Source organism: Mycobacterium pseudokansasii (assembly GCF_900566075.1).
GTDB classification, from domain to species: Bacteria; Actinomycetota; Actinomycetes; order Mycobacteriales; family Mycobacteriaceae; genus Mycobacterium; species Mycobacterium pseudokansasii.
In genome coordinates this window covers 2,592,935-2,708,277 of record NZ_UPHU01000001.1, presented here as the reverse complement: position 1 = coordinate 2,708,277, position 115,343 = coordinate 2,592,935, and the positions used below count along the sequence as shown (strand labels likewise).

98 protein-coding genes and 6 pseudogenes (2 of these 104 running past the window's edge) are annotated in these 115,343 nt (G+C 66.6%); 41 read left to right on the top strand and 63 right to left on the bottom strand.

The genetic code is table 11. The annotated features are described in order from the left end of the window. Positions 1–853: the 5' portion of a sensor histidine kinase gene (locus EET10_RS12450; RefSeq protein WP_122502188.1), read on the bottom strand. The gene continues 653 nt to the left of window position 1, outside the view; 853 of the gene's 1,506 nt are visible here — the first part of the coding sequence; its start codon is at positions 851–853; its stop codon lies beyond the left edge, outside the window. After that, positions 850–1,593, bottom strand: a complete 744-nt coding sequence (locus EET10_RS12445; protein WP_099188315.1) for a response regulator transcription factor — start codon at positions 1,591–1,593, stop codon at positions 850–852. The genes EET10_RS12450 and EET10_RS12445 overlap by 4 nt, the downstream gene beginning before the upstream one ends. 72 nt (positions 1,594–1,665) lie before the next feature. Here EET10_RS12445 and EET10_RS12440 point away from each other — a divergent pair, with 72 nt between their 5' ends. The 4 genes and pseudogenes from EET10_RS12440 (at position 1,666) to EET10_RS12425 (ending at position 3,724) form a co-directional block, all read left to right on the top strand. Then, complete coding sequence (locus EET10_RS12440) at positions 1,666–1,998, top strand: hypothetical protein (protein WP_136622934.1); 333 nt, start codon at positions 1,666–1,668, stop codon at positions 1,996–1,998. A gap of 101 nt (positions 1,999–2,099) precedes the next feature. Beyond that, on the top strand, positions 2,100–2,570 hold the full coding sequence (locus tag EET10_RS12435; RefSeq protein WP_081260548.1) for a hypothetical protein: 471 nt from the start codon (positions 2,100–2,102) through the stop codon (positions 2,568–2,570). Positions 2,571–2,624: 54 nt separating this feature from the next. Beyond that, positions 2,625–3,236, top strand: coding sequence for a TetR/AcrR family transcriptional regulator (locus tag EET10_RS12430; RefSeq protein ID WP_063467219.1), 612 nt, complete (start codon positions 2,625–2,627; stop codon positions 3,234–3,236). A 20-nt stretch (positions 3,237–3,256) separates the two neighbouring features. Then, positions 3,257–3,724 (top strand): annotated as a pseudogene (locus tag EET10_RS12425) (nitroreductase family deazaflavin-dependent oxidoreductase). On the opposite strand, the gene EET10_RS12420 reads toward EET10_RS12425, so the two are convergent. From EET10_RS12420 to EET10_RS12410, 3 genes are read right to left on the bottom strand one after another with little or no spacing between them, the layout of a single operon-like run. After that, a complete protein-coding gene (locus EET10_RS12420; protein ID WP_036401000.1) occupies positions 3,721–4,077 on the bottom strand; it encodes a DoxX family protein in 357 nt (118 codons plus the stop codon). The pseudogene EET10_RS12425 and the gene EET10_RS12420 overlap by 4 nt on opposite strands. A gap of 9 nt (positions 4,078–4,086) precedes the next feature. Further along, on the bottom strand, positions 4,087–5,232 hold the full coding sequence (locus EET10_RS12415; RefSeq protein ID WP_036401002.1) for an SPFH domain-containing protein: 1,146 nt from the start codon (positions 5,230–5,232) through the stop codon (positions 4,087–4,089). A 21-nt stretch (positions 5,233–5,253) separates the two neighbouring features. Next, the gene (locus tag EET10_RS12410) at positions 5,254–5,688 is read right to left on the bottom strand and encodes an NfeD family protein (RefSeq protein WP_036401005.1); all 435 of its coding nucleotides are present in this window, start codon (positions 5,686–5,688) and stop codon (positions 5,254–5,256) included. Between the two features lie 57 nt (positions 5,689–5,745). Between EET10_RS12410 and EET10_RS12405 the strand changes: the two genes are divergently transcribed. Next, the gene (locus tag EET10_RS12405; RefSeq protein WP_036401442.1) at positions 5,746–6,690 is read left to right on the top strand and encodes a hypothetical protein; all 945 of its coding nucleotides are present in this window, start codon (positions 5,746–5,748) and stop codon (positions 6,688–6,690) included. Here EET10_RS12405 and EET10_RS12400 read toward each other — a convergent pair. Genes EET10_RS12400 through fabG1 form a run of 3 tightly spaced genes read right to left on the bottom strand, consistent with a single transcriptional unit; the run spans position 6,656 to position 9,302 of the window. Next, on the bottom strand, positions 6,656–7,699 hold the full coding sequence (locus EET10_RS12400; protein WP_036401007.1) for a ferrochelatase: 1,044 nt from the start codon (positions 7,697–7,699) through the stop codon (positions 6,656–6,658). The two genes, EET10_RS12405 and EET10_RS12400, sit on opposite strands and share 35 nt — an antisense overlap. 5 nt (positions 7,700–7,704) lie before the next feature. Then, the gene (gene inhA / locus EET10_RS12395) at positions 7,705–8,514 is read right to left on the bottom strand and encodes an NADH-dependent enoyl-ACP reductase InhA (RefSeq protein WP_036401009.1); all 810 of its coding nucleotides are present in this window, start codon (positions 8,512–8,514) and stop codon (positions 7,705–7,707) included. Between the two features lie 20 nt (positions 8,515–8,534). Next, positions 8,535–9,302 (bottom strand): 3-oxoacyl-ACP reductase FabG1, encoded by a 768-nt coding sequence (gene fabG1, locus EET10_RS12390; protein ID WP_063467221.1) that lies wholly within the window; start codon positions 9,300–9,302, stop codon positions 8,535–8,537. 148 nt (positions 9,303–9,450) lie between these two features. Here fabG1 and EET10_RS12385 point away from each other — a divergent pair. Together EET10_RS12385 and EET10_RS31625 are read left to right on the top strand one after the other, a co-directional pair. Next, positions 9,451–9,803, top strand: a pseudogene (locus EET10_RS12385) (hypothetical protein); the annotation flags it as partial. 80 nt (positions 9,804–9,883) lie between these two features. Continuing rightward, positions 9,884–10,009: a hypothetical protein gene (locus EET10_RS31625; RefSeq protein WP_276862822.1), complete on the top strand. Its 126-nt coding sequence runs from the start codon at positions 9,884–9,886 to the stop codon at positions 10,007–10,009. Here the strand turns inward: EET10_RS31625 and EET10_RS12380 are convergent. From EET10_RS12380 to EET10_RS12355, 6 genes are all read right to left on the bottom strand, one after another. Next, the gene (locus EET10_RS12380; protein WP_036401011.1) at positions 10,006–11,013 is read right to left on the bottom strand and encodes a VWA domain-containing protein; all 1,008 of its coding nucleotides are present in this window, start codon (positions 11,011–11,013) and stop codon (positions 10,006–10,008) included. The genes EET10_RS31625 and EET10_RS12380 overlap by 4 nt on opposite strands. A 34-nt stretch (positions 11,014–11,047) precedes the next feature. Then, complete coding sequence (locus EET10_RS12375; protein ID WP_036401015.1) at positions 11,048–12,001, bottom strand: DUF58 domain-containing protein; 954 nt, start codon at positions 11,999–12,001, stop codon at positions 11,048–11,050. Next, positions 11,998–13,122, bottom strand: coding sequence for a chaperone MoxR1 (gene moxR1 / locus EET10_RS12370; protein WP_036401018.1), 1,125 nt, complete (start codon positions 13,120–13,122; stop codon positions 11,998–12,000). Before moxR1 ends, EET10_RS12375 begins: the two co-directional genes overlap by 4 nt. A gap of 209 nt (positions 13,123–13,331) precedes the next feature. Beyond that, positions 13,332–14,051 (bottom strand): NlpC/P60 family peptidoglycan endopeptidase RipB, encoded by a 720-nt coding sequence (gene ripB / locus EET10_RS12365; protein ID WP_122502187.1) that lies wholly within the window; start codon positions 14,049–14,051, stop codon positions 13,332–13,334. 10 nt (positions 14,052–14,061) lie between these two features. Continuing rightward, positions 14,062–15,477 carry an NlpC/P60 family peptidoglycan endopeptidase RipA gene (ripA, locus tag EET10_RS12360; protein WP_122502186.1) on the bottom strand — a complete coding sequence of 472 codons (1,416 nt, stop codon included), beginning with the start codon at positions 15,475–15,477 and terminating at the stop codon, positions 14,062–14,064. A gap of 230 nt (positions 15,478–15,707) precedes the next feature. Continuing rightward, on the bottom strand, positions 15,708–16,286 hold the full coding sequence (locus tag EET10_RS12355) for an Rv1476 family membrane protein (RefSeq protein WP_036401023.1): 579 nt from the start codon (positions 16,284–16,286) through the stop codon (positions 15,708–15,710). Between the two features lie 345 nt (positions 16,287–16,631). Here EET10_RS12355 and acnA point away from each other — a divergent pair, with 345 nt between their 5' ends. After that, positions 16,632–19,463 carry an aconitate hydratase AcnA gene (acnA, locus tag EET10_RS12350; RefSeq protein WP_167480169.1) on the top strand — a complete coding sequence of 944 codons (2,832 nt, stop codon included), beginning with the start codon at positions 16,632–16,634 and terminating at the stop codon, positions 19,461–19,463. Between the two features lie 24 nt (positions 19,464–19,487). After that, on the top strand, positions 19,488–20,051 hold the full coding sequence (locus tag EET10_RS12345; protein WP_036401028.1) for a TetR/AcrR family transcriptional regulator: 564 nt from the start codon (positions 19,488–19,490) through the stop codon (positions 20,049–20,051). 52 nt (positions 20,052–20,103) lie between these two features. On the opposite strand, the gene EET10_RS12340 is transcribed toward EET10_RS12345, so the two are convergent. From EET10_RS12340 to EET10_RS12315, 6 genes and pseudogenes are all read right to left on the bottom strand, one after another. Then, the gene (locus EET10_RS12340) at positions 20,104–20,328 is read right to left on the bottom strand and encodes a helix-turn-helix domain-containing protein (RefSeq protein ID WP_036401446.1); all 225 of its coding nucleotides are present in this window, start codon (positions 20,326–20,328) and stop codon (positions 20,104–20,106) included. Positions 20,329–20,406: 78 nt separating this feature from the next. Further along, complete coding sequence (locus EET10_RS12335) at positions 20,407–22,035, bottom strand: ABC-F family ATP-binding cassette domain-containing protein (RefSeq protein ID WP_036401030.1); 1,629 nt, start codon at positions 22,033–22,035, stop codon at positions 20,407–20,409. Positions 22,036–22,070: 35 nt separating this feature from the next. Continuing rightward, a pseudogene (locus tag EET10_RS12330) lies at positions 22,071–22,892 on the bottom strand (enoyl-CoA hydratase); the annotation flags it as partial. 50 nt (positions 22,893–22,942) lie between these two features. Then, a complete protein-coding gene (trxA, locus tag EET10_RS12325) occupies positions 22,943–23,272 on the bottom strand; it encodes a thioredoxin (protein WP_036401032.1) in 330 nt (109 codons plus the stop codon). Positions 23,273–23,315: 43 nt separating this feature from the next. Then, positions 23,316–23,612 (bottom strand): thioredoxin family protein, encoded by a 297-nt coding sequence (locus tag EET10_RS12320; protein WP_244601923.1) that lies wholly within the window; start codon positions 23,610–23,612, stop codon positions 23,316–23,318. 139 nt (positions 23,613–23,751) lie between these two features. Next, positions 23,752–25,734 (bottom strand): heavy metal translocating P-type ATPase, encoded by a 1,983-nt coding sequence (locus tag EET10_RS12315; RefSeq protein WP_122502184.1) that lies wholly within the window; start codon positions 25,732–25,734, stop codon positions 23,752–23,754. A gap of 337 nt (positions 25,735–26,071) precedes the next feature. Here EET10_RS12315 and EET10_RS12305 point away from each other — a divergent pair, with 337 nt between their 5' ends. Further along, positions 26,072–27,178, top strand: a complete 1,107-nt coding sequence (locus EET10_RS12305; protein WP_063467227.1) for a PE family protein — start codon at positions 26,072–26,074, stop codon at positions 27,176–27,178. 123 nt (positions 27,179–27,301) lie between these two features. Continuing rightward, entirely contained in the window at positions 27,302–29,131 is a 1,830-nt protein-coding gene (locus EET10_RS12300; RefSeq protein WP_036401449.1) for an acyl-CoA dehydrogenase, read from the top strand. Positions 29,132–29,160: 29 nt separating this feature from the next. On the opposite strand, the gene EET10_RS12295 is transcribed toward EET10_RS12300, so the two are convergent. After that, the gene (locus tag EET10_RS12295) at positions 29,161–29,448 is read right to left on the bottom strand and encodes an FmdB family zinc ribbon protein (RefSeq protein WP_036401039.1); all 288 of its coding nucleotides are present in this window, start codon (positions 29,446–29,448) and stop codon (positions 29,161–29,163) included. 139 nt (positions 29,449–29,587) lie between these two features. On the opposite strand from EET10_RS12295, the gene fmdA reads away from it, so the two are divergent. After that, a complete protein-coding gene (gene fmdA, locus EET10_RS12290; protein WP_036401041.1) occupies positions 29,588–30,847 on the top strand; it encodes a formamidase in 1,260 nt (419 codons plus the stop codon). Between the two features lie 18 nt (positions 30,848–30,865). Here the strand turns inward: fmdA and EET10_RS12285 are convergent, their stop codons facing one another. The 7 genes from EET10_RS12285 to EET10_RS12255 are packed head-to-tail and all read right to left on the bottom strand — an operon-like array spanning position 30,866 to position 38,123. Next, positions 30,866–31,213 carry a metal-sulfur cluster assembly factor gene (locus EET10_RS12285; RefSeq protein WP_036401045.1) on the bottom strand — a complete coding sequence of 116 codons (348 nt, stop codon included), beginning with the start codon at positions 31,211–31,213 and terminating at the stop codon, positions 30,866–30,868. Next, the gene (sufU, locus tag EET10_RS12280; protein ID WP_081260550.1) at positions 31,206–31,676 is read right to left on the bottom strand and encodes a Fe-S cluster assembly sulfur transfer protein SufU; all 471 of its coding nucleotides are present in this window, start codon (positions 31,674–31,676) and stop codon (positions 31,206–31,208) included. Before sufU ends, EET10_RS12285 begins: the two co-directional genes overlap by 8 nt. Next, positions 31,673–32,929 carry a cysteine desulfurase gene (locus tag EET10_RS12275; protein ID WP_036401050.1) on the bottom strand — a complete coding sequence of 419 codons (1,257 nt, stop codon included), beginning with the start codon at positions 32,927–32,929 and terminating at the stop codon, positions 31,673–31,675. Before EET10_RS12275 ends, sufU begins: the two co-directional genes overlap by 4 nt. Before the next feature lie 2 nt (positions 32,930–32,931). Beyond that, positions 32,932–33,714: a Fe-S cluster assembly ATPase SufC gene (sufC, locus tag EET10_RS12270; RefSeq protein ID WP_036401052.1), complete on the bottom strand. Its 783-nt coding sequence runs from the start codon at positions 33,712–33,714 to the stop codon at positions 32,932–32,934. Beyond that, entirely contained in the window at positions 33,714–34,865 is a 1,152-nt protein-coding gene (sufD, locus tag EET10_RS12265) for a Fe-S cluster assembly protein SufD (protein WP_036401054.1), read from the bottom strand. The genes sufC and sufD overlap by 1 nt, the downstream gene beginning before the upstream one ends. A gap of 7 nt (positions 34,866–34,872) precedes the next feature. Further along, complete coding sequence (sufB, locus tag EET10_RS12260) at positions 34,873–37,392, bottom strand: intein-containing Fe-S cluster assembly protein SufB (RefSeq protein WP_122502183.1); 2,520 nt, start codon at positions 37,390–37,392, stop codon at positions 34,873–34,875. Continuing rightward, positions 37,389–38,123, bottom strand: a complete 735-nt coding sequence (locus tag EET10_RS12255; RefSeq protein ID WP_423793572.1) for a helix-turn-helix transcriptional regulator — start codon at positions 38,121–38,123, stop codon at positions 37,389–37,391. The genes sufB and EET10_RS12255 overlap by 4 nt, the downstream gene beginning before the upstream one ends. Before the next feature lie 114 nt (positions 38,124–38,237). On the opposite strand from EET10_RS12255, the gene mptB reads away from it, so the two are divergent. The 4 genes from mptB to EET10_RS12235 all read left to right on the top strand — a co-directional run bounded on the left by mptB (position 38,238) and on the right by EET10_RS12235 (position 42,769). After that, positions 38,238–39,950, top strand: coding sequence for a polyprenol phosphomannose-dependent alpha 1,6 mannosyltransferase MptB (gene mptB / locus EET10_RS12250; RefSeq protein WP_036401060.1), 1,713 nt, complete (start codon positions 38,238–38,240; stop codon positions 39,948–39,950). Further along, on the top strand, positions 39,947–40,906 hold the full coding sequence (locus EET10_RS12245; protein WP_051490372.1) for an ABC transporter ATP-binding protein: 960 nt from the start codon (positions 39,947–39,949) through the stop codon (positions 40,904–40,906). The genes mptB and EET10_RS12245 overlap by 4 nt, the downstream gene beginning before the upstream one ends. 65 nt (positions 40,907–40,971) lie before the next feature. After that, complete coding sequence (locus EET10_RS12240; protein WP_244601921.1) at positions 40,972–41,682, top strand: ABC transporter permease; 711 nt, start codon at positions 40,972–40,974, stop codon at positions 41,680–41,682. 151 nt (positions 41,683–41,833) lie between these two features. Beyond that, the gene (locus EET10_RS12235) at positions 41,834–42,769 is read left to right on the top strand and encodes a COX15/CtaA family protein (RefSeq protein WP_036401453.1); all 936 of its coding nucleotides are present in this window, start codon (positions 41,834–41,836) and stop codon (positions 42,767–42,769) included. On the opposite strand, the gene EET10_RS12230 is transcribed toward EET10_RS12235, so the two are convergent. Next, a complete protein-coding gene (locus EET10_RS12230; protein ID WP_036401066.1) occupies positions 42,719–43,573 on the bottom strand; it encodes a hypothetical protein in 855 nt (284 codons plus the stop codon). The two genes, EET10_RS12235 and EET10_RS12230, sit on opposite strands and share 51 nt — an antisense overlap. Positions 43,574–43,592: 19 nt before the next feature. Here EET10_RS12230 and EET10_RS12225 point away from each other — a divergent pair, with 19 nt between their 5' ends. Then, a complete protein-coding gene (locus EET10_RS12225) occupies positions 43,593–44,579 on the top strand; it encodes a quinone oxidoreductase family protein (protein ID WP_063467231.1) in 987 nt (328 codons plus the stop codon). A 45-nt stretch (positions 44,580–44,624) separates the two neighbouring features. Here EET10_RS12225 and otsB read toward each other — a convergent pair whose 3' ends face one another. Together otsB and EET10_RS12215 are read right to left on the bottom strand one after the other, a co-directional pair. Beyond that, positions 44,625–48,332, bottom strand: coding sequence for a trehalose-phosphatase (gene otsB / locus EET10_RS12220; protein ID WP_122502182.1), 3,708 nt, complete (start codon positions 48,330–48,332; stop codon positions 44,625–44,627). Positions 48,333–48,489: 157 nt separating this feature from the next. Further along, complete coding sequence (locus EET10_RS12215) at positions 48,490–49,473, bottom strand: heme o synthase (RefSeq protein ID WP_122502181.1); 984 nt, start codon at positions 49,471–49,473, stop codon at positions 48,490–48,492. A 294-nt stretch (positions 49,474–49,767) separates the two neighbouring features. Here EET10_RS12215 and tkt point away from each other — a divergent pair, with 294 nt between their 5' ends. From tkt to EET10_RS12185, 6 genes are read left to right on the top strand one after another with little or no spacing between them, the layout of a single operon-like run. Then, on the top strand, positions 49,768–51,858 hold the full coding sequence (gene tkt / locus EET10_RS12210; RefSeq protein WP_122502180.1) for a transketolase: 2,091 nt from the start codon (positions 49,768–49,770) through the stop codon (positions 51,856–51,858). A gap of 14 nt (positions 51,859–51,872) precedes the next feature. Further along, positions 51,873–52,991, top strand: a complete 1,119-nt coding sequence (gene tal, locus EET10_RS12205) for a transaldolase (RefSeq protein ID WP_036401072.1) — start codon at positions 51,873–51,875, stop codon at positions 52,989–52,991. Further along, a complete protein-coding gene (gene zwf, locus EET10_RS12200) occupies positions 52,988–54,538 on the top strand; it encodes a glucose-6-phosphate dehydrogenase (RefSeq protein ID WP_122502179.1) in 1,551 nt (516 codons plus the stop codon). The genes tal and zwf overlap by 4 nt, the downstream gene beginning before the upstream one ends. Before the next feature lie 49 nt (positions 54,539–54,587). Next, complete coding sequence (gene opcA / locus EET10_RS12195; protein WP_122502178.1) at positions 54,588–55,499, top strand: glucose-6-phosphate dehydrogenase assembly protein OpcA; 912 nt, start codon at positions 54,588–54,590, stop codon at positions 55,497–55,499. Beyond that, the gene (pgl, locus tag EET10_RS12190; protein WP_063467235.1) at positions 55,496–56,236 is read left to right on the top strand and encodes a 6-phosphogluconolactonase; all 741 of its coding nucleotides are present in this window, start codon (positions 55,496–55,498) and stop codon (positions 56,234–56,236) included. Before opcA ends, pgl begins: the two co-directional genes overlap by 4 nt. Positions 56,237–56,284: 48 nt before the next feature. Continuing rightward, positions 56,285–56,683 (top strand): hypothetical protein, encoded by a 399-nt coding sequence (locus EET10_RS12185; RefSeq protein ID WP_036401084.1) that lies wholly within the window; start codon positions 56,285–56,287, stop codon positions 56,681–56,683. 64 nt (positions 56,684–56,747) lie between these two features. Here the strand turns inward: EET10_RS12185 and ppc are convergent, their stop codons facing one another. Continuing rightward, the gene (gene ppc / locus EET10_RS12180) at positions 56,748–59,567 is read right to left on the bottom strand and encodes a phosphoenolpyruvate carboxylase (protein ID WP_167480168.1); all 2,820 of its coding nucleotides are present in this window, start codon (positions 59,565–59,567) and stop codon (positions 56,748–56,750) included. A gap of 69 nt (positions 59,568–59,636) precedes the next feature. On the opposite strand from ppc, the gene secG reads away from it, so the two are divergent. From secG to EET10_RS12160, 4 genes are all read left to right on the top strand, one after another. After that, positions 59,637–59,870, top strand: coding sequence for a preprotein translocase subunit SecG (gene secG / locus EET10_RS12175; RefSeq protein ID WP_036391473.1), 234 nt, complete (start codon positions 59,637–59,639; stop codon positions 59,868–59,870). A 109-nt stretch (positions 59,871–59,979) separates the two neighbouring features. Further along, entirely contained in the window at positions 59,980–62,331 is a 2,352-nt protein-coding gene (locus EET10_RS12170) for a xanthine dehydrogenase family protein molybdopterin-binding subunit (RefSeq protein WP_122502177.1), read from the top strand. Beyond that, complete coding sequence (locus EET10_RS12165; RefSeq protein ID WP_036401086.1) at positions 62,318–62,824, top strand: (2Fe-2S)-binding protein; 507 nt, start codon at positions 62,318–62,320, stop codon at positions 62,822–62,824. The genes EET10_RS12170 and EET10_RS12165 overlap by 14 nt, the downstream gene beginning before the upstream one ends. Further along, entirely contained in the window at positions 62,821–63,603 is a 783-nt protein-coding gene (locus EET10_RS12160) for an FAD binding domain-containing protein (RefSeq protein ID WP_036401088.1), read from the top strand. Before EET10_RS12165 ends, EET10_RS12160 begins: the two co-directional genes overlap by 4 nt. Before the next feature lie 13 nt (positions 63,604–63,616). Here the strand turns inward: EET10_RS12160 and EET10_RS12155 are convergent, their stop codons facing one another. Further along, a complete protein-coding gene (locus EET10_RS12155) occupies positions 63,617–63,967 on the bottom strand; it encodes a hypothetical protein (RefSeq protein WP_136624731.1) in 351 nt (116 codons plus the stop codon). Positions 63,968–64,271: 304 nt separating this feature from the next. Here EET10_RS12155 and EET10_RS30200 point away from each other — a divergent pair, with 304 nt between their 5' ends. Both EET10_RS30200 and EET10_RS12145 read left to right on the top strand, forming a co-directional pair. After that, positions 64,272–64,532: a hypothetical protein gene (locus EET10_RS30200; RefSeq protein ID WP_136624730.1), complete on the top strand. Its 261-nt coding sequence runs from the start codon at positions 64,272–64,274 to the stop codon at positions 64,530–64,532. A 471-nt stretch (positions 64,533–65,003) separates the two neighbouring features. Further along, positions 65,004–66,212: a PPE family protein gene (locus EET10_RS12145; protein WP_036401097.1), complete on the top strand. Its 1,209-nt coding sequence runs from the start codon at positions 65,004–65,006 to the stop codon at positions 66,210–66,212. Positions 66,213–66,236: 24 nt separating this feature from the next. Here the strand turns inward: EET10_RS12145 and tpiA are convergent, their stop codons facing one another. From tpiA to gap, 3 genes are read right to left on the bottom strand one after another with little or no spacing between them, the layout of a single operon-like run. Continuing rightward, positions 66,237–67,022, bottom strand: coding sequence for a triose-phosphate isomerase (gene tpiA, locus EET10_RS12140; RefSeq protein WP_036401100.1), 786 nt, complete (start codon positions 67,020–67,022; stop codon positions 66,237–66,239). Then, positions 67,019–68,269, bottom strand: a complete 1,251-nt coding sequence (locus EET10_RS12135) for a phosphoglycerate kinase (RefSeq protein WP_063467239.1) — start codon at positions 68,267–68,269, stop codon at positions 67,019–67,021. The genes tpiA and EET10_RS12135 overlap by 4 nt, the downstream gene beginning before the upstream one ends. Before the next feature lie 12 nt (positions 68,270–68,281). Then, positions 68,282–69,301, bottom strand: a complete 1,020-nt coding sequence (gene gap, locus EET10_RS12130) for a type I glyceraldehyde-3-phosphate dehydrogenase (protein ID WP_122502175.1) — start codon at positions 69,299–69,301, stop codon at positions 68,282–68,284. A gap of 806 nt (positions 69,302–70,107) precedes the next feature. Here gap and EET10_RS32285 point away from each other — a divergent pair. Together EET10_RS32285 and EET10_RS12120 are read left to right on the top strand one after the other, a co-directional pair. After that, a complete protein-coding gene (locus EET10_RS32285; RefSeq protein WP_051490376.1) occupies positions 70,108–70,668 on the top strand; it encodes a hypothetical protein in 561 nt (186 codons plus the stop codon). 666 nt (positions 70,669–71,334) lie between these two features. Further along, positions 71,335–72,609 carry a PPE family protein gene (locus tag EET10_RS12120; protein ID WP_122502174.1) on the top strand — a complete coding sequence of 425 codons (1,275 nt, stop codon included), beginning with the start codon at positions 71,335–71,337 and terminating at the stop codon, positions 72,607–72,609. 380 nt (positions 72,610–72,989) lie between these two features. Here EET10_RS12120 and EET10_RS12115 read toward each other — a convergent pair. From EET10_RS12115 to EET10_RS12100, 4 genes and pseudogenes are all read right to left on the bottom strand, one after another. Continuing rightward, positions 72,990–74,417: pseudogene (locus EET10_RS12115) on the bottom strand (phytoene desaturase family protein); the annotation flags it as partial. A 74-nt stretch (positions 74,418–74,491) separates the two neighbouring features. Beyond that, on the bottom strand, positions 74,492–76,066 hold the full coding sequence (locus EET10_RS12110) for a WS/DGAT/MGAT family O-acyltransferase (protein ID WP_036401109.1): 1,575 nt from the start codon (positions 76,064–76,066) through the stop codon (positions 74,492–74,494). Between the two features lie 14 nt (positions 76,067–76,080). Further along, a complete protein-coding gene (locus tag EET10_RS12105; protein ID WP_099188299.1) occupies positions 76,081–77,622 on the bottom strand; it encodes an acyl-CoA synthetase in 1,542 nt (513 codons plus the stop codon). A 26-nt stretch (positions 77,623–77,648) separates the two neighbouring features. After that, positions 77,649–78,413 (bottom strand): SDR family NAD(P)-dependent oxidoreductase, encoded by a 765-nt coding sequence (locus EET10_RS12100; protein WP_063466322.1) that lies wholly within the window; start codon positions 78,411–78,413, stop codon positions 77,649–77,651. Positions 78,414–78,727: 314 nt separating this feature from the next. Here EET10_RS12100 and EET10_RS12095 point away from each other — a divergent pair, with 314 nt between their 5' ends. Next, positions 78,728–79,288, top strand: coding sequence for a QsdR family transcriptional regulator (locus tag EET10_RS12095; RefSeq protein ID WP_036401113.1), 561 nt, complete (start codon positions 78,728–78,730; stop codon positions 79,286–79,288). A gap of 9 nt (positions 79,289–79,297) precedes the next feature. Here the strand turns inward: EET10_RS12095 and EET10_RS12090 are convergent, their stop codons facing one another. The 3 genes from EET10_RS12090 to EET10_RS12080 form a co-directional block, all read right to left on the bottom strand. After that, a complete protein-coding gene (locus tag EET10_RS12090) occupies positions 79,298–81,064 on the bottom strand; it encodes a DUF3556 domain-containing protein (protein WP_122502172.1) in 1,767 nt (588 codons plus the stop codon). A gap of 216 nt (positions 81,065–81,280) precedes the next feature. After that, a complete protein-coding gene (locus EET10_RS12085) occupies positions 81,281–82,999 on the bottom strand; it encodes a PE family protein (protein WP_099188295.1) in 1,719 nt (572 codons plus the stop codon). A 530-nt stretch (positions 83,000–83,529) separates the two neighbouring features. Next, positions 83,530–83,730 (bottom strand): hypothetical protein, encoded by a 201-nt coding sequence (locus EET10_RS12080; RefSeq protein ID WP_136624729.1) that lies wholly within the window; start codon positions 83,728–83,730, stop codon positions 83,530–83,532. A 132-nt stretch (positions 83,731–83,862) separates the two neighbouring features. Here EET10_RS12080 and EET10_RS12075 point away from each other — a divergent pair, with 132 nt between their 5' ends. Next, complete coding sequence (locus tag EET10_RS12075; protein WP_051490377.1) at positions 83,863–84,360, top strand: Rieske (2Fe-2S) protein; 498 nt, start codon at positions 83,863–83,865, stop codon at positions 84,358–84,360. A 21-nt stretch (positions 84,361–84,381) separates the two neighbouring features. Here the strand turns inward: EET10_RS12075 and EET10_RS12070 are convergent, their stop codons facing one another. Then, positions 84,382–85,650, bottom strand: coding sequence for a PucR family transcriptional regulator (locus EET10_RS12070; RefSeq protein WP_036401115.1), 1,269 nt, complete (start codon positions 85,648–85,650; stop codon positions 84,382–84,384). Positions 85,651–85,923: 273 nt separating this feature from the next. Between EET10_RS12070 and EET10_RS12065 the strand changes: the two genes are divergently transcribed. From EET10_RS12065 to EET10_RS12055, 3 genes are read left to right on the top strand one after another with little or no spacing between them, the layout of a single operon-like run. Further along, positions 85,924–86,664, top strand: coding sequence for a lysophospholipid acyltransferase family protein (locus EET10_RS12065; RefSeq protein ID WP_099188764.1), 741 nt, complete (start codon positions 85,924–85,926; stop codon positions 86,662–86,664). A 3-nt stretch (positions 86,665–86,667) separates the two neighbouring features. Continuing rightward, positions 86,668–88,302, top strand: a complete 1,635-nt coding sequence (gene fadD12 / locus EET10_RS12060) for an acyl-CoA ligase FadD12 (RefSeq protein ID WP_122502170.1) — start codon at positions 86,668–86,670, stop codon at positions 88,300–88,302. Between the two features lie 5 nt (positions 88,303–88,307). Next, a complete protein-coding gene (locus tag EET10_RS12055; RefSeq protein ID WP_036401123.1) occupies positions 88,308–89,576 on the top strand; it encodes an alpha/beta hydrolase in 1,269 nt (422 codons plus the stop codon). 667 nt (positions 89,577–90,243) lie between these two features. Here the strand turns inward: EET10_RS12055 and EET10_RS12050 are convergent. The 12 genes and pseudogenes from EET10_RS12050 to EET10_RS11995 all read right to left on the bottom strand — a co-directional run bounded on the left by EET10_RS12050 (position 90,244) and on the right by EET10_RS11995 (position 103,001). Next, complete coding sequence (locus tag EET10_RS12050) at positions 90,244–92,007, bottom strand: transposase (RefSeq protein ID WP_136623064.1); 1,764 nt, start codon at positions 92,005–92,007, stop codon at positions 90,244–90,246. 295 nt (positions 92,008–92,302) lie between these two features. Beyond that, entirely contained in the window at positions 92,303–93,688 is a 1,386-nt protein-coding gene (locus EET10_RS12045; protein ID WP_036401126.1) for a WS/DGAT/MGAT family O-acyltransferase, read from the bottom strand. A 73-nt stretch (positions 93,689–93,761) separates the two neighbouring features. Next, positions 93,762–94,739 (bottom strand): DNA-binding protein WhiA, encoded by a 978-nt coding sequence (gene whiA / locus EET10_RS12040; RefSeq protein ID WP_099188293.1) that lies wholly within the window; start codon positions 94,737–94,739, stop codon positions 93,762–93,764. Then, positions 94,736–95,822 (bottom strand): annotated as a pseudogene (locus tag EET10_RS12035) (YvcK family protein). The gene whiA and the pseudogene EET10_RS12035 overlap by 4 nt, the downstream one beginning before the upstream one ends. Beyond that, entirely contained in the window at positions 95,819–96,733 is a 915-nt protein-coding gene (rapZ, locus tag EET10_RS12030; protein WP_122502169.1) for an RNase adapter RapZ, read from the bottom strand. Before rapZ ends, EET10_RS12035 begins: the two are co-directional and overlap by 4 nt. Beyond that, the gene (gene uvrC, locus EET10_RS12025; protein WP_036401135.1) at positions 96,730–98,673 is read right to left on the bottom strand and encodes an excinuclease ABC subunit UvrC; all 1,944 of its coding nucleotides are present in this window, start codon (positions 98,671–98,673) and stop codon (positions 96,730–96,732) included. Before uvrC ends, rapZ begins: the two co-directional genes overlap by 4 nt. A 31-nt stretch (positions 98,674–98,704) precedes the next feature. Next, positions 98,705–98,875 carry a hypothetical protein gene (locus tag EET10_RS30195; protein ID WP_218028458.1) on the bottom strand — a complete coding sequence of 57 codons (171 nt, stop codon included), beginning with the start codon at positions 98,873–98,875 and terminating at the stop codon, positions 98,705–98,707. Between the two features lie 56 nt (positions 98,876–98,931). Next, positions 98,932–99,424, bottom strand: a pseudogene (locus tag EET10_RS30800) (HNH endonuclease signature motif containing protein); the annotation flags it as partial. Positions 99,425–99,573: 149 nt separating this feature from the next. After that, a complete protein-coding gene (locus tag EET10_RS12015; RefSeq protein ID WP_036401138.1) occupies positions 99,574–100,044 on the bottom strand; it encodes a PH domain-containing protein in 471 nt (156 codons plus the stop codon). Beyond that, a complete protein-coding gene (gene ribH, locus EET10_RS12010; protein WP_036401141.1) occupies positions 100,041–100,523 on the bottom strand; it encodes a 6,7-dimethyl-8-ribityllumazine synthase in 483 nt (160 codons plus the stop codon). The genes EET10_RS12015 and ribH overlap by 4 nt, the downstream gene beginning before the upstream one ends. Next, on the bottom strand, positions 100,520–101,806 hold the full coding sequence (locus EET10_RS12005; protein WP_036401145.1) for a bifunctional 3,4-dihydroxy-2-butanone-4-phosphate synthase/GTP cyclohydrolase II: 1,287 nt from the start codon (positions 101,804–101,806) through the stop codon (positions 100,520–100,522). The genes ribH and EET10_RS12005 overlap by 4 nt, the downstream gene beginning before the upstream one ends. Positions 101,807–102,353: 547 nt before the next feature. Beyond that, positions 102,354–103,001 (bottom strand): riboflavin synthase, encoded by a 648-nt coding sequence (locus EET10_RS11995; RefSeq protein ID WP_036401149.1) that lies wholly within the window; start codon positions 102,999–103,001, stop codon positions 102,354–102,356. Positions 103,002–103,119: 118 nt separating this feature from the next. On the opposite strand from EET10_RS11995, the gene EET10_RS11990 reads away from it, so the two are divergent. Then, the gene (locus EET10_RS11990; RefSeq protein WP_036401456.1) at positions 103,120–103,830 is read left to right on the top strand and encodes an LppX_LprAFG lipoprotein; all 711 of its coding nucleotides are present in this window, start codon (positions 103,120–103,122) and stop codon (positions 103,828–103,830) included. Further along, positions 103,830–105,383, top strand: coding sequence for an MFS transporter (locus EET10_RS11985; protein WP_036401151.1), 1,554 nt, complete (start codon positions 103,830–103,832; stop codon positions 105,381–105,383). The genes EET10_RS11990 and EET10_RS11985 overlap by 1 nt, the downstream gene beginning before the upstream one ends. Before the next feature lie 4 nt (positions 105,384–105,387). On the opposite strand, the gene ribD is transcribed toward EET10_RS11985, so the two are convergent. The 4 genes from ribD to fmt are packed head-to-tail and all read right to left on the bottom strand — an operon-like array spanning position 105,388 to position 109,483. Then, a complete protein-coding gene (gene ribD / locus EET10_RS11980; protein WP_063468131.1) occupies positions 105,388–106,407 on the bottom strand; it encodes a bifunctional diaminohydroxyphosphoribosylaminopyrimidine deaminase/5-amino-6-(5-phosphoribosylamino)uracil reductase RibD in 1,020 nt (339 codons plus the stop codon). A gap of 7 nt (positions 106,408–106,414) precedes the next feature. Further along, a complete protein-coding gene (rpe, locus tag EET10_RS11975; protein WP_099188762.1) occupies positions 106,415–107,113 on the bottom strand; it encodes a ribulose-phosphate 3-epimerase in 699 nt (232 codons plus the stop codon). 43 nt (positions 107,114–107,156) lie between these two features. After that, complete coding sequence (locus tag EET10_RS11970) at positions 107,157–108,548, bottom strand: RsmB/NOP family class I SAM-dependent RNA methyltransferase (RefSeq protein WP_036401153.1); 1,392 nt, start codon at positions 108,546–108,548, stop codon at positions 107,157–107,159. After that, positions 108,545–109,483 (bottom strand): methionyl-tRNA formyltransferase, encoded by a 939-nt coding sequence (fmt, locus tag EET10_RS11965; RefSeq protein ID WP_036401156.1) that lies wholly within the window; start codon positions 109,481–109,483, stop codon positions 108,545–108,547. Before fmt ends, EET10_RS11970 begins: the two co-directional genes overlap by 4 nt. A 195-nt stretch (positions 109,484–109,678) precedes the next feature. Between fmt and EET10_RS11960 the strand changes: the two genes are divergently transcribed. Continuing rightward, positions 109,679–110,503, top strand: coding sequence for a class I SAM-dependent methyltransferase (locus EET10_RS11960; protein ID WP_036401158.1), 825 nt, complete (start codon positions 109,679–109,681; stop codon positions 110,501–110,503). Between the two features lie 70 nt (positions 110,504–110,573). Here the strand turns inward: EET10_RS11960 and EET10_RS11955 are convergent, their stop codons facing one another. After that, on the bottom strand, positions 110,574–111,059 hold the full coding sequence (locus EET10_RS11955; protein WP_423793604.1) for a MarR family transcriptional regulator: 486 nt from the start codon (positions 111,057–111,059) through the stop codon (positions 110,574–110,576). 232 nt (positions 111,060–111,291) lie between these two features. On the opposite strand from EET10_RS11955, the gene EET10_RS11950 reads away from it, so the two are divergent. Further along, a complete protein-coding gene (locus EET10_RS11950; protein ID WP_063468125.1) occupies positions 111,292–112,116 on the top strand; it encodes a class I SAM-dependent methyltransferase in 825 nt (274 codons plus the stop codon). Between the two features lie 25 nt (positions 112,117–112,141). Here the strand turns inward: EET10_RS11950 and EET10_RS11945 are convergent, their stop codons facing one another. Next, positions 112,142–114,160 carry a primosomal protein N' gene (locus tag EET10_RS11945; RefSeq protein ID WP_174719687.1) on the bottom strand — a complete coding sequence of 673 codons (2,019 nt, stop codon included), beginning with the start codon at positions 114,158–114,160 and terminating at the stop codon, positions 112,142–112,144. Positions 114,161–114,209: 49 nt separating this feature from the next. Next, complete coding sequence (locus tag EET10_RS11940; RefSeq protein WP_036401162.1) at positions 114,210–114,947, bottom strand: lysoplasmalogenase; 738 nt, start codon at positions 114,945–114,947, stop codon at positions 114,210–114,212. On the opposite strand from EET10_RS11940, the gene EET10_RS11935 reads away from it, so the two are divergent. After that, positions 114,946–115,343: the 5' portion of an alpha/beta hydrolase gene (locus EET10_RS11935; protein ID WP_036401164.1), read on the top strand. Its footprint extends 568 nt past the window's final position; only the first 398 of its 966 coding nucleotides appear in the window; the start codon lies at positions 114,946–114,948; its stop codon lies beyond the right edge, outside the window. The genes EET10_RS11940 and EET10_RS11935 overlap by 2 nt on opposite strands.

Genomic DNA, 115,343 nt, shown 5'->3' with positions numbered 1-115,343 from the left:
CATGAGCGGCGTCGACGAGAAATTGCCGGGTCGCGCTTTCGGCTCGCTGCGCAGATTCCGCGGCTTGGCGGGCCCGCAGCTCAGAAGCTTCCAATGCGTCCAACATCCCGTCGAAAGCGCTTGCGGCCCGGCCGAGTTCGGTATCGGTGCGATCCGGGCACAGTCGACGGCCACGGTCACCGCTGGTGATGTCCTGGGCGAGCGCAGCGAGTCGGTCCAATGGCCGCAGCGCAGCCCGGCTGACCACGACCAGCAGCAGCGCCGCCACCGCCAGGGTTCCCAGACCGGCCGTGATCATCAGCTGACGCAGCTGGCGGGTCACCTGAGTGGTCTGGGTGGTGTCGGCAACCAGGATCAGCCGGGAACCGTCCGGCAACGGGTGCACCACCGCCGTTGCAGTGGCGTCCGGTGGCAGGCCGGGCGGGGGCCCCATCGGAGGAGGCGGCGGGGGGCCGGGAGGCGGCGGATGCGGGCCCGGTGGCAGGGGCGGCGGATACCCCGGCGGCGCCGGGACGACCGGGCCTGCGGTGGTCGCGGGGCTGATGCTGCGATCACCGTAGGCGCTGCCGTCGGCGGTCACCAACAGGGCCCGCACGCTACCCCCGTTGAGCTGGGCGGCAAGCAACTCGGGTGACGTGTGCGCGGCCACCAGCGCATCGGCGCGCGAGGTGGCCGCCATGAGCCGATCGTGCAGATTTCGCCGAGCCTGCAGCCCGAGGCTGACGTCGACAGTGACACCCAGCACCACCAGCAGCCCCGCCAGCAGGGCCACCACCAGCAGCACCACCCGGCGCTGCAACGACGGCGTCGGCGTGGCGGGATCGACCGCAGGTCCCGTCGGGGTAGCCGTCATGACCGTGGTTGTTGAAGCCGGTATCCGATGCCGCGGACCGTGTGCAGCGTCCGTGGGCCATGGGCCTCGAGCTTTCGCCGCAGACTGCTGACGTGGACGTGGACCAGATTGGTGTCGTAGGCGTCGTAACCCCACACCGCATTGAGGATCTGACGGGCGCTGACAATCCGGCCGCGTTGCCGCACCAGGAAGTCGAGCAGCCGAAGCTCGGTGGCGGTCAGTTCCAGCTGGTGGCCATCGCGTGCGGCGACTCCAGCCTCGACGTCGAGCATCAGATCGCCGACCTGCACCACGCGCGGTAACCGACCCCGCCGCCGCAGCACCGCGCCCACCCGTGACACCAGTTCGGCGAGTTCGAAAGGCTTGACCACATAGTCGTCGGCGCCGCCGTCAAGACCGCGCAGCCGGTCGGTCAGGCCGTCGCGGGCGGTGATCAATACGATGCTGATGTCGCCCCACGCCTGGATGACGTTGATGAGGTCGAAGCCGTCCCGACCCGGCAACATCACGTCGAGCACCACCAGATCCGGCCGCAGGCCCTCTAGGACGTCCTCCAAACCTTCACCGTCACAACGGGTTTCGGTGTGATAACCGACGTCGGCCAATGCCTCGCCGACCATTTCCCGGATGGTCTCGGAATCCTCGACCACCAGCACTCGCGGTGCGCCGACACTGAACCGACCGATGCGCCCCGCCGCCGAACGACCTGCGAAGCGGTCCGGGCGCGAACGATCGGTCATGGCTCCATTGTTAACGTGCCGTGCTGAGATCGATCTGAAGCGCGCACGTTTGTCCCAACCAAACTCAACGACATGGGAGCTAGCATGACCGCCCACCACACCAACCCACCCTCACCGGCGACCGGAGCCGCAGCCGGGCGGCGCCATTCCACCGGCGTGGTGATCGGGGCCGCGGTGGCGGGTTTGGCGATCGGCGCACTCGCGGTCTTCGCGGTCACCGGCGTCACCTGGAAAATCCGCGTCGAGCTGCCTGCCCCGCTGTATCCGCCCGCGCCGTCGTCGGCACCACCGGTGAGTAATCCCCGGTCACCGCCGGCAGCGCCGACGTCTACGCCGAGCAGCTACCCTACGCCACCGGCAGCACCACCGGCGCCGCCGTTGCCGCCGTTGCCGCCTGGTCAGTAAACCGCTCGAGCACCCGAGTTTCTTCAGGTCCACTTCAACTACGGCCGTTACCGTCGCGATTACCGAACACACCGACAGAAACCGACGACGTGAGGAGCCGTATGACCTCCGACGAGAACACCGCCGCGAGCGGCCCTGTGCCAACTCCCGCACCCGTCGCGGCCCCGCCGGCGGTGGTCGCCGACCCCGGTCGTGAGCGCCGCCGCTTCTCGCTGGCCGCCCTGATCGGCGCCGGGGTTGCGGGCCTGATCCTGGGCGCAGCCGGCAGCGTGGCTGCGATCGCGTTTGCCTGGCTGATCAGCGTCGGGCCACCGCCACCTCCCCCGGGATCGGGGCCCATGCACATGCCGGGGCAAGCATTCAGCCACGGCCAACCGCCTCCTCCCGGTCCCGGCGGCCCACCCGGACCCGTCGCGGGAGCTTTCCGGCCGATACCTGGGCCGTTGGGCGTGCCGCGTGGTCCGCGTCCGCCGGCACCACCGCAGGCCGGGCCCTTCGGCCCCGGCCAACCGCCGGGCCAGCCACCCGGACCCCCGCCATCCACGCAAACCTCGCCGACACCCCGCCCCTGAGCGGTCGCCGAGCGGCACCCCGACAACAGTGGGTGTAAACGACCGTTTACAATCATAAACGTGCGTTTACCCCAGCCGGATGACCGGACGGCGCGAGCACGAATCCGTGACGAGGCGCTGCGACTGTTCGCCGAGCACGACCCCGCCGCGGTCACGATGCGCGACATCGCGACCGCGGCGGGAGTGTCTGCGGCCTTGGTCATCCGCCACTACGGCTCGAAGGACGGGCTGATCGAGGCAGTCGACAATCATGTCGTCGCGACCTTCGATGTACTGCTGACCGAAATCACCGGCCAGACCCCCGACCAATCGGCGGTGCCCAGCCTGCTCGATGGCCTGGCAACCCACCTGCCGCCCGACTCGCCGATCCCGGCCTACCTGAGCCGGATGCTGCTCGCCGGCGGTGCGGCCGGATCGACGTTGTTCGCCCGCCTTTTTCGGCTCAGCAAGACCGCTCTGGACGCCATGGTGGCCGCCGGCACGGCCAGTCCCGGCGCGGATCCCGAGATACGCGCCGCCTTCTTACTGGTCAACGACCTGGCGCTGCTCACCCTGCGACCACGGCTGATCGAGGTGCTTGGTGTGGACCCGCTCGCCGCTACCGGGATGCAGCGCTGGGCCGGGGAGGTGTTCTCGATCTACCGCGACGGACTACGCAGTACCTGATGGAGGAATGGAGGCGAACAATGGCCCAATTAGCCAGGGCCGGCGCACAGCTGTTGCGCTCCCGCACGCTCATGCGCGCGCCCATCTGGATTTATCGCGCACGCGCCGGTGCCCTGTTCGGATCGCGGATACTGATGCTCGAACACATCGGCCGCAAGTCCGGCGCCCGGCGCAATGTGATGCTCGAGGTGGTCGATCATCCCGACCCGCACACCTACCTCGTGGCCTCCGGCTTCGGCCGGAAAGCCCAGTGGTTCCGCAACATCGAGGCCAACCCGCACGTGCGCGTCTACGCCGGCAGCCGCGCCCCCGCTGCCGCCACCGCGCGCATCCTCGACCGGCCGCACGCCGACCGCGCCCTGGCCGCCTACCGCAGCCGCCATCCGCGGGCCTGACGACACCTCAAGCCGGCACTCGAGCAGACTCTCGGCACCGCCATCACCGACACCGACACTCCGCTGCCGCTGGTCGAGTTGCGCCTCGGCTAAACCCGGTCCGGCCCCAAGGCCGTCATCACCGCGAACAGCACCAGAAACATGGCCGCCGGAATCGCGGTGACACTGAAATCGCGTGCCCGAACATGGGCGCCCAGCGCCAAGACGAAGTACACCGTCAGCATCGCCGTCGTCAATCGCGCCAGCGCGGGAAAGCGGGTGGCCGAGAGCAGTCCGACGGCCGCGGCGGCCTTGGCCGCGGGCAGGACCGGACGAACACCGGCCGGCACACCCAGGTCGTCGAGCAGCTTCTCGATCGGCGCCAGGGGGATCGCGCAGGCCACCGCATCGCCGGCCTGAAACACCGCCAGCGCCGCATAGGTTTTCGGTGAGGTCAAGATGCCCATCAGCTACTCCTAACGCCTGAACTCCGGCGGCGGAGCCAGCGGATTTTCCACCGGTGTGCGCGCTATCGCCTCGGCCTTGGCCACGGCTTGGGCGATAGTCGGGTCGGTCGGGGTGGAGAACCACTCGGCAACTTCGGCGTCGTCGCCGTCGGCGGCATGCTTGGGCAGGTCCTCGACCGCAGAGGGCTCGAACCGGAACACGCCGTCCTCCCCCGGCGTGCCCAACAGCCTGGTGAAGCCCTGCAGCGCCGCGCTGAAATCGCTGGGCACCACCCACACCTTGTTGGCGTCGCCGCGGGCCATCTCCGGCAGCGTCTGCAGATACTGGTAGGCCAGCATCTCGGGGGTCGGCCGGCCGGCTTTGATCGCGGCGAACGTCTTCTCGATGGCCTTGGCCTGTCCCTGTGCCTGCAGGTAGGCCGCGGCTCGCTCACCCTGGGCGCGAAGTATCCGGGACTGCCGGTCAGCCTCGGCGGCCAGGATCGCGGCCTGCTTGGCTCCCTCGGCCGCCAGGATCTGCGCCTGCTTCTGTCCCTCTGCCTGCTTGATCGCCGCTTCCCGGGTGCCCTCGGCGGTCAGGATCATCGCCCGCTTTTCCCGGTCGGCCTTCATCTGCTTTTCCATGGACGCCTGAATGGACGGCGGCGGGTCGATGCTGCGCAGTTCCACCCGCGCCACCCGCAGACCCCAGCGGCCGGTCGCCTCGTCGAGCACCCCGCGCAACTGACCGTTAATCATGTCGCGGGAGGTCAGCGTCTGCTCGAGGGTCATGCCGCCGACGACGTTGCGCAGCGTGGTGGTGGTGAGCTGCTCGACGCCGACAATGTAGTTGCTGATCTCATAGACCGCGGCCTGGGGAACCGTGACCTGGAAGTACACCACGGTGTCGATGTTGAGGGTCAGATTGTCCTCGGTGATGACGGGCTGCGGCGGGAACGACACCACCCGCTCACGCAGGTCCACCCGGGCGCGGACACGGTCGATGAACGGCACCAACAACGTCAACTGGCCGCTGACGGTGCGGCTGTAGCGACCCAACCGCTCGATCACGGCGGCCTCGGCCTGCGGGATCAGCGCAACCGATTTGGCCACCACAATGATGGCGAATATCACCAGGACGGCCAGAAACACCAGGCCGGCAACGGCACCTTCCACCGGGATTCCTTTCTCGAGTTGCTACGCGTCTTTGAAGACGACCGCGGTGGCCCCGTCGATGTGCACCACGGTCACCGAATCACCTGGTTGGAACACGTCACCGTCGTTCAAGGGGCGTGCCGTCCACACCTGGCCGTCGATTTTGACCTGGCCCTCGTCACGGGCCACCCGATCCAGCACCAGCGCACGCTTGCCCTCGAGCGCCTTGATGCCCATCGGCACATTTTTGGCGGGGGTCAGCCGCCGCCGCAGCGCGGGCCGCACCAGCACCAGCAACAGCACCGACACGACGAGAAACACCGCGCCGTCAGCCCACACCGGCCAGTCCAGCAACCAGCTGGTGGCCGATGCTGCCAGGGCACCGCCGCCGAGCATCAGCAAGAACATATCGCCGGTCAACGCCTCCGCGCTGGCCAGCGCCAGTGCTGCGATCAGCCAGATCAGGGCGACGGGCATGCGCACAGAATACGCGTGATCCCCGACAACCGTGCCCAACAACTACACTGCGAGATCATGTGGTGTCCCAGTGCAACGCTTTCGATGTGGGCCAATGCCTGGCTCGCCGGAAAGGCCGCGCCCGACGATCTTCTGGACGCGTTATCTCTCTGGGCGCCAACACAATCGGTCGCGGCATATGACGCGGTCGCGGCCGGGCATACCGGCCTGCCATGGCCGGACGTGGATAGCGCCGGGACGGTGTTGCTGTTGCAGACGCTGCGTGCCACCGCAGGGCGGCCGACGACGCCTGGCGCGCCGGGTCGGCTACGCGGGACGATCAACGTGGTGTTGCCGGTACCGGGCGACGTGCGCGGGCTTTCCGCCGGAACACAATTCGAGCGCGACGCGCTGGCCGCGGGTGAAGCGATCATCGTCACCAATCCCGATGACCCCGGCACATCCATCGGGCTGGTCCCCGAGTTCTCTTACCACGACACCGAGCAGACTGCCGACGACGATGCGGCCGTGCCCGAGGTGTGCGCCCTGTCGTGGATGGTGTACTCGCTGCCCGGTACCCCGGTGGTGGATCCCTGCGAACTGGGCGACGCCGAATACGCCCTGCGGGCCGCGGTGCGCTCGGCTGCCGACGCGTTGGGCGCCATTGGCATGGGACCCAGCGCCGCCGGCGTCGACAACCCGCGCGGCCTGGTGGAGCAACTGCTGGAATCCACACGGCAACACCGCATTCCCGACCACGCCCCCTCGCGCGCACTGCGGGTGCTGGAGAACGCCGCGCATGTCGACGCCATCATCGCGGTCAGCGCCGGCCTCAGCCGATTGCCCGACTCCGCCAGCGACCGCTTCCCCCCGCGGGTGGCGGCCGGTTTCGAACCGATCAGGGCGCAATCGTCGTCGGAAGTGCGGACCGCCGTCGACGCGCTGCGGCCATTGACCGCGGTGGTGCGCTCCGCGCGAATAGCCGCCGTCAGCGCGATCCTGCATTCGGCTTGGTCGGACTGACCTCCACTTCGCGCGCAACGCAATGCGGCGGACGGCAGGGCTCACCGTTGATGCCGGCCAGACAGCCGGGCACCGGATCGGGACCGCCGACTCGCGAGGGCGTACGGCCGCATCGAAGTTCGTCGATCAGCTCCGCAGCCAGCCGGGCAAACCGCCGATCGGCGTTGGGAGTTCCTGCCCGGGCGAATGAAATGCCCAAATCTTGGGCCTGTAAGCGCAATTCGTGGTCGAGATCCCAGACCACCTCGATGTGGTCGGCGACAAAACCGAGTGGACAGACGATCACCGCCGTGGTACCGGTGTTCGCCAGCGCGGTGAGGTGGTCGCCGACGTCGGGTTCCAGCCACGGAACCTGTGGCGGGCCAGAGCGAGACTGCCAGACCAGGTCATAGTCGGTGTAGCCGGCGGCCACCGCGACAAGGTTTGCGGCATAGGCGACTTGGCGACTGTAGATGCGGGGACCACAGCGCTGGTCTGCGGCCATCGGGATGGAATGCGCGGTGAACACCAGCCTTGCGTGAGCGGGAACAGTCTGGGCGGCCGCCGCAATTGCGTCGGCGAACATCTCGACGAACAGCGGATGGTCGAAGTAGGGCCGCAGCTTGACCAGCTCGGGCGCATCCGGGCCGGCCGCCCGGCGGGCCCGGGCAACGTCCTCGGCATACTGCGCGCAGCTGGAATAGCCGCTCCACGCCGATGTCGCGAACACGGCGGCGCGGCGAATCCCGTTGTCGCGCATGGCTGTCACGGTGTCTTCGACGTAGGGTTCCCAGTTGCGGTTGCCGAAGTAGACCGGCAGGTCCTGTTCGGCTCGCAGTTGGTCCATCAGCGCCCGGTTGATGCCGTTGATCGGTGATACCCCACCGAAATGCAGGTAGTGCTCGGCCACCGCATCGAGGCGCTCGGGCGGCACACCGCGGCCTCGGGTGACGTTCTCCAGGAACGGCCGCACCTGCTCGGGCCCCTCCGGCCCACCGAAGGACAGCAGCAGGACGGCGTCAAATTCCATGTGGGCTAGAGCAACTGGGTGTGTGCGCCGCCGTCGGCGAAGATGATGTCCCCCGTGGTCGCCGGCAGCCACTCCGACAGCAGTGCGCAGACGGTCTTGGCGACGGGCGTCGGGTCCTTCATGTTCCAGCCGATGGGCGCGCGCTGGTCCCAGCCCTCCTCGAGCAGCTGGATCTGGGCGCCGGCCTCCTCGCCCAGCGCACCTCCGACAATTGCCGCCATCGCCAGAGTCCGGATCGGCCCGGCGGCAACCAGGTTCGAGCGCACACCGTACTTGCCGGCCTCGCGGGCCACGAACCGGTTGACCGACTCCAGCGCGCTCTTGGCGACCGTCATCCAGTTGTAGGCCGGCATCGCACGGCTGGGGTCGAAGTCCATGCCGACGATGGAGCCACCGCGATTCATGATGGGCAGCAACGCCTTTGCCATCGAGGCGTAGGAGTATGCGGAGATGTGGATACCCTTGGACACGTCCTCGTAGGGCGCGTCGAAGAACGGGTTGATGCCCATCCCGGTTTGCGGCATGAACCCGATCGAGTGGACCACGCCGTCGAGTTTGTTGCCGGCACCGATCGCCTCGACAACCCGGTCTGCGAGAGTGGCCAGGTGCTCGTCGTTTTGCACATCGAGTTCCAGCAGCGGCGCCTTCTGCGGCAACCGGTCGGTGATCCGCTGGATCAGCCGCAACCGGTCGAACCCGGTCAGCACCAGCTGCGCGCCCTGCTCCTGGGCCACCCGGGCGATATGAAACGCGATCGAGGAGTCGGTGATGATCCCGGACACCAGGATCCGTTTGCCCTCCAGCAGTCCTGCCATTGTTTCGTCCCCTCTTGCTCTTAGTGGCCCATGCCCATGCCGCCGTCTACCGGGATGACCGCACCGGAGATGTAACTCGCGTCCTCCGATGCCAGGAAGCTGACCACCCCGGCGACCTCGGCCGCCGTTCCGACCCGCTTCGCCGGGATGAATTGCAGTGCCCCCTCCTGGATCCGCTCATCCAGTGCCCGGGTCATATCGGTGTCGATGTACCCCGGGGCGACCACGTTCGCGGTCACGTTGACCTTGGACAGCTCTCGGGCGATCGAGCGCGCCATGCCGATCACACCGGCCTTGGAGGCCGCGTAATTGGCCTGGTTGCCGATGCCCCAACTGCCGGAGACCGACCCGATATAGATCAGCCGACCGAACTTCTTTCGCTGCATGCTGCGCGCCGCCCGCTGCGTCACCCGGAATGCTCCGGTGAGGTTGGCGTCGATGACCTTCTCGAACCGCTCCTCGGTCATTCGAATCAGGAACGCGTCCGCAGAGACACCGGCGTTGGACACCAGCACCTCAACCGGACCCTGGTGCTCCTCGACCTCTGTGAAGGCGCGATCGACGGCGTCGCTGTCGGTGACGTCGCACTCGACGGCGAAGAGCCCCACGGGCACCCCGGATCCGCGGTGCGTGACCGCCACCTTGTGGCCGTCGGCGGCCAGCCGCTGCGCGATCGCCAGCCCGATTCCCCGGTTTCCTCCGGTGACCAGAACTGAACGGGATACGAATGGGGGTTTGCCGCCGTCGGTGGCGGCCTCGCTTGCGGTGTCGGTGGCTGCGTCAGTCACCCCGTCAACCTAGCGCCTTGTCGAGGCAACACCGAAATCGGCTCGTCGCATCTCGCGAACGTAACGCCACGGCGAGAAACGGGGCCAGATCTCGCCGTGACGTCACGTTCGGCGGCCGGTGTCGGGTGTGATCGAGCATACTTTCGCCGTGGCCGACGCGTTCCTGGGAAGTGAAGCCCTCGCCGCGCACCAGTTGCCCTCTATGAGCTGCGCAGCCGGCATATCGCGCTGCATCATGACGTCTGCATACCGAGCGACACCGAGCTGACGGCAGTGCTACGGGCAAAGGCGCTGTGGCTGCGCTCCCGCCGCCGGGGCATCCTGGCCGGCTTCTTGGCCGCGGTCCCGCATCGCGCCAAGTGGATCGATCCGGCCCGGCCGGCCGCGATCATCGACACCAACCGCCGCCCCGCCAACGGCATGCAGGTCTGGGAAGAACTCATCGGTGACGATGAAATCGACGTCGTCGACGGCATGCGCGTCACGACGCCGACGAACACCGGTCCAACCGCCGTCAATATGCGAAGGACATCCGGCACCGCGCCAAGCTGGAGCAGTGCTACCGGTGGAAAGTGATCCAAGTGGCAGCTGAAGACCACCCCGAGGATGTCGTCCACCGGATGCGCGAGCACGAGCGCGCCGACTGTAACGCCACGGCGAAATCCGGCGCGATTTTCGCCCTGGCGTTACGTTCGGCGCGAGGTTAGGTCGGCAGCCGACGATTGATCAACAGCGCGGCCAGGCCGGCCAGCGCCAGCACCAGCGCACCCAGCCGCAGCCATCCTGTGCTGGCGTCACCTTTGATGGTTTCGTAGCCGATCTGCTGCTGCAGCGACGCGTAGACGGCGTTCAGTTCGGACAGGGTCGCCGCGTTGTAGGCGTTTCCGCCGGAGAGTTGGGCGACCTTCTTCATCGTCTCGTCGTCGACGGGCACCGGTTGACGCTGGCCGTTGATCTCGACGAAGCCATATGGGGTGCCGAAGGAGATGGTCGAGATCGGCACGCCCTGGTCTTTGGCGGTGCGCGCGGCGGTATAGGCGCCCTTGGGGTTGTCCGGATTGGTCGGCATCGTCTCCTTGCCGTCGGAGAACAGCACGATGCGCGCCGGAGGAGGCGTGTCACCCCCACCGATCACCGCACCCACCGTGGCGATGGCCTGCAAAGCGGTGAAGATGGCCTCCCCGGTCGCGGTGCGGTCGGCGAACTGCAGCTTATCCAGCGCGTTCTTGGTCGCATCCCGGTTGGTCGTCGGTGACACCAGCACCGTCGCGGTGCCCGCGTACGCGATCAGTCCGAGGTTGATGCCGGGGGTCAGCTCGTCGGCGAACTGCTTGGCGGCCTCCTGCGCAGCCCCCATGCGATTGGGCTCGACGTCGGTCGCGCGCATCGACTGCGACACGTCGATCACCAGCATCACGACCGCCCGGTTGCGCGGAATCCGGACATCATGCGTCGGTCCGGCCATCGCGGTCGTCAGCAGCACCAGCGACAACGCCAGCAGGATCGCCGGGACATGCCGCCAGCGGGAGGGCCGCTTGGGGGCCACGCTTTCCAGCAACTCCATGTTGGCGAACCGCAGCATCCGCTTCTGGCGCGCCAGCTGCAGCACGATGTACAGCGCCACCAGACCGACGATGACGAAGAGGAACAGGAAGAACCACGAGTGTTCGAAGCCGGACAGCGTCATCGGCCCGAGCAACGGCAGCGTCATATCAGACCCGTCATAAAAGATGCGAGCAGGTGTGTCACTGAGCCCCCGCCATGGCACCACGTCGACGGGAGGCGACGAAGCGGACGATGTCGGCCAGCCAGTCGCGGTCGGTGCGAAGCGTCAGCACCGGTGCGCCGCAACCGCGGAGGGTCCGGGCCACGTCGGCGCGGTGCGCCGCCGCCGCCCTGGCGAAATCGTTCTGCAGCTGTGTGTCGATGGTGAATTCGCGGGTGACGCCGCTTTCGGCGTCCTGCAAGATCACATCGCCGATATCGGGCAGCTCGACGTCGCGCGGATCCAGGACTTCGATGGCCAGCACCTCGTGGCGGGCCGCGATCGCCCGCAGCGGCCGCATCCAGTTGATCGGCCCCAGGAAGTCGCTGATGACCACCGCCATCCCCCGACGGCGTTCCGGGCGGCGAAGCGCATCGATGGCCACCGCCAGGTCGCCGCGTACCCCGGCTGGAGCCTTGGGCATGGTGGCGATGGTGCGCAACATGGTGTGCTGATGCTGGCGGCCGGTACGGGCCGGCACCCGAGTCATCGTGGCGCCGTTAGCGACCAGTGCGCCGATCCGGTTGCCGCCGCCGCTGTTGAGGAAGGTGATGGCGGCCGCCGCCGCCACCGCGAGGTCACGTTTCTCGCAGACGGCGGTACCGAAGTCCAGGCTGGCCGACAGGTCCACCACCAGCCAGGTTTCCAGTTCCCGGTCGGCGATCATCTGCCGCACGTGGGGGTGAGTGGTTCGGGCGGTGACCGCCCAGTCTATCCGGCGCACGTCGTCGCCGGGCTGGTAGAGACGCGACTCGCCCGGCTCCGTGCCCGGCCCCGGGATCAAGCCGAGGTGATCGCCGTGCAGGACACCGTCGAGTTTGTGCTTGACGGTCAGCTCCAGGGTCCGCAGCGCCGCCGACAGCTTGGGGTCGTCGATGTCACCGCGCAGCAACGACGGCGGAGGGACGACCGCCGGCGCCTTGCTTTCGGTCACCGGCCGCTAGCCGCAGCCGCCGCCTGCATGACCGGCGGCACCGAATGGCCTTGTTGCGGAACGGCGTTCACTTGCGGCAGGGCGACCGTCTGCAGCACCCGGTTGATGATGATCTCCGGGGTGATCTCATCGGCCAGCGCGTCGTAGGTGAGCACGAGCCGGTGGCGCAGCACGTCGGGGATGACTTCGATGACATCCTGCGGGATCACGTAATCACGCCCGCGCACCAGTGCCAGCGACCGAGCGGCGGCGATGATGCCCAGCGAAGCTCGCGGAGACGCGCCGAAGGCGATCCAGCTCTTGACGTCGTTCATCCCGAGCTGTTCGGGTGTCCGGGTGGCGAAGACGACACGCACCACGTAGTCGACGAGCGCGTGGTGCACGAAGTTGTTGGCCGCGATTCCCTGTAGCCGCACCAGGTCGCCGGTGTTGAGGATCTGCTTTGGCTGCGGCGGGGTGACGCCCATCCGGTAGATGATCTCGCGCTCTTCCTCAGCCGAGGGGTAGCCGACGTTGATCTTGAACAGGAAGCGGTCGCGCTGCGCCTCGGGCAACGGGTAGACGCCCTCGTGTTCGATCGGGTTCTGCGTCGCCATCACCAGGAACGGGTTGGGCAGCGGGAAGGTCTTACCGCCGATGGAGACGTGACGTTCCTGCATCACCTCCAGCAGCGCCGATTGCACCTTGGCAGGGGCACGGTTGATCTCGTCGGCGAGCAGGAAATTGACCACCACCGGCCCGAGCTCGGTGTCGAATTCCTCCTTGCCCTGCCGGTAGATGCGGGTACCGATGATGTCGGTGGGCACCAGGTCGGGGGTGAACTGGATCCGGGCGAATGTCCCGCCGACGACTCGCGCGAAGGTTTCCACAGCCAGCGTCTTGGCAACCCCCGGCACGCCCTCGAGCAGGACGTGGCCCTTGGAGAGCAGACCGACCAGCATCCGCTCCACCAGCTGGTCCTGGCCCACGATGATCCGCTTGACCTCGAAGATGGCCCGCTCGAGCGTGTGTACCTCGGCGGCCAGCCCGTCAGAACCACCAGGACCACCCGCGGACACCTCATGGGCCGGCGCGCCGGATTGCCCGCCCGGACCCGGGTAACCGCCACCTGCTGCTGTCATCGACAACCCTCCACCGCTCGATCAGACACGACTGCTGACACGACCAACGCCGCGGGGCAGCGACGTGCCCGCGTTCAACTATTCCAGGCGCCGTGGATTCCGTCGACGCCGCGGTTCCTGCCCGGCCACCCTAGACCGTCCGGGCGGGACGCAACCGTCCGGGGGAAGTGGACGAGGTGCTCCGGACAGTCGCCGGAGTCGCACCGGGCTCAGTACTCGATGATCCTGGTCACGAACGGTGTCATGCCGGCCTTACGCACCGGGCTCACCGTGACTTTGCCGGCGAGGCTCGACGCCTCGAGCATCTGACCGTTGCCCAGGTACATGGTGACATGCTGGCTACCGCCCGGGCCGTAGAAAATCAGGTCGCCGCGTCTGGCCTCGCCGGGCGGGATGTGGCGGCCCGCGTTGTACTGGTCACCGGAAAACCGCGGGATCAGCACGCCCACGCCCGCGAAGGCGTAGCGCATCAACCCCGAGCAGTCGAAGCCGACGGTCCCGGCGCCGGAGTCCACGCCCTTACTCGGACCCTCCAAAGTGCCGCCGCCCCAGGAATAGGGGATCCCCATCTGTGATCCGGCCCGGCGGATCACGTACTCGATGGCCTGCCGGCCGTTGGCACGCGGAATCCGGCTGGGGCTGGTGTTGGCGGCACCGGGGGCAGGACTGCCGCCGAGGTTGATGCCCAGCCCGCCCAGAAACTGTCGCCCCAAGTCGAGGGTGGTCTGGGTGGCCTGGGCGGTGGCCTGGAGCGACGCGTTAGCGACGGCGAGCGCATCTCCGGGTGCGCCCGCGCTGGCGGCTGCCGGCAAAGTCGGATCCCACTGACCGGGATCGGCGTCGGCCGGCGCCGCTACAGCGACCAAGAGCCCAGTCACCATCGCGGTGATCCAGGCTAGGTTGATCAGACGAAATCGCTTGTGCCGCATAAATCCCCGTTCACCACTCGATGTAGCGCACCACAAAGGGCGTCATGCCGCTGGTGCGCACGGGCGCTACGCGGACCTTCAGGCCGATGTCGGGCGCCTCGAGCATCTGACCGTCACCCAGATAGATCGTCACGTGCTGACTGCCGCCGGGGCCGTAGAAGATGACGTCGCCGCGACGCATCTGGGAAGTCGGGATCTTGCGGCCCAGGTTGTATTGCGAACCCGAGTAGTGCGGCAGCTTGATGCCAACACCGGCAAACGAATACAAGACCAGTCCGGAACAGTCGAAGCCGGTAATGCCGGCCCCGGAGTCGATGCCTTTACTCGGCCCCGCCGCGTTTCCACCGCCCCAGGAATACGGCACCCCGATCTGCGACATGCCCCGACGGATCACGTACTCGCTGGCCTGCCGTCCGTAGACCCGCGGAATCCGGCCGGCATGCGTCGAACCCGCCGGCGCGTTGGTGATCCCGGTATCGGTGGGCTTGAGGATGCCCAACTGCTGCAGGAAGTTTCGTCCCATCTGGGCGGTGACCTGTGCCGAGGTCGCCGAGTAGCCCAACACCTGGTTGACCACCGCGATCGGGTCGCCGGGGATGTTGGCGCTGGGAATCTGCGGCAACGAGGGATCCCACCCGTCCCAGCGGCGGCCGCCGCCGGGTCCTGCGCCCGGGTCCCACATCTCACCGGGCGTGCCCTGCCCGCCGGCCGAGGACCAGGCGACCAGCCTGGCCGCCTGCAGCCTGGCCTGCGCCTCGTCTCGCTCTGCGGCCAGGCGATTGACCTCCTCGCGCTGTTCGTCGAACTTGCGCTGGGTGTCGGTAAGGGCGGCCACCGCCGCGTCCTGGCTGGCCTTGGCGTCGGCAGCGGCCTTGTCGGCCTTCTGCTTGGCCAGCCGCGCCGCCGATTCCTTGTTCACATGTTCGGTTCGGGCCCGCTGCAAGTTGGCCATCACCGTCTGGGCGCTGGCGGTCATCGCCCTCGTCGCGGTCGCCGCGGCAATGATGTCGTCGGGGCTCTTGGCTGTCAGGTAGCTGTCGGACGGGCCATTCATATAGGTGGCCGCGGCGAAGATGTCGAATCGGTGTTGGGTTGCGGAGATCGCCGCGTTGGCGTCCTTGACGGCCTGCTGGCTGATCTCGAGCTCATGTTCGGCAGCGGTGGCCTCGTCACGAGCGGTCTCCACGGCGACCATCGCTTTGTTGACGCTCTCCTGCTCCATCTCCACGGCGGCGCTGAGGTCCTCCAGCCGCTGATTGGCCTTGGCGACCTCCGCGATCAGCGCGGCGATGGGGTCAGTGCCGGGAGCGGCGGGCGCCAGTCCAGGAGTCGATACCAGCAAGAGCACACTCAAGACCGACGGAATGGCCGGCCGCACCAACCGTGCTGCCGATCGTGAAGCAGAGCCAACTCGGGTCCGTCTCATCGACTCTGGTCTCCTATGGCTCAAACCGGACGGACGGCAGTCAGCGCCGAAAGCGCTAATGGCATCACAATCATCATTCGCACCGTACGTCACACCTGACGCTAAAGAAACGTATGTCACAAAGTGCACCCTGGACGTGCAATTAATGTGACCGAATGGTGATGTGAAGCGTTTGCCACCGGCCAGCCACATGGCTGGCGCACGATGCTCGGCCGAGGCTCACATGCTGGCTAGATGCCCTGGCCGGCTTGATCCGAAGTCGTGTCGGCACTGCTGCCCGAGGTTGCTGACCGCCGAGCGCGCAGCTGCATGAACCGGGTGCCGACGGCCGCGGCAAGCACCGCAATCAGCAAAAAAATGGTCAACCCGGCCCAGGGAAACTCCGGTGTGTCCAGCTCGTGCAAGAAACTCTGCGCGGACTGCACCGGGTTGCCGGTCTTGGAAAGGTCCTCCCCCGCCTCCAGGGTGACCCGCGGGTACTGCGTGCTGTAGCTGCCGACGTAGCTGGGACTGAGTACCAACACCGTCGCGTCCTTGTAATCGGCGCCCACGACGGTCGCGATATCCCGCAACGGAGTGTCATTGGGCGGGTTGTGGTCCAGCAGGACGATCTTGAGGTTGATGCCCTCGTCGTGCGCGTGGTTGACCACCTCGAGCAATCCCGGCACGGCCGCCGGTGGCGCGCTGACGCCGACCGCCGCGACTTCTGCCTTGACCGCCGTCATGTCGACGTCCTGTGGAATGTAGGCCGGCAGGAACGGGATCGTCTGGGGTAACGGCAGCTGGCCTGCGGTCTCGTGCCCGGTCATGTCTAGCTCCTCTCACACCTCCCGCGGTGCTACAGGAACCGTACGCGTTGCGGATGCGTCGGCAGCGTTCAGTGTGCCCGTGGGGATGGCAATTTCGCCCGGCAATGTATCCGCCCTGGCGACGCACGCGAAGCCGTCGGAGCGCCCGCGACACTGCCGCCGCGTCGTGGGTATCACGGCCAGTCCAATCGGCGAGGGGCTTTTCAACTCGCGCCCGGCACGACAAGACTGGAGAGCACGGGTACCAACCGCAATGCAGGACAAACGTACTGTTAAAGTGGCTGGGCATGTGAAGCACCGCCGGCACGGCCCGCCGGCGGCAGAACTGAATCCTCGGGAGTTGATGTGACCAGCACAGAGTCTGTGAACTCGTTCGGAGCCCGCGACACACTCAAGGTCGGCGACCGGAGTTACCAGATCTATCGCCTCGACGCCGTCCCCAACACCAGCAGACTCCCCTACAGCCTCAAGGTTCTCGCGGAGAACCTGCTCCGTAACGAAGACGGCAGCAACATCACCAAGGATCACATCGAAGCCATCGCGAACTGGGACCCCGAAGCCGCGCCCAGCGTCGAAATCCAGTACACGCCGGCGCGGGTCGTCATGCAGGACTTCACCGGCGTGCCCTGCATCGTCGACTTGGCCACCATGCGGGAGGCCATCGCCGATCTGGGCGGCAAGCCCGACAAGGTCAATCCGCTGGCGCCGGCGGACCTGGTGATCGACCACTCGGTGATCGCCGACCTGTTCGGGCGGGCCGACGCGTTCGAGCGCAACGTGGAGATCGAATACCAGCGCAACGGCGAGCGCTATCAGTTCTTGCGTTGGGGCCAGGGCGCTTTCCGCGACTTCAAGGTGGTGCCGCCGGGCACCGGCATCGTGCACCAGGTCAACATCGAATACCTGGCCAGTGTGGTCATGGACCGCGACGGGGTCGCATACCCGGACACCTGTGTGGGCACCGACTCGCATACCACGATGGTCAACGGCCTCGGTGTACTGGGCTGGGGCGTGGGTGGGATCGAGGCCGAAGCGGCCATGCTGGGTCAGCCGGTGTCGATGCTGATCCCGCGCGTGGTCGGCTTCAAGCTGACCGGTGAGATCCAGCCCGGAGTCACGGCAACCGACGTCGTGCTGACCGTGACCGAGATGCTGCGCAAGCACGGCGTGGTCGGTAAGTTCGTCGAGTTCTACGGCGCGGGTGTGGCCGAGGTGCCGCTGGCCAACCGCGCCACCCTGGGCAACATGAGCCCCGAATTTGGTTCTACCGCAGCCATTTTCCCGATGGACGAGGAGACCATCAGCTATCTGCGGTTCACCGGCCGCAACCCGGAGCAGCTGGCGCTGGTCGAGGCCTACGCCAAAGAACAGGGCTTGTGGCACGACCCGAAGCACGAACCCGCGTACTCGGAATACATCGAACTCGACCTGTCCGACGTGGTGCCGTCGATTGCGGGTCCCAAACGCCCGCAAGACCGCATCGCGTTGTCGGACGCCAAATCCACATTCCGCGAGCAGATTCCGAACTATGTCGGTGACGACCCAGACAAGAAGGACTACTCGAAGCTCGACGAGATGGTCGACGAGACGTTCCCGGCCAGCGACCCGGGGGCGCTGAGCAACGGCCACGCCGACGACCACACCCCGGTGGAGTCGGCCGCCAAACACGCCAAGGGCAGGGTGAGCAACCCGGTGACGGTCAAGTCCGACGAACTCGGCGAATTCGTGCTCGACCACGGCGCGGTGGTGATCGCTGCGGTCACCTCGTGCACCAACACCTCCAACCCGGAGGTGATGCTGGGCGCGGCGCTGCTGGCGAAAAACGCCGTCGAAATGGGGCTGGCCGCCAAGCCGTGGGTGAAGACCACCATGGCGCCGGGCTCCCAAGTGGTCAGCGACTATTACGACAAGGCCGGGCTGTGGCCGTATCTGGAGAAGCTCGGCTTCTATCTCGTCGGCTACGGGTGCACCACATGTATCGGCAACTCGGGCCCGCTGCCCGAGGAGATTTCGAAGGCGATCAACGACAACGACCTTTCGGTGGCCGCCGTGCTGTCGGGCAACCGCAACTTCGAAGGGCGAATCAACCCCGATGTGAAGATGAACTACCTCGCCTCACCACCGTTGGTGGTTGCCTACGCGCTCGCCGGGACCATGGACTTCGACTTCGATTCGCAGCCGTTGGGCACAGATAAAGAGGGCAACGACATCTACCTCAAAGACATCTGGCCGTCGCAACAAGACGTCTCCGACACCATCGCGTCGGCGATCAACCAGGAGATGTTCACCAAGAACTACGCCGACGTGTTCAAGGGTGACGAGCGCTGGCGTAACCTGCCGACCCCGAGCGGCAATACCTTTGAGTGGGACCAAGATTCGACGTACGTCCGCAAGCCGCCGTATTTCGAGGGAATGTCGGCCGAGCCGGAGCCGGTGGCCGACATCAGCGGTGCCCGGGTACTAGCGCTGCTCGGTGACTCGGTGACCACCGACCACATCTCCCCCGCCGGAAGCATCAAGCCGGGCACCCCCGCGGCGCAATACCTTGACGAACATGGCGTAGCGCGCAAGGACTACAACTCCTTTGGCTCTCGGCGTGGCAACCACGAGGTGATGATTCGCGGCACGTTCGCCAACATCCGGCTTCAGAACCAGCTACTTCGCACATTGGGAGAGGTCGTTTCCGGAGGTTACACCCGCGACTTCACCCAGGAGGGCGGGCCGCAGGCGTTCATCTACGACGCAGCGCAAAACTATGCGGCACAAGATATTCCGCTGGTGGTGCTCGGCGGTAAAGAATATGGGTCCGGCTCGTCCCGGGACTGGGCGGCCAAGGGCACGTTGCTGCTGGGTGTGCGGGCCGTGATCGCCGAGTCGTTCGAGCGGATTCACCGCTCCAACCTGATCGGCATGGGGGTGATTCCGCTGCAATTCCCCGAAGGAGAGTCGGCTTCCTCGCTGGGACTGGACGGCACCGAGGTCTTCGACATCACCGGGATCGTGGCGCTCAACGACGGGAAGACGCCCAAGACGGTGCACGTCAAAGCCACCAAGGAGTCCGGCGATCCGGTTGAGTTCGACGCGGTGGTACGCATCGACACACCCGGGGAGGCCGACTACTACCGTAACGGCGGCATCCTGCAGTTCGTGCTGCGCAACATGCTCAAATCGGGTTAACGCCAGGCGACCCCAGCCCTGGTCATGCCAAAAGTCAGCGAGGACCATCTGGCGGCTCGCCGCCGCCAGATCCTCGACGGCGCACGTCGCTGCTTCGCCGAGTATGGCTACGACAAGGCCACGGTCCGGCGTCTGGAACAGGCGATCGGTATGTCGCGCGGAGCGATCTTTCACCACTTCCGGGACAAGGACGCGCTGTTCTTCGCGCTGGCACACGAGGACGCTGAGCGGATGGCCGATGTCGCGTCGCGTGAAGGCCTCATCCAGGTGATGCGTGACATGCTCGCCGCGCCGGAGCAGTTCGACTGGCTGGCCACCCGGCTGGAGATCGCGCGCAAGCTACGCAATGACCCGGCATTCAACCGCGGCTGGGCGGAGCGCTCCCTGGAACTGGCCGCCGCGACGACCGATCGACTACGCCGGCAGAAGCAGGCCAAACGGGTGCGCGACGACGTTCCCAGTGATGTGTTGCAGTGCTACCTGGATCTGGTCCTCGACGGGTTGGTGGCCAGGCTTGCCTCCGGCGAAGACCCCCAGCGGCTCTCCGCCGTACTGGACCTGGTGGAAAATTCGGTGCGCCGCCGCTGATTTGGGCCGTGCGCATAACGCCACGGCGAAAAATCCGAATCTCGCCGTGATGTTACGCTCGCGCCGGCCGGGCGCGATGATTTGGTCCGCCGCGGCTGCGCATTGTGGTACCGGATTCGAGCAACATGCTGTGAACGGATCCGTACGATCGCCCGACGCTGGCCGCCAATTTGCGGATGCTGGCTCCGCCCTCATAGGCGTTGCGCAACTCGTGCAACAACTGTTCGCGCGTCTTCTTCGACTTCCGCTGGGTTCTCACCGGCTGCCTCCCACGCATGGTCACGATCCCCGGCTTCCAGGGTAAGAACCGGCCAGCGATATCGGGACCGCTTTGGCCGAAAATGCTTGCGATTTCTCAGGCCAGCTCGATGAGGTCCCGATACTCCTCGGACCAATAGTCCTCGGTGCCGTCGGGCAACAGCACGACCCGTTGCGGGTCGAGCGCCTCGGCGGCACCGGGATCGTGGGTCACCAGCACCACCGCGCCGCGATAGCTGCGCAGTGCGTCAAGGACCTGTTCGCGCGAGGCGGGATCGAGGTTGTTGGTCGGTTCGTCGAGCAGCAGCACGTTCGCCGTGGAGGCCACCAGCCCGGCCAGCGCGAGGCGCGTCTTTTCGCCGCCGGACAGTGTGCCCGCCGGTTGCTCGAGCTGCGGGCCGCTGAACATGAACGCGCCCAGCAGGCCGCGCAACTCCTGGTCACCGGTTTCGGGTGCGGCGTGCCGAACGTTTTGCCAGACGGTCGCGTCGTTGTCCAGCGTGTCGTGCTCCTGCGCGAAATAGCCGATGCGCACGCCATGTCCGGGCTCCAGCGCGCCGGTGTCGGGCGTTTCGACACCGGCCAGCAGCCGCAGCAGCGTGGTCTTGCCGGCGCCGTTGAGTCCGAGCACGACGACGCGCGAGCCCCGGTCGATGGCCAGGTCGACACCGCTGAACACTTCCAGCGATCCGTAGCTCTTACTGAGCCCCTTGGCCACCAGCGGGATGCGGCCGCAGGCCGCCGGGGTGGGGAACTTGATCCGGGCCACCTTGTCGGCTACCCGTTCCTCGTCGAGCGCCGCCATCATCCGATCGGCCCGACGCAACATGTTCTGTGCCGCAACGGCCTTGGTGGCCTTGGCGCCCAGCTTGGCGGCCTGGGTTCGCAGCGCGGCGGCCTTGCGTTCGGCATTGGCACGTTCCCGGCGACGACGCTGCTCGTCGGTCGCCCGGGCATCGAGATATTTCTGCCAGCCCATGTTGTAGACGTCCATCTCGCCGCGCACCGCATCCAAAAACCACACCCGGTTGACCACGTCGGCGATCAGGTCGACGTTGTGGCTGATCATCACCAGCCCACCGGTGTGTGACCGCAGGAAATCCCGCAGCCAGCCAATCGAATCCGCGTCGAGGTGGTTGGTCGGCTCGTCGAGCAGCAGCGTGGTCCCCGAACCAGCGCCGCTGTCGGAGGCGGCGAACAAGATCCGCGCCAGCTCGACCCGGCGGCGCTGGCCTCCGGACAAGGTTCGCAGTTGTTGGGTCAGCACCCGTTCGGGCAAGCCGAGACTCGCGCAGATGCGGCCCGCCTCGCTTTCGGCGCCGTAGCCGCCCAGCGCGACGAAGCGCTCCTCGAGCTGACCGTAGCGGCGGATCGCGCGGTCGCGCGCTTCGTCGTCGGCGACCTCCGCCATCAACGCCTGCTGCTTCTCCAGATCGGTGAGCAACACGTCGAGCCCACGAGCCGACAGCACCCGGTCCCGAGCCAGCACGTCAAGGTCTCCCTCTTTGGGATCCTGTGGCAGATAACCTATTTCGCCGCTGCGACTGACCGATCCGGCATACGGTTCGCTCTCCCCGGCCAGGATGCGCAACGTGGTGGTCTTGCCGGCGCCATTGCGGCCCACCAAACCGATGCGGTCGCCCGGCTGCACGCGCAAATCCGGACCCTCGGGCGAGAGCAGGATGCGCGCACCAGCTCGGACCTCGAGGTCCGTTGCCGTGATCACAATCGCTCTCCTTGGTGGCGTGCTTGGTTGTGCCGCTACTTGTCGTCGGTGAAGACCGGCGGCCGCTTCTCGGCGCGCGCGGCAACCGCCTCTTCGAAATTGGCTGTGAGCAGCCGGACGAAAAGTTGCCCCAGACCCTCGGCCTGCATATGCCCTTCCAGGCTGGCGGCGTCTAGTCCACTCCACAGTGTACGTTTGGTCAACTCAATTCCCGGCCGGGAGAACGCCGCCATCCGCGCCGCGATCGCATAACAGGTGTCCAGCAGCTGGCCGTCGGGCACCCTGCAGGACACCAGCCCGATGCGCTCGGCTTCCTCGGCGCCGACGTCGCGACCGGTCAGCATGATCTCGAAGGCACGCGAGGATCCGATGGCCCTGGGCAACAGATAGCTCAGCCCCAGCTCACTGGCCGTCAGCCCGTTGTTGATGCCGGCGGCCCGGAAATAAGCGCTCGTGGAGGCCACCCGGATGTCCGCGGCCAGCGCCAGGCACAGCCCCCCGCCGATGGCCGGGCCGTTAACCGCGGCGATCACCGGTTGGTGCAACCGGCGCAGCTTCAGGATGACCTCGTCGAGCAGCTCCATCGACCGCAGCGCATAGGTCGGCCGGGTCAGGCCGTCGACATTCGGCACCGCACCCGCCGACTTGTGATCCGCACCGGACGAGAAACCGCGCCCCGCCCCGGTCAGCACCACCACCCGTACCGAATTGTCGTTGCCAACCGTCTCCAGAGACTCCTTGAGCGGCACCATGAGGTCGAAAGCCATGGAGTTCATCCGCTCCGGCCGGTTGAGGGTGATCAGCGCGATATCTGGGCGCGGGTATTCCAGCAGGACCAAACTCACTCGTGCACGGTATCGCGTACGGCGGTGCGCCCGGCTGTCACCGCCGCCGGATCAATGACGGTCTAGGCGACTTCATAGGCCTTGAGCTGTTGTACCAGGTCTTCCAGAGCCGCCGGGGGCAGGGCCCCGGGCTGGTTGAACAGCAGTTGGCCGTTCTTGAATGCCATCAGCGTGGGAATCGAGCGGACCTGGGCCGCCGCTGCCAATTCTTGCTCTTCTTCGGTGTTGACCTTGGCGTACACCACGTCGGGGTGTTTCTCCGAGGACGCCTGGAACGTGGGCGCGAAGGCGCGACACGGGCCGCACCAGGAGGCCCAGAAATCGACGAGCACCATGTCGTTGTCGTTGACGGTTTCGTTGAACTGCGCAGCAGTGAGGTCTTTGGTTGCCATGACTGCCCTAACGCCTCGGGCGGGCGACTTTGTTCCAAGTGGTCTAGAGCAGCCCCCGCTGCCGTGGCGGCGACTCGACCCGGTGGGCCCGGAGCTGGCGCACCAGATCATCCATGATCGCGGGGTTGGCGACACCGGCCTGCTTGAACACCAGCTTGCCCTTCTTGAACGCCATCAACGTGGGCAATAGCTTGACCCCGGCGATCGAGACCAACTCCTGCTCGGTTTCGAAGTTAACCTTGCCGTGGACGATGTCGGGATGCTTGTCCGACGAGTGCTCATACGTCGGCGTCAACACCGCACACGGGGCGCACAACGGCGCCCAGAGGTAGACGAGCACGTTGTCGTTGCCGTAGACGGTCTATTTGAAGTTCTCGGCGGTGAGATCTCGAGTCGCCACATGTCCCCTTATCCGCTCCGGGCGTGGTGGGTCCGGCGACGTCGAGCGTACGTCGTGCACAGCCGGAACCGCTGCGGATTCAGTCCGTTGGGGCGCCCATCGATGCCGCTGCACGCCAGGACCGGTTGGTCAGCAGCCGCATACCGTTGAGGGCGACCAGCACCGTGGATCCTTCATGACCGGCTACACCCAGCGGTAACGGCAAGTGCCACAACAGATCCCATAACGCCAGGACGCTGATGAAGGTGCCGGCGATGATCAGGTTTACGGTCACCACCTGGCGGGCTTGTCTGGCGAGCCCGATGATCGTCGGGATGACCCGCAGTTCGTCACGTACGGTGACGCCGTCGGCGGTCTGCAAGGTCAGGTCGGCGCCGGCGCCCATCGCTACGGACGTGCGGGCCACGGCCATGGCGGGAGCATCGTTGACACCGTCGCCGACGACCAGAACCCGGTGACCGCTGGCTTGCAGATCGCGGACCGCCTCGACCTTCTGCTCGGGCAGCAGCGCGGCCCGCACATCGCTGATCCCGGCGCGCCGTGCCGCCCACCGGGCCGCGCAGCCGTTGTCCCCGGTCAGCAGCACCGGCGGCGCCGACGTCAGTGCGGTCAAGGACGCCACCGACTCCGCGGCATCGGGGCGCACCCGGTCGGTGAGTCCCAGCACGCCGGCTGCGACGCCGTTGAGCATCACGATGGCGGCCGTGGCGCCTGCGTCGAGGATCGGCGCGAGCTCGGGTAGCGGCACTCCCCGGTAGCTCTGCGGACTGCAGACCTCGACGAAATCGCGACCCACGGTGGCTCGCACCCCGCGGCCGGGCGATGCACGGAAATCCTCGGCCTCGGGGATGGTGATACCGCGCCGGCGAACTTCCTCGACGATGGCCCTGCCCAACGGGTGTTCACTGGATTGCTCCGCAGCAGCAGCTAATTGGAGCAACTTGCGCACACCCACCACATCCGGGCGCAGCGGCTCGACCGTGGTCAATTGCGGTGTGCCACAGGTCAATGTGCCGGTCTTGTCCAAGGCGACGATGCTGGTGTCGGCCAGATGTTCCACGACCACAGCCGATTTGACCAGAACCCCGTGCCGACCGGCATTCGCGATCGCCGAAAGCAGCGGCGGCATGGTTGCCAGGACCACCGCGCACGGCGAGGCTACAATCATAAATGTCATGGCGCGCAATAGAACTGGTTGTAGTGGCGTGCCCAGCATCAATGGGATGACGATCAGTGCGAGGGTCGCCACCACCATGGCTACCGAGTACCGCTGCTCGATCTTTTCAATGAACAACTGGGTTTTGGCTTTGGTGGCCGACGCCTCGGCGACCAGCTCGACGATGCGGGCCACCACTGTCTGCGACGGGTCCCTGGTGACCAGCAGTTGCAACGCCCCCGACCCGTTGACCGTACCCGCGAACACCTCGTCACCGCGGCCCTTGGCCATCGGGATGGACTCGCCGGTGATCGAGCATTGGTCGACTTCGGAGCAGCCCGACAGCACGGCGCCGTCGGCGGGTATGCGCTCGCCCGGCCGCACCAGTACCCGGTCACCGACGACCAGCTCGCCGGCCGCAACCAGTCGCTCGCGACCGTCGCCGTCGACGACCACGGCCTGCTCCGGCGCAAGGTCCAGTAACCCCTTGACCGAATCGGCGGTGTGTTTGGTGGCCACGTCGTCCAGGGCGCCTGATGTCGCAAAGATCACGATCAACAGGGCACCGTCGAAGATCTGCCCGATTGCGACCGCTCCGATCGCCGCCACCACCATCAGCAGGTCTACGTCCAGTGCCTTGTTCCAAAGCGCTTGTGCCCCAGCCCATGCCGAACCCCAGCCGCCGGCGAGGTAACAGGCCAGATACAGCGTCCACCACACGGGCCGCGGTACGCCGTTCAGCTGTGCCGCGAGCCCCGCAAGAAACAAGGCCAACGCGAACGCGGCCCAGCGAACCGACATGACCGACCACAGCGCCGCACGCCAACTCAGCGGCCGCGCGACGGCAACGGGAATGTGGTCGAAAGAAACCTCGGAGGTGCACGCTTCAACAGCGGTCAAGGTCATTCCGGCGGCCTCACAGAGGGGGGAGTTCGTCAGGATGAACCGAGTCTAGGGACGCCGGCGATCGCCGAGTGTCTCGATTGCATTGCGGTATGCGATTGAATTGGTCACTGGCACAAGGTAAGCGGTTCCGCCGCCCCCACCGGCGGTGCCGTGGGCAAGCGAACCGCCGGGCATCATCGAGACCCCGGCTACCACCGTGGCGGGTATTCCGCGGACGAGTGAAATTTTCATCTGCGCAGAAAAATTAGTGTCGAAATTGCTCGGTGAATGGGCAATCACAGGAGCGGAAATCACGATAAGATTGTCCGTCGCTGACGCTTCACTGTGGAGGTGCGGGATGTCATTCGTCGTCGCAAATACGGATTTCGTGTCGGGGGCAGCCGGAAATCTGGCGCGGATCGGTTCGGTCATCGGTGAGGCCAACTCGGCGGCGGCGGCTCAGACAACCGCCTTCGCGGCCGCGGGCGCCGACGAGGTATCGGCCGCCATCGCGGCGTTCTTTCAGCAGCACGGCCTGAACTACCAGGCGCTCAGCGCGCAGGCCGCGGCGTTTCACGACCAATTCGTGCAGAACCTGTTCGGCGGCGCGCAGGCCTACGCCAGCGCCGAGGCTGCCGCGGCGAACCCGTTGCAGCCGCTGCTCGACGTGATCAACGCGCCCGCCCTGGCGCTACTCGGGCGCCCGCTGATCGGTGACGGGGTCGACGGCGGACCGGGAAAGGCCGGTGCGGACGGCGGAATCTTGTTCGGCAACGGCGGTAGAGGCGGCGATGGAGTGGCTGGCCAGGCCGGTGGCCGGGGCGGCTCGGCGGGCCTGCTCGGTTTCGGCGGCGCCGGCGGCGTGGGCGGAGCGGGCGCGAACGGCGGCGCCGGCGGCACCGGTGGGCTGTTCTTCGGCAACGGCGGTGCGGGCGGCAACAGTGGCGGCGGCGGCGGTGCGGGCGGTGTCGGCGGCTCCGCCTTACTGTTTGGACATGGCGGCGCCGGCGGTATCAGCCCCAACGGCGCGGGGGCCGGCGGCGCGGGAGGCAACGGCGGCGTGCTGTACGGAAACGGCGGTGGTGGCGGCAGTAGCTTCCTCGGCGGCGGCGGCAACGGCGGCAGGGCCTTCCTGCTCGGCGACGGCGGCGCCGGCGGGGAGGCTCTCTCCGCCGCGACCGGCGGGGCTGGCGGCAGCGGCGGGTTCTTCGTCGGCAACGGCGGTGCCGGCGGCAACGGCTTTAGCAATGCCAACGGCGGGGGCGGCGGCCAGGCCGGCTTGATCGGCAACGGCGGGGCCGGCGGCAACGGCGGGGCATTCCCGCCAGGCAACGGCGGCAACGGCGGCAACGCGCTGCTGATCGGCAATGGCGGCAACGGCGGCAATGCCACAGCCGCCGGCAGCACGCCCGGCACCGGCGGCCTGCGCGGGCTGCTGTTCGGCCAAAACGGCGCGAACGGCTAACCGTAGCGGCAGGTCAGCGCACCGTGCCACTGGTTACGGTTGCGTACGTTTTCCTCACTCGGGGAAACTGGGCCGGATCAAAACCCGCCCAGGGGTCGAGCCGTCGAAGTGAAGGGAACCGCATTGGGCCACTACATCGCCAACGTCCGCGATCTCGAGTTCAACCTCTTCGAGGTCCTCGATGTGGGCGCCGTCCTCGGCACCGGGCGTTACAACGAGCTCGACGCCGACACGGTGCGCACCATCCTGGCCGAAGCGGCCCGCCTGGCCGAAGGCCCGGTCGCCGAGACCTTCGCCTACGCCGACCGCAACCCGCCCGTCTTCGACCCGGCCACGCACTCCATCAGCGTGCCCGACGAGTTGGTCAAAACGGTGCAAGCGATCAAGGACGCCGAGTGGTGGCGCCTGGGTTTGGCCGAGGAGATCGGCGGCATGCCCGCACCCGCGCCGCTGGTCTGGGCCGTCAACGAAATGATCTACTGCGCCAACCCTTCTGCGGCCTTCTACAACCTGGGCCCGACGCTGTCCCAGTCCCTGTACGTCGAGGGCAACGAGCAGCAACGGCAGTGGGCGGCGATGGGTGTCGAACGCGGCTGGCAGGCCACCATGGTGCTCACCGAACCCGACGCTGGCTCCGATGTGGGTGCCGGCCGGACCAAGGCCGTCGAACAACCCGACGGCACCTGGCACATCGAGGGCGTCAAGCGGTTCATCTCCGGCGGCGATGTGGGCGACACGGCCGAGAACATCTTCCATCTGGTGCTGGCCCGGCCGGAGGGCGCCGGCCCGGGGACCAAAGGATTGAGCCTGTTCTATGTGCCCAATTACCTTTTCGATCCCGACACCGGTGAACTCGGCCCCCGCAACGGCGTCTACGTCACCGGCCTGGAACACAAGATGGGGCTGAAGTCCTCCCCGACGTGCGAGTTGACTTTCGGCGCCACCGACGTGCCCGCGGTCGGCTACCTGGTCGGCGGAGTGCACAACGGGATCGCGCAGATGTTCACCGTGATCGAGCACGCCCGCATGACCATCGGCGTCAAGTCCACGGGTACGCTGTCCACCGGCTACCTCAATGCGCTCGCCTACGCCAAAGAACGGGTGCAGGGCGCGGATCTGACCCAGATGACCGACAAGACCGCGCCTCGCGTCACGATCATGCGCCACCCCGACATTCGCCGCAGCCTGATGACCCAAAAGGCCTACGCCGAGGGCCTGCGGGCACTGTATCTCTATGCCGCCGCGCACCAGGACAACGCTGTGGCGCAACATGTTTCGGGCGCCGACCCAGACATGGCGCACCGCGTGGACGACCTGCTGCTGCCGGTCGTCAAAGGGGTCGGCTCAGAACGGGCCTACGAGGTCCTGACCGAGTCGTTGCAGACCCTGGGTGGTTCGGGCTTTTTGACGGACTATCCCATCGAGCAATACATCCGCGACGCGAAGATCGATTCGCTGTATGAGGGCACCACCGCCATCCAGGCGCTGGACTTCTTCTTCCGCAAGATCGTGCGCGACCACGGCAAGGCGCTGCAGTTTGTGACGGCACAGATAACACAGACCATCGATAACATCGACGAAGCGCTGAAACCACAAGCCGCGCTGTTGCAAACCGCGCTCGACGAGGTCACCGCAATGACGGGCGCGCTGACCACCTACCTGATGTCCGCCGCGCAGCACCCGACCGACATCTACAAGGTCGGGCTCGCGTCGGTGCGATACCTGCTGGCGGTCGGCGACCTGATCATCGGCTGGCGGCTGTTGGTGCAAGCCGGTGTCGCCCATGCGGCATTGGCCAACGGACCTTCCAAGGACGACGAGGCGTTCTATCGAGGCAAGGTCGCGGTTTCGGGTTTCTTCGCCAAGAACATGCTGCCCAAGCTGTCCGGGGTTCGGGCCGTCATCGAATCCGTCGACGACGAGATCATGCGCATGCCCGAAGCTGCCTTCTGAGGGGCGTCGGCATCGAAGCCGGCGTGCGGCTATGGCCGCGGCAGTGCGCGGTGCAGTGGGTTCATGGTGATGTTGGACCTGCTACGTCGGGCCGGAGGCAGGCCGCTGACCACCTGCGGTGCGTCAGCGGTGGCCCGGGTGCGGTCATGGAGTTGCATCGCGGCGGTGCGACCGATACCGACCATAGGGACAGCGGGAATCCTTCTGGCCGGGCAAGCGCACTGCGGACAGTCGGCACCGTCGGGCACTGAGGCCATCGGATGCTGCTCGACGAATTTCGGACAGCCCTGCGCGCAGCGGAATAGGTAGGTCGGCACCCCGCCGACTATAAGTCGTTGGCGGCGACGTTAGGCCGCCGCCTGCGTTGTCGTGGGGCGGTTTACAGAAGATCATCAGCACCATCACAGTTACTGGCCATCTTGGGCTGCAAGGGTCGTCATGTGCAGAGTGTGCCCCATGCCTGAATTACTGTTCCCGCTGGATTCGGCCAAGAAATTCAACGAACAACAGATAATCGGCCACAATCGTTGGCATCCTGACATCCCCCCGGCCGTCACCGTCAAGCGCGGTGCCACGTTCCGCGCACACTGCCGCGAATGGTTTGACGGCGCCATCCACAACGACGATTCGGCCGGGGACATCCTCAACGCTCCCCTGCAGAATGTGCACTGCCTGTCCGGACCGTTCGCGGTCGACGGCGCCGAACCGGGCGACCTACTGATCGTGGACATCCTGGACCTCGGTCCCATCCCGCAGGAGGACTCGGGCCCGCTTGCCGGACAGGGCTGGGGATATACCGGGATATTCGCCAAACTCAACGGCGGCGGGTTTCTCACCGATCAATTCCCCGACGCCTACAAGGCCATCTGGGACTTCGCCGGACAAACGGCGACCTCGCGACACATTCCCGGTGTCAAGTACACCGGCATCGTGCATCCCGGCCTCATGGGAACGGCCCCGTCCGCGCCGCTGCTGGCGACCTGGAACAGCCGCGAGGGGGCCCTCATCGCGACGGATCCCAACCGGGTGCCGCCCCTAGCCCTGCCACCGGAACCAGACGGCGCCATTCTGGGCTCGCTGACCGGCGACGAGTTCAACCGCGTCGCGGCTGAGGCCGCCCGCACCGCTCCGCCCCGCGAGAACGGCGGCAACCAGGACATCAAAAACCTCACCAAAGGTACCCGGGTGTTTTATCCGGTATTCGTGCCCGGCGCCAACTTGTCGTTCGGCGATCTGCACTTCTCCCAAGGCGACGGCGAGATCACTTTCTGCGGCGCCATCGAAATGGGTGGCTTCATCGACCTCCATGTGGACGTGATCAAAGGAGGCATGCAGACCTACGGCGTCTATGAAAACGCCATCTTTGTCCCGGGCAATACCGCCCCGCAGTATTCGGAGTGGATCGCCTTCTCGGGAACGTCGGTGACCTTGGACGGCGAACAGAAATACCTCGATTCGGATCTCGCCTACCAGCGCGCCTGCCTCCATGCGATCGACTACCTGACAAAGTTCGGCTATAGCCCCGAGCAGGCTTATCTGCTACTCGGATCGGCCCCTGTCGAGGGACGCCTGTCCGGCGTGGTCGATATTCCCAATTCGTGTGCCACCGTGTACATCCCGACGGCGATCTTTGACTTTCCGGTCACACCCTCGGCATCTGGACCGCATCGGGTCGACCCCGGCATGGGGGCGCCGCGGGCCAGCTTCGCCGGTTGACGGGCTGATCCCTGGAAGTCAGACGGTGAAGCCGAGCGCGCGCAGTTGCTCGCGGCCGTCGTCGGTGATCTTGTCCGGACCCCACGGCGGGTTCCACACCCAGTTGATCCGTATCTCGTCGACCAGACCGCTGCCGACCAGTGCGCTGCGCGACTGATCCTCGATGACATCGGTTAGCGGGCAGGCCGCCGACGTCAAGGTCATGTCGATCAGCGCGACGGTTCCTTCGTCACCGTCCGCCACGTCCAGCCCGTAGACCAGGCCCAGGTCGACGACGTTGATCCCCAGCTCCGGGTCGACGACGTCGCGCATCGCCTCCTCGAGATCGGCGAGCAATTCTTCGTTGGGAGCGGCGGTTTCACTCATTGCTGACCTCCTCCAGGGCATGACTGGCCTGAGCCAGCGCATCTTTGCAAGCCATCCATCCGAGCAGCGCGCATTTCACCCGTGCGGGGTATTTCGCCACGCCGGCGAACGCAATTCCGTCTCCCAGAACGTCCTCGTCACCTTGCACCGTCCCACGCGAGGACACCATCTCGGTGAACGCGTCGATGATCTGCAACGCTTCCGGAACGCTCCGGCCGATCACCTGCTGGGTGAGCACCGACGTCGACGCCTGGGAGATCGAACAACCCTGGCCGTCGTAGGAGACGTCGGTGACCGTCGTGCCGTCGTCGGACAACGCGACCCGCAGCATGACCTCGTCGCCGCAGACGGGGTTGACATGGTAGACCTGCGCGCCGAACGGTTCCCGCAGCCCGCGGTGCTGTGGGTGCTTGTAGTGATCCAGGATGACGTCCTGATACATCTGCTCCAGTCGCAACGTCAGGCTCTCCCAAAGAACTTCAGCGACCGTCGCACCCCGGCCAGCAACCGGTCGACCTCGTCGAGCGTGTTGTACACCGCGAACGATGCTCGCGCGGTGGCGGCCACGCCGAACCGGCGGTGCAGGGGCATGGCGCAGTGATGTCCGACCCGCACGGCCACACCCTCATCGTCGAGAATCTGGCCGACGTCGTGGGCGTGCACGCCGTCGACAACGAATGCCACTGGTGAGCCGCGATTTTCCATCGATGTGGGCCCGATGATGCGGACGCCGTCGATAGCGGACAGGCCGTCGATGGTTGCGGCAACCAGCTCTCGTTCGTGAGCCTCGACGGCGTCCATGCCGATGGCGCCCAGATAGCGTGCGGCGGCGGCCAACCCGACCACCTGGGAAGTCATCGGGGTGCCGGCCTCGAAGCGTTGCGGCGATGGTGCGTAGGTGGACGCTTCCATGGTCACCGTCTCGATCATCGAACCGCCGGTGAGAAATGGGGGCATGGCCGCCAACACGTCGCGACGGCCATACAGCACGCCGACGCCGTTGGGACCCAACATTTTATGCCCCGAGAATGCGGCGAAGTCGACGCCCAGCGCGTGGAAATCCACCGGCTGGTGCGGCACGGACTGGCAGGCGTCCAGTACGGTCAGCGCGCCGACTTCTCTTGCTCGGGAGACCAATTCGGTCACCGGCGCCAGCGCACCGGTGACATTGGAATGATGGCTGAATGCAACGACTTTCACACGTTCGTCGAGTTGCAGCGAGTCCAGGTCGATCCGTCCATCCTCGGTAACGCCGTACCAGCGCAGAGTGGCTCCGGTGCGCCGGGCGAGTTCCTGCCACGGGACCAGGTTGGCGTGGTGCTCGAGCTCGGTGGTGACAATAACATCACCGCCGTCGCCGACGGCGCGCTCGAACCGCTTGTCGCCCAAGACATATGACACCAGATTGAGCGCCTCGGTGGCATTCTTGGTGAACACCAGCTCATCGGCACGAGCGCCGGCGAACACCGCGATGTCGGCCCGGCCCTGCTCGTAGGCATCGGTGGCCTCTTCCATCAGCTGGTGCGCACCACGGTGCACCGCGCCGTTGGAGGTGATGAGAAACTCCCGTTCGGCGTCGAGTACTTGCAGCGGCCGCTGCGACGTCGCGCCGGAATCCAGGTACGCCAATTGGTTTCCGCTCCGCATGACGCGCTGCAGGATCGGGAAGTCGGCACGGATCGCCGCGACGTCCACGTGCGTCACAGAGGTTTTCACGGTCAGGCCCCGGTTGCCGCCGCTTGGGTGAAGCGTACGTAGCCGTTTTCTTCGAGTTCGTCGGCCAGTTCGGGGCCGGCGGATTCGACGATGCGGCCGCCGACGAACACGTGCACATGGTGCGGATGGATGTAGCGCAGGATGCGGGTGTAGTGGGTGATCAGCAGGACGCCGCCGTGCTCGGTTTCGGCATAGCGGTTCACGCCCTCGCTGACCACCCGCAAGGCGTCGACGTCCAAGCCGGAGTCGGTTTCGTCGAGGATGGCGATCTTGGGCTTGAGCAGCTCGAGCTGCAGGATCTCGTGGCGCTTCTTTTCGCCACCGGAAAAGCCTTCGTTGACGTTGCGTTCGGCGAAGGCCGGGTCGATCTCGAGTGCAGCCATGGCCGCCTTGACCTCTTTGACCCAGTGCCGCAGCTTCGGCGGCTCACCGCGGATGGCGGTTGCCGCCGAGCGCAGGAAGTTCGACATCGAGACGCCGGGCACCTCGACCGGATATTGCATGGCCAGGAATAGGCCGGCGCGGGCCCGCTCGTCGACGCTCATGGCCAGCACGTCGGCGCCGTCTAGCGTGATGGAGCCCGAGGTCACCTGATACTTGGGGTGGCCGGCGATGGCGTAGGACAGTGTGGACTTCCCCGAGCCGTTGGGACCCATCAAGGCATGCGTCTCACCGGATTTCACCGTCAGGTCGACACCGTTGAGAATGGGAATTTCCCGCTCCCCCTCGGCGGCGTTGGGGTTTTCGACGCTGACGTGCAGGTCGTTGATTTCCAGGGTCGTCATCAGGCTGTTGTCTTTTCCGTGAGTTCCAGTTCGTGTTCGATGGCTGTGGTCAACCGCTCGCGTAGCTCGGGCACCGCGATCTTGGAGATGATCTCGCCGAAGAATCCGCGGATCACCAGGCGGCGGGCCTGCTCTTCCGGAATGCCGCGAGAGCGCAAGTAGAACAGCTGCTCGTCGTCGAAACGTCCGGTGGCGCTGGCGTGCCCGGCGCCGGCGATCTCGCCGGTTTCAATTTCGAGATTGGGCACCGAGTCAGCACGCGCTCCGTCGGTGAGCACCAGGTTGCGGTTGACCTCGAAGGTATCGGTGCCGGTGGCCGCGGCGCGGATCAGCACGTCGCCCACCCACACGGTGTGCGCGTCGGGCAGCGACGATGCCGGATCTCCTTGCAGCGCACCCTTGTACAGCACGTTCGACTTACAGTCCGGGTGTACGTGGTCGACCAGCAGCCGCGATTCCAGGTGCTGGCCGTCGTCGGCGAAGTACAGTCCCAGCAGCTCGGTATCGCCGCCCGGGGCATCGAAGCGCACGTTGGCCGCCATCCGCACCACCTCCCCGCCCAGCATGACGGCGACGTGCCGCAGCACGGCGTCCTTGCCAAGCCGGGCGTGGTGGGCGCTGAGATGAACGGTGTCGTCGGCCCAGTCGGCGATCCACACCACGGTAAGCCGAGCGGCGTCGGCGACCACGAATTCGACGTTGTCGGCGTAAGTTCCGCTCCCCCGGTGGTCGACGATGACGACGGCCTCGCCGAGCTCCTCGACGCGGATCTGCAGATGTCCGTAAGCAGTTGCGCCCTCGCCCGGGCCGGTGACGGTGATGTTCACCGGCTCGGCAATTTGCGTGTCACGTCCTACCGTGACCAGCGTCGCCGAGTTGAACGACGAAAAGGCTTGAGCTGCAACGCGGTCAGCGGGCACCCCGCCTTGGCCGAGCCGCTCGTCACCGCGGCGCACCGTCTCCACGGTGAAACCCGGCGGGCCGCTGACGCTGATCTCTGCATTGCCGGTGGCTGGCGCGGAGCCGTCGTGCAGGCCGCGCAACCTTTTCAGCGGGGTGAACCGCCAAAGCTCGTCGCGGCCGTGCGGAACCTCGAAGGCGTCGACGTCGAAGGACGAGAACAGCTCGCCCTTGTTCAAGGTGGCGGTCATTCGATTCTCATCCTACGGAGCCCTCCATCTGCAGCTCGATCAGCCGGTTGAGCTCCAGCGCATACTCCATCGGCAGTTCCTTGGCAATCGGCTCGACGAAGCCGCGCACCACCATCGCCATGGCCTCGTCCTCGGTCATCCCGCGGCTCATCAGGTAGAACAGCTGGTTCTCACTGACCTTGGACACGGTGGCCTCATGGCCCATGGTGACGTCGTCCTCGCGGATGTCGACGTAGGGGTAGGTGTCGCTACGGCTGATCGTATCGACCAGCAGCGCATCGCATTTCACGCTCGACTTGGAACCGTGCGCCCCCTTGTTTACCTGGACGAGGCCCCGGTAGGAGGTGCGGCCGCCGCCGCGCGCTACCGACTTCGACACGATGTTGCTCGACGTGTTGGGCGCCAGATGCAGCATCTTCGCACCGGTGTCCTGGTGCTGGTCCTCGCCGGCGAACGCCACCGACAGCACTTCGCCTTTGGCGTGCTCCCCGGTCATCCAGACCGCCGGGTACTTCATGGTCACCTTGGATCCGATGTTGCCGTCGACCCACTCCATGGTGGCGCCGGCCTCGGCGCGGGCCCGCTTGGTGACCAGGTTGTAGACGTTGTTCGACCAGTTCTGGATCGTGGTATAACGCACGCGCGCATGCGGTTTCACGATGATTTCGACCACCGCGGAGTGTAGCGAGTCCGACTTGTAAATAGGAGCAGTGCAGTTGTGCACCGCGAACCCGTAGGCGAGGAAGCTGTCCGGCTCCTCGACATCGAGGTTGTAGACCCGCTCGTGCGCTTCTCGGACCTGACGCTTTTTGATCGGCACCGCAAAGTAGTCACCGCAATCCCGCGCTTGCTTAGGCCCGTGGCCGCCCTCGGTCCACTGGACCTGGTAGATGTCCTTGCGCATGATGTCACGACCCTGGATAACTCCTGGACCGCCAGGACGACGCAATTCGACTGTGGCGTAATGACCCAACCGCGCGAGGATGGACTGCAATTGGAATGCCCAGACACGGGAAGTCGTATGCACGCGCTTCCAGAGGGCGCCGCCGCGCTTCGTTACATTGCCGTCCCCGTTGACATAGGCGTCGACGAGCTCGCGGAGGAACGTCTCGTCTTGACGCATCAAGAGATCCGACAGCTTCTTGTTCGACGATCCGATGCCGACGTTGTCACGCATCGCCGCATAGCCCGCCTTCGTGTAGACCGTGACGCGTGCCGAATGCTTGTGCTCCTCGATCAGGACAGAGCCTGACTTCTCGTACAACGACTTGCACGCTTGACGAACCTCCTCGACGAACTCGAATTCGTCGCTGTGGAACGAGAAGATCAGTGACTCACAGCCATTAGTCAGACATGCACGGCCTTCCGCCAGGTAATACCCCGCCAGCCGAGCGAACTCGAGGGGCAGCACCGTCTTGTGTGGGATCGGCTTCGGCTTGGGGTAGATCAGGAAGTCACCCTCGGCAACGTCCTTCGCCGCAATCCACCGCGGCTCGGTGCGACGCAGCTTGGCGCTGTTAACTTCTGCCTTCCATCCGTTGCGCTCGTTGCGCATGACGCGCACCTCGTGGCGGGGAACGATGAGCAAGGGATGTTCCGCGGTGACGGAGAACTTGTTCGCCGGAGACATCGGCGTGAAGCTGTAGAGCTCCCCGTTGAGGTCGCGCATCTGCACCGCGGTGACACGATGTGGCCGCCCATCGTGGCCACTGACGTAGTCACCCACACGGATCGACTCGATGGGCCTCAGGTCTCCGTCAGCGGTCGTGATGAGCTCACCGGCTGGCACACAGCCCTCGACGTAGTGCACGTAGGAGCCCTCGTCAGCAATGATCAGCGTTCGCTCGAACTGGCCCATGTTCTCGGTGTTGATCCGAAAGTAGGCCTGCAGGGGGATGTCGACGCGGACACCCGGCGGGACGTAAATAAAGGACCCGCCACTCCACACAGCGGTATTGAGTGCAGAAAACTTATTATCGCCAGCAGGAATTACAGTTCCAAAATATTGTTTAAATATTTCGGGATGTTCTCGCAAACCAGTATCAGTGTCTAAGAAAATAACGCCTTGGGATTCCAAATCCTCTCTGATCTGGTGGTACACTACTTCGCTTTCATACTGAGCCGCTACTCCAGCAACTAATCTTTGTTTTTCCGCTTCGGGAATTCCTAAACGGTCGTATGTATTTTTGATGTCCTCTGGCAAATCGTCCCAGCTCGCTGCCTGCTTCTCGGTCGATCGCACGAAGTACTTGATGTTGTCGAAGTCGATGCCCTCGAGGTTGGAGCCCCAGCGCGGCATCGGCTTGCGCTCGAAGATGCGCAGCGCCTTCAGCCGGTTCTGCAGCATCCACTCGGGCTCGTTCTTCTTCGCGGAGATGTCGCGAACCACCGCCTCCGAAAGCCCGCGCTGAGCGCTGGCGCCGGCGATGTCGGAGTCGACCCAGCCGTAGCCGTAGCGGCTCAGCGAAGCAATAGCCTCCGCCTGGGTCAGCGGCTCGGCAGCGGTCTTGCTGGCCTCGAGGGTCATATCGACGCTCCTTTGATGCTCGTAGTGTCGCGGCGCGGGCTGGGCGCCGGGGTTAAAGGCACGTGGGTGGTACAGGCGCAGTCGCCGTTGACGATGGTCGCCAACCGCTGCACGTGGGTTCCAAGCACTTCGGCCATGGCCTGCTGCTCGGCTTCGCACAATTCCGGGAACTCCTCGGCGACATGGGCCACCGGGCAGTGGTGCTGGCAGATTTGCACACCATGGATCGGCCCACCCACCCGGGTGGTGGTGGCGACGTAACCGGCTTTGGTCAACGCGTCGGCGATACGCTCCGCGGCGGCTTCCACCGCGTCGTCGGCGTGGCCGTCCGCCGGGGCGACGTCGGCGAGTATCGCGTCGATGCGTCGTCGCGCGAACGTCCGCACCGCGTCTTCGCCGCCGATCTCGCGCAGTTGGCGCATCGCCGCCGACGCCAAGTCGTCGTATGAGTGGTCCAGCTTGCCCCGGCCGGCCGCCGTCAACCGGTAACGCTTGGCGGGCCGTCCGCGTCCCGCCTGCTGCCACGGCGCGGCGGGTACGGACTCCGCGTCACCCGTTTCGATGAGCGCGTCAAGATGACGACGTACGCCGGCGGCCGACAGCCCCAACCGATCGCCGATCTCGCTGGCGGTGATCGATCCGGACTCCAGCAGCAAGCGCACAATGGCGCGACGGGTATGACCGTCGGGAACTGCGGCTGGAACAGCAGCAGTAGCTGCCGGGATTTTCACAACACAAGTGTGACGTAATTCCAGGAAGCTGTCCAGCGAGGTGGCCTGTGCAAAGGCTGTGGGCTTCGCACGCCGCAACGCGGCGCGTATCGTCGCCGGGGCTAGGCTGCTCTGATGGCAGCCCGCCAGCACACGCTGAGCTCGTCGATCGCCAGCCTCCATGGCGACGAGCAGGCGGTGGGTTCGCCGCTGAATGCCGCCGAACTGACCGCACTGGCGCGCACCCGGCTGTTCGGCGCCACCGGCACGGTTCTGATGGGCATTGGCGCCCTGGGCGCGGGCGCCAGGCCGGTTGTGCAGGATCCCACGTTCGGGGTCCGGCTGCTCAATCTGCCCTCGCGAATCCAGACCGTATCGCTGACGATGACCACCACCGGAGCCGTCATGATGGCGCTGGCCTGGCTGATGCTCGGCCGGTTCGCGCTGGGGAAGAGGCAGATGTCGCGCGGCGATTTGGACCGCACCCTGCTGTTGTGGATGCTGCCGCTGCTCATCGCCCCACCGATGTACAGCAAAGACGTCTACTCATACCTGGCCCAAAGCCAGATCTCCCGCGACGGACTCGACCCCTACCGAGTCGGCCCGGCGTCCGGCCTGGGCCTGGGCCACGTGTTCACGCTGTCGGTTCCCAGCCTGTGGCGCGAAACGCCCGCCCCATACGGTCCGCTCTTCTTGTGGATCGGTCGCGGCATCTCCGCGCTGACCGGAGAAAACATTGTCGCCGCCGTGCTGTGCCACCGATTGGTGGTGTTGATCGGCGTGGCGATGATCGTGTGGGCGACGCCGCGGCTGGCCCGGCGCTGCGGCGTGGCCGAGGTCAGCGCGCTGTGGCTGGGCGCGGCCAATCCCCTGCTGTTCATGCACCTGGTTGCCGGCATCCACAACGAAGCACTGATGCTCGGGTTGATGCTGACCGGCGCCGAAGTCGCACTGCGTGGCATCGATTTGGCAGGCGCCACACGCCTCATGCCCGCATCGTGGCGTCCGGGCGCGGACTGGGAACCACTGGCCATGCTGCTCGGCGGATCGATCCTGATCACGCTGTCATCGCAGGTGAAGCTGCCTTCGCTGCTCGCACTGGGCTTCATCACGATGGCCTTGGCTTACCGCTACGGCGGCACGATCAAAGCGCTGCTGCTGGCCGGTGGCGGCATGGCGGCACTCTCGCTGTCGGTGATGGCCGTCGTCGGATGGGCCAGCGGACTGGGCTTCGGCTGGGTCTACACGCTGGGCACCGCCAACGTGGTGCGCAGCTGGATGTCGCCGCCGACACTGCTGGCGCTGGGCACCGGGCAGGTGGGCATTCTGCTGCGTTTGGGAGATCACACCACCGCGGTGTTGTCGCTGACGCGTGCCATGGGCGTGCTGATCATCATGGTGATGGTCTGCTGGTTGCTGCTGGCGGTGTTCCGCGGCCGGCTACACCCGATCGGCGGCCTCGGAGTCGCGCTGGGCATCACAGTGCTCTTGTTCCCCGTCGTGCAGCCCTGGTATCTGCTCTGGGCCATCATTCCGATGGCCGCATGGGCGACCCGCACCGGATTTCGGGTGGCCGCCATCGTCATCACGCTCATCGTCGGCATCTTCGGGCCGACGGCCAACGGGGATCGCTTCGCGTTGTTCCAGATCATCGATGCCACCCTGGCCAGCGCGATCATCGTGTTGGTCCTGATCGCGCTGACCTACCACCGGTTACCGTGGCAAGGACTGCCGACGGCGAACGGCGAAGCGAAACAACACACGCTCATCGACCCGGTACCCGCAGCTGAGACTTCGGTGACCCGGCAGACGGCGTCGGCGCCGGACGCCTACGCTGACTCCACGTGAGCTCGGCCCCCCATGCGTCTCCGACAGACTGCAGAGACTCCGTAGTAGTCCGGCTACGTGGCGTGACCAAGCGGTACGGATCACTGACGGCCGTCTCCAGCCTCGACCTCGAGGTGCGGGCCGCCGAGGTACTGGCGCTGCTGGGCCCCAACGGTGCCGGCAAGACGACGACCGTCGAGATGTGCGAGGGCTTCGTACGCCCGGACACCGGAACCATCGAGGTGTTCGGGCTGGATCCGATCGCCGACAACGCGCGGCTGCGCCCCCGCATCGGCGTGATGCTGCAGGGCGGCGGCGGATATCCAGCCGCACGCGCCGGGGAAATGCTGAACCTGGTCGCCGCCTATGCGGCCGACCCGATTGATCCGCGGTGGCTGTTGGACACCCTGGGGCTCACCGAGGTTGCCCAGACCACCTATCGGCGGCTCTCCGGAGGGCAGCAGCAGCGACTTGCCCTGGCCTGTGCCCTGGTGGGGCGTCCCGAGCTGGTTTTTCTCGACGAGCCCACCGCCGGCATGGACGCTCACGCCCGGCTCGTGGTGTGGGAGTTGATCGACGCCCTGCGCCGCGACGGTGTGACGGTCGTGCTGACCACCCATCAACTCAAAGAAGCCGAGGAACTCGCGGATCGGCTGGTCATCATCGACCACGGCGTCACGGTGGCCGCGGGGACCCCGACCGAGCTGACACGCACCGGCGCCAAAGACCAGTTGCGGTTCACCGCACCGCCGCGGCTTGACCTGTCACTGCTGGCTTCCGCGTTGCCGGAGGACTATCAGGCCTCCGAGTTGACGCCCGGCGAGTACCTCGTCGAGGGCCCGGTCAACCCGCAGGTACTGGCAACCGTCACCGCCTGGTGCGCGCAGATCGACGTGCTGGCCACCGATATGCGGGTCGAACAACGCAGCCTCGAGGACGTATTCCTGGATCTCACCGGCAGGAAGTTGCGACCGTGACCGACGACACGCTGTTTCCCCCGGGGACGTTCACCCCGAACCCACGCCCCAATGCCGTATCCCGGATGCTGGCCGCACAGTTCGCGCTGGAACTCAAACTGCTGCTGCGCAACGGCGAGCAGCTGCTGCTGACCATGTTCATCCCGATCACCCTGCTGGTCGGGCTCACGCTGCTGCCGCTCGGCTCGTTCGGGCAGCACCGCGCTGCCACGTTCGTACCGGTGATCATGGCGCTCGCCGTGGTCTCCACCGCGTTCACCGGCCAGGCCATCGCGGTCGCGTTCGACCGCCGCTACGGCGCGCTCAAACGGCTCGGCGCGACCCCGCTACCGGTCTGGGGAATCATCGCCGGCAAGTCACTGGCCGTGGTTGCCGTGGTGTTTCTGCAAGCAATCATCTTGGGCGCCATCGGCTTTGCGCTGGGCTGGCGACCGGCACCGGCCGCGCTGGCCTTGGGGGCGGCCGTGATCGCGCTGGGCACCGCGGGCTTCGCCGCGCTGGGGCTGCTGCTGGGCGGCACGTTGCGGGCCGAGATCGTGCTCGCGGTCGCCAACCTGATGTGGTTCGTGTTCGCCGGGTTCGGCGCGCTCACCCTCGAAACCACGATGATCCCGACGGCCATCAAGTGGGCGGCCCGGCTTACCCCGTCCGGCGCGCTCACCGAGGCGCTGTCGCAGGCGATGATCCTGTCGGTCGATTGGTTCGGGCTGATCGTCCTGGCGGCGTGGGGAACGCTGGGGGCGCTGGCGGCGCGCCGCTGGTTCCGCTTCACCTGATCGGGCCCCGGTCCGCCCGCCGATAGTGCCGCCGCGGTCGTTGGCCCGGCCGAAACACCACAGCCATGGCGGCAACCTCGGCGCGATGCCCGCTTCTACTACGCGATGTAGTTGTCGTTACGATCGGGCGGTGGCCGTCGGACGAACATTGATGCGATGGGTGGACCTGTTCCCCGACCCGAGCCTGCGGGTGCAGCGCGCAATTGCCGCCGCCGTCATCTTGACCCAGGGCGGGATCGCGGTCACCGGCACGATCGTGCGGGTCACGGCGTCGGGCCTGGGTTGTCCGACCTGGCCGCAGTGCTTCCCCGGGAGTTTCACCCCGGTAGCGGTCGCCGAGGTGCCGCGGATCCACCAGGCGGTGGAGTTCGGCAACCGGATGATCACCTTCGCGGTCGTGATCGCCGCGGCGCTGGCCGTGCTGGCGGTTACCAGGGCGCGCCGGCGTCCCGAAGTGCTGGTCTACGCATGGCTGATGCCCGCCTCAACGGTGGTGCAGGCCGTGATCGGCGGCATCACCGTGCGCACCGGGCTGCTGTGGTGGACGGTGGCCATCCACCTGTTGGCATCCATGACGATGGTCTGGCTGTCGGTGTTGCTCTACGTCAAGGTCGGCGAACCCGACGAGGGGATTGTTCACCGGAACGTGGTCCGGCCCCTGCGCACGCTGACGGGGCTCACTGCGGTGAATCTGGCCGCGGTCCTGGTCACCGGCACGCTGGCGACAGCCGCCGGGCCGCATGCCGGTGACAAGAGCCCCACCCGCACGGTGCCGCGGCTGAAAGTCGAGATCAACACCCTGGTACACCTGCATTCGTCACTGCTGGTTTCCTATCTGGCGTTGCTGGTCGGCCTCGGATTCGGGCTGTTGGCCGTGGGTGCCACCCGGTCGATCCTGCGGCGCCTTTCCGTGCTGCTCGCCCTGGTTTTCGCGCAGGCCGGGGTGGGCATCGTGCAGTATCACACCGGGGTGCCGGCCGCCCTGGTGGCACTCCACGTCGCCGGGGCCGCAGCGTGTACCGCAGCCACCGCGGCACTATGGGCGTCGATGCGAGAACGGGCCCAGCCCCAACCGCTCCAGAGCTGACTCCACGCATACCGCGAAACGACGCTGGCCGCGATCGCGGGCAGCGACGTCCAACCGGCGCCACCCCAGCGACGGGTCCACCAATTGCAGTTCCAGCAGCCGCCGTCCGACTAGATGGGCCCGCGCATAGAGCAGCTCGTCGATGCCGACTCCGGACGCGGCCGCGGCTGCGGCCAGTGCGGCGGCCCCAGTCTCCCAGATTTCGAAATCAGGCTCACCCCGGCGGAGCGCGCCGTCTTGTGTGGTGAAGGCGTGCGACGGCTGGCCCCCGAGGAAGATCAGCAGGGTTTCGGCTTCCGGGTCAGCCGTCTGCACCACCACCGAGTGGCCGCCTTGCCGGAGTTCGGCGATATACGCCGCGGCCGACGAGGGATCGCTGAACCGGCAGGCGCCGGCGCCGACGGTCGGGGCGACAAAGACCGGTCCGGCATGCGGCAGCCGGATCTGCTGGCCCGGCGCACATACCTGACCGGGCACGGTCGGCACTCCCCGACTCGCCAGGTCTTCCAGATAGCGACGGTCGGCGTTCCAGGCTACGACCGACGGCGCATTCAGCAGATTGGCCACGCTGTTGGCCCAGGGCAGGAACTCGTCGAGGCGCCCTGGGTAGTCGCGGGTGGCCCGCAATATCACCAGATGTGCGCGGGCCACGTCGGGATGGTCCCAAGGTAACCAATGGGCGTGTAACCCACGGTGACGCAGCGCCGCAACCAGCCCGGCGTCGTCACCGTCGCCGGAAGGGTGCCGCGACCAACCCGCCAACACGATGCGCGGATGGAAGGTATCCGGCCGGGCGAGCTTCATGCCCGGGCATGATAACCACATGCATGCAATCGAAGTCAGTGAGACCGGCGGACCCGAGGTATTGCGTTATGTCGAGATGCCGCAACCCGAACCCGGCCATGGCCAACTGCTGATCAAGACCGAGGCCATCGGTGTCAACTTCATCGACACCTATTTCCGTTCCGGACAGTACCCCAGGGAACTGCCGTTCATCATCGGCTCCGAGGTGTGCGGCACCGTGGTAGCCATCGGCGACGGAGCCGCGGCGGCCAACGGCGCCGTGCGCGTGGGCGACCGGGTGGTCAGCGCTTCAGCCAATGGCGGCTACGCCGAATTCGCCACGGCGCCAGCATTTTTGAGTGCCAAAGTGCCTGAGGGCGTCAGCTCCGAAGTGGCCGCGTCGGCGTTGCTGAAAGGCCTGACCGCCCATTACCTGCTCAAGTCGGTGTACCCGGCGCAAAGCGGCGACACCGTCCTGGTGCACGCCGGCGCGGGTGGTGTCGGATTGATCCTGACGCAGTGGGCCGCCCACCTCGGGGTACGGGTGATCACCACCGTCTCGACCCCGGAGAAGGCCAAGCTGTCCCAGCAGGCGGGTGCGGCCGAGATACTCGACTACCCCACCGATGCCGGGCAGTTCGCCGATCGCATCCGTGCCCTGACCGACGGGGCCGGTGTGGCAGCCGTATACGACGGGGTTGGCGCCACCACCTTCGACGCCAGCCTGGCCAGCCTCGCCGTCCGGGGCACACTGGCGCTGTTCGGCGCCGCGTCCGGTCCGGTTCCACCGGTCGATCCGCAGCGCCTCAACGCGGCCGGGTCGGTGTACCTCACCCGGCCCTCGCTGGTCCACTTCCTGCGCACCGGCGAGGAGTTCAGCTGGCGCGCCGCCGACCTGTTCGACGCGATCAGCAGCAGGGTGGTCAACGTCGAGGTCAGCGGTCGCTATCCACTGGCCGAGGCGGCCCGGGCTCACACGGATTTGCAGGGGCGCAAGACAATCGGCTCGGTGGTGCTGCTGCCCTAGTGCGTGGCCGCTGATCACCGACGTCCGATTGCCGGCGAGCGCATCTCAGGTGAATCGGACGACGCTGCCCGGCACCAGGCGTTCCACACGTCCCCGGCATTCGACTTCCACCGGCGGCACATCACGCGGTTCGACGCTGATCTCCGCGCCCTTACCGCTGACCCGCAGGTGTAGGTGGTTACCCCGGTAATGAATCGGAAAGCCAAGCGCACCAAGGTATTCCGGCCACAACGGGGACAGCACGATGCGGTCGCCGCGGATCTCGAGACCGGTGAAGCACCGCTGCACGAAATCGACACTGCCGGCCATGGCGGCCAGATGAACACCTTCCGAAGTGGTGCCGCCCTGGATGTCGGCGATATCGGACTTGAGCACCTGCTGGAAGAACTCCAGCGCGCGATCCCGGTTGGCCCTCGCCAGCACCCAGCCGTGGACGACCGCACTCAGCGTCGATCCATGTGAAGTGCGCGCCACGTAATAATCGACCATCTCCGGGATCCGGCGCGGATCCAAGTGGTAGTCGAGCCGGTCCAGCAGCTCCCGCAACTCGTCGGCCGACAGCAGGTAGAGCAGCATCAGCACGTCGGCCTGCTTGGACGCCCGGTACCGGTTGACGTCGTCGTCCTCGGCTTCGAGAATGCGGTCGAGCCGCTGAATGTTGCGGTATCGCCGCCGGTAGCCATCCCAATCCAGTTCCAATAATTGTTCGTATCCCTCGAACTGGCTGATCACACCGTCGTGAAACGGGACGAACATGCGCCTGCTGACGTGGTCCCAGTGGGCCAGTTCCTCGTCGGTCAATCCCAGCTCTTCGCACAGGTCCAGCCGGTTCGGCAGCGGCATCAGCTGCAGCGCATCGATCGCGCGCAGGATCACCCAGACCGCCATCACGTTGGTATAGGCGTTGTTGTCGACCCCGTCGTATGGCCGGTCCGGGTAGCCGGAGTGGAATTCGTCGGGCCCGATGACACCGTTGATGCTGTAGCGGTCGCGCTCCTGGTCGTAGGTGGCCCGGCTCACCCAGAACCGGGCGATTTCTGCCATCATCTCGGTCCCGTAGTCGATCATGTACGCCAGATCACCGGTGACCTGGTAGAAGTTCCAGACGTTGTATGCGACGGCGATACCGATGTGGTGCGCGCGGTGACTCGCATCAGGCCGCCACCGGCCGGATCGCGGATTCAGGTGCTGCTCCGGGCTTTCCTCTCGCCCGTCGCTACCGGACTGCCACGGGTACAGGGCGCCGCGGTAACCGGCCAGCTTGGCCGCGCGCCGCGCCTCCAGCAAGCGGCGATGCCGGTATCGGAGCAACGACCGGGTGATCGTGGGAAGTCGCAGATTCAGCACGGGAAAGATGAACAGCTCGTCCCAGAAGATATGTCCGCGGTATGCCTCGCCATGCAGCCCGCGGGCCGGGACCCCGACATCGAGTTCCTCGCTGTTGTAGGACACCGTTTGCAGCAGATGGAGCAGATGCAGCCGCAAGACTCGCAATTCTTCGGTGTGGTTGCTGAATTCGATCGACAACCGCTCCCACAGGTGTGCCCAGGCGAGCCTGTGGGCCGCGCAGATCTCGGGGAATCGTCCTTGGCGGGCCAGCCTGCGCTCGGCTCCCGTCGACGGGTGTGACGTGGCGACGTCACGTCCGGTCACCAGGGTGACAATCTTCTCCACGGTCAGCGGCTGACCCTGCTTGAGGGTGGTGAAGATCTGGTGGCCGATTTCGAATTCCTCATCGAGCAGGCAATACGTCGCGGGCGCCGGGGTGTCGCCGTGCCAGGCGCTGGTCCGTGCGGCCAGCGCGACCGGAATCTTCGACTGGGTGGTCTCGACGGCCATCAGCACCGAATTCTCAGACAGCACAACCTTTTCCAGTCCCTGCAAGTGATTGCTGGCCAAGTCTCGGTAACGCTCGACCCCGTAGTTGCGGACGTCGCCGTCCAGGGTTGACCGGATCTCGATTGCCCCTTCCCAGTCCTGGGCCACGATGGTGGTTTGCAGGGCCGCCACGTGCGCCTGGTTCATCGCCACGAACCGGTGCTGCGTGATCGAGGTGGTACGGCCGGCGTCGTCGCGGTAGGTCAGCTCCCGAGTGAGCACCGCACCGCGCAGGTCGAGGGTCTGGCGGTAAGACAGCAACGTCACCGCGTCGAGGTCCAACCAGTCACCGTTGTCGATGCGGAAGGTCAACGGAAGCCAGTTGGGCAGATTCACCAGGCTTTCGTGCGCAGTCCGCGTACCGCCGACCAGATCATCGAGCCGGTTATACACACCGGCGGCATAGGTTCCCGGATAGTGGACTTGGCCGGCCTTGGATTCGGGAGCAGCCCCTCGAGTGGCGAAGTAACCGTTGCCCACTGTGCACAGCGCTTCACGCAGCTTTTCGTTGGGCGGATCGTAACCCTCCCAGGTGAAAGTCCAACCGCGAGCGCGCGTCTCCCGGTCATATGCCAGCCACCTGGCGCCGCGCCGAACGAAGTCACGTGCCTCGGTAGGGCTGGTCAGCGTGAAGCTGGCAGTGGTGGGGCGGTCACCGTCCTCGTCGTGGCGGACCACGACTCCGATACCGCTGAACCGCACCGCATCGAAGGCGTCCTCGTCGGTGAGGTCGCCACCGATGTAGATCGGCAGCACCCGGTCCGGTTGTGCCCCCGATTCGCGCCCCACGATTATGTGGTCGCGTATCCAGGCGAGTGCGGTTCCCTGGTCCCAGTCGATATCGGGGCGCAATTCGACAACCCAGCGGCCGCTGGTGAGGCGAAGGCCGTGTCGTCGGCTCTGCCGGTGCGCTGCCGCGATCACCTCGGGCACCTGCTCGTGCGCGACCTTGCCGTAGTGCACGCGGACGACGAACCTGGTGTGTTCGACATGCGCGCCCGATGTCGAGCCCAGTTCGACCTCAAGTGCGGTTGCCGCGCTTGCAAGCACGGGGACCGCGGCGGCCGCCGCGTCATGCTGATATTCGGTGCCGTCGGGTGCCATCAGGTCAAAGCCGTGGCTACCGGCATACCAGATGCCCGGCACCCCTACCCGGTTGCGAACGTCCGCCAGATCCCGGCCGGACACTACCGCGACCGGGCACTGCTTCGCCAAATCCGCCAGCGCCTGGGCCGCGCCGTCGACCAGCGTGGCGAGGTCGGGGTCGGGCACGCTCTCCGACAGCGTGCTGTCGTAGTTCACACAGACGAACGGCTGCCGGCCGGAGACCATCCCGATCACCTGGCCGTAGGAATCCAGCGCGTTGGGGCGCCGTGACATGCATTGGTCACCGCTGCGGACCATGACGTCCGAGAGATCGACGACGACGCCGTCGGCGCCGCAGTGCAGCAACTCGTCGGCATGCTCATCCTGGCCGAGACCGACGACATAGGCGAAGCCGCACTCACGGGCTGCCTGCACCCCGCCGCTATCACCCGCTATCACTGCCGACCGCTCCGCGGCCACACCCAGCTTGACGGCCGCAGCTAAGAGGCCAATGCAGTAGCGCTTTGTCGGAAGCTCGGGTGTCCCCGCGGGGGCTCGCTCGGCCCGGGCGGTCAATGGTTCGGCGCTCCCCGCTGCCTCCAGAACTCGGATGCTGTGGCCGCCCGGCGAGTAGAGGGCGGTGACCAAACCGGCCTGGCGGAGCTTATGGGCGAGCGCGAGAATCGACTCCATCGTGTCGTCGGGATCGTGCCCACCAAGAACGCCAGGAGCGTCGAGAACGAAGATGACCCCGTCGTGCCGACGCGGATCGATCGTGGACGACTTCATCGCGAGGATCCCCCTAGCACCGAGTACTCAACGTCCCATGATCGCGCGCAAACGCTACGGCGAGAACCTTTTCCGGGCCATCCGAGCATTTCGGCAGCCGATTGGTGACAAAGGTCCCGCCGACCGAGGCAGAGGCGCCTGAAACCAGAGCTTCGAACTAAAGCAGAGTGGGCAGGCCCAACGCCGAGTCGACCGCCAGTGCGCAGAAGACCAACGCCAGGTAGTTGTTCGACTGCAGGAACAAGCGCAGCGGCTTGACCGGTTCACCGGCGCGAACACCCGCGTCCAACTGATGTGCCATCGCCAGGAACCACGCACCCGCCACCACGGCCACCGCGGCGTACAGCCATCCGGTCGCCGGGGTCAGCGCCAGCGTCGCCGACACGGTCAGCCAGGTATAGATCAGGATCTGCCTGGTGACCTGACGTTCGGTCGCCACCGCGGGCAGCATGGGCACGCCGGCCTCTTGGTAGTCCTCCTTGTAGCGCATCGCCAAGGCCCAGGTGTGCGGCGGCGTCCAGAAGAAGACGATCGCGAACATCGCCAGGGCCGGCCACGCCAGGGTTCCGGTGACCGCCGACCAGCCGATCATCACCGGCATGCAGCCGGCGGCGCCGCCCCACACCACGTTCTGGGAGGTGCGGCGCTTGAGCAGCAGCGTATAGACGAACACGTAGAACGCCACCGTCGCCAGGGCCAGTAGCCCGGACAGCAAGTTCGTCGTCCACCACAGCCAGAGAACGGAGACCACCGTCAGCGCCAAACCGAAGGCCAGCGCGCTTCTGGTCGGCACCGCGGCACGCGCGAGCGGCCGGCGCGCCGTCCGCTTCATCACCTTGTCGATGTCGGCGTCGGCCACACAGTTGAGGGTGTTCGCGCCGGCGGCGGCCATCATCCCGCCGATCAGCGTGTTGAGAATGACCAGGGGATGGACGCTGCCGCGATCGGCGAGCAGCATCGCCGGTATCGCGGTGACCAGCAGCAGCTCGATGACCCGCGGCTTGGTCAACGCCAGGTAGGCCAGCGCTGTTGCGAGCGCGCGGCTCTTCTTCGACGTCGCGATGCCCGGCGCGTAGTGCCGCCTGGCGATGCCAGGTTTGCCAGGTATGCGGCCCGTCGCGACGCGGCCACGAACGCTCACGAAATAACTCCTCGGGGAACGGCCGCGCACAGCTTCTACTACGCACGATGGTAGACGGCGTGGCCGAGGCAGCAGTGCCGCAGGGTCGATTCACAGCTATTTTTCCGGCCTTGCGGCACTGATTGCACAGCGTACGCAGCCCGACAGGCTATTTTCACAGTGCTGTTGGACGCTTTGCGACAGGCCGCGCTGGTTACTCCAACTTGGGGCCTGCAACCGCCGGCCATCCCGCACTAGGGTGGGATTGATCAGTTTGATGACCCTGGACTGCGGACTGAACTGAGGACTGAATCTGTGACCACACTCGAAGAGATCTCGACGCTTACCCAACCGCGCCACCCCGACGACTGGACCGAGATCGATTCGGCTGCGGTCGACACCATCCGGGTGCTTGCCGCCGACGCCGTCCAAAAGGTCGGCAACGGTCACCCCGGAACGGCCATGAGCCTGGCTCCGCTGGCCTACACGCTATTTCAACGCACGATGCGCCACGACCCGAGCGACACCACCTGGCTGGGCCGCGACCGGTTCGTATTGTCGTGCGGGCACAGCAGCCTGACCCTCTACATCCAGCTCTACCTCGGCGGCTTCGGCCTCGAACTATCCGATATCGAGTCGCTGCGCACCTGGGGTTCCAAGACTCCCGGACACCCGGAATTCCGGCACACCCGAGGTGTGGAGATCACCACCGGCCCGCTGGGTCAGGGGTTGGCGTCGGCCGTCGGGATGGCCATGGCGTCGCGGTACGAACGTGGTCTGTTCGACCCGGACGCCGAGCCGGGCACCAGCCCCTTCGACCACCATATCTACGTGATCGCCTCCGACGGGGACATCGAGGAAGGGGTGACCTCGGAAGCGTCGTCCCTGGCAGCCGTCCAGCAGCTGGGCAACCTGATCGTGTTCTACGACCACAACCAGATCTCGATCGAGGACGACACCAACATTGCGCTGTGCGAGGACACCGCCGCCCGCTACCGTGCCTACGGCTGGCACGTGCAGGAGGTGGAGGGCGGCGAAAACGTCGTCGGGATCGAGGAGGCCATCGCCAACGCGAAAGCCGTCACCGACCGGCCGTCGTTCATCTCGCTGCGGACCATCATCGGATACCCGGCGCCGAATCTGATGAACACCGGGAAGGCGCACGGCGCGGCCCTCGGCGACGACGAGGTGGCCGCCGTCAAGAAAGTACTGGGCTTCGATCCCGACAAGACATTCGAGGTTCGCGACGAAGTCCTCACCCACACCCGCGGTCTGGTGGCTCGCGGCAAAGAAGCCCACGACCGCTGGCAGGTCGAGTTCGACGCCTGGGCACAACGCGAACCGGAACGCAAGGCGCTGCTGCAGCGGTTGACCGCCGAGCAGTTGCCCGACGGGTGGGACGACAACCTGCCGCATTGGGAACCCGGGTCCAAAGCGCAGGCCACCCGCGCGGCGTCCGGCGAGGTGCTGTCTGCGCTGGGACCAAAGCTGCCAGAGTTGTGGGGCGGGTCCGCGGACCTGGCGGGCAGCAACAACACAACCATGAAGGGCGTGGATTCCTTTGGCCCACCGGCGATTTCGACCAAGGATTACACCGCGCACTGGTACGGCCGCACCTTGCACTTCGGCGTCCGCGAACATGCGATGGGCGCCATCCTGTCCGGCATCGTGCTGCACGGCCCCACCCGCGCCTACGGGGGCACGTTCTTACAGTTCTCCGATTACATGCGCCCGGCGGTTCGGCTGGCTGCTCTGATGGATATCGACACCATCTACGTCTGGACGCACGACTCGATCGGGCTGGGCGAGGATGGACCGACCCACCAGCCGATCGAGCACCTAGCGGCGCTGCGGGCAATTCCCCAGCTCTCGGTGGTACGCCCGGGCGACGCCAACGAGACCACATATGCCTGGCGCACGATCCTGGCCCGCGGCAACGGCAGCGGTCCGGTCGGTTTGATATTGACCCGGCAGGGCCTACCGGTGCTCGAGGGCACCAGCGCCGAAGGCGTCGCCCGTGGCGGGTATGTGCTCGGCGACGACAGCGATGACGGGCCTGACGTGGTGATAATCGCCACCGGCTCGGAGCTGCAGCTGGCGGTCGAGGCACAGAAGTTGTTGGCGGACAAGGACATTGTCGCACGAGTGGTGTCAATGCCCTGCGTGGAGTGGTTCGAGTCCCAGCCGTCGGACTACCGCGACAGCGTGCTGCCGCCGTCGGTGTCGGCCAGGGTCGCCGTCGAGGCCGGTGTCGCGCAGTGCTGGCACAAACTGGTCGGGGACACCGGCGAGATCATCTCGATCGAGCACTACGGCGAATCCGCCGACTACAAAACGTTGTTCCGGGAATTCGGCTTTACCGCGCAAGCGGTTGCCGCCGCCGCGGAACGAGCACTCGACAACTGAGAAAGGGCGTTTCAATGAGTCAGAACCCCAACCTCGCCGCGCTCAGCGCCGTGGGCGTCTCCGTGTGGCTGGACGACCTGTCCCGCGACCGACTGAATTCGGGCAATCTGCGGGAGCTGATCGACACCAAGTGTGTCGTCGGCGTGACCACCAACCCGTCCATCTTCCAGAAGGCGCTGGCCGAGGGCGACGCCTACAACGGCCAGATCGCCGAGCTGGCCGAGCGCGGAGCCGACGTCGACGCCACGGTGCGCACCGCCACCACCGACGACGTGCGCCGGGCCTGCGATGTGTTCACCCCGGTGTGGGAGGCTTCCGGCGGCCTGGACGGTCGGGTATCGATCGAGGTCGACCCGCGGCTGGCCCACGACACCGACAAGACGATCCAGCAGGCCGTCGAGCTGTGGAAGATCGTCGACCGGCCGAACCTGTTCATCAAGATCCCGGCCACCAAGGCCGGCCTGCCCGCCATCACCGCCGTTCTGGCCGAAGGGATTTCGGTCAATGTCACGTTGATCTTCTCCGTCGAACGCTACCGCGAGGTCGTGGACGCCTACCTCGCCGGGATCGAGAAGGCACGAGAAGCCGGCCAGGAGCTATCCAAGATCCATTCGGTGGCATCGTTTTTCGTGTCCAGGGTGGACACCGAAATCGACAAACGGCTGGAAAAGCTCGGATCGCAGGACGCGCTGGCGTTGCGCGGGCAGGCCGGGGTGGCCAACGCCCGCCTCGCCTATGCCGCCTACCAGGACGTCTTCGGGGGCGGCGACCGTTACCGAGCCCTCAGGGCAGACGGCGCACGCGTACAACGACCCCTGTGGGCGTCGACCGGCGTCAAGAACCCCGAGTACGCCGACACTCTCTATGTCACCGAGTTGGCGGCTCCCGACACGGTGAACACCATGCCGGAACCGACGCTGGACGCCGTCGCCGATCATGGCGTGATCAAAGGAGATACCGTCAGCGGCACCGCATCCGACGCGCAGCAGGTATTCGACAAACTTCAGGCGGTCGGTATAGACCTTGACGATGTGTTCGTCGTGCTGGAGGACGAAGGCGTGGCGAAGTTCGAGGCGGCGTGGACGGAGCTGCTCAAAGAGACTCAGGCGCAGCTCGACTCCGTCACCAAATGAGCGCAGCTCGCAACTCCGCCGCCACGCAGTGGCACAACCCGCTGCGCGACAAGCTGGACAAGCGGCTGCCCAGAATCGCCGGTTCGTGCGGCATGGTGATTTTCGGCGTCACCGGGGACCTGGCCCGCAAGAAGGTGATGCCGGCCATCTACGACCTGGCCAACCGGGGGCTGCTACCCCCCACATTCGCCCTGGTGGGATTCGCCCGCCGCGACTGGGACACTCAGGATTTCGGCCAGGTGGTCTACCAGGCGGTCAAAGAACACTGCCGGACCCCGTTCCGGCAGGAGAACTGGGACCGGCTAGCCGAGGGATTCCGTTTCGTACCAGGCTCTTTCGACGATGAGCAGGCTTTTACCCGGCTTGCCGAGACGCTGGAGAAGCTCGACGTCGAGCGCGGCACCGGCGGCAATCACGCCTTCTACCTGGCGATTCCGCCCAAGGCATTCCCGGTGGTCTCCGAGCAGCTGCACAAGTCGGGACTGGCCCGTCCGCAGAGCGACCGCTGGAGCCGGGTCGTCATCGAGAAACCGTTCGGTCACGACCTGGACAGTGCCCGCGAGCTGAACAAGGCTGTCAACGCGGTCTTTCCGGAGGAGTCGGTCTTCCGCATCGACCACTACCTGGGCAAAGAGACGGTGCAGAACATTCTGGCGCTGCGGTTCGCCAATCAGTTCTGGGATCCGATCTGGAATGCGCACTATGTCGATCATGTGCAGATCACTATGGCCGAGGACATCGGCCTGGGTGGTCGGGCCGGCTACTACGACGGTATCGGTGCGGCCCGTGACGTCATCCAGAACCACCTGATGCAGTTGCTGGCACTGACCGCGATGGAAGAGCCGGTCAGCTTCAAACCGTTTGCGTTGCAGGCGGAAAAAATCAAGGTGCTCTCGGCGACTCGGCTTGCCGAGCCGCTCGACGAGACCAGCAGCCGTGGTCAATACACCGCCGGATGGCAGGGCGGCGAAAAAGTGGTGAGTCTGCTACACGAGGAAGGTTTCGCCGAGCACTCCACCACCGAGACGTTCGCCGCGATCACTCTGGAGGTCGACACCCGCCGCTGGGCCGGTGTGCCGTTCTATCTACGCACCGGAAAACGGCTGGGCCGCAGGGTGACTGAGATCGCGTTGGTCTTCAAGCGGGCGCCGCATTTGCCGTTCGACGCCACCATGACCGACGAGCTCGGCGCCAACGCTTTGGTCATCCGGGTGCAACCGGACGAAGGGATGACCCTGCGGTTCGGATCCAAAGTCCCGGGCAGTGCGATGGAAGTCCGCGACGTCAACATGGACTTCTCCTACGGCTCGGCGTTCGCCGAAGACTCGCCGGAGGCATACGAGCGGCTCATCCTCGACGTGCTCCTCGGCGAACCGTCGCTGTTTCCCGTCAATGCGGAGGTCGAATTGGCTTGGGAAATACTGGATCCCGTCCTGGATTACTGGGCGGCTCACGGCAAACCCGACCCCTACGAGGCCGGCACGTGGGGCCCGGATTCGGCCTTCCAGATGCTGCACCGCACCGGCCGGGAGTGGCGGCGCCCGTGATCCGCGCCGGCGACGATGCAGAGCGAAGCGATGGAGAGGAGCGGCGCACATGATCGTCGATCTGCCCGAAACCACCACCACCGCAGTCAATAAGAAGCTCGACGAGCTACGCGCAAGGATCGGCGCTGTCACGATGGGCCGGGTCCTGACGCTGATCATCGCCCCGGACAGCGAGGCGATGTTCGAAGAATCCATCGAGGCCGCCAACTCCGCCAGCCATGAACATCCCAGCCGGATCATCGTGGTGATGCGAGGTGACCCGTACGCCGAAAAACCGCGCCTGGACGCCCAACTGAGGGTGGGCGCCGACGCCGGCGCCGGAGAGGTCGTGGTGCTGCGACTGTCCGGCCCCCTCTCCGGCCACGCCCACAGCGTCGTCATCCCGTTCCTGCTGCCCGACATCCCGGTAGTGGTCTGGTGGCCCGACATCGCTCCGGCGGTACCTGCCCAGGACCCCTTGGGCAAGTTGGCGATTCGGCGCATCATGGACGCCACCAATGGCGTCGATCCGCTGTCGGCGATCAAGAGCCGGCTACCCGGATACACAGCCGGCGACACCGATTTGGCCTGGAGCCGCATCACCTATTGGCGGGCACTGCTGACCTCTGCCGTCGACCAGCCGCCCCACGAACCGATCGAGTCGGCGCTCGTGTCGGGCTTGAAGACCGAGCCGGCGCTCGACATCCTGGCGGGCTGGCTGGCCAGCCGGATCGAGGGTCCGGTGCGCCGTGCGGTCGGCAAACTACAAGTCGAGCTGGTACGCAAGAGCGAGACCATCGTGTTGAGCCGACCGCAGGAAGGGACCACCGCCACCCTGAGCCGGACGGCCAGGCCCGATGCCCGGGTTCCGTTGGCGCGCAGGGTAACCGGAGAGTGCCTCGCCGAAGATCTGCGCCGGCTGGACCCCGACGAAATTTACTTCGCGGCATTGGAAGGCATCAAGAAGGTGCAGTACGTATGAATCTGGACGTCCAGACCTTTCCTGACACCGAGATTCTGGTCGAGGCCGCCGGCCAACGGCTGATCCGGGCCATCGACAGCGCGGTGGCGGCCAGGGGGCAGGCACTGATCGTGCTGACCGGCGGCGGGAACGGCATCGCGTTGCTGCGTTATCTCGGTGCGTCCGGGTCGCGGATCGACTGGTCCAAGGTTCATCTGTTCTGGGGCGACGAACGCTACGTCTCCGAGGACGATGACGAGCGCAACGACAGGCAGGCGCGTGCCGCGTTACTCGATCACGTCGACATCCCACCGAGCCAGGTGCACCCGATGGCCGCCAGTGACGGTGAGTTCGGCACCGACCTGGACGCCGCGGCACTGGCCTACGAACAGGTGCTGGCAGCCAATGCCGGACTCGGTGAGCGGGCACCGAATTTCGACGTCCATCTGTTGGGGATGGGTCCCGAAGGCCACGTCAACTCGTTGTTCCCGCACACTGCGGCCGTGCGTGAGACCACTCGTCTGGTGGTTCCCGTCGACGACTCGCCGAAACCCCCGCCCCAACGAATCACCTTGACGCTACCGGCGATACAGCGTTCCCGCGAAGTGTGGCTGCTCGTTTCCGGCCGGGCCAAGGCCGACGCGGTGGCCACTGCCATCGGCGGCGCGGACCCGGTCACCGTGCCGGCCGCCGGAGCAGTCGGGCGGGAGAACACACTGTGGCTGCTCGACGAGGAGGCCGCGGCCAAGCTCGGCTGACAGCGCGGTCGCAGACTCGGAGCCGCGTCGGCTCCAAACGGCGCAATAATGGCCGACATGGCAGACAGAAGCGTACGCAGCGGGCCGGAGCGCAACCGGATCAAGACCCTTACCCAGGCGGCGCTGAACGCCGACAAGACGGTGGAGCAGGTCGAGGACGTCCTCGAAGGACTGGACAAGACGATGAAGGAGCTGAACAGTTCTTTGTCGGCGCTCAACGCCACGGTGGAGCGGCTGGAGGGTGGCCTGGACCATCTGGAAGGCACGCTGTCCAGCCTGGACGATCTGGCTAAGCGGCTTATTGTGCTGGTCGAGCCCGTCGAAGCCATCGTCGACCGGATCGACTACATCGTGAGCCTGGGCGAGACGGTGATGTCGCCGCTGTCGGTCACCGAGCACGCTGTCCGCGGCGTGCTGGACAGGTTGCGCAACCGCGCGGTCCGCTGAGCGCTGACTCGGCAGCGGTGACGGCGTCGGGCCGCCGGCGGTTATCACACCGCGACGCCCGCTGCTACCCACTGTTTCGCAGCGCGCTGGCCAGCCCGTTCATCGTCAGCAGGATGCCGCGCTGCACCAATTCGTCGTCTTCGCCGGAGCGGTAGCGACGCAATAACTCCACCTGAAGGTGATTCAGCGGCTCCAGGTAGGGGAAGCGGTTGAACACCGAACGCGCCAGGGCAGGGTTGTCGGCGAGCAGGTCGTCGTGGCCGGTGATGCGCTTGTACATGGTGATGGTGCGGTAATGCTCGTCGCTGATCTTGTCGAAAACCCGGCGCCGCAACGACTCATCGGCCACCAGATCGGCGTAGTGGGCGGCCAGGCCCAGATCGCTCTTGGCCAGCACCTGCGCCATGTTGGACAGCACGCTGCGGAAAAATGGCCACCGCTGGTAGAGATCGTGCAGCACCCCCAGGCGGTCGGCCTCGCTGTCCGGGCCCGCCGCGATCCATTGCTCGAATGCCGTTCCGGCGCCGTACCACCCGGGAAGCATCACCCGCGATTGGCTCCATGCCAGCACCCATGGGATGGCGCGCAGGTCAGCGATCGACGACGTGGGCTTGCGCGACGTCGGTCGACTGCCGATGTTCAGCGACCCGATCTCGCTGACCGGTGTGGACGCCATAAAATATTCGACGAAACCCGTTGTCTCGTGGACTAATTCGGCATAAGCATGCTGCGACAGGGCGGCGACCTCTTCGAGCACCGCGTAGGCCGGGGCCGCCGTGTCACCGAGACCCTCGACATCCAGCAGCGTCGATTCCAGGGTTGCGGCCAACAGGCTCTCCAGGTTGCGCCGCGCCATCTGCGGCTCGGCGTATTTAGCCGCGATGACCTCGCCCTGCTCGGTCAGGCGCAACGAGCCGCTCACCGCGCCCGGCGGCTGCGCCAGGATGGCTTGATAGCTGGGGCCGCCGCCGCGGCCGACCGTGCCGCCGCGACCGTGGAAGAGCCGCAACCGAATTCCGGACTTGCGGGCCGTCTCGACCAGGGCCAGCTCGGCGCGGTACACCGCCCAGTTGGCGGCCAGATACCCGCCGTCCTTGTTGGAATCGGAGTAGCCGAGCATCACCTCCTGCATGCCACCGCGGGCCGCGACCAGTCCCCGGTACAGCGGAAGGTCCAGCATCGCTTGCAGAATCGTCGCGCCGTTGCGCAGGTCGTCGATCGTCTCGAACAGCGGCGAGATGCCCACCGGGCAGTACGGTTGCGGCCCCGAGACGTCCAGCAAGCCCGCCTCTTTCAGCAGGATCGCCGCCTCCAACATGTCCGACACCGACCGGCACATCGAAATGACGTAATTGGGCACCGCGTCGGGACCGTAGGTCTGGACCGCGTGGGTGGCGGCCGCGATGATATCCAGCTCGCTACGCGCCAGATCGGATAATTGCGCCCGGCCGCCGATCAGCGGTCGCCGGGTGCTGAGCTCGCCGACCAGCAGCGCAACCCGCTCGTCTTCGGGCAGCGAGCTGTAATCCGGATGCACCCCGGCCCATGCCAGCAGCTCGCCCACGACTTCCTCGTGTACATCGGAGTTTTGCCGCAGGTCCAGGCCGCACAGGTGAAAACCGAAGACGTGCACGCCTTCTCGCAGCAAGGCCAGCCGGTCGCCGGCCAACAGCGCACTGCCGTGGGTGCGCAGCGACGCATCGATGATGTCGAGGTCGGCCCGTAGCTCGCCCGGCGTGGCGTACGGCGGCAATCCCAGGTCCAGCTGGTGCTGCGGTTGCTGGTCCAGGATCTCGGCGCCGGTGGCGCTGAGCCGGGCGCGGATCACCCGCAGGGCGCGCCGGTACGGTTCGTCGTCGCGAGCCTTGTCGCGGCAGCCGTCTGCCAGCGCGGCCAGCTCGGGCGTTACGGCGAGCAGCCGGGACGACATCGACAGCTCCTGCTCGAGCTGGTCGAGCTCGGCCAGGTAGTGCGACAGCGCGGTGTAGGCGGCGCTGCCAGTGGCCAGGCGTACCACCTCGGCGGTCACGTTCGGGTTGCCGTCGCGGTCGCCGCCGATCCAGGATCCCGGTTTGACAATGGGCTCCGACAACAGGTCGGCGTCGGGCCACCGGTCGCGCAATGCCCCCCGCACCTCGGCATTGACCTGCGGGACGACCTTGAAGAACGCCGACCGGTATAGCCGCAGCCCGACGGCGATCTCGTCGCTGATCTGCAGGCGCGACAGCCGGATCAGGGCGGTCTGCCACAAGGTGAGGACCTGGCGACGCAACTCCAATTCGATGCTGCGGCCATCGTCGGTCTCGGTGTGGCCCTCGGCATGGAGCCGCATCAACTCGGTGATCCGGTGCTGGGTGACGAAGATGGTGCGCCGGCGGATCTCGGTCGGATGTGCGGTGATGACCGGGGAAACCAGCGCGCCCTTCAGTGCGTCGGCAACGGTGACCGAATCCAGCTCGGCTGCTTCTAATTTCAGATACGTGGCGGCCAGGCTGCTGTCTTGCGGCGGCTCCCCGGCGGCGATGTGCCTGGCGCGGCGGCGTTCCCGGTGGATGTCTTCGGCGACGTTGGCCAGCAACGCGAAATGGCTGAAGGCCCGAATGACCGGAAGCGCCCGGTGAATGTCGATGCCGTCGAACATCCGCGCCATCTCGGCTCGGTCGATCTCGGAACGACGCACCCGGAAAGCTTCCACCCGTGCTCGCTCGACGAGCTCGAAGATCTCGTCGCCGTTCTGTTCGCGAACGGTGTCGCCCAGGATGGAGCCCAACAACCTGATGTCGGCGCGCATCGGCTCGGTCGCCTCGCGCCCCAACCGGGTCCGGTGGACATCGCCAATCGGTTCCAGCGCGGCATCGGAAACCAGGTCGGCAGCGTCACCCATGTGTCCCAGTATCAGCGACCGGCCCGCCCGGCGCCCATTATCCGTCCACCATTCGGTAGGCTGCCGGTTATGGAATTGGCCCTGCAGATCACCTTGGTGATCACCAGCGTGCTGGTGGTGTTGCTGGTGCTGCTGCACCGCGCGAAAGGTGGCGGCCTGTCGACCCTGTTCGGCGGCGGTGTGCAGTCCAGCCTGTCCGGGTCGACCGTTGTCGAGAAGAACCTCGACAGGTTGACGCTGTTCATCACCGGGATCTGGGTGGTGTGCATCGTCGGCGTGGGTTTGTTGATCAAGTACCGCTGACGCGCCCGCGCAGCCCAGCGCCACGGCGGCGTCGCCGGGCCGGTCGTCATGGTAACTTTCGCCCTTGTGTTCGTCCCCATCCTCGTAGCGCGCGCCGGCGTCTGAGCTGGTGCGGTTCACGAATCCGTCGGTGCGTGGGCCCGGCCACGACGTCGCGGGACCGCGGGCCCGGTCGGAACACGACCTGGTTCGCGGCACCGGCAAGTACGTCGATGCCCTGCGGTTCGACGGCGAGGCGCACGGTTGCCTGGTGCGCTCACCGTTGCCGCACGCCCGGATTCGGCGCATCGACAGCTCCCGGGCGGCGAGCGCGCCGGGAGTTCTGACTGTCATCACGGGCCACGACATCGCGGCCACGATCCGTCCGCTGGGCTGCGTGATCGGTTTGCGATCCGATGACGGCACACCTCGCGTCGATGCCGACCGAGCCGTATTGGCCGTGGACCGGGTGCGTCACGTCGGCGACGGTGTCGCCTTCGTCGTCGCCGACACCCCACACCGGGCCGCCACCGCCGCCGCCTTGGTCGACGTCGACTATGAGCCGTTGCCCTACCGATCCGACGCCGACTCACCCGATATGGAGGTGCCCATCTGGGCCGATGCACCCGACGACGTGTGCTTCAAATGGCGATTCGGCGACGCACCGGCGTGCCGGGAGCTGTTCGCCGCAGCCGATCACGTGGTGCGAATCAGCCTGACTTCACCGCGGCTTGTTCCCTACCCCATCGAACCGCGCGCGGCCGTCGGCTTTTTCGACGAACAGACCGACACCATGACATTGCTGGCGAATACCCAAGGGGTGCATTTCGTCCGCAGCGTGCTGGCCCGGGCCTTCGACCGGGACCCGCAGCGGTTGCGGGTGCTGACGCCTGCGGTCGGTGGCGGGTTCGGCGCAAAAATCTACGCCTACCCCGAGCACGCCCTGGTGCTCGAGAGCGCACGCCGGCTGCGGCGACCGGTCCGGTGGACGGCCACCCGTTCGGAGTCGTTCCTGTCGGACACGCACGGGCGCGGGCATGTCACCGACGCGGCGATCGCCCTGGACAAGGACGGCCGCTTTCTGGCGTTGTCGGTCCGGCCCACCGTCGACTTGGGCGCCTACCTGTCGCAGCTCGCGCCGCTGACCGCGACGGGGGTCGGCGCGCCGGTACAGGCCGGCGCCTACCGCTTCCAAGCCGTCGAAATCAACGTGCGAGCCATGTTCACCAACAACGTGCCGGTCGACGCTTTTCGGGGAGCGGGCCGGCCAGAGGCGACCTACGTGCTGGAACGACTGATCGACCGAGCCGCCCGCGAGCTGAGCTTCGATCCGGCCGCGCTGCGGGCGCGCAATCTGCCTGCCACCCAGACCCGGCCCCTGACCGCGGCCACCGGACTGGTCATCGACGGCGGCCGCTTTCTGGACAATCAGATTCGGTGTCTGGACGTCGCCGACCGTGCCGGCTTCGAAGCGCGCCGGCGAGAATCGGCGGCGCGCGGCCGGTTGCGCGGATTCGGCTTTGCCAACTACCTGGAATCCAACGGCGGCCTTCAGGTCGCCGAGGCCATGCGCGCCGGCGCCTTTCCGGTCGAGTGCGCCGCCCTGACGTTTTCTGGTGACGGCTGCCTGGACATCGTCGTCGGGACCCAATCGAGCGGACAAGACCACGCTGTTCCGCTTCAGCAACTGGCTGCCCAGCGGCTCGGCATTGATCCGCAGCACATCACCGTGCGCGAGGGTGACAGTTCGGTAGCGCCGCTGGGCGCGGGCACCGGCGGATCAAAGTCGCTGCTGACCTCGACCGCTGCGCTCGACACAGCCCTCGCCGATGCGGTACAGCGCGGCAAACAGGTACTCGCGGACAAGTGGGGCGTGGATGCCGGGGCCGTGAGCTATGCCGACGGCAGGTTTCTTGCCGATGCCGCTGCGGGCGAATGGTTTTCGTCCTCGATCGACGAGGTGGCCGCGCACTGGCCGGGAGCCCTCGACGGTCGGTCCGAGGTCAGCTTGCGCAACGGCAGCTTCGCCAACGGCTGCCATGCCTGCGAACTCGAGATCGACCCCGACACCGGTTGCGTCACGGTGCTGCGCTACATCGCGGTCGACGATTTCGGCCGGGTGATCAACGAAGGCGCGGTTCGTGGCCAGGTACAGGGCGCAGTGGCGCACGGTATCGCCCAGGCGCTCCTGGAGCGTGCACCCGGCTGCGAGGAACTGATGCGCATCGCCGCGGGCGGCGCCGCGGCGTACACTCCCCCGACGGCATGCGAGATACCCGACGTCGAATGGGTCGACAATGGTCTGCCGTCGACGACCAATGTTTTGGGGGCCAAGGGATGTGGCGAATCCGGCACCGCGGCGGCTCCCCCCGCGGTGATGAACGCCATCGCCGATGCGCTCCAGGACTATCCGGCTGCGGCCGGCATCCAGATGCCCGCCCGCCCCACTGTCATCTGGAAGGCCATCCATGAAGGAGGTTGAGCCCGCTGGCACGGTCGGGTTCACGGTCAACGGTGCTCCTGCCGAAGTGACCGTGGCCGCACACGACCGTCTGGTCGACGTGCTGCGCGGTCCGCTCGGACTCACCGGTGCCGCCATCGGATGCGATACGGCCGTGTGCGGCGCTTGCACCGTGTTGTTGGACGGTTGTGCGGTGAAGTCCTGCACCGTTCTTGCGGTGCAGGCCGCGGACACCGACGTCGTCACCGTCGAAGGCTTGGCCACGCCGGATTCCCTGCACGCGCTGCAGGCGGCGTTCCTCCGCCACGGCGCCGTGCAATGCGGCTACTGCACCGCGGGCATGCTGGTGGCCGCGGTCGACCTGGTGGCCCGCTACGGTGCGCCGCTGGATGAGGCCATCATCCGCGACGGCATCTGCGGAAACCTGTGCCGCTGCACCGGATACCGCAGCATTGTCTCCGCCATCGCCGAGGCCGCCGCGGAGATGGCCGCCGACGATGGGGCGGCGCGTTGACCACTCGCGTCTATCACCGTCCCACCACGGTAGGTGAGGCAGTCCGGATGCTCAGCTCTGGCGGCGCCGCGGTGCTGGCGGGCGGACAAACCCTGGTTCCGGCGTTGACCAGGACACCGGGCAGGTCGGTGACGCTGGTGGACCTCGGCACGGTCGCGGAGTTGCGCAAGATCACCGCCGGTGGCCCCGAGGTCCGTATCGGTGCAATGGCGACCCATACCCGAGTCGCCACCGATCCCCTTGTCAAGCAGGCAGTTCCATCATTAGCGCTGTTAGCTTCCCAAATCGCCGATCCTCAGGTGCGCAACCGCGCGACCATCGGCGGGTCACTGGCATACAACGATCCGGCCGGCGACTACCCGGCCGCCTGCATCGGATTGGGTGCCACGGTGATCACCGACCGGCGCCGAATCCCGGCCGAAGAATTTTCCACCGGCGCTTTCAGCACCGCTTTGGAGGATTCGGAAGTCATTGTTTCACTGGCCTTTCCGAAGCCCCCCCAACTAATGCGGGCGGCGTATGTGCGGCTGCCCGATCGAGCCGCGCGCAGTGCGCTGGTCGGGGTGACGGTGGCCGAGACGGAGTCCGGATTCCGGGTCGCCGTCAGCGGTCTGGCAGCGGGTCCGACACGGTGGCCCGATGCCGAAGCGGCGCTGGGAAAGCGACCGCATTCCGATGCGTTGCAAGACATCGCGTGCCCGCCAGGCGGTACCGACCCTTATCGGGCCCACGTGGCACGGACGCTGACCATTCGGGCGGTGCGGTCGTTGACGACGTGACCGCGCGATCGACCTATCGACGAGCGAGTGCGCTCTGATCAAGGCGGGCCAGTCGATCCGCGACGTCGTCGATCAGCGTGGCCGCATCACAACCGCCGTCCACCGCCACCCTGATCGCCGTGATCGCGTCCACTACGTCCTCCAATTCCATGGTGGCCGGGATGGCCTGTGCCGCTGGTGCACTGACCGGTGGTGGTTTCAGCACGGCGGCCTCCGCGCCGGCACGCAGCTGGTGTGCCAGCCGATACGCCTCATCCCGGGTCGGTTTGGCCATCGCCCATACCGCCGGCCCGACCACCCAGGGTGCTTTGGCCGGCCGCAGCGCGGCGATAACGCTGCGGCCAAGCGCCGCAATATGATTCATCAGCGGACCGCTAAGGGCGTCCCGGCGGAAGTGCGTGGATTCGTGGCCCACAACTCTCTTTACTCGGCTGTTGATGATTCCGGCCATTCTTGCCTCAGCAAGTATGCAGCCACCCCGCTGTCAACGGAGCCGTCAACGGATCCGTTGCGGGACCGACCGTCATGCCGGGCTGTCCGCCCTCTACTACACACCGTCGCAATCGAAACGCAAATCACGACAGAGAATCAGCCACGTGGGATTTCGATAACGCGCTTGGAATACATTGCGTGCCGCCGCAATCTCCCGGAAACACAAATTGCTCCACATGATGTCGGGTGCATACCGCGCCGCGCCGGGCGTCGTGAAGCGCGAAGCAATTGAAGGCAATACCAGTTCCCGGACCCAGCCTCTCATCCCGGGCCTCGTGTACAACGTCTCTACATCGCTATTTTCAATCCGCACATCGCGCCCCATGTCAAAAATTGTGCAGCGCACCTCGGAAGTAATCGCCGGCTCGACAGCACAGCTGATTACTAAAAGCGCTCGTCAACGGGAAATCGCGCTCGAATTTAAATCACCAACATAGTTATTGTTGACGATAGCTACATTCCTTGGGATTTATTGGTTCCGCCGGAGCTATGCCCGGCCTCCGAGTCGGCGCGAACGTGATCTTGGCCTGCGTCGGTGAAGAGATGCACCAGAAAGGTTGGCTTATGGCGCCGTGGCTGATTGATAAAGGGCCCACAGTGGCCAACGGGCTGCTGATATTTCGGTGGGGTCGTTGTATCCGATATTCGCCGGCCCGGCCCGAGGCGGGGACCTCAATGCTGACCGCGACGTTCGTGGTCCACGAAAGCTAAACCCTTTTCCTACCGCGCAGCTTCGGCATGGCGAATACCGATCGGCTTTGTCGAGAGCCCCCCCGAATACTCCGCAGTTCGAACAAATCACCCACCAGCACCGGCCACCGTAGCCCGGGCTTCATCAGGCCGGGTCCCGGTTCGCATACGCCGAACCGCGTCGCCTTTGGCCCCTCAACCAACCAAGGAGGTAGCACATGTTCACCGATTTTGCGTTACTACCGCCAGAGGTCATCTCGACCAGGATGTACAGCGGTCCGGGATCAGGCTCGCTGCAAGCCGCGGCGGCGAGCTGGCAGCAGTTGTCTGCTGAATTGCAGGCCAGTGCCCAGACGTACCGATCGGTGGTCTCCGACCTCATCGCCTGGCATTGGGTGGGCCCTTCGTCCGCGGCGATGGCGGCAGCAGCCACCTCGTACGCGGGGTGGCTGGAGGCAACTGCCATCCAGACAGGGCAAACCGCCCGGCAGGCCGCGACCGCGGCGAGTGCATTTGATGAGGCGTTTGCCATGACGGTGCCCCCGTCGATCGTCATCGCCAACCGCGAGCAGCTGCTCTTGCTGATAGCGACGAATTTCTTCGGTCAGAACACTTCGGCGATCGCCGCCCTGGAGCTGGCCTACGCAGAGATGTGGGTCACCAATAGCAGCGTGATGCAGGATTATTCCGTCACTTCGGCGGCCGCGACGAAGCTGACGCCATTTGCTTCGCCGCAGCAGACCACGAACTCCGCCGGTCTGCCCGCGCAGGCCGCCGCGGTGGCTCAAGCCACGGCCGGCGCCGCCGCCGACGGCGGTAACTGGCTGGGGAATCTGTTGGAACAGATCGGGATCGCCCTCCTGCCGTTCGCACCCGAGCTGACGCCGTTCTTTCTCGAGGCGGGTGAACTGATCAACGCCATTCCTTTCCCGTCCATAGTCGCGGACGACTTCACGTTCCTCGACGGCGTCATGGCGTGGTACGCAACCGTCAGCTCGATCAACAACATCAGCTCGCTGGGCACCGGGATCATCGGGGCCGAAAAGAATCTGGGCATCCTGCCCAACCTCGCTGCACCGGTAGCCGACGTTGTCCCCAGTGAGCTTGCCCCGCTGGTCAATTCGATCAAGAACGTAGCCGACGCGGTGGCGAAGGGCGGACCGGGAATTGGCGAGGTGTCTGCGGCTTTCCGCAGCGCCGGTTCGATCGGGCAAATGTCAGTGCCGCCCACCTGGACCGCACCGACAGTCACCACGGTAAAGACGTTTCAAGGTACGCCCCTGACTACGCTGCCAGCCGGCGACTCCGGAGGGGCCGGGATGCCGGGGATGCCGGGTATGGCGCCCGCGGGGACGCGGCGCGGCGGGGTAGTGCCCCGGTACGGTTTGACACCTCGAGTGATGACGCGCCCCCTCTCCGGGGGGTAGCGCGAGCGTCGCTTGCCGCGGCCGCTACGGGAGCGGTCCCCCGGCGGCGATGGCCGCCAGCGTCGCGAACTGCTCCCCGTCCAGCGACGCGCCACCGACCAGGCCGCCGTCGATGTCGTCCTGGGCGACCAGGTCGGCGACATTCTTCGCGTTCATCGAGCCGCCGTAGAGCACCCGCACCGTCTCGGCCGCCTTGGATGAGGCTAGCGAAGCCAACTCCTTTCGGATCGCCGCGCAGACCTCTTGGGCGTCGGCGGCGCTGGCCACCCGCCCGGTGCCGATTGCCCAGACCGGCTCATAGGCGATGACGACGGACCCGATCTGCTCGGCCGACAGCCCGGCCAGCGAACCCCGTAGCTGTTCGACGTTGTATGCCACGTGGTTTCCCGCTTCCCGCACGTCGAGGTGTTCGCCGATGCAGACGATCGGCGTGAGCTCGTGCTTGAGCGCGGCGGCGGCCTTGGCAGCCACCAGGGCATCGTCCTCGTTGTGGTAGGTGCGCCGCTCGGAGTGTCCGACGATGACGTAGCTGCAACCCAATTTCGCCAGGAACGCCCCGCTGATGTCACCGGTGTAGGCGCCGGAGTCGTGTTGTGACAAGTCCTGGGCACCATAGGTCAACCGCAGCTTGTCGCCGTCGACCAGCGTCTGCACGCTACGCAGGTCGGTGAACGGCGGGATCACCGTGACGTCGACCTTGTCGTAATACTTGTCCGGCAACGCGAACGCGACCTTTTGCACCAGCGCGATCGCCTCGAAGTGATTGAGGTTCATCTTCCAGTTGCCCGCGATCAACGGCTTGCGGCTCACGACTGTCCGCCTCTCTTGTTTTGATCGGGCTGGGCCTCACCAAGTACCTCGATGCCGGGAAGTGCTTTGCCCTCAAGGTATTCCAGCGACGCACCGCCGCCGGTGGATATGTGCGAAAAGGCGCTTTCGGCGATGCCGAGCGCACGCACCGCGGCCGCCGAGTCGCCGCCGCCGACCACGCTGAAAGCTCCTCTACCGGTCGCGGCGGCAATCGCCTCGGCGACGCCTCGGGTTCCCGCCGCATAACCGGGGAATTCGAACACGCCCATCGGCCCGTTCCAGAAAATGGTCCTGGCGTTGGACAGCAGCGTGGCGAACCGTTTGACCGATCCCGGGCCGATATCCAGGCCCATCAGGTCGTTCGGAATCGCGTCGGCGGCGACGGTTTGGGGCGGGGAATCGGCCGCGAACTTCTCGGTCACCACGATGTCGACGGGTAGCCGCAGCACGTCGTGGTAGGTGTCGAGCAGCCTGCGGCAGGTGTCGACCATCTCGCCTTCCAGCAGCGACGTTCCAACCGAATAGCCTTGCGCGGCAAGGAAAGTAAAGCACATTCCGCCGCCGATAACGATGCTGTCAGCCTTGGTGGCCAGCGACTCGATCACCCCGAGTTTGTCCGACACCTTCGATCCGCCCAGCACCACGGCGTAGGGCCGCTCGGAGGAGTCGGTCAGCTGCTCGAGCACCCGGATCTCCTCGGCGACCAGGGTGCCGGCATAGTGCGGCAGCAACGTTGCCACGTCGTACACCGAGGCCTGTTTGCGGTGCACCACACCGAACCCGTCGGAGACGAAAGCACCTCCCGGAGAAACCAATTCGGCAAGCTGTCGCGCCAGGGCAAGGCGTTCACCGTCGTCCTTGGCGGTCTCGCGCTTGTCGAACCGGACGTTCTCCAGCAACAGGACGTCGCCGTCGGTCAGCCCTTCGGCGCGGGCCAGCGCGTCGGCGCCGACGACATCTCCGGCCAGCTGAACGTGCCGGCCCAGCTGCTCACCGAGAGCCGCGGCCACCGGCGCCAGCGACAGCTTCGGGTCAGGGCCGGCCTTGGGACGACCCAGATGCGCGGTGACCACCACCTTGGCCCCGGCATCGACCAACGCCCGCAACGTCGGCACCGACGCGGTGATGCGGCCCGGGTCGGTGATCGCGCCGTCCTCGTCGAGCGGAACATTGAGGTCGGAGCGCACCAAGATGCTGCGGCCCGAAACACCTTCGGCGAGAAGGTCTTTGAGGGAATGGATGGTCACGGCTGGGTGAGCTTACAGCGACTTGCCGACCAGCGTGACCAGGTCGATGAGGCGGTTGGAGTAACCCCACTCGTTGTCGTACCACGACACCACCTTCGCCTGACCTTCGATCACCTTGGTCAGCCCGGAGTCGAAGATCGAGCTGTGCGGGTCGGTGACGATGTCGGTCGAGACGATCGGCGCATCGTAGTACTTCAGAATGCCCTTCAGCCGACCCTCGGCAGCGGCCTTGAACGCCGCGTTGATCTCCTCGGCGGTAGCCGACTTGGCCAGGTCGGCGGTCAGGTCGGTGACCGAACCGGTGGGAATCGGCACCCGCAGCGCGTAGCCGTCGAGTTTGCCCTTGAGTTCGGGCAGCACCAGGCCGATAGCCTTGGCCGCGCCGGTCGAGGTGGGGACGATGTTCAGCGCGGCGGCGCGGGCGCGCCGCAGGTCCTTGTGCGGACCGTCTTGCAGGTTCTGGTCCTGGGTGTAGGCGTGGATGGTCGTCATCAGGCCTCTGACGATGCCGAACTCGTCGTGCAGCACTTTGGCCAGCGGTGCGAGGCAGTTCGTCGTGCACGAGGCGTTGGAGATGATGTTCTGGCTGCCGTCGTACTTGTCGTCGTTGACCCCCAACACGATGGTGAGGTCCGGGTCGGTCGCGGGCGCCGAGATGACGACCTTCTTGGCACCGGCATCGAGATGGCCCTTGGCTTTGGCGGCGTTGGTGAACAGGCCGGTGGATTCGACGACCACGTCGACGCCGAGGTCACCCCACGGCAGTGCGGCCGGTCCTTCCCGGACGGCCAGCGCCTTGATCTTGGTACTGCCGACCACGATCGTGTCCTCGCCCTCGAGGCTGACGTCGTGGGGCAGCCGGCCCAGGATCGAGTCGAATTTCAGCAGGTGAGCCAGTGTGTGGTTGTCGGTGATGTCGTTGACGGCCACCACCTCCATATCAGCGGTGCCCTGCTCCTGTTGAGCCAATAGGGCCCGGTAAAAGTTGCGGCCGATTCGACCAAAGCCGTTGATGCCTACCCGGACCGTCACTTGCCTCTCCCTGCCTTTCGCTGTCCACTTATTAGTCCGCTTACGAGCGCCTTGCCGTCAGCCTAGATCAGTGACAGGCGCCCCGACGCCCCGCCGGTAAGAGTGCGGGACCTCTGCGGCGGCGACAAGCCGGGCGCGGGTCGAGCGCGGGTTGCGACAGAGGTGGGTGAGAGCGCCGATGGTCCTGTTCGACGGCGCACGGCTGCCCCAGCCACCCTCCTTTGCAAGGAAAAGTGATGGCGAACGTCACCATTTGGAAACGGCGCGGTGCGGCGCGCCTCGTCTTTCACGTCGGCTGCCGAAAATTGTGCCGGTCGGCTAGACACGAGTGCAGTAGGGCTAGCTGTGCTGCTGCACGTTTTGATTGCGGAAATGCTGGGTGCCAATAAAGAGGAGTCGGCGTGATGACGGTCTTCGATCGGTTCAACTTGAAAGTGGTTGCCTTCGCTGGCTTGTGCGGGGCCGCCATAGCGTTGAGCCCGGATGTAGCTGCCGCCCCGCTGAAGACCGGCGGCTACGGGTGCGTCCAGGGGATGGCGGGCGAGGGTGCGGCGCCGGCGGCCGGTGGAGCGGCCACAGCCGGTGCAGCGGCCGCATCCGGTGCGTGCTGCGCCCCGGGCGGGCCAGCTGCCGGCGGGGCAGCAGCCGGAGGCGCACCGGCCGGCGGCGGAGCAGCAACCGGGGGCGCGCCGGCAGCTGGCGGCGGAGCAGCGGCCGGGGGAACGCCGACCGCAGCCGGCGGACCAGCAGCCATCAGTGAGGTATGTGCGGCGAGCGCCGCGCTCACCGATATGTCTGGTGTTCCGATGGTTGTGCCCGGCCCGGTTCCGGTGCTGCCGGCTGGTGCTCCGCTGATTGACCTTGGGCCGGCCGTTGCCCCGGTACCCGCCGTTGCCCCGGTACCCGCCGTTGCCCCGGTACCCGCCGTTGCCCCAGTGCCCGCCGTAGCCCCGGTACCCGCCGTAGCCCCGGTACCCGCCGTTGCCCCGGTGCCGTTGCCCGCTGCGGTCCCGGTACCGGCCGCTGTTCCAGTGCCCGCCGCCGCGCCGGTGCCCGCCGCGGTCCCGGTACCGGCCGCTGTTCCAGTGCCCGCCGCCGTGCCGGTGCCCGCCGCGGTCCCGGTACCGGCCGCTGTCCCGGTGCCCGCCGGCGCCCCCGTCGTCGTGCCGATGCCAGCCGGTGTTCCGTTGATCGCACTCGGGCCGGTAGCGGCTGGTGCTCCGCTGGATGCGCCGGCGCTGGCTGGGGCTCCGATCATTGACATGTCCGGGACCGGCAAGGGTGCGCCGACTGCTCCCGCACCGACCGGTGGGCCGGTACCCGGTCAGCCGGTTGCGCCGGGTCCTTCCGGTGCGGGCGCGGGCTGAGATTCGGCTCTTTCGGTCCACTCGTCGGGTTTGTGCCGACCCACTCGATACCACCAGCGAATGCAGTAGCTGCCGCTGCTGGCCGGTATCTCGTCGGCGGCCTTGGCCCAGGCCCGACGCGGTGCGGGTGAGTGCGCCGTCACGCGTGGAAGTTCAAGCGCGCCTGAGCAATTCGATTGGGCCTAGCGCCCTCCGGATACGTCGAGCTGACCCGGCGACGTGATTGCCCGCCACGCGGCCAACCGCGTTCTAACCCGGCATCACCGCAGGGAAGCTCCGGTAACCAGGAAAATCGTGGTTCATAGTTTGCGTTAATGGCCTGAACATGAAAATGAATTAGCCAGATGTTGTAGCCATGGCGTGGCATTGGTTCTAATGGAACCTCGTTTCGATTGAACGACGCACAGCGCAATGGCAGCGCGGCACGGCGGCGCAATGCGAATAAACCGGAGGATAAGCGTTGACGCTACGAGTGATTCCTGCGGGGCCGATGACCCCCGACGCGGCCGCGTACACGTCGACTATTGGCCGGAGTATTGCGCATATCGCTGCGACACCAATGGATATCACGGCGCCGTCCGCAACGGGCGAACAATTATTGCCGGTTGCCGCGGCGAGATTCACCGGCTGCCCCGATATACCAAATGCGCGTGCAGGTAGCCCGCAATGACGGCGCCGATATGGATGGCAGCGCCACCGGAGGCGCATTCGGCGCTACTCAACGCGGGGCCAGGACCGGACTCGTTGCTGGCCGGGGCGCAAGCCTGGACATCACTGAGCTCCGAGTACGCGACGGTAGCCGAAGAACTGACCGCCATACTGGCCGGGGTCCAAGCCGGCACCTGGGACGGCCCCAGCGCAGAATTCTGCATGGCGGCCTACGCCCCCTATCTGGCGTGGTTGGCAGCCGCCAGCGCCGCCAGCGCGGAAACCGCTGCGGCCCAACAGAATTTGGCAGCGGCCTATGTCTGTGCGGTGGCGGCGATGCCGACGTTGAGCGAGTTGGCGGCCAACCATGCCACCCACGCAGTGCTGGTGGCCACCAACTTCTTCGGTATCAACACCATCCCCATCGCACTCACCGAAGCCGACTACCTACGGATGTGGATCCAAGCCGCCACCACCATGGGTGTGTACGACGCGGTTGCTACTGCGACGCTGGCCGCCACCCCACACACCGTCCCGGCACCGTTCATCGTCAAACCCGGCGCCAACGTGGTGACCGGCATCGCCCAGGCCGTCACCGAGACGCCAATCGAACAATTATTGATTGAGTTACTTACCCTCGTTTTAGCCGAGTATCTCAATGTGCTCGAAATAGTTATCGGCATCCTCATCTTGCCTACACTGGGGCTCAGGATCCCGTTATTGGCCCTGTTGGACTTCTTGACCCTGCACTTTGCCGCCGGTTTTTTCATGCTGTGGTATTACGGATTTCTCTGGTATCACTTCGTCGTCGCGCCCGCGTTCTGGTTCGTGGTCGATCCGTTGTTGGTCGTCGATGCGGTGATCGAATGGATTCTTGGGGGTGGCGCGGGTCTTGGCGCTGTCGGGGCTATGGCGACTCCGTTGACTGACGCGGTGGCGTTGTCCGCCACCGGCACGGCGGCTGCTTCCGCCGGCGCGAACCTGGGCGCTATGAGTGCCATGCCCGTCGCCGATGTCGCCGTTGGCGCGTTAGGGCCGTTGGCTGGCGCATCTGCGGTTCAGCCACTAGCCAAATTCGCGGCGGCGGCGCCGGCGGTACCGGCGTCGGTGATAGCTACTGATCACGGCGCCGGGGTGAACGGATTTGCCGGGACCACGCCCGGCGCGACGGCCATACCGGCCGGAGGATTGACGACGGTCGGTGCCGGTGAGCTTGGCCCCGGTGCCCGGGTACCGATGCTGCCGGCCAATTGGGAGCCCAGCCTGGTCGGCGGCCCAGTGGACAAGCTGTGATAGTTGGGGTGATCCAGCCGGCAGAATGTTCCCCGCGAGATGCAGTTTGTCGCTGGTCGAATCGACGCCGGCCAGTGAGGAGCCGTTGGCTCACATTGCGCACCGTCAAATCGCAATGATCGCAACTGTCACAGGTGCCGCTGGGTCGATCGACACCTGATGGGCCGGCTGAGCAGCAGCATGGACCGGGTGACCCAACCAGCTCATGCCCGACGGTAGCCCGGGCCGCGGCCGGCGGAATGCAGTCAAGGCAATCGCGTGTGTTGCGCGACAACGTATTCCAACTCATCGGTGGCCGGCGAGACGATTCCCACACCTGCGTGGGCCTTGTCGAGCTGTGTCGAGGGCATGTGACGGTGATCGCGCCGCAGCGACGGACGTCAGCGGCGCTGACGCAGCCACCGCAACGCTGATTCTGCGGCGTGGTACCCGCACAGCCCGTGGATGCCGGCGCCCGGCGGCGCGGACTGCGAACACAGGTAGACGCCCGCCACTCCGATTACATACGGGTCGACGGCGATCCGCGGCCGGAAGATGACCTGCAGCCCGTCGTTGGCGCCGCCGATGATGTCGCCGCCGATGAAATTCCGGTTGTAGGCCTGCAATTCGGCGGCGGACTTGCTGACGGTGGCGATAATGCGGTCGCGAAAACCGGGAGCGAACCGCTCGATCTGGTCCACGACGGCCGCGGTAGCGTCGCCGGTATAGCCGAACGGCACGTGCGCATAGGCCCAGACCGGGTTGATGTTGCCCGCTGAGCGCGACGGGTCGGCCAGGTACTGCTGCCCCACCAGAACAAACGGCCGTTGCACCATTATGCCTTGTGCGCGTTGACGTTCCGTGTCCGCGATCTCGGCGAAGGTGCCGCCTAGGTGGACGGTGCCGGCGCGCCCACAATCAGGATTCGTCCATGGAATGTCACCCTCGATGGCGAAGTCGACCTTGAACGCCGACGACCCTTCGCGATATCGGCGATAGGACGACTTGATCCGGGCCGGCATCACATCGCCGTAGAGTGCCAGGACGGCCGCGGGACTCAGATCGAGCATGACGATGTCAGCGTCCGCGATGTCGCGTCGGCTGGTAACGGTCACGCCGGTGGTGATGCCACCGCCGAGGGCCTGCAGAGCCGCGCCCAGTGCTCGCGTGATCGACCCCGATCCGCCCTGAGCAACGGGCCAGCCGTACCGGTGGCCACTGGCCAGGATCATCAGGCCGAGCGATGCCGTCAGCGGCCGGTCCAGACGCGTATAGACGTGCGCGGCCGCCCCGCCGAACAGTGCCCGTGCCTGCTCGGTACGAAACCAGCGCGCCATCACGGTGGCCGGCAGCGCCGCACGCGGACCAAACGCGGCAAGACGAAGCGGGTGTCGCGGCACGTTGATCACCGGCCGGAGCAAATCGCTTGCCAGATCGTCGAATCCGGCCGCCAGATCCCCTACCGCGCGTCGCCAACGGCTGGCATCGGGTCCCATCCGCGCCGCGGTCTTCTCGATCGACTGGAACAGCACACCGGCACTACCGTCCTCGAGCGGATGCGCACAATCGATCTGCGGCCACTTCCAGGTCAGCCCGTAATGCTGCAGGTCGATCTCCTGCCAGAACGGCGAACCGACGCCCAGCGGGTGAAACGCCGAGCAGTGGTCGTGGATGAGTCCGGGCACCGTCAGTTCACCCGAACGCGCTCCCCCGCCGATGGTGTCGGCGGCCTCGAGCACCTGCACGTCGAGACCGTGGCGAGCAAGCTGGATCGCTGCGGCCAGGCCGTTGGGTCCGGCACCGACGACGATCGCGTTGGTCATCGCATAGGGCGTTGAGTCGTCATCTGGACGAGCTTAAACGTCGGCCGGAGCCGGGCCGCTAAGACAGAAGTCCTGTCGAGCTATCGGCGGCCCGTTGCCGACGTGGACTTCTTCGCTGCCGGCTTGGCCGGCTTCGGAGCGCGCTTGCCGGGGCCGCGTCGCGGTGAGGGCGGCTGCGGCGGCTGAGCCCATTCGGCTCCGGTGGCCTCGAACAGCCGGGTGATCTCGGCGACGTGCATGTCGGCGAGATCCCACACGTCGGGAACGAGCTCGCGGTCGGCCATGAAGCCGAAGTCAAGCCGGTCCAGATAGCTCACCACGGTGATGTTCAGCCCCTGCCCGTCGGTGACAATCGAGACGGGGAACTGGTGACACAGCTTCGCGCCGGCGAAATACAACGGTTGGCGGGGCCCTGGCACGTTGGAGATCACCACGTTGAACGGCTGCGAGACCCGGTCGGCCAGCCGCAGCCGTGCCGCCAGCCGCACCGCCGCGGTCGACAGCACCGGCGGTGAGTAGCGGCTGAGGTCGACCAGCTCGGCGGCCGGCACCAGCTCGTGCGTGCGCTTCGCATCCTGCATGGCCTTGCGGCAGCGGGCGACCCGTTCCACCGGATCGGCACAGTCGGTGGGCAACTCGGCGACGATCGCCGACACGCGGTTGGTCCACGGGTCCGCCTCGTCTCCGGTGCGGATCGACACCGGCACCATCGCGCGCAGCGGGCGGTCCGGCAGCGCGTCATGGGCCAACAGATACTCCCGCAGCCCGCCGGCGCAGATCGCCATGACAATGTCGTTGACAGTGCTGCCGGTGGCGTCCTTGAGCCGCTTGACGTTGTCCAGCGAGGTGGTGCGCATGGCGAAACGGCGGTGGCTGGTGATCGTCTTGTTCCACGGCGTCGGCGGTGCCGTGACGGCCGGCAACGAGAGGCTCGGCCGGTTGCCTCTATTTCTGAGGCCCAGTTGGGCGACCCATTTGACCGCATCGCCGGCCCGGCCCGCCGCACTGCTCACGCTGTGGATTCCCGCGGCGTCGGCCAGCCGACCGACGATGCGGGCCTGCACCCGCATCGCCCGGAACGGGTTGCGCGCGAGTTGGCCTGCCGTCCGGCGCAGCAATTCGGCGGTGGACGGCAGCGCCTCGGGCTCCCAGGCCGGGCCCGGACCCGGCGTCGGCACCACGGGTTCGGTGTCGGTGACGATCTGCAACATCAGCTGTCCGGAAGCCCCGTCGATGGTGGCGTGGTGATATTTGGTGAGCAGCGCCCAGCGTCCGTCGGCCAGGCCGTCGATGACGTACACCTCCCACAGCGGCCGGGCGCGGTCCATCGGCCGCCCCACGATCCGGCACACCTGCTCGGCCAGCTGATCCACGAGACCCGGTCGGGCCAACCGTAATTCGCGGATGTGGTAGTCGAGGTCGAAGTTCGGGTCGAACACCCAGTACGGATGGTCGAGCCCGAACGGCACTTCGACCAGACGCCGCCGCAACGGTTCGAGCTCGCCCACCAGCGAGGCGAACTTAGCGTGCACCGCCGCATACGGGTCGTAGTCGGGGTCGGGCCGTTCGAAGATCATCAGGCCGGTAACGTGACCGAACGTCGTCGGCGTCTCCAGGTAGAGGAACGCGGCGTCCAAGCCGGAAAGTTGCTTCATGGGTGACTCCTTGGCTACTCGGGCGCCGCTACCGAAAACTGTTCGCGCAGGACGCGTTTGAGCGCCTTGCCAGTAGGGGTGCGCGGGATGGCATCGACGAACACCGCCCGCTTGGGCAGTTTGTAGCGCGCTAGCTTGCCCTGGCAATGCGCCAGCACCGCAGCCTCGTCGAGTTCCGGGTCGGCGCGCACCACCACCGCCAGCGGCGACTCGCCCCATTTGGCCGACGGGATGCCCACCACGGCGACGTCGGCGATGCCGGGGTGGGATAGCAGCGCGTCTTCGACCTCGGCCGGGTAGACGTTCTCTCCGCCGGAGATGATCATGTCCTTGATCCGGTCCTGGATGTAGACGAAGCCGTCGGCGTCGCGGACCGCGATGTCGCCGGTGTGCAGCCAACCGTCGATGATCGTCTCGGCGGTCGCGTCGGGACGGTTCCAGTAGCCGGCCATGATGTGGCGCCCGCGAATCAAAATCTCGCCCGGCACGCCGGCCCCCACGTCGGAGCCCTGCTCGTCGATGATGCGGATGTCGGTGTGGAAGAACGCCTTACCGGTCGACCCGATGTGCGACATTGCGTCGTCGGGGCCGATCACGCAGCCCGGTCCGCACGATTCGGTAAGCCCGTATACCTGATGCACCTCGAAGCCGAGGTCGGCGTAGGACTTGATCAACGAGGGCGGCACCGGCGACGCCCCGCTCATGATCCAGCGCAGCGCCAACGACTCCCGCAGCTCGGGCTGATATGTCGGCAGCATGAAGTTCAGCATTGCCGGGACGGCCAGGGTAGTGGTGATCTGTTCGTCGCGGAACACCTCCCAGATCCGCTTCGGGTCGAACTGACGCAACATGACGATCGTCGCACCGCGGTAGACACAACCGACCAGCGGGGCAAGTGCGGCCACATGAAATAGCGGCAGCGAGATCAGGTAGCGGTCCCGAAACCGCATGTCGACGCTGGCCAGCATCGTCAGCAGGCACCATTGCACGCTGGCGTGGGTGTGCACCGCCCCCTTCGGCAGCCCGGTGGTGCCCGAGGTGTACATGATGAACAGCGGGTCGTCGTCGTCGCCGACGATCGAAACCGGTTGCGGTGCCGCCTGATCCACCCGCGCGTCGAAGTCGGCGGCCCAGGCCGGGCCGTCGGCGCCGACGCGCAGCCAGTGGCCCACCGGTGTGCCGTCGTCGTTTCCGCCACGCTCATGCAACTCGGCGACGACGGCGTCATATTCGGCGTCGAACACCAAAACCCTCGCGCCCGAGTCGCGCAGCATGAACGCCAGCTCGTTGGCGACCAGCCGCCAGTTCAACGGCACGACCACCAGCCCGGCCCGGGCCGCGCCGTAAAACACCTCGACGAACTGGTGGCCGGTGGGCAACAGCACGGCGACCCGGTCGCCCTTGCCCAGCCCCAGCCCGGTCAGCACCCGGGCGGCCCGGTCGGCACGTTCGTCGAGTTCAGCGAAGGTGAACCGCCGTCCGGCGGTCTCATCGACGAGTGCCTCCAGGGACGGATTCAACTCGGCCCGTTTGCGCAGATGCGATCCGACGTTCATGACTGCCTTTCTCTGAGTCGGTGCGGTCAGGAGGTGAGCAAGCCGCCCTCGACGGGCAGCGTGATACCGGTGACGTAGCTGGCGGCGTCGCTGGCCAGGAAGACCAGCGCGGCGGCCAGTTCTTCGGCCAGGCCGACGCGGCCCATTAGGGTGCGTGGGATGACCGTGGTCTCGACGTAACCGGCGGGGAATTGGTCGGTCATCTCGGATTCGAAGAAACCGGGCGCCAACGCGTTGACCCGGATGCCCTTTCGCCCGGTCCACTGCTGGGCCAGGTCGCGCGTCAGACCGATCAATCCGGCCTTGGACGATGCGTAGGCGGCCTGCGGCAAACCGGCGGTGGTCAGGCCGAGCACGCTGCTGATGTTGACGATCGAGCTGCCGGGCCTCATGACCTGCGCGCACGCCTGCGCCATCCAGTAGCAACCGTTGAGGTTGAGCTCGACGACGGAACGGAACTGATCCGGGGTTTCGCGGGTGGCGGGCACCGCGGTCCCGACGCCCGCGTTGTTGACCAGGATGTCGACCCGGCCGAACGTGTCGATCGCAGCGTTCACCAGGGCCCGGCACTGCTCGGGATCGGTGACGTCGGTGCGCACCGCGACGGCCCTGCGCCCCGCCGCCTCGACGAGCGCACGGGTGCCGGCCAGCCGGTCCTCGCGCCGTGCGCCGAGTACTACATCGGCGCCGGCCTCGGCCAGGGCCTGGGCGAACGTGACGCCGAGGCCGCTGGATGCCCCGGTAATGATCGCGACCCGGTCGTCGAGTCGGAAGCGGTCGAGGATGCGCATCACAGAACTCCGGCAAGCAGTGCGAAAATCACAGTTGCACCTTATCTAGATATGTTGCATATATGCAACCAAACGCGATTTATCTCACTGCGGTCGGCCAGAGCTAGCACTGGTCAGTACTTATAGTCGCAGTAATAGGGGCGCTTGAGGCCGGCTGGCGGCGCCTGACGGGCAACCCTGATGCAACATCTGGTAATCTGTCGCAGAAGTGAGGCATCGGTTGCCTGACGTGGTTCACCGAGGCCAGGAGGTGCGACATCGGCGAAACACAGCTGGCTCGACTGCTGGCGGCGACGGACCGCCGCCCCGATGCCATGACGGCCTTCCGCATCGCCCGCCGGTGGTTCATGGCCGGTCGGCGGATCGAGATGCAGGAACTGGCCGCCGAACTCGGCGTGAACCGGGCCACCTTGTTCCGCTGGGTCGGCAGCCGCGACGAACTGCTGGCCGAGATTCTCGGGTCACTGGCCGAACGCACGCTGGCACTGGCCGTCAAGAACGCGCCCGGGTCCGGCGGCGAGCGCATCTCGGCCATCATCGCCAGCTTTGTGGCGTTGCTGGACGAGGCGGAGTACTTCCGCGAGTTTCTGCGGCGAGAACCGGAACGGGCGCTACGCATCCTGACCACACAGGCCAGTACGGTCCAGGCGCGGCTGGTCGCGGCCGTCGAAACGCTTCTACTCGAGGAGATCACACGCGCGCAGCTGCACCCGCCGTTGCCGCCACACGACCTGGCATACCTCATCGTGCGGATCGTCGAGTCCTTCCTCTACTCCGACATCATCACCGGCGAACCACACGACGTCGCCAAGGCGGCGCTGGCGATCACCGCACTGCTCGGCAGGGATGCGCCGCCGGCAGGCGTCACCGCTTGACCGCGACCGTTATGGCGCACCTGGCGCAGCGCGCTGAGTCGTGACGTGGACGGGGAATTGGTCGCCGGATTCCGGCCACGGTTGACGCGACAGCATGTCCTTGACCTCGACATAGCCGGCCTCGAGCACACCGGCTTTGGCGTCGACGATGCGGTACCACTGCTTTTGGACGTGGATCGGTTGACCCTCGAGGATGACGACGCGGATGTCACCCTCCTCGAAATTGCACCGCCGCTGCACCGCGGCCAACAGTTGTTCGTTGTGCAGGTGGCCCTCGCCGAAATTCCAGCCGACCAGCGGCCCGGCAATCAGCTCGCCCTCACGCACGCTGTAGTCGGTTTCGTCGACCTCGCCCCCCACGGCGCGGGAAACCAAACCGTTGAGCGCTCTGCCGTGAGTGTGCATCGCCCGGAACGCCGCGGTCTTGTCCATCATGATTTCCGCGCGGTCGGCGCCGTAGAGCCTGGTCACCTGATTGACCACCAGCGCAGAGCTCTTGACGACGTTGGCCTCGAGCTTGTCCTCGGCCCCGGGGCGGAAACACCACACGCTGGTGGCCCAGTTGCCGGCGTAGTAACGCATAGCCGGCAGGAACGAAATCTTTTCGGGGAAAAGGTTTCCCGCAACGGCCACGGCCACCGCGGCGATCACGATGGCCAGCAGCAGCGGTGACTGCAGGTCGGTTGCCTGGATCGCGCCGTAGTGCCCGAAAAGATAGAACAGCGAAAAGATGAAGAACACGTTCCACTCCAACGGCACCCCCATCGGAAGGTTGGAAAGGATGTTGAGGTGGAAGATCACCATGAACCCGATGAGGAACCATCGCCAGGGATGGCCGTCGGCGGCGAAGACCAGCACGCCGGGGACCAGGAATTCCGCGGTGGTCCCCCCGACATGGGCCATCAGCTTGGGCAGCCAGGACGGGCGCAGGTCATTGACCGGGTCCAGGTAGAGCAGGTGTTTGAGCCAGTTGAACAACCTGCTGCGCAATAGCGCGTTGTTGCTCGTCATCACGGAGACGACGTACGGGAAGTGGTGGTTGAGCTTGGACGTCGCCGCGCCCCACCACAGTGCGAGCATGATGAGCTTGAACGCCGCGATCTGATCGGTGAACGGGAAGAAGAACACGAACAGCTTCAGCCAATAGTGTTCACCGCGGGCCGCGAGGAAGATCGTCTTGTCGCGCAGACCCAGCAGCGCCAGGGCCACGATCGTCGGGATGACCAGCACCGGGTCGATCAAGCCGACGTCGCCGGCCCCGGTGACGGGTCCGCCGTGTCCCGGGGACACCAGCGCCCACGCCCCACCCGCCAGCACGACGGCGTAGAGGACGACGTCGACGACGGTACGGCTATCGCCGCCGGTGAACGGGACTTTGTCCGGCCAGGCGGGTAGTCGAATGGTCTTGGGCCGCAACCAATATAGGAATCCGCCGACCGGCGGCAGGAAGCGGCCGGTCAGCGGGCCGGAGCCGCAGCCAAAGCCCATTACCTCGAACAGCAGCGTGAAGATGATGACCTTCTGGTACACGATCGGTTGGCTCCACCAGTCGGCGATGTGGCCCAGCCCGCCCAACCCGGGCGTGAGCGAGATGATCGCCGCGGGCGCGGCGATGTACACGCCAATCTTGAACAGATACAGCAGATACGCGGCATACGGGGTTCCGAAGCCGTGCTCGACCCAATGCCGGGTGACGATTTGCAGCCTCGTTGCCCGTGGCAGGGTCTGCCAGGTGGCGGGGTCGACGTCCGGAAGCTCCGGTGACATGAAACCCATGGCGGCCTTCCTGATTGGTCCGATGTGAAATCAATTGATGGGCAAGGTGAATCGGCGTCGTACAACTCGGTGGTCGGTGCTGCGCATCGTTGGCCCCCTCGGTGCCTCTGACATAGATGTTCGCACCACCGCCGGTCATCTGGCGAGGCCGTCGCTTCGGTCTCTTCCGGATCGTCGCCTTCACACCCGGATATTCGGAGTCGTCGGCGTCACGGATCAGGTCGGGAACGGCTGACCGCTCACGATCGCCGCAATGGCCACCCCGGCGATTCCCGCGCCGAACATGCTCAGGGTGATATTGGTGGCCGGGATGAGTTGCATGTTCTGGCTGAACCCGTTGAGGTCGCCGGCGGCCAAGTCGCCGATGCCCTCGGCCAGGTACTGGGCATCGGCGGTCACGAAATACCCGGGCCCCTCCACCAGAACCGGCATCATCTGCTGGGCGACGACGATCGCATTGATGAGCTGCGGAGACGCGCCCTGGCTGAGCGCGGCGCCGAGGAGCGAATCGCCGGCCTGATACATGGCTGACGTGAGGGCCGGATCGAGTGTGTCGTTGATGACGGTGTCGAGTGAACCGGGCAGGTACTCCAGCGGCCCGTCGATGGCGCCGCCGATCTGTGGCGGGACCGGAAGTGCGGCTGGCACGGCCGGCGTGGGCGCCGACGGGGGCTGCGGCAGCGGCACATCCGGGATCGCCACCTTCGGTAGCGGCGGCAAGCCGACATCGGCAAGCGCATGGTCGATGCCGTGCGCGGTCGCGCCGGCAAGGGTGAGAGCGTCGATATGGGTCGGGAAAAGCCCGGCCGGGGTGGGTACGTCGGCGTATCCGGTTCGGTCGTAACCCAATTCGATGATCGCCCGCAAATCCGGCTCGACGAGATCCAGCAGCGGCGCTGGCACAAGGCCGCGCAGCGGCTGCAACAGCGGCAGATGGTCGCTGGGAAGCAAGATATAGGTGGTGTAGACGTCGTCCGGGGACACCGGCTGAACCACACCCGCCCCGATCTGTGCCGGGGTCAGCTCCTGATAGGTGCCGTGCGCGTAATAGATACCCAACAGCGCGTTGAGGTCGGCGGGAATGTTGAGCGGGTACTGGGGGAAGTCGGCAAAGCCGTCGTATTGGCGTGTGTACACCGTCGTCGGATACAGGTTGCTCGGCGTCGCGCCGCTGAACGTGAGACCCATCGGCTGCACGAACAACCCCGGAAAACGGGCGAGTAAGCCACCGTTGGGATTGTTGGGATCACCGAGCAGCACGAAGGACAACTGGTCGGGGCCGGGCCGTAGGTCGGCCGGCAGGCTTGCCAGGTAACGCATTTCGGCGGTGGCCACCGAAGCGCTCTGGGAGAAGCCGAGGACCACCACGTCGTGTCCCGCGGCGTGCTGGGCCATGATCGCGGCGTGCAGATCGGCGGCACCCGCGGCCACCGATTCGTCAAAGGTCAGGCTGGGGATTCCGGTGAACGGCTGGAACTGCTCCGGCGTGGTCACACCGAATACCGGTGAGCCCGGGTAGAAGGGGCGGATGTAGAGGTTGTAGACCTGCTGCAAGTAGCGAAACGACGGTCCCGGGTTTCCGGTGGGTCCCATGATCAGAACAGTCGGCCCGCCCCCGCCGGTCCCGTTCGGCGACGGCTGCACCAGCGTGCGATTGGCGGCCTCGGCGCCGGCGTACGCCTCCGCCCCCGCCCCGAGCGCCCGGACAATGTGGTCGTGATACGCCGCAATCTGGGCGCTGACGGCCTGATAGTCCCGCGCGTACGCGGCGAACAGCGCGGCGATCCCCTGCGACACCTCATCGGCGCCTGCGGCGAGCAGTTGGGTGGTGGTGGCCGCTGCCGTGTCGTTGGCCGCGCTGATCGCGGCACCGATGCGGGCCACATCCGAGGCCGCCGACGCCATCATGTCCGGCTCGACCAGCACAAACGACATTCCCGCCACTACCACCCTCCGGTTGCCCGTTTGGTCGGCATCGGCGCCGCCCCGCGGTGGCTGGAGGGTAGCTAACGAGTCACGCGACTACGCCGAAACCGGCCGAAACCGGCCGAACTGGCCCAACCCGGCGAGCGCCCGCCGGGTCCGCCCCCCTCTGGCGGACCCGGCGACGCCACCGCTCGGCTGCCTCGGCCGGCTCGGGCTCAGCCATGCGCGATTCCTCAACACGCACGGACGGTTACCCGCTGCCGCCTCAGACAACTCGTCGCGGTCCCAAGCGACCACGACCCGAGCCCTCAGCTTCTTTCACGTGGTCTTGCGAATTGACGTACGCATACGCTAAAGGTCCAAGGCGGATGGACACCATATGCGCACGCACTGAAGCTCAAGATCACTTTGGTGCGCGCAGCATAAAAGGACTTCGCATCCTAGCCACCCCGCCGGGCCCGGTACCCGGTTGGGTCGCCCGAATTTCTCGCCCGCCTACCTCAAACACGCTGCAGCATAACGTGTTTGGTCTGTGTCGCCTACGGGTCGATGAGCGCCCCGCGAAAACGCACCGCTGGAGTCGGAGGCCGGACCGATCGGGATGAGCTCTCCTGCCCCAGGCTTGGCGCGGCCACGCCGTCGGCGTCGCTGCTGGATGTGATCGCGCCCCACTCCGGTGCGACGGCCGCACGGCGGCTGATCAGCGTGGGCGTTGCCGCGGCCTTACCCACCGCAGTCACCGGCATCAGCGATTGGGCCGACGCCGAACAGTCCGACGACGGGGTACGCCGCGTCGGTCTGGTCCATGCCGAACTGAACAGCGTCGCACTGCTGGTTTACACCGCCTCATTGAGAGCCCGTCGGCGCGAGGGGTGCGATCCGGCACGCTGCTCGCGTTCGCCGGGGCCACCGTACTTGGGTTCAGCGGATACCTCGGCGGCCGCATGTCATATGTGCGCGGGGTCGGCGTCAATCAAACCGCGTTCGACCCCGGTCCGCCGCAGTCGACGGCGGTGCTTGACAGCACCGAGCTTGGTGACGAACAACTGCACGGCACGGATGCCGAAAACGCGCCGGTACTGCTGGTGCGCCATTACGGCGGGCTCCATGCCATTCACAACCGGTGTAGCCATCGCGGCTGTCTGCTGAGCGAGGGCAAGCTGGAAGGCGCAGTGTTCACCTGCCCATGCCAGGGGTCACAGTTCGACGTACGCGTCGGAACGCTGGTGCGCGGACCCGCCACTGCCAGCCAGCCCCGGTTGGACGTGCGGGAAACCAACGGGCGCATCGAGGTTCGCACTGCCACCCGGGCTGAACAGTTGCGGCCGGAGCCACCGGCGATCGGTGGTGACATGTTCCCCGCTGCCTAACAGGCGCAACAAGAAATCCCCTTACCTTGGTGCTCCTAGCACCGCCGGAGCCATCCACCGGCAGATCTCCAACGCGACCTGCACCCTGAACACGGCATCGGGATCGTCGAAGCGGCCTCCGCACAACTCCATCGCCTGAGCTACCCGGTACTGAATGGTGTTGCGGTGCAAGAGCATAGCTTCGGCTGTCGCGACATAACTGCGATTGCGCACCAAGAACTCGCGCAGTGTCTCGCGTAGCCACTCACTACGCTCGTCGTCCACGCTGAGCTCGCCCAGTACCTCCGCGACGTAGCACCGCAACGCATCCACGTCGACGGCCATCAGCGCTATCGGCGCCACGTCGTCGTAGCAGACCACCCGGGCGCCGCGACGGGGTCCACCGGCATGCGCCACCGCTTTGACCAACTGGGCCTGTTTCAACGATGCGCGGAAACCGCGCAACCCGTCTGCCGGCTGGCCGCAGGCCAGCCGTGCTCGGATACCTGCCGACTCGAACGCTGTGCGCAGGCGCGACGGAACACCGGCGCGGTCGTCCCAGACCGAAAACCACAGCCGCGCCTCCCGTTCGTCGGTCGGCACCAGCAGCGAGCCACCCACCAAGCCCAGCTCGGCGGCTAGCAGGCAACGGACCTGCTCGAACACGGCCATCACGTCACCGGTTGGCACCGCCGCATCGACCCATACCACCGCGGCGACGTGCATCCCGTCCAGCCGGTACCGCAACAACTTCTCGGCGCGCTGCACGTCCACCGGGGTACCGGCCAGCAACTCGCTGACCGACTGCTGCTGCAAGCCGCCACGCCGGCTCAGCCAGCGTTCGTGTTCCTCTTCATAGGCGATGATCATCTGGTCGGCCACCATGTCGACGATTCGCGACGAACGATTCACCAACTCGGTGATGGTCGGCACTCGCTGCGCGGGTTCCAACAGCGACACATACTGCATCGCGACCTCGAGAAAGCGTGCATGGCCGAGTCGATGCGCCCGAACCAACGGCGCCAGCGGCACATCGCGCTGCGCCGCTGCCCGCGCGTAGGCCAGCGCGGCGGGTGGCGCTTCGAGCAACGATGTCGGCGCGTCCCGTTCCAGGTAGTGAACGGCTGCGACGTAATTCTCGGTGATACTGGCCTGCCACATGTCCGTCATCCGGCTGTCGTAGTCGAGCCCCTGGATTTCGTTTTTCATGGTGTCGAACACCTCCGCGATGAACTGGTCGCGAATCGTGTCCATCTGCCGGGCGATCACCGAAATGGGGCTGCCGCCGACCCCGCCACCGACCTGTGCCACTCTGGGTCCCTCCTGGGTTGGGCTAGCGTCGTTGAAACACTGTTGCCCGGCCGGAGGCGGGCATCACATGAACACTGTGCCCGGCCACGGACGAGAGCGGAGCGGTTTCGCCACCGATGCCGGCGCACCGGTCCGAGACCGCTCGCTACCATCGAGGGACTCGACGGCAACGCAGCCCAGAGACAGCCTCGAGGGAGGAATGTGAGCACCGACAGCCCCGACATCGGGGGTCCCGAGATCGACAAGTGGGATCCCGGCCTGACCAAGCGGTTGATGAGTGTCATGCGCCCCATCTTGAAGACGTACTTCCGGTGCGAGGTGCATGGCCTGGATTCTTTTCCGCCCGGCGGAGCGCTGGTGGTCGGCAACCATTCCGGCGGAATGTTCCCGATGGACGTTCCCATCTTCAGCGTCGATTTCTACGAGAAGTTCGGCTACGACCGGCCGGTTTACACGCTCAGCCATGACATTCTGTTCATGGGGCTGACCGGGTCGCTGTTCCGGCGCACCGGCTACATCCGGGCCAGCCGGGACAACGCAGCCAAGGCGCTGCGCTCCGGTGGCGTGGTGATGGTGTTTCCGGGCGGTGACTACGACGCTTACCGGCCCACGTTCGCCGAGAACGTCATCGACTTCAACGGTCGCAAGGGATATGTCAGCACCGCGATCGAAGCCGGCGTGCCCATCGTGCCCGCGGTGTCCATCGGTGGTCAGGAGACGCAGCTCTACCTGTCGCGCGGCACCTGGCTGGCCGAGCATCTCGGACTAAAGCGGCTGCTGCGCAGCGACATTCTGCCGCTCTCGTTCGGTTTTCCGTTCGGGTTCAGCGCCGCGATTCCGCCCAACCTGCCGCTGCCGACCAAAATCGTCACCGAGGTGCTGGATCCGATCGACATCACCGCACGCTTCGGCGAGAACCCCGACATCGACGAGGTCGACACGCATGTGCGATCAGTGATGCAGGAAGCCCTCGACAACCTCGCAGCCTCGCGTCGCTTCCCGATTCTGGGCTGAGCCATGGCATCTCGCGTCAACGAGGCTCTCGATCTGATCACGACGATGCGGCGCGCCGGGCTGATCGCACCACTGCGACCGGACCGTTACCTGAAGATCGCCGCCGCGATGCGGCGCGAAGGTATGGGATTCACCGCGGGTTTCGCCGGTGCGGCCCAACGCTGCCCGGACCGTCCGGGCCTGATCGACGAACTCGGCGCGCTCACCTGGCGGCAGCTCGACGAGCGCAGCAGCGCCTTGGCCGCCGCGCTGCAGGACTTGCCAGCCGGTCCCCCGAAAGTCGTCGGCATCATGTGCCGCAACCATCGCGGGTTCGTCGAGGCCCTGATAGCGACCAACCGGATCGGGGCCCACACCTTGCTGCTCAACACGTCATTCGCCGGTCCCGCGCTGGCCGACGTGGTGAGCCGGGAAAACGTCGACACAGTGATTTACGACGAAGAGTTCACCGCGACGGTGGATCGCGCCTTCGCGGGCAAACCGCAAGCTAACCGTATCGTGGCATGGACCGACAACCGGCACGAGCTGACCGTCGAAGAACTCATCGCCGCGCACTCCGGGAAGCAGCCTCAGCGTCCCGGCACCAAAGGCAAGTTGATCCTGCTGACGTCTGGCACCACCGGAACACCCAAGGGCGCAACGCATTCCGGTGGCAGTGGCGGAGTCCGCACGCTGAAGGCGGTCCTGGACCGCACGCCGTGGCGCGCCGAGGAACCCATCGTGATCGTGGCGCCGATGTTCCACGCCTGGGGTTTCTCGCAGCTGGTGCTGGCCGCGTCCCTGGCGTGCACGATCATCACCCGGCGCAAGTTCGATCCGGAGGCCACGCTCGACCTCGTCGACCGCTACCAGGCAACGGGTCTGGCGGTGGTGCCGGTGATGTTCGACCGGATCATGGAGCTGCCCGCCGAGGTGCGTCGTCGCTACAGCGGCCGGTCATTACGCTTCGCCGCGGCGTCGGGCTCGCGGATGCGCCCCGATATCGTCATCGCCTTCATGGACCAGTTCGGTGACGTAATCTACAACAACTACAACGCCACCGAGGCCGGCATGATCGCCACCGCGACGCCCGCCGACTTGCGCGCCGCGCCCGACACCGCGGGCAAACCCGCTGAGGGCACCGAAATCCGCATCCTGAACCCGGAATTCAACGAGCTGCCCATCGGCGAGGTCGGCAGCATCTACGTCCGCAACGAGAGCCAATTCGACGGCTACACCTCCGGCACCACGAAGGACTTCCATGCCGGGTTCATGTCCTCGGGCGACGTCGGCTACCTCGACCAGAACGGACGGCTGTTCGTGGTCGGCCGCGACGACGAGATGATCGTCTCCGGCGGCGAGAACGTCTACCCGATCGAGGTGGAGAAAACGCTGGCCACCCATCCCGAGGTGGCCGAAGCCGCGGTGATCGGCGTGGACGACGAGCAGTACGGCCAGCGGCTCGCGGCGTTCGTGGTGCTGGCGCCCGAGGCTCATCTCGACAGGGGCGCGGCCCCCGAGGCCCTCAAACAGCATGTGCGCGACAACCTGGCCAACTACAAGGTGCCGCGCGAAATCACGGTTCTCGACGAGCTGCCGCGCGGCAGCACCGGCAAGATCCTGCGCGCCGAACTGCAGTCCAAGGTGCGCGGCTCATGAGGGGGGTGCGACTGCTGAGGCTGGCGCGCCGTCCCCGGCCGCTGACCCGCGGAGCCGTCGAACTCGTCAACGCCGCCAACGGATTTCACCCGATCACCCGCCACCCCTACGCCTCGGCCCTGGTGTTCTGGTTCGGCTGGCCGGCATCGGAGGTGCCGGGAATGTATCTGAGCGCCTCGGTGCTCGACGCGGTGCGCCGCGGCCGCCGAGGCGATTTCGCCGGGCCGAAGGGAAAGACGGCGTTGGCGTTGACCGTTGCGGCATGGGCCATCTTGGGGGTGATCCGCTACCGCGGCATCACGACTCCGGGCCCGGTGCTGGAAGCGGGGCTGAGCGAAGGGCTGGGACCGGACTACGCTCAGGAGCTCGCCGCGCTGCCGACCGAGCCGACGCGCCGGGGCCGGCGCAACCTGCCGCTGCGCACCACCGTGGCGCGCCGGCGCTATGTCGAGAAGACCAATATCGTGGCCTACGGCCCGCATCGGCGCGCCAACCTGGCCGACATCTGGCGCCGCCGCGACCTGCCCCGCGACGGCAAGGCGCCGGTGCTGGTGCAGGTGCCCGGTGGCGCGTGGGTGATGGGCTGGCGCCGGCCGCAGGCGTATCCCTTGATGGCCCATCTGGTTTCGCGGGGCTGGGTCTGCGTGTCGTTGAACTACCGGGTCTCTCCACTGCACACCTGGCCCGCGCACATCGTCGACGTGAAACGTGCGCTGGCGTGGGTCAAGAAGAACATCACGGCCTACGGCGGCGATCCGGACTTCGTTGCGATCAGCGGAGGTTCGGCCGGCGGACACCTGTCGGCCCTGGCGGCACTGACGCCCAATGAACCCCGGTTTCAACCCGGTTTCGAACATGCCGACACCTCGGTTGTCGCAGCGGTTCCCTTCTACGGGCGCTACGACTGGTATTCCACCGACGCCGCCGGGCGACCCGAATTCATCGGGCTGCTCGAAAGATTCGTGGTAAAACGCAAATTCAGCAAGCATCGGCAAATATTCGTCGATGCTTCGCCGATTCATCACGTGCGCGCCGACGCACCGCCGTTCTTCGTGCTGCACGGCGCCGACGACTCCCTCATCCCGGTCGTGGAAGCCCGGGAATTCGTCGACGAATTGCGCGGGGTCTCGAAGTCCCCGGTCGCTTACGCCGAATTGCCCAATGCCCAACACGCTTTCGACATCTTCGGTTCCCCGCGCGCACATCAGGCCGCCGAGGCGGTAGCCCGGTTTCTGTCCTGGGTCTATGTGACGAACGGACCAGGCGCGCGGTAGCTGCCAGGTCCGACAAGCCAACGTGCGCAACGAATTCGTCGCTGCCAGCGTTCGGGGCTGCGGTGCGGGGGAGCTGAAATGCGGGGGCGTCGAGTGTGCATTCATGGCATCGAGTGTGCATGCATGGCGTCGACTGTGCGCTGACGGCCCCGACTGTGCCGCCAGGGCGGTCCCAGCGCGAAGTTCCCGCCCTCCACGCACACTCAAAGCCGTCATCGCACACTCGATATGGCGGCATCACAGTCGACCCGGCAGGTTCTCCCGAATACCATCCATCACAACAGGTTCGAGGAAGGACTAGGCGCCCGCGAGTCACAAGCAGTGCTCGAGCATATCGAAGCCCGAAAGCATTGTGGGGCCGCGGAAGCATCCGATCTCCGAACAGACCACCTACGCGATGAGCGAGCCGACACAGCGGCTCGGGAAACGTCCTGGAAGTCACCGTCAGTATCTTCTAGCCCAACGCCTGATTCCCGGTCATCGTCGGCCACCGAGCCACCCGACCCGTGGACCGCCGGGCAGACCCCAGGGACAACGCCACGCGGCTCATGCAAACTGCGGCCGCATCCCACCTGCGGAAAGGGCGGCCACGGGTTACTGACCAGACCAGTCGCAGTCGCCCGACAGCTAACGCGGATTTCCGCGCAGGAAGTTCGGCACAAGTTGGTCAGTTGAATTCGTAGCGGAGTGTTCGGTTTCCCCACCATGGGACGGTGGTGTCGTGTGCCAGGTCGGCTTGGCGGAGGACGGGGGTGTAGGCGCGTCGGTCGAGTCGGACGGTGATGGTGTCGTTGGTGGTGGTGATCTGGCCGGGGGTTTCGAGGAAGCGGCGTTGCAGCACGTCGGGGGTGACGGCGGCGTAGCCGGGTAGTCGGTTGCGCAGGGCGGCGGTGAGGGCCTGGGCGAGCACACAGAGCATGATGTCGAGATCGACGTTGAGGTTGACCGCTGAGGACAGCGCGTCGGCGTGGAAGGCTTGGATGATCTCGGCGAGGCGTTGCTCGATGGTCATGCGCCGCGCGTAGTGGGCGATGAGGGCCTTGGCGGGCAGGTCGTGGTCGTTGGTGATGATCACGGTGGGGGTGTCGCGGCCGAGCCCGGTGACGACGAGTTGCCGCACGGTGGCGGGGTAGCCGGTCAGGTGTACGCCGGTGGTTTCACATACCTTGGGGCGGTTGAACTTTCCGGGCCGGTCGAGGGTCACGGTGGTGAAGTCTTTGCCCGTGAGGGCGTCGATCTGTTTGACCAGGGATGCCGAGCGCATGCGCAGGGTCAGGAACTTGACGCCGCGGTCGTTGAGTTCGCCGAGCACGGTGTGGGTGGTGACCTTCTGGTCCATGATCAGCATGGCCGGGTCGGTGCCGGACACGGTTTTCCAGTGGTCGCAGAAGGCGATGACCTCGCGGGCCTGGGTGGCTTTGGACAGGTCGGCGTTGGCGTAGACCAGGTTGTGGGTGCCGGTGTCTTGGGCGAAGAAGGTGAGCACGGAGCGGGCGCGTTGCGAGCGGGTGGGCACGTAGTGCTTTTCCAGCGCGGGGTCGTGGCCCCAGTGCATGACGGCGTGGAAGTCCAGGTCGAAGACTGCGTTCTCGCCGGTGGCGAGCCCGCCGTCGATCATCTTCGCATCCAGTGCGGCCAGGAAGCGGCGTTGGTGGTCGTGGCCGGTGCGATAGGAGTAGTCGGTCAGGGCGGACTTTTTCGGCAGTGCGGCCAGTCCGGCGAACAGGGCCGCGGCCGGGTCGGAGATCAGCAGGTCATCGACGTGGGAGACGCGGCGGGTGCGGGTCAGCTTCAACGCCAGCAGCGAGAGCAACCACGAGGTCGCGGGCACCACCCGGGTGCCGGGATAGCCGGCTCGGCGCACCAGCTCGGGCAGCCCCAGCGCGACCAGGTCCGGGATCAACAGCAACAGCCCCGCCTTGCCGGTTTCGACTGTGGCGGGCCAGGTTTGGAAGTCCAGCTTGCCGGTGCGCGGTAGCCGGGTGTCCCGTCCTGGGGTGGCCGGGCTGGTGCTGGCGACCGGTTCGGGGTGGCGCAGCAGGCGCCCGAATCCCTCCTCGGTGAGGATCTCGCCGACGCTGGTGCGGTTCAGCGGGGTGTTCTCGCCGGCGAGCCGCGCGGAGATCTCGTAGGTGGACAGCCCCTCGCGACGCAGCTCGATCACCCGGGCGCGGACCCGCTCCTTGGCCGGCGCGGTGCCCGGTGCGGGGCCGGGCTTGCGTTGCGGGGCGAACAACTCCAGCTTGCCGGCCCGGTGGTCGCGCACCAGGTTGACCATTCCCCACCGGGTGTAGCCGAACCGCTCGCCGGCCTCGGCATGGGACAGGCCCTCGACGAAGAACGCGCGCAGCGCCTCGTAGCGGCGCTGGTTCACCTGCTCCGGCGCGGTGAACGCCCGCACTTCTCGATCTTGTGGTGATCTAGCTGGCACACAACAATTTTAACAGTTCTACTCGGCAAGCTAGCACTACGACATGCCGGCACGGAAAGTGTTGAACTGCAACGATTGCTGAATTCAGAGTGCGATTCTACCCGTCGCTCCGCTCGACGATTACGACAGCCAACGATCACCAATTGTCTATAATGACAGCCAGCTATACACAATATAGGTCAGTGATCCACACCCGAAATCACCAAGAAACCGCAGGTCAGGCGGCTCTCGCTACGCGCGGGTGTTGCCCCGAACCAACTACGCGGAAATCCGCGCTAACGGGGCGACAACAGCGTCAACGCAAGCCGGCGGCGTGCTCGAGTTCGGTCAGCGCCGGTTCGATGGCGTCGGCCATCTGGTCGATGTCGTTGGCCACTTCCGGTGTCGTCACAAAACCGAAATCCAGGTACTCCATGTACGAGAAGCAGGTGACGTTGAGCGCGACGTCCATCACCGGTGGCCCCAACGGAACCAGCGAATCCAGTTTGGCGCCGGCCATGTACAGCGGGAACTGCGGACCGGGCACGTTGGAGACGACCAGGTTGATCGGAGCAAGGTTGTGCGACAGTCCGGTGACCGTATACGCGCGGGCGGCCAGCTGTAGCAGCCCCGGCGGTGTGGTCTCGGTCAGACCCATGATCTGATGCGCCGAGAGCGCCTTGGCCATTTCCTTGGCGCTCTGGGTGCTTTCGTGGATCGCCTTGAGTCGGTCGGCGGGGTCCTCGATGTGGGTTGCCAGCGAGGCCGTCATCGAGCTGATCTGGTTGCCCACATCGGATTTCGTCTCGTCAGTGCGGGTGGAGACGGGGATCTGCGCGATCAGCGGCTTGGCGGGCAGTTCGTCGTGCTTTTGCAGGTATTCGCGGGCCGCCCCCGACACCAGCGCCAGGACGACGTCGTTGAGCTTGACACCGAAAGTGTCCTTGACGGCTTTGGCCCGAGCCAGTTCGACACGCGCGCCGGTGATCCGCCGGTGCGGCGACACCGACGCGTTGAACCGGGTCTTGGGGGCGTCGAAGTAGCGCGGTGGCTTGGTGCGCACACCCAAAGCAGCGATCTGTTGGCGCACGGTCTGCTCCACCAGCCGCGCGATGCGGAACGGCGTCATGATGCCAACGTTGATCAGCGCGCTGACGGCACGCCGCTCCAGGCCGGGAATCTGGAATCCCACGAACCCAACCGTTTCCTGTTGCGGCGCCCGCGGTTCCGGTGTGACGTCCAACAGGATTTCGCCCAGACCGGCGCCGGAGACGCCGTCGACGATCGCGTGGTGCATCTTGGTCAGCGTGGCGATCCGGCCGCCCTCGACACCCTCGATGACCCACAGTTCCCACAGCGGCCGGGAGCGGTCCAGCTTGTAGGACATCAGCCGACCGACGAGCTCCTCGAGCTCGCGTCGCCCGCCCGGACCGGGAACGCCGATACGACGGACGTGGAAGTCGATGTCGAGGTCCTCGTCCTCGACGAACCATGGCCGGTCCAGGCCCAGCGGGGCGCCGGTGACCTTCCACCGCAATTGCGGCAGCTCCGGCAATCGCTCGACGAGCAGTTCGCGGAGCCGCTGAAAGCTGTAGTCGGGCGCGTCCCTGGGATCGCAGATCGCCAGCGCGCCCACATGCATGTGCCAGCCTGCAGTTTCCGCAGACCAAAACGCCGCATCAACACTCGAGAGCCGCTTCATTCCGCGACCATAGCCCGCACCGACCGGCCGGGGCCAGCTCTCACGAGAATCTCACATCGCGCCGACCGGCCCGTTATGCGTCCTCGAGTAGGTCGGGCGTCACCGCGGACTCGGTGTCCGGAATCCCGTCAACCTTCGCCTTGCGGTCGGCCATCGACAGCAATCGCCGGATCCGTCCTGCCACAGCATCTTTGGTCATGGGTGGTTCGGCGAGGCGGCCCAGCTCCTCCAGCGATGCCTGCCGATGCTCGACCCGCAGTTTGCCGGCAGCGGCCAGATGGTCGGGCACGGAGTCGCCGAGGATCTCCAGCGCACGCTCCACCCGCGCCGCCGCTGCGACCGCCGCCCGGGCCGAGCGGCGCAGATTGGCATCGTCGAAGTTGGCCAGCCGGTTGGCCGTCGCGCGTACTTCGCGACGCATCCGGCGTTCCTCCCATACCAGCCGGGTGTCCTGCGCTCCCATCCGGGTCAGCAATGCGCCGATCGCCTCACCGTCGCGGACCACCACCCGGTCGGTGCCGCGCACCTCGCGGGCCTTTGCGCTGACCCCGAGCCGACGCGCCGCACCCACTAGCGCGAGCGCGGCCTCCGGGCCGGGACAGCTCACCTCCAACGCCGACGAGCGTCCTGGCTCGGTCAGCGATCCGTGTGCCAAAAAGGCTCCGCGCCAAGCGGCTTCGGCGTCAGCGACACTGCCCCCAACCACCTGCGCCGGCAGGCCGCGCACCGGACGCCCACGCACATCCAGCAACCCGGTCTGGCGAGCCAGCGCCTCACCGTCATTGGCGACCCGCAGGACATATCGGGTGTTCTTGCGAATGCCGCTGGCCGACAACACGTGCACCACCGCGGTGTAGCCATACAGCTCGAAGATGTCCTTGCGCAGCCGCCGGGCGATGCTGCCCAGGTCCACCTCGGCTTCGACGACCACCCGACCGGCCACGATGTGCAAGCCACCGGCGAACCTCAGCAGGGAGGTGACCTCTGCTCGCCGCGCACTGACCGATTTGACCACCAGACGACTCAACTCGTCCTTGACTTCGGTCGTCATCGCCACGCGTCGTCACTCCTCGGTCCGTTGCCGCCCAGCGCCGTGCACGCCGGTCTGTTGACGTCCACCCTCGATCGGTATCTCCTGTGTGGTCACCGGAGTCGCCGCCGGGCCCCGGTCACGCGCCCGCACCGCGTCGAGGACGGCCGCCAGCTTGCCCGGGTCATGTAAAGGTGTACCAGGTCTGGCGACGTCGGCGAAGTGCACCTCGGCCTGCAGCAGCGTCGCGGTCCGGCGCAGTTGGTCGCGCTCCCGTTCGCTGGGCACTCGTTCGGCGTCGATGATGATGTCGTGCACGGTGAACCCTGGCGCATGCTGGGCCAGTACGTGCAGGTGACGCTCCACCGAAAAGCCCGCCGTCTCCCCCGGCTCGGCCACCAGATTGAGCACCAGCGCCCGCTGAGCGGTGGTGGCCTGCAGTGCGCTGAGCAGCCCCGGCACCAGCACATGCGGGATCACGCTGGTGAACCACGAGCCCGGACCCAGGACCACCAGGTCGGCGGCCATGATGGCGTCGACAGCCTGCCGGGTCGCCGGCGGGCCGGCGGGCAGCAACCGCACCCGGCGCACCTTCCCCGGCGTGGTCGCGATCGCCACCTGGCCGCGGATCAGCCGGAACATTCGCGGGTCGGACTCCAGGCCGGACACGTCGGCCTCGATCTGCAGCGCGATCGGGCACATCGGCAACACCCTGCCCTTGACGCCCAGGATGCGTCCGAGTTCGTCGAGCGCGGCGACCGGGTCGGCCAGCACCTCCGACAGGCCGGCAAGCAGCAAGTTGCCGATCGGATGTCCGGCCAGCGCGCCGTCACCACCGAACCGATGCTGCATAATGGTCGCCCACAATCGCCCGTGTGGGCTATCGGATGCCAAGGCCGCCAACGCCATTCGCAAGTCTCCGGGCGGCACCACGCCGAGTTCGCTACGCAGCCGGCCGGAGGAACCACCGTCATCGGCGACGGTCACCACCGCCGTGACGTAGGGGGTCAGCCGCCGCGCCGCCGACAAGGTCGCATACAAACCGTGGCCGCCGCCGAGAGCGACGATGCTGTGGCTGGGCGGCGGGTGGCCCGGCGTATTCATTCGCGACCCAGATCCCGATGCAGCGCCCGCACCGAAAGCCCCGAGTCAGAACCCAGCAGCCGCATCAGTGCCTCCGCGATCGCCACACTGCGATGCTTACCGCCGGTGCAGCCGACGGCGACCGTCATGTAGCGCTTCCCCTCCCTGCGGTAGCCCTCGACGACCAGGGACAGCAGCCGATGGTATGTCTCGAGGAACTCGGCTGCGCCGGGTTGCTCCAGCACATAGTCCCGCACCGCCTGGTGTTGGCCGGTGAGGGGCCGCAACTCGTCGACCCAATGTGGGTTGGGCAGGAACCGCACGTCCATGACCATGTCCGCGTCCATCGGCAGCCCGTATTTGAAGCCGAAAGATTCGACGGTGACGCTGGTGCTCGCGCCGCCGTCGCTGCCGAACGCGCGCTCAATGCTTTCCCTCAGGCCCCGCACCGACAAGGTCGAGGTGTCGATGATCAGATCCGCGTTGGCGCGTACCGGCGCCAGCATCTTCCGCTCGGCGGCGATGCCCTCGGCCAGCGTCTGCTGGCCCTGGAGCGGATGGCTGCGCCGATTCTGTTCGTAGCGGCGCACCAGCATGTCGTCGGACGCCTCCATGAAAACCACCCGGGGGGTGATGTTGCGGGTGGCCAGTTCGTTGCGCACCTCGTCCAGGTCGCCGGTGAATCCGCGTGACCGCACGTCCATCACCACGGCCAGTTGGGTGATCCGCGATCCCGCTGCCAGCCCGAAGTCAACCATGCGGGTGATCAGCTGGGGCGGCAGGTTGTCGGCGACGTACCAGCCCAGGTCCTCCAGTACCTTGGCCGCCGTACCGCGTCCGGCTCCGGACAACCCGGTCACCAGAACGACGTCGATATCGGGCGATGCATGGTTTTCCGGGCTTCCCGGGCCGGGATGGCTGTCCCCGGTCATTCCGAAGCTTCCGGTCGGTCGGGGCGCAGTGCCTCGAGGACGGCCGTAGCCGTGGCTACGCCGATACCCGGAACGGCGGTGATCTGGTCTACGGTGGCCTCCTTGAGGCGGGCGATCGACCCGAAATGGGTGACCAGCGCCTTGCGACGATGTTCTCCCAATCCGGGTACCCCATCGAGCGCCGATGCCGTCATTCGCTTGGATCGTTTGCTCCGATGGTAAGTGATGGCGAATCGGTGCGCCTCGTCGCGCACCCGCTGTAGCAGATAGAGGCCCTCGCTGTTGCGGGGCATGATGACGGGGTCCGGCTCGGACGGCACCCAGACCTCTTCCAGCCGCTTGGCCAGGCCGATGACCGCGACGTCGCTGACACCCAGTTCATCGAGGACGGCTTTGGCCGCATTGACCTGGGGTGCGCCGCCGTCGACGACGTAAAGGTTGGGCGGGTAAGCGAACCGCCGTGACTTCCCTTCCGGGCTAAGCAGATTCGGATCGCTCTGATCACTTACGTGGCGCAGGAAGCGTCGTCGGGTCACTTCTGCGATGGAGGCGACGTCGTCGGAACGCCCCTGTCCGGCGGCCTCCCGGATCCCGAAGTGGCGGTAATCCGACTTGCGCGGCAGGCCGTCCTCGAAGACCACCAGCGAGCCCACCACGTCGGTGCCCTGTACATGGCTGATGTCGACACACTCGATGCGCAGCGGGGCGTCGGCCAACCCGAGAGCTTCCTGAATATTCTGTAGTGCAGCCGATCTGGCGTTGAAGTCACCGGCTCGCTTCAGCTTGTGTTGCTGCAACGCCTCTTTCGCGTTGCGCTGCACGGTCTCAGCCAGCGCCCGCTTGTCACCGCGGCGCGGTACCCGCAGCGTGACCCGGGAGCCTCGCAGACCCGACAGCCAGCTGGACAACTCCCCGGAATTGGACGGCAGACAGGGCACCAGCACCTCGCGGGGAACCGGGTTGACCGATTCGTCTGCGGCGCTACCCAACTCGGCCTGCTCGCCATAGAACTGGGTGAGGAACTGTTCGACCAACTGCTCCTCACCGGAATCCCCGGGGTCTGCCGACTTTTCGACGATCCAGCCGCGCTGGCCGCGGACCCGTCCGCCACGGACGTGAAACACCTGCACCGCCGCTTCGAGTTCGTCGTCGGCGAAGGCCATCACGTCTGCGTCGGTACCGTCGCCGAGCACCACGGCCTGCTTTTCCATGGCGCGCTTCAGCGCCGATAGGTCGTCGCGAAGCCGGGCGGCTCGCTCGAAATCCAGCTGCTCGGCCGCGGTGTTCATCTGACGTTCCAACTCGCGGGCATACCGGTCGGTCTTACCCGACAGAAAATCGCAGAAGTCCTCCACAATCTGGCGGTGCTGCCCGGCGCTGACCCTGCCGACACAAGGAGCCGAACATTTGTCGATGTAGCCGAGCAGGCATGGGCGCTCGATTTGCTTGTGGCGCTTGAACACTCCGGCCGAGCAGGTTCTCGCGGGAAACACCCTGGTGAGCAGATCCAGAGTTTCCCGGATGGCCCACGCGTGCGAGTAAGGCCCGAAATAGCGCACACCTTTGCGCCGTGGACCCCGATAGACCATCAACCGGGGAAATTCCTCGTTGAGGGTGACGGCCAGCGCCGGATACGACTTGTCGTCACGGTAGCGAACGTTGAAGCGGGGGTCGAATTCCTTGATCCAGTTGTACTCCAGCTGCAGCGCCTCGACCTCGGTGTTGACCACCGTCCACTCGACCTTGGCCGCGGTGGTCACCATCTGCCGGGTCCTCGGATGCAGATGGGCGACGTCGGCGAAGTATGACGTCAGCCGGCTGCGCAGACTTTTTGCCTTGCCGACGTAGATCACCCGCCCGTGCGGGTCCCGGAACCGGTAGACGCCAGGCTCGACCGGGATGGACCCGGGCGTGGGGCGGTACGTTGCGGGATCTGGCACGTACCCAGGCTAGTGGTCGTTAGAAGCGCATCTAGAAAGGCGGTGGCTCGTCGGGATCAGGTGGCAGTTCCGGGGTGTCGTGCGCACCGACGTACTTTGCTTGAGCCTCGGCGGCCTGGGTGGCCGGTCGGTTGTGTCGGCGTTCGGCGTTGATGCGATTCGCGCGCGGGTGCTGCTGCGGCGGGGCATCATGACTTCGCATCCTTTGCTGCGCCGGTCGGGAGTGGGCGAGGAAGCCGGCACGTCACCGGTCGGCGCGCACAGGTTCGGAAAGAGCAGTGCGCTGCCTGGAGTGGTCACCCAGGTCTGTCCGTCGGGAAGAAACCAGATCACTGTCCCGTCGGGAAGCTGTATGTCGCGCCGCCCCAGAAGGTTCTCAACAGATGGTAAGTCGCCGGGGCAGTTGCACCCCCCGGCGCTCAGTGGAACCGTGCGTGACAGTCGGTACGACGTCCCAGTCGCCAACCACGAATGGTGGCGGCCATTGCTTTGCTACAAAGGCATTTCAGGTTCGATGCGTGGGTACGGCCTCATCGCCGTAAGCGACGGTATGGTCCAGGTCACACGCGATCGCCGGCTGATCACAACCGGGCCCCCGGCAGGTCAGATCGCGACACCGCACGAAGTCGGCGTGTTGGGTCGACGGGCGGTATCCCGATTCAGGGTCTTCGGCCGGCCGCGCCAACGGCCGCAACTTGGCAGACTTGGCCAACTCGGCGATCAGCTCGGCCGGAATAAGTCCCTCGGCACCGGCCATACATTCGATAGAAACGCACCATGCCCACACTTCTCGCCGTAGTTGCGCAGCGACGGCGTCAGCCCCCGTCAGGCCCGGCTGCCCAATTGCACCCCCGTTCGGGATCCCCCCAGCGGAAGCGCTGGCTCGAAGTCACCAGCCGTTCAGGGTGCACGCAAGTCCGGCCGGTATCTGGCCAGCAGGGTTCGTACGGTGTCCATGGCGGCCACGGCGCGTTCCTTGTCGACCGCCTGAATCGCCATCACCGGGATGTACTCGTCGTCGGGCAAGTCGATCCGCGCCCATCGGCTGCCACCGGGAAAGGACACACCGACCACGTCCGGCCATGCAAGCAGCTTGTAGCCCAAGAGGTTACGTACCGAAAGGCCGGCCGGCCCCACCCGCAGCCGGGGCCGGGTCAACAGCAGCGCGGCGCCGGCAAAAATCAGCCCCAGCGCGCCCATCGCCACCTGGTCAGCGGTCCGCAGGACCACGCCGGTGGTCCCGATCTTCAGCAGCATGCCCACCGCGACGTGCACCGCGACAATCAGGAATGCTGCGACGCAGGCGAATATCGGCGTCCAGTAGGGACGCAACACCACGTCCCAGTCGTCTTGCTGCCGGTCCGCCGTCACGACTGAACACGTAGCTCACGCAAGGTCAGCGCGGTGGTTAGTGCCGCCGCGGTCGCTTGCGCGCCCTTGTCCTCCGCCGACGTCGGAAGCCCGGCCCGATCCAGGGCCTGCTCCTCGGTGTTGGTGGTCAGCACCCCGTTGGCTACGGGCGTCGACTCGTCCAGTGAAACCCGGGTAAGCCCTTGGGTAACCGCATCGCAGACATAGTCGAAATGCGGTGTTTCACCACGGATTACCACACCCAGCGCGACGACAGCGTCGTGCTGGCGGGCCAATTCCTGTGCCACTACCGGAATCTCGATCGCGCCCAGTACTCGCACCACCGTCGGGTTGTCGATACCGGACCCGGCAGCCACCTTTCGCGCGCCGGCAAGCAGCGCGTCGCAGATTTGGCTATGCCAGGTGCTGGCCACAATCGCCAGCCGCACGCCGGACGCGTCAAGCGCCGGGATGTCCGGGACGCCGGCCCCACCGCTCACAAAGCACCACCGAATTCGCCGGGCAGCGGGACCGATTCCTGGAAATTACCGAATTCGTCCAACCCGACCAGGTCATGGCCCATCCGGTCGCGCTTGGTCATCAGGTAGCGGATGTTTTCCGCATTGGCGCGCACCGGCAGCGGGACCCGCTCGATGATGTGCAGTCCGTATCCGTCGAGCCCGACCCGTTTGGCCGGGTTGTTGGTCAGCAGCCGCATCGATCGGACGCCCAGGTCGACCAGGATCTGTGCGCCGATGCCGTAATCCCTTGCGTCGGCAGGCAAACCGAGCTTGAGATTGGCATCCACGGTGTCCGCACCCGCGTCCTGCAATTGGTAGGCCTGCAATTTGTGCATCAGGCCGATGCCGCGGCCCTCGTGGCCGCGCATGTACAGCACCACGCCACGCCCCTCCCGCGCGACCATCGCCATCGCGGCGTCCAGCTGAGGTCCGCAGTCGCAGCGACGCGATCCGAACACGTCGCCGGTCAGACATTCGGAGTGCACCCGGACCAATACGTCGTCGCCGTCAGCGTTCGGGCCGGCGATCTCGCCGCGCACCAGCGCCACGTGTTCGACATCCTCATAGATGCTGGAGTAACCGATGGCGCGAAACTCCCCATGCCGAGTCGGGATCCGGGCTTCGGCGATTCGCTCGATATGTTTTTCGTGCTTGCGGCGCCACTCGATCAAATCGGCGATGGTGATCATCGCCAGACCGTGCTCGTCGGCGAACACCCGCAACTCGTCGGTCTGGGCCATCGCCCCTTCGTCTTTTTGGCTGACGATCTCGCAGATCGCGCCCGCGGGTTGCAGTCCCGCCAGCCGCGCCAGGTCCACGGCCGCCTCGGTGTGGCCGGGGCGGCGCAACACGCCGCCATCCTTGGCCCGCAACGGAACAACGTGACCGGGGCGGGTGAAGTCGTCGGCGATGCTCGCCGGATCGGCCAGCAACCGCATGGTCGTGGCCCGGTCGGACGCCGAAATACCGGTCCCGATACCTTGTCGCGCGTCGACGGTGACGGTGTAGGCGGTGCCGTGCTTGTCCTGGTTGACCGCAAACATCGGCAACAGCCCGAGCCGGTCGCAGATCGAGCCGTCCAGCGGTACGCAAAGGTAGCCAGAGGTGTAGCGAACCATGAAGGCCACCAACTCCGGAGTGGCCTTCTCGGCCGCGAAGATCAGGTCGCCCTCGTTCTCGCGGTCCTCGTCATCGATGACGATGATGGCCTTGCCCGCCGCAATGTCGGCAACGGCTCGCTCGACGGAATCCAGCCTCGTCATCGTTGTTACCTTTGCTGTCGCTGAACCGGGCCGGTAATGCCCGCATGTCGCATTCAGTATGAACCACGCTGCCGCCTCGGATGTCGCCTTATTCAGTGAGATGGCTCATTCGCGTGCCTTCTGATCAGGCAGTCGGCAATGCCGTCGGGCAACTGCGGGCCGGTTCACGCATTCGTTCACGACTCGTCCAAGGCTGGGCGAATGCGGTGACACCACCACGCACTGGCGGACCGGCCAGCCGGCTTCGGCCACCCTGCCGGCCCGCCGGATCAGCGCCTTCGCGGCCGCCGCCGTTCTGATCGGTATCACGTCATTCGTCGGGTCCCGGTACGGCGAACTCGGCATCAGCACGACGGTTGACGCCGTATTGCGAACGAATGTTGTCGACTTTATTGGGTTTATTCCGCTATCGGTGTTTCGCCACCGTTGGAAAAGCGCGACCATGCGCGGACGGGCAAGCGATAATCGTCGCCGTTTTCCTCTTTGATTGCCATCGCGCGGCCCACTGGATCGCAACGTGGGGGCGTACCCGAGCGCACTCGCCTTGCTAAGCGGTGTTCTCAGTTGTCGCCGCGCGTGCCGCGTTGGCTGTTCGGGGGGCCTGCAGCAACCGTTCGACATATTTGGCGAGCACGTCGACCTCGAGGTTCACCCGCGTTCCCACGGGCGCAGAACCCAGCGTGGTCAACTCCCGAGTGGTCGGAATCAGCGACACCTCGAACCAATCCCGCGGCTGGGCGCCGAGCCCGGAAACGGTCAGCGAAATGCCGTCGACGGTGATCGATCCCTTCTCCACGATGTAGCGCGCCAACGTCGCGGGGACCTCGATCCGCACCACTTCCCAATGCTGCGATGGTGTGCGGGCAACGATCTCGCCGGTCCCGTCCACATGCCCCTGCACGATGTGCCCGCCGAGCCGGCTGTTGAGTGCGGCGGCTCGCTCCAGATTGACCCGGCTGCCCTCCCGCAGATTGCCGAGGCTGGACCGGTTGAGCGTCTCGGCCATCACGTCGGCGGTGAACCGGCCATCGGGCAGCACCTCCACAACCGTCAGGCAGACGCCGTTGACGGCGATGGAATCGCCATGGCCGGCGTCGGAGGTGACGACGGGGCCGCGGATGGTCAGGCGCGCCGCGTCGGCGAGGGTCTCGCGCGCGGTCACCTCACCGAGTTCCTCGACAATTCCGGTGAACATCGCACCAGGCTAGCGACTCAGGGAGGCTCCCGATTAGCCGGTACAACCGCGGTGCCCCCACCGGCTGCGGGCCCCGCGTTGCCCGACCCGGTCACCGGCACCCTCTACGATGCTGGGTATGCAACCCCCCAGACGTCACCGCCGTCTCTTCGCTGCCGTCGCCGCCCTCGGCCTGGCCATCACCCTGGTCGCGGGCTGCTCGTCAGGCAAGAAAGACAGCGGCGGACCACTACCCGACGCGGCACCATTGGTGAAGCAGGCAACCGACAAGACCAAGACCGTCAAGAGTGCGCATCTGGTCCTGACGGTGAACGGCAAGATTCCGGGATTGTCGATGAAGACGCTGACCGGCGATCTGACCACCAGTCCCACTGCCGCCAAGGGCAATGTCAAGCTCACGCTCGGCGGGTCCGATGTCGATGCCGACTTCGTCGTCTTCGAAGGGATCCTGTACGCCACCCTCACACCCAACAAGTGGAGCGACTTCGGTCCGGCGGCCGACATCTACGATCCCTCGCAGATCCTGAACCCTGACACCGGGCTCGCCAACGTGCTGGCGAACTTCAACAACGCCAAAGCCGAAGGGCGCGACACCATCAACGGGCAGAGCACTATCCGCATCAGCGGGAAGGTCACCGCGGACGCGGTGAATCAGATCGCACCACCGTTCAGTGCGACCGATCCGGTGCCGGCCACGGTATGGATCCAGGAGACCGGCGACCACCAGCTGGCCCAGGTCAAGTTGGATCGGGGTTCGGGCAACTCCGTCCAGATGACCTTGTCGAATTGGGGCGAGCAGGTGCAAGTCACGAAGCCGCCGGTGACCTGATGAGCACGCAGACCGGCCGCCGGGTAGCGATCAGCGCGGGCAGCCTCGCGGTGCTGCTGGGTGCCCTCGACACCTATGTCGTGGTCACCATCATGCGCGACATCATGAACAGCGTCGGTATCCCGGTGAACCAGCTGCAGCGGATCACCTGGATCGTCACGATGTACCTGCTGGGCTACATCGCCGCGATGCCGCTGCTGGGCCGGGCCTCCGACCGGTTCGGCCGCAAGCTCATGCTGCAGGTCAGCCTGGCCGGATTCGCTGCGGGTTCGGTGATCACCGCGCTGGCCGGGCACTTCGGCGACTTCCACATGCTGATCGCCGGCCGCACCGTCCAAGGGGTCGCCAGCGGCGCGCTGCTGCCGATCACGCTGGCGCTGGGCGCCGATCTGTGGGCGCAGCGCAACCGCGCCGGGGTGCTCGGCGGCATCGGCGCCGCGCAGGAACTCGGCAGCGTGCTGGGTCCGCTCTACGGGATCTTCATCGTCTGGTTGTTCCACGATTGGCGCGACGTGTTCTGGATCAACGTCCCGCTCACCGCGATCGCGATGGTGATGATCCACTTCAGCTTGCCCTCCCATGACCGCAGCGCCGAGCCGGAACGGATTGATCTCATCGGCGGGCTGCTGCTGGCCACGGCGCTGGGTCTTGCGGTGATCGGGCTCTACAACCCCAGCCCCGACGGCAAACAGGTGCTGCCGAGCTACGGGTTGCCGCTGGTGATCGGCGCGGTCGTGGCCGCGGTGTTGTTCTTCGTCTGGGAGCGCATGGCCCGCACCCGGCTGATCGAACCGGCCGGTGTGCACTTCCGGCCATTTCTGTCCGCGCTGGGCGCATCGGTCTGCGCCGGCGCGGCGTTGATGGTCACGCTGGTCAATGTGGAGCTGTTCGGCCAGGGTGTGCTGGATATGGACCAGGCCCAGGCCGCAGGAATGCTGCTGTGGTTCCTGATCGCCCTGCCGATCGGGGCGGTAACGGGCGGGTGGATCGCCACTCGGGCCGGCGACCGGGTGATGACGTTCATCGGGCTGCTGGTGGCTGCCGGCGGCTACTGGCTGATGCACTATTGGCCGGTCGATCTGTTGGCCTATCGCCACAGCATCTTCGGGTTGTTCACGGTGCCCGCGATGCACGCCGACCTGCTGGTCGCCGGGCTGGGGCTTGGACTGGTGATCGGGCCGCTGTCCTCGGCGGCGCTGCGGGTGGTCCCCTCCGCAGAACATGGCATCGCCTCAGCGGCGGTGGTGGTGGCCCGGATGACCGGGATGCTGATCGGGGTGGCCGCGCTGAGCGCCTGGGGACTGTATCGGTTCAACCAGATTCTGGCGGGGCTGTCGGCGGCCGTCCCGCCCAACGCCACACTGCTCGAACGGGCGGCCGCAATCGGAGCCCTGTACCGGCAGGCGTTCGCGCTGATGTACGGAGACATCTTCAAGGTGACGGTGGTGATTTGTGTGTTCGGAGCGCTGCTGGGTCTGTTGATCAGCGGCCGCAAGGAGCACGCCGAGGAGCCGGAGCTCCCCCGGCACCAGGCCGTCGCACCCCGGCAATGAGCCGCTAACGCGGTATCAGGCTCAGCAGCAGATCCGGTCCCACCTTTTCGACGCTGTCGAACTGCCAGCGCAGCGCGTGCGCGATGCTCGATACCCCCACATCATCGACCGCGGTGACCGGCCCGCCCAGCAGGATCGGGGCGACATAGGCCAGGATGCGGCTGATCGCCCCGCACCGCAGAAAGGCGCCGGCGAGCGTGGGACCACCTTCCAGCAGGACATCGGTGTAGTCCAACAGCGCCCTGAGCACCTCCACCGGCTCGTGGGTACGCAGCACCATGGTCCGTGCGTCGTCGTTGAGAACCTTTGCCTCCGGCGGTATGTCCCGGGTGCCCACCACCACCCGCAGCGGCTGTTGCGCCGCCAGCGACCCGTCCGGCAGGCGGGCGGTCAGGGTCGGGTCGTCGGCCAGGACGGTGCCGGTGCCGACCACGATCGCGTCGGCGATCGCGCGCCGGCGATGCAGGTCGGCGCGGGCGGCCTCGCTGGAAATCCACTGGCTGGAGCCATCGGCGGCGGCGCTTCGGCCGTCGACGCTGGTGGCGTACTTCCACGTCACGTGCGGTAGCCCGGTGCGTTGCTTGTGCAGCCACTCGCGCAGCGGCCCGGCCGCCACGTGGTCGGCCAGCACCCCCGAGCGCACTTGCACGCCCGCTGCCGACAGCCGCCCGGCACCGCCCCCCGCGATCCCGTTGGGGTCGGCGACGCCGTAAATCACCGTGCCCACCCTGGCTTCGATCAGGGCGTTCACACACGGCGGAGTCTTGCCGTAGTGGTTACACGGCTCCATGGTGACCACCGCGATGGCGCCGGCGGCCAAACCGCCGGCCCGGCGCAGTGCCACCACCTCGGCGTGGTCGCCGCCGGTGGGCTGGGTACCGCCGACGCCGACCACTCGGCCTTCGGTATCCACGATGACCGCGCCGACCGGCGGGTTCGGATATGTCGTGCCCTTGACCAGGTTGGACTGCTCGATGGCGAGGCGCATGGCGTCCTCGATGCTTTTAACCTGCTCGACGGTCATCGGCTGCTCACCGGCCACGGTGGTGTGACACGGCCTTGGCCCGTTGCCGAAGTGCCTCCACAGCGATGGCCGGGTCGTCGGCGCCATACACCGCCGATCCGGCGACGAAGCAGTCGACACCCGCCTCGGCCGCCTGCTCGATGGTGTCCGCGTTGACGCCGCCGTCGATCTCGATCAGGATCTTCAACTCACCCGAATCGACCATCTTGCGCACCGTCCGCACCTTGCTCAACACCTCGGGAATGAACTTCTGGCCGCCGAAGCCGGGCTCCACGGACATGACCAGCAGGGTATCGAAATGCGGCAGTATCTCCAGATACGGATCCAGCGGCGTCCCCGGCTTCACGCTGATACCCGCCTTAGCACCCGCTGCCCGGATATCGCGCGCTACCCCGACCGGGTTGTCGGTTGCCTCGGCGTGAAAGGTGACGTTGTAGGCGCCGGCTTCGGCGTAGGGCGGAGCCCAGCGGTCCGGGTTTTCGATCATCAGGTGACAATCCATCGGGATGTCGCTTACCACCAGCAGGCTTTCCACCACCGGCAGGCCGATCGTCAGGTTCGGCACGAAGTGGCCGTCCATCACGTCGACATGTAACCAGTCGGCGCCGTCCACCGCGGCCGCTTCGTCGGCGAGCCGGGCGAAATCGGCAGCCAGGATCGACGGCGCAATCATCGGCCCCCCCGTGCTGCGAGACATGAGCGACAGACTACTGAGCCCGGCGCCGCGGTGCGTGACGCGCATCGGCGCGTCACGCGAGCCGTTGCAGCGCAGCGGCAAACATGGCGTCGGTGCCGTGCCGGTGGGGCCACAGCTGAACGTAAGGTCCATCCCCGAGCCCCTCGGTGACGGGTTCGAATAGTGGTCGGGTGTCCAGCGCAACTACCGGATGGCGGCGCAGGGCATCGGCCACCACCCCTACGGTTTCGGCCAGATGCGGTGAGCAGGTCGCGTAGAGCACCACACCACCCGGCCGAGTCAGGGCGATCGCGGCAGCCAGCAACTCACGCTGCAGCTTGGCCAGCGCGGGCACGTCGGCGGGCTGACGCCGCCAGCGCGCCTCCGGACGTCGGCGCAGCGCGCCCAGCCCGGTGCAGGGGACGTCGACCAGCACCCGGTCGAAGCCGGGCTCGAGCCCGCTGCGCCGACCGTCGGCCTGCACTACCTCGACCGGCAGCCCGCGGGTGTTGGCCGTCACCAGGTCGCCGCGCTGAGGCGACGGCTCCACGGCGGTCACCGCGGCTCCTGACGACACGCCAAGCGCCGCCAGCAGCGCGGTCTTGCCTCCCGGCCCGGCGCACAAATCGAGCCATCGGCCGGCGTCGCCGCCGACGGGAGCCAGTGTCAGCGCCCGGGCCACCAGCTGGCTGCCCTCGTCCTGGACCAGGGCTTGACCGTCGCGCACCGGCGCCAACCGCGCGGGGTCACCGCCGGGCAGGTACACCGCGAACGGCGAGTATCGGCCGACGGTACCGCCCACCGCGGCGGCGAGTTCGGCGGCGGTCAGTACCCCGGGGCGAGCCGCCAGGTGCACCTGCGGCCGTTCGTCGTCACTGGCCAGCACCGCGTCGAGCTCTGCGGCCGCTGCGCCCAGCGCGTCGGCGAAGGCCTGAGCAATCCACCGTGGGTGGGCGTGCACGAAGGCGGCGCGCCCGATCGGATCGCTGCGCGGGTCGGGAGCCAGCTCGTCCACCCAGCTCCGCTCGTCTCGGCCGGCGATGGTGCGCAGCACGGCGTTGACGAATCCCGCTCGGGCCGAATCGAATTCGATGCCCGCCCGGTCGACCGTGGTGGACACCGCGGCGTGCGTGCCGACCCGGGTGCGCAGCAGTTGGTAGGCGCCCAGCCGGAGCAGGTCGAGCAGCACCGGGTCAATGGCCTCCGGGGAGCGTCCGGCGGCGGCACCGACGACCGCGTCGAGCAGGCCCCTGGTCCGGCAGGCACCGTAGGTCAGCTCGGTGGCAAACGCGGCGTCGCGGCCGGTGATGCCGCGTTCGCGGAGCAGCGCGGGCAGCACCAGGTTGGCGTAGGCGTCGCGGCTGCTGACCGCGCGCAGCGCATCGAACGCCGCGCCACGCGCCGGGTCCAGCGGCCGGCGGCGGCCCCGTTCACCGGCCCTGGGACGTGGGGGCTTAGCGGTCACGAGGCCCGCGCACCGGGATCGAGCCGCGCCCCGCGCGCCCAGTCGGCGGCGTCCATGGGCTTCTTGCCCGGTGGCTGAATCTGTCCCAGCCGCACCGGTTCGGAGCCGGTGCCAATCCAGACGTTCCTGCGGTCTACGTGAATAGCGCCGGGCGGCAACGGTTCCGGGAGTTTTCCCGCGCTGTCGAGCCGTACCGGCCCTACCTTGACCCGCAGGTCGCCGATGAGCGTCCAGGCGCCCGGGTTGGGGGTGACGGCGCGAATTCGGCGTTCGACGACGGCCGCCGGAAGTTCCCAGCGCACCCGTGCCTGCTCCACGGTGATCTTCGGTGCCAGGCTGACTCCGTCCGCCGGCTGTGGTCGCGGTGTGAGTGTCTGGTCGGCGATGCCGTCGAGCGTGGCGGACAGCAGGGCAGCACCGGAAATGGCAAGTCGCTCAAGCAGATCACCCGCGGTATCGGCGGGCCGAATGGCTTCGGTGACCACGCCGTAGACGGGGCCGGAGTCCAGGCTCGGTTCGATCTGGAACGTCGTGGCCCCGGTGATGGTGTCCCCGGCGGCAATCGCGGCCTGCACCGGTGCCGCGCCGCGCCAGGCGGGCAACAGCGAAAAGTGCAGGTTCACCCAGCCGTGCGGAGGAATCGCCAGCAGCGCGTCGCCCAGGAGTGCCCCATAGGCCACCACCGCACAGCACTGCGGCGCCAACTCCGACAGTTCGGCAACGAATTCCGGCGAGTTGGGCCGCGACGGCCTCAGCACCGGTATGCCGCGATCGAGCGCCTCCCGAGCCACCGGCGACGGCTCCGGCCTGCCGCGCCGCCCGGACGCGGCGTCGGGCCGGGTCAGCACCGCGATCACGTCATGACGAGGCGAGTCGATGAGGCGACGCAATGCCGGCAGCGCGGGTTCCGGCGTACCCGCGAAAACGATGCGCACCGCAACAGTCTAGGTAGCCGGCTAACCGCACCGACGTGTCGCGGGCCACAATGCGGTCCGCCAAATTCTCAGCCACTTATAACATTGCTAATGCATACTATATCCTACGGAAATGTTCTTTCCCGCGTTTCCCGCCGCGCCTGCGACAACGAGGTCGAAGTAACGCAGCTCTTCCCCTCCCCGTAAGGAGCTCTGATGACTATCGACACACCCATCCGCGACGACGCGACGCTCGCGGCTACGCACCGGGCAATGTGGGCCCTCGGCGACTACGCGCTGATGGCCGAGGAGGTGATGGCCCCGCTCGGCCCGATCCTGGTCGCTGCCGCGGGCATCGGGCCGGGCGTGCGGGTGCTCGACGTCGCGGCCGGTTCCGGCAACATCTCACTGCCGGCGGCCAAGGCCGGCGCCACCGTCGTTTCCACCGACCTCACCCCGGAGTTGTTGCAGCGGTCTCAGGCGCGCGCCGCGGAGTTGGGACTGACCCTCGAGTACCGGGAAGCCAACGCGCAAGCCCTGCCGTTCGCCGAGGGCGAGTTCGACGCCGTGATCTCGGCGATCGGCGTCATGTTCGCTCCGGATCACCAGTGCTCGGCCGACGAGTTGGTCCGGGTCTGCAAGCCGGGCGGAACCATCGGCGTCATCAGTTGGACCCCCGAAGGATTCTTCGGCCGGATGCTGGCCACCCTCCGGCCGTACCGGCCGAGCCTGTCGGCGGCGTTACCGCCGTCGGCCCTGTGGGGCCGGGAAAACTACTTCCGCGGCCTGCTGGGTGATCGAGTCACCGATGTCAAGACCCGTCGCGAGCCGTTGAAGGTCACCCGTTTCAGCACCGCTCAGGACGTGCACGACTACTTCAAGACTCACTACGGCCCGACGATCGAGGCCTACGCCAACATCGGCGACAACGCGGTACTGGCCGCCGAACTCGACGCCCAGCTGGTCGAGCTGGCCGCGGAGTATCTGACCGGCGGCGTCATGGATTGGGAGGTCTTGATCGGCACCGCGGTCAAGATCTGAGTCGGCTCGCGGCCGTGGCGGGCCATCGGCCGCCGGGCGGGCGGCCGGCCCGCCACGGTACTGCGGCCTGCTACAACTCCATGTCGACGTGCGCGTCGGGTTCGCCGCCCGCGGCGGTAAACGCCGTCAGGGCACGCACCAACCCGTGGCGTTCGGCCGGCGGCATCTGCTCCACGATGCGGGCGATCTCGGCACGCCGCAGTGCGGTGACCCGGCGAACCAGATCCCGGCCCCGCTTGGTCAGCACGGCGAGCAGTTCGCGCCGGGAGTTCGGGTGCGGCTGACGGTCGATCATCCCCGCGCCGACCAGCCGGTCGACCATCCGGCCGGTCGCCGACGGTTGCACGCCCAGCAGGGTCGCCAGGGTGGCCAAGTTGATCGGACCTCGATTGGACAGAATGACCAAGGTCCGGAACTGCGGGATGGTGATCGTCTCATCGATCTGTGCGATGGAATGAGCCGAGATGGCTACCAGCAACCGGGACGCCGTCAGTAGCGAATCGGTGATCGCATCCACCGACTCCTCAGCTGCCGTCGCGTTCTCCGTGGACATCATGGCCCCCTTCCCCGGTCCACCGGGTCGTCAACTTCGTCGTCGCGCTTACACGGGCTGCAGCAAAATGAAGTCTAACAGCGTCCGATAGTCGTAGACATGGATTATTGACCAGATATATATTTTCTTCCGGGCATGATCGGATTCGGCTGCCGAAACCTCCAGCCCGCCGCCACGACGACGTCGCTCTGGACGACGTCGCTCTGTGAGCTATCCACGGTCGGCAGGAGGTCCGATGGCGCATGACACCCCGGTCAGCGAACGCCAGGCACCGGCCACCACTCACCGGGACATGTGGGCACTGGGCGACTACCCCGCGATGGCAGCCGAGTTGTTGGCGCCCCTCGGCCCAATCCTGGTCTCGGCCAGCGGTATTCGTCCCGGCGATCGCGTGCTGGATGTTGCCGCGGGCACCGGGAACGCCGCGATCGCCGCAGCCCTGGCGGGTGCCCACGTCGTCGCCAGCGACCTGACCCCGGAGTTGCTGCGCCGTGCTCAGCAGCGTGCGGCGGTGGCGGGGCTGAAACTTGGCTGGCGCGAAGCCAACGCGGAAGCCTTGCCGTTCGGCTTCGGCGAATTCGACGTAGTGCTCTCGACGATTGGGGCGATGTTCGCCCCGCGGCAGCAGCGCACGGCCGACGAACTGGCCCGGGTTTGCCGGCGCGGCGGCAAAATCAGTGTTCTCAGCTGGACACCGGACGGCTTTTACGGCCAATTGCTCTCCACTATCAGGCCGTACCGGCCGACACTGCCGCAAGGGGCGCCTCCGGAAGTGTGGTGGGGCCGCGAAGACTATATCAGCGACCTGTTCAAGGACCATGTCTGCGACACGCGCACGCAGCGCGGATCGCTGAGCGTGGACCGGTTCGACCGTCCTGACGAGTGCGTCGAGTACTTCAAACAGTGCTACGGGCCGGCGATCAACGCCTACCGCAACATCGGCCGCGACAGCGAGCGCGTCGCGAAGCTGGACGCCGAACTCAGCGAGCTCAGCCGCGAATACTTCACCGACGGCGTGATGGAGTGGGAATACCTGATTTTCACCGCGCGGAAGCGGTGACAGCGGGTTGGCCGGCAACCCGGAGCTAACCGATATGCAGCGGGTCGATCTGCACCCGCACCGGCTCGTGGGTTTGACGTGTGCTGAGCACCGAGACCGCGCGCCGCAGGCAGGCTGCCAGTTCCAGGCCGTGCTCGCGGCGCACCCGCACCAGCATCCTGGTGACGGGCGCTCCGGCGGGGATGCCGGCCGGTCGGCGCACGCCTGGCGGCAGATCGACCGGGCCGAGCAACTCGGCTTGGAAGCGTTCGGGGTCGGGCAGCCCGGCCTGGTCAAGCAACGCCGTGACCGCCGCGGCGGTGCCGTCGAGAGCTGCGATGTGCACGCTCGGCGGCAGCCCCACTTCGCTGCGGGCCTTCAGCTCGGCCTCGGCGTGGCCCACCGGGTCCCAGCGAATCAGGGATTGCACCGTCGGGATGGCTGAGTCGGCGATCACCATCACCACGCCGCCGTCAGCCCGCGACCGCACCAGCGCCGCGGCCGCCATCCAGCGCCACAGCGCGTCCTCGGCGGCGCGCAGGTCCTGTCGCCCCAGCAGCGCCCAGGTGTCCAGCAGCAGCGCCGCCCCGTATCCGCCGGACGCCTGGGGTTCGGCTCCGGGGGTCGCGACCACCAACGCCGGGCGGGCGGCGACCTCGGGGACGACGGCATCGCCCGACGAGGTGATCACCGCCATACCCGGGAACGCCCGGCCGAGCTCTTCGGCGGTGCGCCGGGCCCCGACCACCACGGCACGCACCGCATCCGATCCGCAACGCGCGCAGCGCAGCGCCGGCTCGGCGCGACCGCACCAGCGGCACACCGCGCCCGGGCCGCCCCGCTCCTGCAACGACAACGGACCGGTGCAGTGCCGGCAGCGGGTGATCGCCCGGCAGCGACCGCAGGCTAGCGACGGTACATAGCCGCGGCGGGGCACCTGAACCAGGACCGGCGCCGCGGCCGCCAGTGCCGAGCGGGCGGCTCGCAAAGCAACGGACGGCAGTCGGGCAGTGCGAGCGGCCGGGTCGCGTTCCTCTGCGTACCCGCTGTCATCGAGGGCGACGACGCGCGGACTGCGGGCCCGCACCACCGGCCGGGCCGCGACGATGTCGTGGGCCCAGCCGCTGCGCACCAGCGCGTGGGCTTCGGCGGTTCGCGCGTAGCCGCCGATCAGCGCCGCGCATCGGGCCTGATGGGCACGCAGCATCGCCACCTCCCGAGCATGGGGGTAAGGCGCCCGCGGCTCGGCCAGGCTGTCGTCGCCGTCAGCCCAGACCATGACCAGCCCCAGGTCACTCAGCGGCGCGAACACCGCGCTCCGGGTGCCGATCACCAGCCGGGCACTGCCCCGCAACGCGGCCAGCCACCTGCGATAGCGGGCGGCCGGTCCCAGGCCGGCCGACAGCGACACCACGCTGGACTCGTCGATCCGGGCCGTCGCGGCCTGCCACAACGCGTCCAGATCGCGCTGATCAGGCACTATCCCCAGGACCGCACGGCCGGCGCGCACCGTCTGCGCGGCGGCCTCGGCGAAGCGATCCGCCCACTGCTCCCCCGGCAACGCCTGCCAGACCGCGCGCGCGGCCCGAGCCTGGGCGAGCGCGGCCAGGAACTGGCCGCCACGGCCGTACACCTGCCAGCCCGACGGATCGACCGGGTCGACGTCGGGCCGGTCGGCGATCAGCCCGGGTTCTCGTTCCACCCTCGCGTGCCGGGCCGGAATAGCCAGCCGCAACACGTCGGCCCGGGTGCCGGCATAACGGGCGGCCACCGCATCGATCAACCGGCGGATTTCCGGGGTGAGCACCGGTTCGGCCGACACCACCCGATCCAGCCAGCCCAGCTTGCCCTGGTGGTCGGTGTCGTTGCGGCGCTCCAGCACGAACCCGTCGACCAGCCGACCATGAAACCGCACCCGCACCCGCACCCCCGGCTGGGCGTCGTCGGACTGCTCGGCAGACACCAAATAGTCGAATTCGCGATCCAGATGCGGTACCGACAGCATCGGCAGGATCCGAGCGATCGGCTCGACCTGGATGGGGGTACCGTCCGAGCCGCGAGACATGTTGCCGGACAACCTTTTTCTCGCTGGTTGGCGCCTCTGGAGCAGTCGGCTAGCGGTCTGTGGGCTCAGCAGCGCCGGCCGGGATTTCCCGCCCGAAGAAGAACCCGGCGGTGATCAGGATTTCCGCGGCGGCGTACGACCACCAGATGGGGACCGCCAGCGCTTCGTTGCCCAAGATGAATCGGCTGATCGCGATCATCGAATCCGATACCGCGAAACTCAGCGCCCCGACGGCCGTCCAGATCGTCGGAAGGCGAGCCAGAAAAGCGGTGCACACCATCGCCGTCAGCGCCAGGATGTACACGGTCACCGGAACCGTCAGCTTCTCCTGGCCCAGGTGCGGCCAGAACCAGACCAACAGCGATATCGCCCCCACACACATCAGCACCACCGGGACCAGGCGCGCACGCGACGGGACCCGCCCGAGCGCCAGGGGCAGCATTGCGCCCAGAAAACACAGGTGCGCCAACAGGAATGAGCCAAGCCCGAAAACGAATGACTGCGTCCACCACGGGATCGCCAACAGCCAGTCACCGGCGGCCGAGAACAGCAACGCCGGCACCAGCCACCGTCGCTCACGCGCGATCGGGTGCGCAACCGCCGCCAGAGCCAGCAGCACCGCCATCGACGCCTTGAACGGCGGCTGCAGGATCCAATGTCCGGTCAATCCGGTGCCCGGCGGACGGCTCATCGCGATCACGGTCAAGTACACGCCGTAAGCCAGACCCGCCCACCCGGCCACCACCCAAGCACCGGCCACCAGACGCGATGCGTACGGTACCTGCATGCCCAGCTTGGACCAGACCGCCGACGAACGACCCGCTCTCGACTCCATCCTGCTGAAGGTACTGGATGCGGTTCCCTTTCGGCTATCAACCGATGACGGAATCGACGCCGTGCGTCAGCGGATGCGCGATTTGCCGCGCCGGCCGGTCCACCCCGACCTACGCGTCGAAGACCGGTCGATCGACGGGCCAGCCGGCGGTATCGGCATCCGGATCTATTGGCCACCAAGTGATTCCGCTCAAGTCGGTCCCCCGCCGGTGGTGCTGTACTTCCACGGTGGCGGTTTCGTGATGGGCGATCTCGACACCCATGACGGCACCTGCCGTCACCATGCCGTGGGCGCCGGCGCGGTGATCGTGTCGGTCGACTACCGGCTGGCGCCGGAGCATCCCTATCC

Coding starts and splice junctions, on each gene's coding strand:
- EET10_RS11960 (WP_036401158.1), top strand. CDS start 109,679: ATGACTATCGACACACCCATCCGCGACGACGCGACGCTCGCGGCTACG.
- mptB (WP_036401060.1), top strand. CDS start 38,238: ATGGCAGCCCGCCAGCACACGCTGAGCTCGTCGATCGCCAGCCTCCAT.
- ripA (WP_122502186.1), bottom strand. CDS start 15,477: ATGAGACGGACCCGAGTTGGCTCTGCTTCACGATCGGCAGCACGGTTG.
- EET10_RS11945 (WP_174719687.1), bottom strand. CDS start 114,160: ATGTCTCGCGGCTCGGACGGTACCCCCATCCAGGTCGAGCCGATCGCT.
- EET10_RS12120 (WP_122502174.1), top strand. CDS start 71,335: ATGACGGCGCCGATATGGATGGCAGCGCCACCGGAGGCGCATTCGGCG.
- EET10_RS12090 (WP_122502172.1), bottom strand. CDS start 81,064: ATGGGTTTCATGTCACCGGAGCTTCCGGACGTCGACCCCGCCACCTGG.
- EET10_RS12225 (WP_063467231.1), top strand. CDS start 43,593: ATGCATGCAATCGAAGTCAGTGAGACCGGCGGACCCGAGGTATTGCGT.
- EET10_RS12400 (WP_036401007.1), bottom strand. CDS start 7,699: ATGGAATTTGACGCCGTCCTGCTGCTGTCCTTCGGTGGGCCGGAGGGG.
- EET10_RS12065 (WP_099188764.1), top strand. CDS start 85,924: ATGAGTGTCATGCGCCCCATCTTGAAGACGTACTTCCGGTGCGAGGTG.
- EET10_RS12230 (WP_036401066.1), bottom strand. CDS start 43,573: ATGAAGCTCGCCCGGCCGGATACCTTCCATCCGCGCATCGTGTTGGCG.
- whiA (WP_099188293.1), bottom strand. CDS start 94,739: ATGACGACCGAAGTCAAGGACGAGTTGAGTCGTCTGGTGGTCAAATCG.
- EET10_RS12340 (WP_036401446.1), bottom strand. CDS start 20,328: ATGCGTGGGAGGCAGCCGGTGAGAACCCAGCGGAAGTCGAAGAAGACG.
- EET10_RS12345 (WP_036401028.1), top strand. CDS start 19,488: ATGCCAAAAGTCAGCGAGGACCATCTGGCGGCTCGCCGCCGCCAGATC.
- EET10_RS11955 (WP_423793604.1), bottom strand. CDS start 111,059: ATGATGTCCACGGAGAACGCGACGGCAGCTGAGGAGTCGGTGGATGCG.
- EET10_RS12110 (WP_036401109.1), bottom strand. CDS start 76,066: ATGAAGCAACTTTCCGGCTTGGACGCCGCGTTCCTCTACCTGGAGACG.
- EET10_RS11940 (WP_036401162.1), bottom strand. CDS start 114,947: ATGCAGGTACCGTACGCATCGCGTCTGGTGGCCGGTGCTTGGGTGGTG.
- EET10_RS12005 (WP_036401145.1), bottom strand. CDS start 101,806: ATGACGAGGCTGGATTCCGTCGAGCGAGCCGTTGCCGACATTGCGGCG.
- secG (WP_036391473.1), top strand. CDS start 59,637: ATGGAATTGGCCCTGCAGATCACCTTGGTGATCACCAGCGTGCTGGTG.
- EET10_RS12445 (WP_099188315.1), bottom strand. CDS start 1,593: ATGACCGATCGTTCGCGCCCGGACCGCTTCGCAGGTCGTTCGGCGGCG.
- sufC (WP_036401052.1), bottom strand. CDS start 33,714: ATGACGACCCTGGAAATCAACGACCTGCACGTCAGCGTCGAAAACCCC.
- EET10_RS12240 (WP_244601921.1), top strand. CDS start 40,972: ATGCTGGCCGCACAGTTCGCGCTGGAACTCAAACTGCTGCTGCGCAAC.
- zwf (WP_122502179.1), top strand. CDS start 52,988: ATGAGCGCAGCTCGCAACTCCGCCGCCACGCAGTGGCACAACCCGCTG.
- EET10_RS12105 (WP_099188299.1), bottom strand. CDS start 77,622: ATGAACGTCGGATCGCATCTGCGCAAACGGGCCGAGTTGAATCCGTCC.
- EET10_RS11990 (WP_036401456.1), top strand. CDS start 103,120: ATGCAACCCCCCAGACGTCACCGCCGTCTCTTCGCTGCCGTCGCCGCC.
- opcA (WP_122502178.1), top strand. CDS start 54,588: ATGATCGTCGATCTGCCCGAAACCACCACCACCGCAGTCAATAAGAAG.
- EET10_RS11995 (WP_036401149.1), bottom strand. CDS start 103,001: ATGTTCACCGGAATTGTCGAGGAACTCGGTGAGGTGACCGCGCGCGAG.
- EET10_RS12185 (WP_036401084.1), top strand. CDS start 56,285: ATGGCCGACATGGCAGACAGAAGCGTACGCAGCGGGCCGGAGCGCAAC.
- sufB (WP_122502183.1), bottom strand. CDS start 37,392: ATGACCCTCGAGGCCAGCAAGACCGCTGCCGAGCCGCTGACCCAGGCG.
- EET10_RS11950 (WP_063468125.1), top strand. CDS start 111,292: ATGGCGCATGACACCCCGGTCAGCGAACGCCAGGCACCGGCCACCACT.
- tal (WP_036401072.1), top strand. CDS start 51,873: ATGAGTCAGAACCCCAACCTCGCCGCGCTCAGCGCCGTGGGCGTCTCC.
- EET10_RS12405 (WP_036401442.1), top strand. CDS start 5,746: ATGTGGTGTCCCAGTGCAACGCTTTCGATGTGGGCCAATGCCTGGCTC.
- sufD (WP_036401054.1), bottom strand. CDS start 34,865: ATGACCGCCACCTTGAACAAGGGCGAGCTGTTCTCGTCCTTCGACGTC.
- moxR1 (WP_036401018.1), bottom strand. CDS start 13,122: ATGACAGCAGCAGGTGGCGGTTACCCGGGTCCGGGCGGGCAATCCGGC.
- ppc (WP_167480168.1), bottom strand. CDS start 59,567: ATGGGTGACGCTGCCGACCTGGTTTCCGATGCCGCGCTGGAACCGATT.
- EET10_RS12100 (WP_063466322.1), bottom strand. CDS start 78,413: ATGCGCATCCTCGACCGCTTCCGACTCGACGACCGGGTCGCGATCATT.
- EET10_RS30195 (WP_218028458.1), bottom strand. CDS start 98,875: ATGCGAAGTCATGATGCCCCGCCGCAGCAGCACCCGCGCGCGAATCGC.
- EET10_RS12145 (WP_036401097.1), top strand. CDS start 65,004: ATGTTCACCGATTTTGCGTTACTACCGCCAGAGGTCATCTCGACCAGG.
- EET10_RS12285 (WP_036401045.1), bottom strand. CDS start 31,213: ATGAGTGAAACCGCCGCTCCCAACGAAGAATTGCTCGCCGATCTCGAG.
- EET10_RS12305 (WP_063467227.1), top strand. CDS start 26,072: ATGTCATTCGTCGTCGCAAATACGGATTTCGTGTCGGGGGCAGCCGGA.
- EET10_RS12085 (WP_099188295.1), bottom strand. CDS start 82,999: ATGTCGTTTGTGCTGGTCGAGCCGGACATGATGGCGTCGGCGGCCTCG.
- EET10_RS12165 (WP_036401086.1), top strand. CDS start 62,318: ATGAAGGAGGTTGAGCCCGCTGGCACGGTCGGGTTCACGGTCAACGGT.
- EET10_RS11985 (WP_036401151.1), top strand. CDS start 103,830: ATGAGCACGCAGACCGGCCGCCGGGTAGCGATCAGCGCGGGCAGCCTC.
- fmdA (WP_036401041.1), top strand. CDS start 29,588: ATGCCTGAATTACTGTTCCCGCTGGATTCGGCCAAGAAATTCAACGAA.
- EET10_RS12420 (WP_036401000.1), bottom strand. CDS start 4,077: ATGGGCATCTTGACCTCACCGAAAACCTATGCGGCGCTGGCGGTGTTT.
- EET10_RS12315 (WP_122502184.1), bottom strand. CDS start 25,734: ATGACCTTGACCGCTGTTGAAGCGTGCACCTCCGAGGTTTCTTTCGAC.
- EET10_RS12045 (WP_036401126.1), bottom strand. CDS start 93,688: ATGAAGCGGCTCTCGAGTGTTGATGCGGCGTTTTGGTCTGCGGAAACT.
- pgl (WP_063467235.1), top strand. CDS start 55,496: ATGAATCTGGACGTCCAGACCTTTCCTGACACCGAGATTCTGGTCGAG.
- EET10_RS12155 (WP_136624731.1), bottom strand. CDS start 63,967: ATGAATCATATTGCGGCGCTTGGCCGCAGCGTTATCGCCGCGCTGCGG.
- otsB (WP_122502182.1), bottom strand. CDS start 48,332: ATGAAGTCGTCCACGATCGATCCGCGTCGGCACGACGGGGTCATCTTC.
- EET10_RS32285 (WP_051490376.1), top strand. CDS start 70,108: ATGGTTGTGCCCGGCCCGGTTCCGGTGCTGCCGGCTGGTGCTCCGCTG.
- inhA (WP_036401009.1), bottom strand. CDS start 8,514: ATGGCAGGACTGCTGGAGGGCAAACGGATCCTGGTGTCCGGGATCATC.
- trxA (WP_036401032.1), bottom strand. CDS start 23,272: ATGGCAACCAAAGACCTCACTGCTGCGCAGTTCAACGAAACCGTCAAC.
- EET10_RS12435 (WP_081260548.1), top strand. CDS start 2,100: ATGACCTCCGACGAGAACACCGCCGCGAGCGGCCCTGTGCCAACTCCC.
- rapZ (WP_122502169.1), bottom strand. CDS start 96,733: ATGACCGGGGACAGCCATCCCGGCCCGGGAAGCCCGGAAAACCATGCA.
- ribD (WP_063468131.1), bottom strand. CDS start 106,407: ATGACCGTCGAGCAGGTTAAAAGCATCGAGGACGCCATGCGCCTCGCC.
- EET10_RS12380 (WP_036401011.1), bottom strand. CDS start 11,013: ATGACGCTGCCGTTGCTCGGGCCGATGACGCTGTCCGGCTTCGAACAC.
- EET10_RS12410 (WP_036401005.1), bottom strand. CDS start 5,688: ATGCCCGTCGCCCTGATCTGGCTGATCGCAGCACTGGCGCTGGCCAGC.
- EET10_RS12235 (WP_036401453.1), top strand. CDS start 41,834: ATGCGATGGGTGGACCTGTTCCCCGACCCGAGCCTGCGGGTGCAGCGC.
- EET10_RS12355 (WP_036401023.1), bottom strand. CDS start 16,286: ATGACCGGGCACGAGACCGCAGGCCAGCTGCCGTTACCCCAGACGATC.
- fadD12 (WP_122502170.1), top strand. CDS start 86,668: ATGGCATCTCGCGTCAACGAGGCTCTCGATCTGATCACGACGATGCGG.
- EET10_RS12095 (WP_036401113.1), top strand. CDS start 78,728: ATGACGGCCTTCCGCATCGCCCGCCGGTGGTTCATGGCCGGTCGGCGG.
- ripB (WP_122502187.1), bottom strand. CDS start 14,051: ATGCGGCACAAGCGATTTCGTCTGATCAACCTAGCCTGGATCACCGCG.
- EET10_RS12440 (WP_136622934.1), top strand. CDS start 1,666: ATGGGAGCTAGCATGACCGCCCACCACACCAACCCACCCTCACCGGCG.
- EET10_RS30200 (WP_136624730.1), top strand. CDS start 64,272: ATGATGTCGGGTGCATACCGCGCCGCGCCGGGCGTCGTGAAGCGCGAA.